Below are 110001 nucleotides of genomic sequence, written 5' to 3'. Positions count from 1 at the left end.
AATCCCCGCCCCCTCGTCCACGATCTCGAGCACGACATGATCGCGGTCGCGCCGGCCGCGGATCGAGACCGTCGTGTCGGGCGGTGAATATTTGGCGGCATTGTCGAGCAGGTTGAACAGCACCTGCTCGAACAGCACGGCATCGAGCTGGAGCATCGGCAGATCGGCAGCCAGCACCAGCTCGACCTTGTGGCCGTTGAGGATCTTGGCCGCGCGCCGCAGCGCGCTGCCCACGATCTCGCCCAGATCGTGCAGCGCAGAGTTTGGGACGATGGCGCCGGACTCTAGCTTGGTCATGTCGAGCAGATTGGCGATGAACCGGTTGAGCCGCTCGGATTCGTCGATGACGGTGGCCAGCAGGTCGCGCTTCTCGGTGTCGGACAAGGCCCCGGCAAGGTCGCGCATGGTCGAGGCCGCTCCCAGCACCGAGGCGAGCGGCGTCTTCAGATCGTGCGAGATCGAGGTCAGCAGCGCGGAGCGCAAGCGCTCGGATTCGACGGTGCGCTTGACCCGGTCCATATCCTCGACCAGCAGCACGCGCTCGATCGCTAGCGCGCCCTGGTCGACCAGCGCGTCCAGCAGCCGACGCTGGTCCGGCGTCAACAGCGGCCCGGTGCGGTCGTTATCGATGCCGATGACACCGATCGGGCCGCGCCCGGTGCGCATCGGCAGGAACAGCCGCTTTGCACCCGGCAACGTATCCGACCCGCGACCGGCGGGGCGGTCGTTGCTCCAGGCCCAGTTGGCCGCGGCGAGATCGGCCTGGTCGAGGTCATCTTCGGGTGGGTAGCCGGATTTCACCGTGAGCAAGCCTTCCTCCGGCAGCAGAAGCACGACGCGGACCTTCAGCATCAACGCGATCTGGTAGGCCGTCGCCCACAGCACGTCGTCGAGCGTCGCGGTGCCGGCGAGCTTGCGGCTGAAAGCGTAGAGCTGCTCGGTCATCCTGATTCGGCCGATGGCGGCGTCGGCCTGGGTGCGCACGCGCGCGGCGACATTGGAGACGATCATCGCCACCACCATGAACAGCACGAAGGCGGCGACGTTGGTCGGGTCGGTGATCGTGAAGGTGTAGATCGGCGGCAGGAAGAAGAAATTGTAGGACAGCGAGGCGGCGACTGTCGCCAGCAGCGACGGCCATAGGCCATAGCGCACGGCAACCGCGACCACAGCCGTCAGCAGCACGAGATCGACGTTCTCGATGCCGAAACGGGGCTGGATCAACTCGGCAGCGCCGAGGCCGATCAGCACGATCCCGAGCGCCTTCAGATAGGGCAGCGGATCGAACGGCTCAGACCGCGCGGCGGTCTGCACCGCGGTCTTGGGCGCGGCCTCGCCGGGCATCTCGTCGCCGGCGATGACGTGGACGGTGATGTTGCCGGCTCGGCGCACCAGGTCGTGCACCACCGAGCCACGCGTCATCTCGAACCAGCGCGAGCGCGTCGACTTGCCGATCACGATCTGGGTGACGTTATTGCCTTGCGCGAAATTGACGACGTCATCGGCGATACGGCGGCCGACTGCGGGAATCGTCAGCGCCTCGCCGCCGAGCGATTCCGCCAGTCGCAGCGTATCGGCCAGCCGGTCACGCTCCTGGTCGGATAATTGCAGCGAGCGCCGTGTCTCGATCGAGAGCGCGGTGAACGGCGCGTGCAGCCGGTCGGCCAGGCGCTTGGTGTAGCGCACGAGGCCAGCGGCGCGTGGATCCTCGCTGACGCAGACCAGGATGCGCTCGCCCGCAGCCCAGGGACCGGCAATGGCATTGGCCTGCATGTGGGTGAGCAGCTGCTCGTCGACCCGCTCGGCGGTGCGCCGCAGTGCGAGCTCACGCAGGGCGGTGAGATTGCCCGGCGAGAAATAATGCTCCAGCGCCCGCTCGGCCTGCTTGGGCACATAGACCTTGCCCTCCTTCAGCCGCTGGATCAGATCGTCGGGCGTCAGGTCGATCAGCTCGATCGCGTCGGCGCGGTCGAATACCGAATCTGGCACGGTCTCGCGGACCCGGACATGGGTGATCTGGGCGACGACGTCGTTCAGGCTCTCGATGTGCTGGATGTTGACGGCGGTGTAGACGTCGATGCCGTGGGACAGCAATTCCTCGACGTCGAGATAGCGCTTGGGATGGCGGCAAAGGGGCGCGTTGGTGTGGGCGAGCTCGTCGACGAGCGCAATCTGCGGCCGGCGCGCGATCACCGCATCGAGATCCATCTCCTCGACAATCTGGCCACGGTACTCCAGCCTCTTGCGCGGGATCACTTCGAGGCCGCGCACCAGCGCCTCGGTCTCGGCGCGGCCATGGGTTTCGACGAACCCGACCACGACATCGATGCCGGCCTTGCGCTTGGCATGGGCGCTTTGCAGCATCTCGTAGGTCTTGCCGACGCCGGGAGCGGCGCCGACGAAGATCTTCAGCTTGCCGCTAGCACTCTCCTCCCGGCGCGCGGCTTCCAGCAGCGCTTCGGGAGAGGGACGTTGTTCGGGATCGCGGCGCTCTCGGACCATCTCGCCAATATAATCATCTGCGCGCCGCGAGCCTAGACTGCTACTTCGCGGCCCTGCGATCGAGCGCGAGATTCAGCGCCAGAACGTTAACCCTGGGTTCGCCGAGCAGGCCGAGCAGACGGCCTTCGGTGTTGGCGGTCACGAGCTGCTTGACCTGATCCTCAGGCAGATTCCGCGCCTTTGCCACGCGCGGCACCTGGAATTGCGCCGCATCCGGCGAGATATCAGGGTCGAGGCCGCTGGCCGAGGTCGTCACCAGGTCGACCGGCACGGCCGCGTTCGGGTTCTCGCCCCTGAGCTTGTCCACATCTTCCTTGAGCCGGTCGGCCAGCGCCTTGCTGGTCGGGCCGAGGTTGGAGCCGCCCGAATTGGCGGCGTTGTAGGGCGCCGACACCGTCTTGGTCGAATCATTGGGGTCCGGCGCAAGCGTCGCCGAGAGACGGCCATGGAAGTACTTGTCGTCCTTGAACTCCTGCCCGATCAGGGCGGAGCCGATCACCTTGCCGTCCTTCTCGATGAGGCTGCCCTGCGCCTGCACGGGAAACAACGTGCCGGCAATGGCGGTCATCGCGAGCGGATAGGCAAGGCCGGTGATGGCGGTGAGCGCCAGCAAGAGGACGATGGCGGGGCGGATTTCTCTGAGCATTTGAAGCTTTCCTTTCTTTCGTCATTGCGCGCGAAGCGAAGCAATCCAGGGGCGTTCTTGGGAGGCAGTCTGGATTGCGTCGTCGCTTCGCTCCTCGCAATGACGGCGTTATGCCAAGTGCAAGGCAGTCACGACGAGATCGATCGCCTTGATGCCGATGAAGGGAATGACGATGCCGCCGAGGCCGTAGATCAAGAGGTTGCGCCGGAGCAACGCACCGGCACCGACCGCGCGATAGGCGACGCCCTTCAGCGCGAGCGGGATCAGCGCGATGATGATCAGCGCGTTGAAGATGATCGCCGACAGGATGGCGCTCTGCGGGCTCGACAGGCTCATGACGTTGAGCACGTTGAGCTGCGGGTAGAACGCCAGGAACATCGCCGGGATGATCGCAAAGTACTTGGCGACGTCGTTGGCGATCGAGAACGTCGTCAGCGCGCCGCGCGTCATCAACAGCTGCTTGCCGATCTCGACCACCTCGATCAGCTTGGTCGGGTTGGAGTCGAGGTCGACCATGTTGCCGGCCTCGCGGGCGGCCTGGGTGCCGGTGTTCATGGCGACACCGACGTCGGCCTGGGCGAGCGCCGGCGCGTCGTTGGTGCCGTCGCCGCACATGGCGACCAGCTTGCCCTTGGCCTGCTCGTCGCGGATCAGCTTGAGCTTGTCCTCGGGGGTTGCCTGCGCCAGGAAGTCGTCGACGCCGGCTTCCGCGGCGATGGCGGCGGCCGTCATCGGATTGTCGCCGGTGATCATGATGGTGCGGATGCCCATGCGGCGCAGCTCGGCGAAGCGCTCGCGAATGCCGCCCTTGACGATGTCCTTGAGCTGAACGATCCCGAGCAGCTTGCCGTCCCTGGCGACCGCCAGCGGCGTGCCGCCCGACTTCGACACGTCGTCGGCAATCGCCTGGATCTCGCGGCCGAGCTCGGAGAGCGCGGCAGGCTGCATCGCCCGGGCGGCGTTGCCGGAAGCGACCGCGGTCGGCGCGCCGCCGCCGACATAGTTCAGCATGGCATCGACCGCACCCTTGCGCACCGACGAGCCGCCGGCATCGACGCCGCTCATACGGGTCTGCGCGGTGAATGGGATGAAAGTAGCGCCCAATTCGGCCATGTCGCGGCCGCGGATGCCGTACTTCTCCTTCGCCAGCACGACGATGGAGCGGCCTTCCGGCGTCTCGTCCGCCAGCGAGGCAAGCTGGGCGGCATCCGCCAGCTCCTGCTCGCTCACCCCGCGCACCGGACGGAACGCGGTCGCCTGCCGGTTGCCGAGGGTGATGGTGCCGGTCTTGTCGAGCAGCAGCGTATCGACGTCGCCGGCGGCCTCGACGGCGCGGCCGGACATCGCCAGCACGTTGAAGCGCACCAGGCGGTCCATGCCGGCGATGCCGATGGCCGACAACAGCGCACCGATCGTGGTCGGGATCAGCGTCACGAACAACGCGACCAGCACGACCACCGAGATCGAGCCGCCGGCATAGGCCGCGTAGCTCGGGATGGTCACGGTGGCGAACACGAAGATGATGGTGAGGCCGGCGAGCAGGATGTTGAGCGCGATCTCGTTCGGTGTCTTCTGCCGCTCGGCGCCCTCGACCAGCTTGATCATGCGGTCGATGAAGGTCGAACCCTGGGCCGCCGTGATGCGGACGCGGATCCAGTCCGACAGCACCTGGGTGCCGCCGGTCACCGCCGAACGGTCGCCGCCGGATTCGCGGATCACGGGCGCGGACTCGCCGGTGATGGCGGCCTCGTTGACGGAGGCGACGCCCTCGACCACCTCGCCGTCCGAGGGGATGGTGTCGCCCGCCTCGACCAGCACGAGATCGCCGACCTTCAGGCTCGTGCCGGGCACGAGCTTGTAATCGCGGCTCGCGCCGCTCAGGAGTTTGGCCTGGCTCTCGGTCCGGGTCTTGCGCAGCGTCTCGGCCTGCGCCTTGCCCCGGCCCTCGGCCACTGCTTCGGCAAGGTTGGCGAACAGCACGGTGAACCACAGCCAGAGGATGATCTGGAAGGTGAATCCGAGATTTTCTCCCCCGGTCAGGAGATCGCGCAGGAAGATCACCGTAGTCAACGCAGCGACGATCTCGACCACGAACATGACCGGGTTCTTGATCATGGCGCGCGGATCGAGCTTGGCGAAAGCCGCGCCGATCGCCGGCATCACGATCCTGGGATCCAGCATCGCCGACACCGGCATGCGCTTGTTGGGTTTATGGACGGGTTCCATGGAGGTCTCTCCGAAAGAGCTGGATCAGAACAGGTTGCCGGCGTTCATCGCGAGATGCTCGACGATGGGACCGAGTGCGAGCGCCGGGAAGAACGTCAGACCGCCCATGATCAGGATGACGCCGACGACGAGGCCTACGAACAGGCCACCGGTGGTTGGGAACGTGCCCATCGACGGCGGGATCGATTTCTTCGCCGCGAGCGAGCCCGCGATCGCCATCGCCGGCACGATCATGAAGAAGCGGCCGACGAACATCGCGCTGGCGAGCGTGAGATTGTAGAAGAAGGTGTTGCCGGTGAGGCCGGCGAAGGCCGAGCCGTTGTTGGCCGTCCCCGAGGTGAAGGCGTACAGCACTTCGGTGAAGCCGTGCGGTCCGGCATTCGCCATGGAGGCGACGGCCGCCGGATAGACCACGCCGACGGCGGTCCAACCGAGAATCATCAGCGGCAGGACGAGAATGGCCAGCATCGCCATCTTGACCTCGCGCGCCTCGATCTTCTTGCCGACATATTCCGGAGTGCGGCCGACCATCAGGCCCGCAACGAAGATCGCGAGGACGACGAACAGCAGCATGCCGTACATGCCGGCGCCGACGCCGCCGACGATGATCTCGCCGAGCTGCATGTTGATCAGCGGGATCATGCCGCCGAGCGCGGTGAAGCTGTCGTGCATGGCGTTGACGGCGCCGCAGGAGGCGGCCGTGGTGATCACGGCGAACAGCGAGGACGCGACGATGCCGAAGCGGACCTCCTTGCCTTCCATGTTGCCGCCGGTCAGGCCCAGCGCGTGCATGGCCGAAGTGCCGTTGGCTTCGGCCCAATAGCAGACGCCGACGCCGGCGATGAACAGCAGGCCCATCACCGCGAGGATCGCCCAGCCCTGGCGCTGGTTGCCGACCATGCGGCCGAACACGTTGGTGAGCGCGGCACCGAGCGCGAAGATCGACAGCATCTGCACGAAGTTCGACAGCGCGGTGGGATTTTCGAAGGGATGCGCGGCGTTGGCATTGAAGAAGCCGCCGCCATTGGTGCCCAGCATCTTGATCGCGACCTGCGAGGCGACCGGGCCAACCGCGATGGTCTGCTTGGCGCCTTCGAGCGTGGTCGCCTCGACATAGGCCCCGAGCGTCTGCGGCATGCCCTGCCAGACCAGGAACAGCGTGTAGACGATGCAGATCGGCAGCAGGATGTAGAGCGTGCAGCGGGTCACATCGACCCAGAAATTGCCGACCGTGCGAGCAGAGGCGCGGGCAAAGCCGCGGATCAGCGCGACCGCGAGCACGATCCCCGTCGCCGCCGACAGGAAGTTCTGGTGCGTCAGGCCGACCATCTGGGTCAGATAGGACAGCGTGCTCTCGCCGCCGTAGTTCTGCCAGTTGGTGTTGGTGATGAAGGAGACCGCAGTGTTGAAGGACAGATCTTCGGCGACGGCGCCCTGCCCGGCCGGATTGAACGGCAGCACGGCCTGGAGCCGCATCACGCCGTAGATGATGAGGAAGCCGCCGACATGAAATAGCAGCATGGCGACCGTGTAGGTCAGCCAGTGCTGCTCCCGCTTCTCGTCGACACCGGAAATCCAATAGATGCCGGCCTCGATCGGACGCAGGACGGGCGACAGGAAGGTGGGGTCGCCGCCAAACACGCGCGTCATGTACCAGCCGAGCGGCTTGGTCAGCGCGACGACAATGACGCAAAAGAGAATGATCTGGAGCCAACCGATCACAGTCATGGAATCAACCCTTCAGGCCTGGTTCCCGACGCAGAAGCGGCAGGAGCACCGAAAGCAGGCAAGCGACGAGCACAGCGTCCGCCAGCAACAATTCGACGAGCAGCAGCACGGGTCAGAACCGTTCGGGCCGCAGCAGCGCGTAGGTGAGATAGAGCAGGAGGCCGAACGAGACGGCGCCGGCGAGCGTATAGTCGAAGATCATGGTCCGCTCCGTCACAGCCGTTCGCAGGCGTAGGTGTAGCCGATCGCGAGGGCGAAGAAGGCCAAGCCCAGTGCCAGCATCAGAAGGTCCATCATGACGATACTCCTCAGTTGAGACGTTTCCGGCATAGCCCGTCTCCGGATTCCGGCGGGCCGCTTGCTGCGATCGAAGGCGGCGCGGCCGGGAACTTCACCGCGCTGACTTGCCACCGCGCACATAGGTTTTCGAGATGGAGCCTATGGCGACGTTATAGGAATCTCATAAAGGGCGGCTCGCCATGACCGGCGGCGACGTGACACCGGCAAATGTATTCCAGGCGGTCGCCCGGCCGGCGGCGCAGCGGCGCGGCCCACCATCGCTCTCGCAATCGTGGTTACAGCAAGCCGTGGCCAAGGTCTTTTCAAAAAGCCCTTGTTCTATAAGTCCCCACCTTCGGCGGAAATGACAGTCGAAGATCCGGCGCGCCTGGACGGAAGACTCCGTGCACTTATGAAATCCCTATATCTCTCGCCCGATCCCTATCTCGTTTTCAAATGCCCTCCGGGCCATCTTGGGGAAGCCGGCCGACTGACCGACGCCACCTCCAGGAGGCCTGACATGACCGTTGCTCTCCGACACTGCGATCCGCCATCACTCGGCGACCGCTTGCGCAATGCGCCGGCGATGACGCGACCATTGATGATCGAGATCGTCGAAAAAGCCTGCCGGCGCATCCCCTCGCTCGGCCCGAACGAGCGTACGGCGCGTCTCACCCGCCTGATCGACGCCGAGGCATGGGCCGATGCGGCGCTGGCGCTGATGGAGCTGGAGCTGCCGATGTGGCAGGTTCGCCGCATCGCCTATGACGAGGGCGAGTGGCATTGCGCGCTCTCGCGCGAGCGAGAGCTGCCGGACTGGCTGGACGCCGCGGTCGAGGCGCGCCATGCCGACCTCGCGCTTGCGCTGTTGTCGGCGTTCCTCGACGTCCGGGCGCTGGCGGTTGACGTATCGCGGCCGAGCGTTCCTTCCGTCCGTCCCGTGCCGGATCCGCTCTACGAGCCGGTCGCCTGCGACAATTTCAGCTAAAGCATGATGCGATGAGGCCTGATTGCCGCAATGACGCAGGTGCACTCTCCTTCCCGCTTGCGGGAGAGGTGAACGCCCCTGCGGCAATCGGTTCAACCTAAAGCCACTCCGCTCTAGACCCGCCCGTCGGAGAGACGCCATGCCGCAAGCTCCGGACATGCCGCGCATGCTGAGCCCGTCGCGCGTGATCGCGCGATTCGCCGTCCGCCTCGTGCTGCTCATCGGCTTTGCCGCATTCGGCAGCGTTGGCTTCGGCCGGAGCCTCGCCGTCCTGCTCTGGATGTCGATCATCCTGTGCGCGCTCGCCAGCCTTGTCAGGCGGGAGCCGCTGTTCGGGGCTGCGCTCAATCATTGGGACGAGGCTGTCGCCTTCGGCGCGCTGTTCGCGCTGGTCCACGTCGTCAATAATCCGGCTTTATGATCTTCCTATGAGATCGCGGCTCACCCGCCCTCGAAATCATATTCGCGACTGAGGATATTGAGCGCGCCGGAGAGGACCTGCGTCCGAAGCCGGCGCCGTTCAGAAGGAATACATCCGTGAAACTCGTCGAACCTCCCTCGTGCAGCTCGCTTTCGACCATCGTCTTCATCGGCAGGAACAGCCGGGGACAATGGATCGCTCAGGAGCAGAACGGCCTTTATGGCGGCCTGTTCGTCAGCCGCGCCCAGGCATTCAAATATGCGCTGTTCGAGAACGGACAGCATCCGGAAACAATCGTCGAGCTGCCGCGCGAGATCGAGCTCGACATGGGCAAGAGCCCCAATACCATCGTCGCGCAGCGCGCCGCCTGAGCAAGCGCCAACAGGGGAAAATCATGCTGGTCCCTCCCGCTGCCTGGTTCACCGGATTCATTCCGGATCTGCCGACTCCATTCGACGCGGCAGATGCGATCGACCTGAAGGCATTCGCCGCACTGTGCGAGCGACAGGTCGCAGCCGGCGTGCCGGCCATCGTGGTCTGCGAGACGGCCGGGGAAGCACCGACGCTTTCGCCGGCCGAGCAGGAGCTCGTCATTCGCACCGCGGTCGATGTCGCTCGCGGCCGCGTTCGGGTCATCGCGGGCGCGGTATCCAACGCAACCAGCCGCGCGGTCGAGCTTGCGCGGCGCGCGGAAGCGGCCGGCGCCGATGCCGTCATGTCGGTCGTGCCCGCTTACAACAAGCCGATGCAGGAAGGCATGCTCGCGCATTTCCGCACCATCGCCGGTGCGACCGGATTGCCCGTGATCCTGCACGACAATCCCTCCCGCACGCTGCGGCCGCTCGCCGACGAGACGCTTCTGCGTCTGGTCGAGTCGCGCCAGTTCGTCGGCCTGCGCGATGGGAGCGGTGACATCACCCGTCCGATGCGACTGTCCCGCAACTTGCCGGCAAATTTTCGGCTTCTCTCCGGCGACGACACCACCGCATTCGGATTCATGGCGGACGGCGGCGACGGCGCGATCTCGGAAGTCGCCAACATCGCGCCGGATCTCTGCCGCACGATCTTCTCGCATCTCAGGCAGGGCCGGCTGCAATCCTCCCGTTATCTGCACAAGCGCCTGATCCCGCTCATCGGCTGCCTGGGCAGGGAAAGTCCGGCGGCGCTCAAATATGCACTCAGCGTCCTTGGCCTCATGTCGGCCGCGACCCGGCTTCCGATCGTGCCGCTGGACGCGGCCGCGCAGAGAGGCGTGGTGCGCGCATTCGCTGCGGTCGCCGACGAAGAATTGATCGACGGCGTCGGAGCCTGAGGCGGCGAGGCCGTCGGACTTGCATGCTCAATCCGGTCGATGGATCTGACAGGCTACTCCAGGCCTGGAAGCTGGCGCTGCTGCGCTTTGCCGTGACGCGGGACGAAGCCGACAGGCTCAACGTCGCAGCACTTGCGGCGGAGCTCGATCGCTTCGGCGGACGGCGCACCGACGAGACATTCCACTTCTTCCGGCGAGCCAGTTCCCAGCTCTGCGCGGCGATCAGCGGGCAGCCACAGAACGCGGCGGACATCCTGGAGCGGTTCTGCAAGCAGATCGAGGAGCCGCGGCTGCGCCTCGCCTTTGCCGCAGCGATGGGGATCACGCTTTCGAATCCTGCTCCGTCTCAGGCCGCGCGACCGCAGCGGAACCCGGATCTCTTCAGAGGGCTGCCGGCGCGCGGATCGGCATCTTTATGACATTCCTATGCGGGCGCACCTGCGCTCATCTCGCAATCCTACGCAACGATGGACATCATCAGCGGCATTGGCGCGGCGTCTCGCTGCGCCAAGGACAAGGACTTCCGCGATGTCGATCCTGACACATGGTATTGACCGGCCGTTCGCGGCCGAACGCACGATGCGCATCTCAGAGGCGCGCAAGGCCCAGCTCAAGCGCATCGCGCTCCATGCGCTTGCTCTGCTCTCGATGGGCAGCGTGCTCACCGCGCTGATCGCGCTGAGAACCGCAATTTATGTCTGGCGTCTCCCCGCCTGACCCGCGGGGCAGGCGTCATGACCTTGCAGATGTATGAGGAGGCCGCCATGGTCGCGATCGCCCTTCAAGCCGTTCATCGCCTGCCGGAATCGAGACCGATGGCGCCTGAGATCGGCGCGGCGACGGCACTCAGGCCGCTCGATCCCGATGTCGTCAGTGCCGCCATTCCAGCCTTTTTCATCGGACGCAACCGTGCCGGGCTCTGGGTGGCCCGCGAGGCGCGGGGCCGCTCCGGCGGTCTCTTCCTGTTCAAGAGCTCCGCGATCGATTTCGCCAATCGGTGGAGCGCTCCGGCACGATGCGCGCTGGTGTTTCCGGCCGAGACCTTCGAGCTCGATGTCCAGAACAAGGGCAATCCGCTGGTCGCGCTGGCGGCGCGATCGCTGAGCTGGGTCAGGCGGCGTGTGCCACGCCTTGCGAGGTGAACGACATGGTCGAGCTCAAGATCATCATGCTGGTCGCATTGATGGGCGCATTGCTGCTCGGAATGCGCGTCAGTGCGAAGCCGGCCTCGGATGGCTAGCATGCAGCTTCTCAAGGAAAATCTGGAGCAGATGGTCACCGTGACCATCCTGACGCTGACGCTGAGCCTGATCTGGGGCGCGATCCTGACGCTCGTGATCACGCTCGTGGCGCGCGGGCTCGGCGCCTAGCCCCTCGCTTCTCTTTCGATCAGCCGCGCCAATTCCGCCGCCGTGACCTCGATCGGGCGGCCGCTGCGCTCGACGCGAGCCTGGATCAGCGCACCCTGGAGCGCCGACGTGCAGAGCACGGCGAGCGTCTCCGCCCGCGGCCGGGCAAACCCGTCGGCCACCAGCTTGTCACGCAGGATGGATAGTCGCGCCGCATAGGCCTTGCGGCCGGCGTCGGACACGGCGCGCTCGCGCGGCGCAAGCTCGAGCAGCACGGTCGTGATCGGACAGCCATTGCGAAAGCCGGAGCCCTGCATCCAGCCTGAAAGCAGCCTCGCATGGGCGCGCAAGAGGTCGGCGGTCGAGCCGCACTCCGCCGCGAGCTTGGCGACCGTCGCCGCGACGCGGCGGCCCGCCTCCTCCACCGCCGCCACCGCGATCGAGGATTTTCCGTCCGGAAAGTAATGGTAGAGCGACCCTTTTGGCGCACCGCTGACGTCGACGATGTCGTTCAGCCCGGTCCGGGCAAAGCCCTGGCGGCGGAACAGCGTCACCGCGGCATTAATGATGGGCTGGCGGTGCTTGGGCACGGCCGGCATGGCGCTTTCCTCCTCGTACAAATTATATTGATTGGTCTACATCAGCCTCCGACAGTCAAGCCCGTCAGTGACAGGAGAGGCAAATGACAATGGGAGTGAGCTTCGAGGTGGAGGACGGCGTCGCGCGGATCGGGCTCGACGACGGCAAGGTCAATGTGATGTCGACCGCCATGCTGGCCGAGATCGGCGCCGCCTTCGACCGGGCCGAGACGGAAGCCGAGATCGTGGTGCTGCGCTCGGCGCGGCCCGGCATCTTCTCTGCCGGCTTCGATCTCAAGGTGTTCGCGTCGGGCGATGCCGCCAAGAGCCTGGAGATGGTTCGCGCCGGCGCCGAGCTTGCGCTGCGATTGATGTCGTTTCCGCATCCAACCGTCGGCGTGATGGAAGGTCACGCCTTTCCGATGGGGACGTTCCTGCTGCTCGCCTGCGACGTCAGGCTGGGCGCGCGCGGCCCGCACCGCATGGGGCTGAACGAGGTCGCGATCGGCATCGCGCCGCCGAGCTTTGCCATCGAGCTCGCACGCAGCCGCCTGCATCCGGCCTGGCTCAGCCGGACCGCCACGCTCGGTGAAATGTACGGGCCCGAGGAGGCGCTGACCGCAGGCTTCCTCGACCGCGTGGTTGCGCCGGACGCCATCGACGACGCGCTTGCGGACACCATCGCCGCGTTACGCGGCATCCACAGGCCATCGCATACGACTGCCAAGAAACGTCTGCGCCAGCCCGCGATGGACGCGATGCGTACGGCGATCGACCGTGAATTGACCCTGGCCGCCTACACGGCAAGCAACCGGGCCCGCAGCGCGGTGGCGATGCCCGGTTGAGGCCAGCTGCCCCCGCGGAAAAGACCCGGCCGATCTGGCGCAATTCCAGGGAAACGTGTAGAGCGTTTTCATGAGCACCAGCAACGTCAATGTCGTCGTCCACCCCCTGGTCCAGCACAAGCTCTCCCTGATGCGGGAGAAGGACCGCTCGACCAAGAGCTTTCGCGAGATCCTGAACGAGATCGGGATGCTGCTCTGCTACGAGGTGACGCGTGACCTGCCGCTGGAGCTGGTCGAGATCGAGACGCCGATCGCGCCGATGCGGGCGCCGAAGATCGCCGGCAAGAAGCTCACGCTGGCGCCGATTCTGCGCGCCGGCGTCGGTTTCCTCGACGGCATGCTGGCGCTGATGCCCTCGGCGCGCATCGCCCATATCGGGCTCTACCGCGACCCCGACACATTGCAGGCCGTGGAATATTACTTCAAGGCGCCGCAGGATCTGTCCGACCGCACCGTGATCCTGATGGACCCGATGCTGGCGACCGGCAACTCGGCCTGTGCCGGCGCCTCCCTGCTCAAGGCCCGCGGCGCCCGCGACATCCGCTTCGTGTGCCTTCTGGCCGCGCCCGAGGGCATCGCGCAATTCCAGAGCGAGCATCCCGACGTGCCGATCTGGACCGCCGCGATCGACGAGCGGCTCAACGACCACGGCTACATCGTGCCGGGCCTGGGCGATGCCGGCGACCGGATGTTCGGCACCAAGTAGACAGTTTGGCATGATCGGGTTACTCCGGTTGCCATGAGTGCCAATGCGTTGTCGCTGCAATCGCTGATCCGGGCCGAGGCCGCCGCCGATCCCGCCTTCGTATTCGGCGGCACGCCGGTCTCGCGCGCGGAATTCGCAGGAAGAATCGAGCAGACCGCCGCCTGGCTCGCAGCGCAAGGCATCGGCAAGGGGGACGTCGTCGCGGTCTGGCTGGTCAACCGGATCGAATGGATCGCCCTGCTGTTCGCCGCCGCCCGATGCGGTGCGATCGTCGCCGCCGTCAATACGCGCTACCGGAGTGCGGAAGTCGCGCATCTGCTGCGCTTGTCCGGCGCCCGGCTGATGGTGGTGGAGGCCGCATTCCGCTCGATCGATTTTGCTGCGATCCTTGCCGGGATCGCCGAACACGAGGTCCCCGCGCTGCAACGGCTCGCGGTGGTCGGCGCAGATGCGATCCCGGCGCATTGGCCCTGCGTGCGCTTCGATGCCTTCGACAGGTCCTATCCGCCCGCTCCGCCGGCCGAGGACGACATCGACCAGCCGGTGCTGCTCTACACCACGTCGGGCACCACCAAGGGGCCGAAGCTGGTGGCGCATTCGCAGCGGACGCTGGCGAGCCATGCCGTCTCCGTCGCCAAGGCGCTTCGGCTCGATCCACGGCGTCACGCGCTGCTGGCCATGCTGCCGTTCTGCGGCACGTTCGGCATGACGAGCCTGCTCGGCTTCATCGCGGCCGGTGCAACCATTCATGTGCTTGATGCCTTCGAGGCGGCACCGGCGCTCGAGATCCTCCGCGGGCACGGCATCACGCACGCCTTCGGCTCCGACGAGATGTTCCGGCGCATTCTCGCCCTCACCGATGCGCCGCGCCCGTTCCCGCATCTGGAAATCTGCGGGTTCGCCGCGTTCCAGCCCGGCTGGCGCGAGCTTGCCGCGGAGGCCGAGACGCGCGGCCTGCCACTGTTCGGGCTCTACGGGTCGAGCGAGGTCCAGGCCCTGTTCGCGATCGCCCGACCCGGCGATGCCTTCGCCGATCGCATCGAGGGCGGCGGCTGGCCGATGTCACCCGACGCAAGAGTGCGCGTGCGCGACACCGAGACCGGCGAGCTTGCGGCCAGCGGCGTATCCGGCGAGATCGAGATCAGCGCGCCGTCACGCTTCCTTGGCTATTTCCACAACCCGGATGCGACGCGCGAGGCGATCACCGCGGACGGCTTCTTCCGCACCGGCGACATCGGCCGGCTGCGCGGCGACGGCTCCTTCGTCTACGAGACCCGCGCCGGCGATGCCATGCGGCTCGGCGGCTTCCTGGTCGCGCCCGGCGAGATCGAGGATGAGATCAAATCCTGTGCCGGCGTGAGCGATGCCCAGGTGGTTGCGGTCGATCTGAAGGGCCAGGCGCGCTGCGTCGCGTTCGTGATCCCCGCAAGGGAGCCGCCGATGCAGGAGCGGTTGATCGCGCATCTGCGCGAGCGGCTCGCGGCCTACAAGGTACCGACGCGAATCTATTTCGTGGACGCCTTTCCCGTCACCGACAGCGCCAACGGCGTCAAGATCCAGCGCGCCAGGCTGCGCGCCATGGCGATGGAGCGGATCGCCGCCGAATAGCCTGAGCTATTTCAGGTAGCTCGCGAGATTGATGCTCAGGATCTTGGCGAGGGCGGAATAGGACGCGGTGAGCTGTGCCTCGTAAGTCGAAAGCTGCGCCGTGATGGCGGCGACATCGACGCCGGTGAGGTCGTTCGACAGCGTCTCGGCATAGCTCTTGTAGTCGGTCTGGCGGGCGCTCGCCGTCTCGATCGAGGATGCCGCATTCGACAGCCGGGCCTGCACCGCCGCGGTGTCGTCGAGCGCCGTGCCGGCGAGATCGAGCGCACTGGAAATGTCCGAAGACGACAGCGTGGTGCTGCTTGCGACGAACTTCAATACGCGCATCACCTCCTCGAACGCCGAATTGTCGGCGGTGACGCCGTACGATACCGTCTGGTCGGCCGCAACGCGCACCGAAGCGATCTCGTCGTCTCCCTTGTAATAGCTCGTGTCGGCCGTGGTGGTGGATCCCACGCCGGACGAGAAGCTGGTCAGATCGACCGGCGCCGTATCGGTCTTGTCGCCGGCGAACACGTACTGGCCGTCATATTGCGTGTTCATCAGCGAGCCCATCTCCTGCAACATCTGCTGGGCGGTGGTGATCACCGAATTGGTCTCGGTCGAGCTTCCGGTGGAAGCGGCGCTGAGCTGGGAACGGAGCTGGGTGAGAATGTCGGTCATGGAGCCGATGGCCGAATACATCACCTGGATCCTGCTGTCGGCGAGCGTTGCGGCATCGACATAGGACTGCGCACGCGTGACCGAGACCTGAAGGTTGACGACGTGCTGCGCGTCCGAGCCGTAGCCGCCGAAATCGGTCGAGACCACGCCCGTCGATTCCTGGATCTGCTTGTTGGCCATGACCGATTCCACGCGCATCGCGTCGGCGATCATCCTGTTCGACTGCGCGAAGGTGGCGACCCGCATCGCGACCATGAGCGTGGCTCCGGCTGTTATGACTGAACGGCGGACAGCAGCGCCGAATACATGGTGTTGACGGCCTGGATCAGCGCCGACGCCGCGCTGTACTTGTTTTGAAGCGTGGTGAGCTTGGCGGATTCCTCATCGAGGTTGACGCCGGATTGCGACGCCAGCGAATCCGCATAGGTCGATTGTGCGGTTTCCTTTGCCGTGTAAGCGGCGGACGCCTGCGAGGCCTTGCTGGCCACGTCCGACACGATAGCCGAGGCATAGTCGGCCAGGGAACCGGTGGTGGCCGCAAGGCCGCCGCTGGATGCGAAGGTCCGGGATTCCGTCAGCGCATCGTAGAAGGCGTTGACCACGGCGGCCGAGCCGGACGACAGCACGCTGCTGCCGACCGTCAGGGTCGACGAGGAATCCAGCGTCGCGAGCTGGATCTCGTTCGTCCCGGACAGGATCTTGCTGTTGACCGCGATATCCGCCGCGCTCGTTCCCGTCACGAGATCATTGAGACCGAAATAGTCCGAAAACCCCTCCCCGGCGCTTCCGACCGAGCTCGTCATCTCGTTGATGGCGACGCCATTGCCCGAGCCGGTCGCCGTGATCGAGAGATGGCCGTCCGCGTCGACCGACGCCGACAATCCGGAAATGCCGTTGATGGCGGTGACGAGATCGCCGACCGTGGAATAGGACGACAGATCGAGATCGCCGTACGAAACCAAATTGCCGCTCTGGTCGGTGACAGCAAGGCGTACGGTGCCCGAGGCGGACAGCGCCGTGGCGCTGGTGACGCCGGTCGTCCCGGTGAGGCTCGTTGGCGCCGGCACCGCGGATGCGCTGTTCGAGACGCTGTTCATCACCGATGCAAGCTGCTGGGCAAGCTGGTCGAGCTGGGACTGCGCGTCCGGCAGCGTCTCGTCGCGCAGCGTGATGAGCGCGCCGATGTCTCCGCCCGATATCTGCGAGGTAATGTCGACGCCGTTCACCGTGATCGCGCTGAAGCCGCTCGACGAGGAACCGGCGGTGTAGGTCGTGGACGCCGTCACATTGGAAGCGGCCGTATAGCTGATCGTATGCGCGGAGCTGTCGACCAGCGCCTGGCCTGATTTGGTGTAGATCTGGATATCGCCGTTCGATGCGGTGAAGTAGTTGACGTTCATCTGCGAGGCAAGGTCCTGCAGCGCGGTGTTACGCTGGTCCTCGAGGTCCGCGGTCGACTGGCCCGCCGCCGCCGTCTGCTTGATCTGGGCGTTCAGATCCGCGATCTGCTGCAAGTCGGCATTGACGTCGTCGATCGCCGACGAGATGTCCTGGTCGGCGTCGGCGCGCAGCTTCTGGATGCTGCTCGACGTCTCCCGCAACTGACTTGCGACGTCATCGAGCGCGCTGACGACGTTGGACTGCAGAGAGGCGCTGCTCGGCGAGCTCGACAGCGACGACAATGCCGATTCCAGCGAGGCGATAGTGTTGGCGAGCGAGGTCCCGGTTGACGAGCTGTCGGTGCTGCTGGTCGAGCCATAGAGCTTTCCGAGCGAGGTCAGGTAGGTATTTGTCGTGTCGGCCGATCCGAGCTCCGAGGTCGCGGCGACCAGCGATTTCAGCAGCAGCTTGTCGACGGTCGAGGTGATGCCCGTCACCGTGACGCCGGTGCCGACGCCGGCGGTCACGCTGCTCGACTGGTTCGCGGTCTTCACCGTATAGCCGGTCGTGTCGGCGTTCGAGATGTTCGACGACGTCACGCTGATCTGCACGGACGTGGCCGAGAGCCCACTGAATGCGATGGATCGCGCGATATCGAGTGACATTGCGGGCTCCTCTGCTCGTCAGGCGCTGCGGCTGGTGCCGCTGGAAACCGCACGAGCGGCGAGCCGGCCGGAGGCGCCATAGGGCGACACCGCCGCGATCTGCTCGCGGATCGCCTGCATGACGGCCTCGATCCGGCGGTTGCTGGCCTCGATCGCCGCCCGCAGGCGCAGCAGGTTCTCGTCCATGGCAGCGCGCAGCTTCAGGATCCGCTCCAGCAGCTGTTCGCGCAGCATCCGGTCCCTGACGTTCAGGCTCGTGGTGCCCGCCGCGCATTCGGCCACAATGCGCTCGAACATTTCCGCCAGGCGGCTCTTCTCGTCGACCTGCTTGAGGCGCGAGGCGGGCAGGCCCTTGGCGAGCTCTGCATTCTCCGCCGCGACCAGCGCGGTCAGCGTATCGATCAGCGCGATCAGCGACTCGATCCGGGCATCGCTGGTCCCGGTGGCTTGGCTGTTGGCCTGATTCTTGGCTTTGCTCTTGGTTTGGACTGCGGTCATCGTCATCGCCTTCTTCTAATTATGCGGCTTGCCGCGGCCGGCCTGCGAGTTGCGCAGATAGGCGCCGATCGCGGTCGTCCTGACGGTTGCCTGCTTCATCTGGCCTTCGATCTCCGCGCATTCGCGCAGGAGGCCGCGGCGGACCATCTCGAAATCGTCGAGCAGCGCGAGCAGCTGCTTGCGGTCGCCACTGCCAACCGATGCGGCCCTCGCCACCAAACGCCGCAACCGACGCAGCAACGCTTCTCCGGCAGCGCTCGCGCTTTCGCCGTGCATCGCTCACCTCATCGCCGAGATCAGGGTGTCGTACATCTTGTTGACGGTGGAGATGACCTGGGACGCCGCGGAATAGGCCTGCTGCGCCGAGATCATGCTCGAGAACTGGCTGGAAGTGTCGGTGGTCGAGGATTCCAGCTCGCTGCCGTAGATCGTGCCCGCGCCGTTCTCGCCGGAGGCCTGTAACGCCGCATTGCCTGACGTCACGGTCGCCGAATAAATGCCGTTGCTGGAGGCGGCCAGCCCGTTGGGATCGGCGAAGGTCGCGACCGCGATCTTGTAGATGGCAATGGTCTGGCCGTTGGAATAGGTGGCGTCGACGACGCCGTTCTTGCCGATCGAGACGCTGGACAGCTTGCCATAGGATAGACCGTCCGAATCGATGCTGGTGACGTTGACCGACGGTGTGGTCTCACCGGAGGCGTATTGGGTCAGGCCGTCGGTGCCGCCGACCGTGCCGAGATCGAGCGTGATCGCGCTGTTGGCGGCGCCGTCGGTCCAGCCCGTCACGGTGACGGTCGCGGGATCCGGGCTCGTGCTGGCCAGCGATCCGTCGCTGTTGAAGGTGATGCCGATCGTGCCCGAGGCCGTGCCTGTCGCGGTCGTCGTATCGGAAGCGGAGCTCGGATTGGCGAAACTGGCACTCCAGCTGTTGGTGCCGGTCTTGCTCCAGGTGATCTGCATCGTGTTTGCGGCACCGAGCGAATCGTAGACCGTCATCGAGCTGGTGTAGGTATCGCCGGTGGCGGCATCCGACGGCAGGTTCGCCGCGATGGTGGTCTTGGTGGTGGCGCTGCCGCTGGTCGCGGCGACCTGGGTGTTGATCGCGGCGAGATTGCTCGCCGATTCACTGCCGATGACGTTGCCGTCCGCGTCGGTACGCCAGCCCTCGAGGTAATAACCATTGTTCTCGAGATAGCCGGCGTTGTTGATCGTGAAGGCGCCGTTGCGGGTATAGGCGGCGGTGCCGCCGGACGTGGCGTCGGTCACCACGAAGAAGCCCGAGCCCTGGATCGCGACGTCGGTCGCGTTGGAGGTCGCGGCGAGCAGCCCCTGCTGGGTGATGTTGGCGCGACCCGAAACGGTGACGCCGCCCGAGGCGTAGGAGGTCGTGTTGCTGGAGGCCGTCACCAGCGCGTCGAACATGGCCGACGTCGTCTTGTAGCCGGTCGTGTCGGAGTTGGCGATGTTGTCGCTGATCATCGACAGGGACTGGCTCTGGGCGCTGAGCGCCGAGATCGCCGAGGACAATGCACCGGTGAGACTCATGATGAAACTCCGAGGAAATCGCGACGTTGAGATCCGGATTTGGGATCAAGACTTGGGATCAGGGGTCAGGAGGTGACGCCGAGGATGTTCGCGGCGCTGACGGCGACGCCGTTCACCGTGAGCGAGGGCGTGGAGGTCGAGGTGTCGATGCCGGTCACCGTGCCGGTGACGGTGGTGTAGTTGAGCACCGAGTTGCCGGCAGAGTTGGTCGCGGTCACCGAGATGGTGTACTGGCCGCCATCGGAGAGCTGGTTGCCGCTGGAATCCTTGCCGTCCCAGGTGAAGCTGTTGGTGCCGGCATTTCCCGTTCCGGTGCCGGTGTAGACGACGTTCCCGGACGAGTCCGAGACGCTGATCGAGACGTCCGATGCGGCTGAGGACAGCGAGTAGCCGAAGGTCACCGAGCCGTTGCTGAGCGTCGACGTGTCGGCCTTCGCCTCGACGGTGTGACCGATATAGTTCACCGAGTTCAGCGTCACGAGGCTCGAGAACGAACCCGCGAGCGAAGTGAGACTGGAGTTGATTGACTGCTGGGAGGTGAAATTGGCGTAGGAGGTGAGCTGATTGACGAGGTCGGTGGTCGAAGTCGCATTCAGCGGATCCTGGTTCTGAAGCTCGCTGACCAGCAGGCTGAGAAAGTCGCTGGACGTCAGTGTCGACGAGGACGACGTGCTCGACGACGACGATGTCGTGGTGGTCGCAGTCGTTGCAGAACTCACGGCGGAAACGGTCATCAGAAGCTCCGGCTTTCTCGCGCCGCCGGCGACCAGATGGCCCGGCGCGCTTGAAATCTGTGTGCTGATGAAACGGGTGGGCGCGCGAATTCAGGCGCGGATTCACCCGCGTGGAAACGGCTTTCGACACGGCAAAATCTGCCGTGTGCGCGCGCTAGAATGCGATGATCCGATTAGTCCGTTGCTGCGGCGTAGCCACACCACAACTCGCTTGCGCGCGAGCAACGCATACGAGGCGAGTGCCGAGAGCATTGACGCCTTGCGGCACGGCACGAAGAACGTGGCTGCCCGGGACAAGCCCCGGGGATGACAGAGTCTCGTGGTCAATGTCAGAAAGAAGCCGTTCAGCTCTCGGCTGTCTCGCCTTCCGTGCGGGGCTCGGCGGCGTCGTCCTTCATTTTGGCCGCGGCGGCGACGATGCGGTCGGCGAGGCCCGCGGGCGCGCGGACCAGGGGGGCCGCGAGCGCGCGGCGCACGGCGCGCGCTTCTTCCAGCAGGGCCTGCGCAGCGGATGATCGCGCCAACAGCTCCTCGGCGGGCACACGCCGATCGTCGGGCCAGAGCGAGAGATCCTCGCCCAGCCGGTCGATCAGTTCCTCAAACTCGGTGACGTCCATCGCCCCCCGGTCCCGCCTTGGTCCGGCCCGTCATAAAGCATTGCGCGAGTGCCGGAAACCGGATTCGGGCAGGTTTTGGCGCCAAAAGACCCCGCAGCACTACGGAAAAGCGCGAAACGGGAGGCGGACGTCGACGTCCGCCCTCCCTCTTCCAATCGGAGAGAACCGCCGCCTCAGCCCCTGCGCACCGAATCGGCCGGGACCGCCGTCCCGCCACGCGCGGTCGTATCGACGAACTCCCAGGCCTCCCGAAGCTCGGCGAGCCCTGCGATGATGCGTCCGAAATTCGCGCGCGCATGCGGGCGGCCGAACGCCTTGAGGCTTGCCAGGATCATCGCGTTGTAGGTCTGGAACACCTGTTCCGCCACCGTGCCGCCATTGGGGAAGTCGAGATTGTGGCTGAGCCCGCGCAGGATTGCGGTCGCCCTCATCAGGTATTCGTGCCCTTCCTCGAAGCGGCGCGCTTCCTGCGCCGCCAGCGATTTCTGAAGAAAGGTGATGGCTCCGCCCAGCAGCATCGAAACCGCCTTGAGTGGCGGCACGCTCGTTGCCGCGCCCCGGTAGGCCTGGTTGGCCATGTACGCCATCTGGTTATGCATCATCGGTCACTCTGTCTCACACGATCAATCGCTCGAGGAGCTGTTCAGCAGCGCCTTGAGATAGGTCAGGGTGCTGTTGGCGCTCTCGATCGCCGCCTGGTACTTTGCGTATTGGGTCTGGAGCTGCGATTGCAGCGTCGCGGCCGCGCTGTTGATGTCGTCGACCTTCTGCTGAAGATCGTCGTCGCGCGTGGTCAGATTGGTGATCAGCGTCTGCAGCACCCCGGTCGAGGACGAGTAGTTCTTCGCGATCTGGTAGAGCTGCGTCGCAATGCCCGAGGTCGACGTCACGGTGATCGATTGGGAAGTCGACCCGCTGTATGTGAAGGCCATGCCGGAATAGATCGAGCCGGCGGCGCCGATGATGGTGGTCCCGCTGACCGTGAACAGCGTCGAATCGCCGCCGACCGACGCCGAGGCGAGGTTACCGTCGGCATCGACCGTCAGATCCAGGGTGAAGGATTGCGGCGACGTGCCCGTGTTGACGACGCTGAGCTGGCTCGACGACGTCGTCGTCTGTGCCGACAACAGCTTGGTCACGCCGCTCAGATTCGTGCTCAGGATGTCCGACAGCGTCGAGGTGTCGAGCTCCAGCTCGTTGCTCTCGTTGAACGACAGGCCGAGATCGGCCATCGTCATGCCCCCCACGGTGCTGTTCAGAGCGTTCTGGAGCGCATCCATGATGTTGCGCATGGTTCCGTCGCCGAACAGGACCGCGCTGGAGTCCGCCGTGCCATCCGTCGCGGTCGCCTGCTGGGCGATGACCTCGTCGCGAAAGGTATTGTAGTTCGTGACGAAGGTCTCCAGCGCCGATTGGATCTGGCTGGTGTCGGTCTCGATGCTGATGTTCAGCGAGGTTCCGTCCGGGGTCGCCTGAAGCAGGCTAAAAGTGACCCCGCTGAGAACGTCGGTGATGTCGTTGGTATCGCGGGTCATCGCGATGCCGTCCAGCGTGAATTCGGCCGACTGCGCCTGCTGGATGACGTTGGTGAAGCTTCCCGAGCTGTCGGTCACGCCGAGCTCGTTCATGACGTCGTCGCCGGACGTGCTGGAATAGGTGATGTCGGCCGCGTCCGCGGTGCCGGTCAGCACCATCTGGTATGACGTGCTGGACACCTGCACGATGGAAGCCTGGACGTTGGTGGTCGAGGTCTGCGCATTGATGGCATCGACGACGTCCTGGAGCGACATCGTGCCGGTGACGGTGATGTCGGATGTGCTGCCGCCCTCCAGGCCGATGGAAAACGTGCCGGAAAAGCCAAGTTCGTCGGTCTGGCTCGATTGCGCGGTGCCGACCACCTTCTGTGCGGCGGCGAGCTGGCTGATCGTCAGCGTGTGGTCGCCGGTCGCCGCTCCGCTCTTGATCGTCATGGACAGCGCCGAGGAGGCGCTGACGTCCCCTGTCGAGCCGATGCTCGCGGCGCGCGTGGCAAACGCGCTGGTGGAGAGCGAGTTGACCACCGCGGTCGACAGCGACGCCAATCCCGAATACAGCGTCTTCAGATCGCTCTGGAGCGTCTGATAGGCCGAGATCTTGGCCTCGTTGTTCGTAATCGTGGTCGAGATCGTATCCGCCTGCGCGGTCTTGGCGTCGACGGCGGACTGGATCAGCGCCGACCAGTCGATGCTGCTCGAATTGGTGGTCCCGCTCGTGGTGACGGTTACACCCGAACTTGTGCTGCTGGTGCTCGAACTGACGGAAGCCACTTTGCGTATCGGTCCCTGGTAAGAAGCGGGCCGGCATCACGCCGGCCCGCCGGTCTCGTCATCAGCTCAGCAGCTTGAGCAGGTACTGGGGCATCTGGTTCGCCGCGGCGAGTGCCGACACGGCGGCCTGGGTCTTCACTTCCGCGGAGGAGAGCTTGGACTGCTCGGCCGCGATGTCGACGTCCTTGATCGCCGAGTTGGCCGATTGCAGGTTCTGGGTCTGGGTCGAGATCGAGTCCGCGCTGAAGTTGAAGCGGGATTCCTGGGCGCCGATGCTGGCGCGGGCGGCGGAAACCGTGTCGATCGCCGTATCCAGCGCGGTCAGCGCCGCGGTCGCGTTCGACAGCGTGCTGACGTCGAGCGAGGACACGCCGAGCGACGAGGCCGTCAGGCTCGTCAGCGTGATGGTGATGGTATCCGAGCCCGAGGAGCCGACCAGCACCGAGACGCCGGAGGCGAACACGCTGGTGCCGTCGAGCAGGCTCTGGCTGGAGTAGCGGGTGCCGGACGCGATCGAATCGATTTCGCTCGTCAGCTGCGTGAATTCCGAGTTGATATAGGCGCGACTGGAGTCGGTCGTGGTGCCCGACGCGGACTCGGAGGCCAGCGACTTCATGCGGGCGAGAATGTCGGAGATGTTCGAGGCGCCGCCGTCGGCGGTCTGCAGGATCGCGGTGGCCTGCGAGGCGTTGGTCGCGGCCTGCTGCAGCGTGGTGACGTCCGAGGAGATGCGGGTGGAGATCGCAAGACCGGCGGCGTCGTCGGAAGCCGAGGTGATGCGCGAACCGCTCGACAGCTTCGAGAGCGAGCTGGTCTCCTGCGCCGAGTTGATGTTGAGATAGCGAACCGCGGCATTGGCCGCTGTATTGGTGTTGATTGCGGGCATTGAAAGCTCCTGTGCTGATGGGCATGGCGTGCCGCATCGTTGAAATCGACTTACGACGACGCGGACCGCAGCCCCGTCCGTTCGCTCAAACGACGGAGCGCGAGGAGATCAGGCGCGAAAACTGTCGCTGGCGCAAATTTATGGTTAGCAATCGGTAAACGCGGTGCGGATGTCGCGCTCGTGCTTGCGCAGCAGCTGACGAAGCTGCTGGCGCCCGCGCTTGAGCAGCGACTCGACGGCCGCCACCGTCGTGTCCATCACCTGGGCGATCTCGCCGTTGCTCATGTTCTCATGGTACGAGAAGATCACCGCGATGCGCTGCTGCTCGGGCAGGCGCTGCATCGCCAGTTCCAGCATGTCGTTCAGCTCGTTGCGCTCGATGATCTCGACCGCGCCGGGCTGACCGTCGGCGACCTCCGGCACGGTGTCGACGTTCTCGTTGCGCGGCTTGCGGCGCAGATCGATGCAGCGATTGGAGATGACACGGTAGAGCCAGGTCGAGAACTTGGCGCGGCCGTGCTGCCAGCGTCCACGATGGCTCCAGATCTTGAGCATGGTGTCCTGCACCACGTCCTCGGCATCCGCCGCGTTGCCGACGATGCGCAGCGCGATCGCATAGGCGCGGTCGATGTGACGCTCGACCAGCATACGGAAGGCGGCCTCGTCGCCGGTCGCGAGTTTGTCGAGCAGCTCGCTGTCTTCATCATAAACGACATCGTCGGCGACAGGCGCGCCGTCCGGCGCGAGCGGCGCGGACGGCATCATCGGCACCGTCGCTTCGACCGGCACCGTCGCCTCGGCGGGCGCCATGACATCAGCAGCGTAACTCATCCCGCAACCTCCAACCCACAATGCCGGGGGCGCACATGCCACACGGCTTCCAGGCGTTGAACGGGCCGGCGAAACGATCCAGGCGGAGAATTTTTGTTGTTTTTCAATGTGTTAGCCGGTCACTTTTGCCGAGTGCCGGGCAACAATTGCCGACTGCGCGGAAAGCCCGCGCATCGATCCTGCAATCGTCACATCGTCTCGCGCCATGGCGGATCATTCATCCTGAGCAGATGGATGTGGAAGAAAACGCAGACATTACGCGGCACTAGGCGATCGAACGCGACGCGCGCGTAGCACATCGAGACGCGATTGTTTCCGAGTGTGAACGAACGCGAGACGACTTCCGCACTCGGCAATTTTTTCCGAATCACCTTTTCGAACCTAGCGATTTTTTTGAATCTGTCAGTTGCGACGAACGCGAATTTGAATCGCGCGCGAAGTTTTTTGCGTTCATGGCGCCTGACTCGACGCATGCGCCCGTTAATCATCGTGATGGGCGGGGAATTGCAGCATGAAGATCGCATTGGCCGGCGCGGCGCGCCGCGCGCAAATTGTTTCTGCTTGGTCGTTCGATGTTTTCGATACATTTCTGCTGCGCGCATGCACGACGCCGGACGGCGTGTTTGAAAGGACTTACGAGCTATCCGGCATTTCACGATCAAGTCCGAATGTTTCCGCGAGTTTCGTTCAACATCGCATCCAGGCCGAATCGCGCGCGCGCCGGACCGCGAAGGAGACGCGCGGTGCGAGCGAAGTACGCATCGAGGAGATCTATTCCTATTTTCCATTCAAGCTGTTCGGCCTGTCGCGAGCCGACCTGAACGATCTGGTCGAAGCCGAGTTCGGCGCCGAGGTCGAGCTTTGCCGCGCCAACCCGGACATGGTCGGGCAATATCTGGACATGAAGCGCGCGGGCCATCGCGTCGGATTCATCTCGGACACCTATTGGGACTCCGGCCGGCTGGCCCGGCTGCTGCGTGCCTGCCGTCCCGGCCTCACCTGGGACTTCCTCTATGCGTCCTGCGACCATGGCAGCGGCAAGAGCGAAGCCTTGTTCGCCACCTACCTCTCCGAGCAGGGCATCGAGGCCGGCGCCTCCTTTCACGTCGGCGACAACGAGAAGGCCGACATCAAGGGGGCGAGGCGCCACGGCATTCATCCCCGCTATTATCCGCAGGCAACCGCGCAGCTCGCCTCGAAGTTTCAGCGCGAGACGGCACTGTTCGAGCTGCTGTGCACCGGCGCGCCATCGCGTCTCGATCATGGTGCGCGAACGCTGCGGCGCATGGTCGCCGCGCGCAGCCCCGAGGGGTCGCAAGCCTTCCACCTCGGGCTGACCGTGCTCGGCCCGGTGATGGCCGCGTTCGACGCCTTCGTGACGCGGCGCTGCGAGGAGGTTGCAGGTCCCGGCCGCAAGGTCGCGCTGGGCTTTCTCGGCCGCGACGGTTTTCTGTCGCGCCGGATCCGGCAGCAGCTGCATGACACCACATCGGCCTATCTCGAGATCAACCGTCGCGTCAGCCTGATCGCCTCGGCCGATACGATGCAGCCGCTCGTCGATCTGCTCGGCAAGGTGCTCAAGATCGACGCACCGACCTTCCACGACATGGTGAAGATCATGCCGGCGAGAGTTGCCGCATTCTTTGCCGGCTTTCCCGACGGAATTGCCTCCGGCCAGGAGCTGGCCGAGGCGCTTCCCGGACTGATCGATCCGGCCGAGATCGTCGCGCTTGCCGCGGGCTTGCGTGCCCGGCTGCTCGCCTATCTCCGCCAGACCATCCCCGGCTTCGACGACTGCACCGACCTCGTCGTCGCCGATCTCGGCTATTCCGGCAGCGTGCAGAAGGCGCTGCGCCGGATCTTCGACCTCGAAGGCATCGCGATCCGCCTCCACGGCGCCTATCTGATCTCGCTCGACGACGCCTTCGACGACATTGCCGAGGAGGACAGCGCGGCGGGCTTGATCTCCGACCTCGTCGTCACGCCTCATGTCAAGCGCATGTTGATCCGCAATGTCGCGCTGCTGGAGCAGATCTGCTGCTCAGCGGATGGTTCGGTGCGCGATTACGACGGCGGCGCGGTGCTGCGCGAAATCAATCCGCGTCCCCCGCAGCAGGTGGCGCTAGCCGCGGAGATCCGGGCCGGCGCGCTGGCTTTCGCAGGCCGTGCGGACGGTGTCGCGCGCGACTACGGCCTCGATCCCTATGCCGCCCCCGATGTCGCGGCGCGCTGGTGCGCGGCGACGCTGGCACGGCTTCTGCTGCTGCCTGACGATGACGAGCTTGCGCTGCTCGGCACGTTGAAGCACGACGTCAATCTCGGCACCCACGCGCTCGCGCCGCTGCTCGACGGGCCATTCGTGCGCAACCAGATCACCGCCCGCGGCCTCTCGGCAGCCTGCACGGCGGCCGCGCCGCCGATGTGGCTCGCCGGCAGTTTCGCCGGCCTGTCGCCATCCTACAATTATCTCTACGCGCTGTTCGGCGCCAACCGCCTGCCTGCCGACGTCTTTGAGGAACGGCCCTCGAGCCCGGTTCAGGTCGGACTGTTCCGCGCCGACGGCGGTGCAGCGCTGGAGGCAGTGACGGTTCACCGCACCGGTCTCGGCGAGCTGCGTCTGCGCATCCCGCTGTCGCGCCGCATGGCCATCACCATGATCGCACTGCCGCTGGCGAAATTTGCGCCCGAGGGCTTGCTTCACGGCGTGACCCTGCAGCGGGGCGACGACGTTCGTGACGCCGCCGAGAGCCAGGAGGTTGTCGCCATCGCGACCGACGGGCTGGTCTACGCCGGCGTTCAGTGGAGTGGCAGCCACTATCGCGCCGAGACTGAAGACGGCTGCCTGCTGATCCCGGTCGGCCCGATGACGCAGGAGATCGCAGTCTACTCCGTCGCGATCACCGCGCTCGGGGCCGGCCCCAAATAGTGCGCCTGAACTCCCCGCTCCGTCCGTTGAAGTCCCAGGGCTTACGACGGGGCAGGGAATTGCGGGACGCGACGCAGGCGAATCTTGATCAGGTGCTGCAATCGGGTGGCATCAAGCTCGGCCGGGCCCAGCGCGACCGCCTGGGCTGGCTGGTCGGCCAGTACGGTGCGCCGACGCTCGATGGCGTCCCGCACGGACGGCATAACGGCGTCATTGTTCTCAAGGAACCACTGAGCGGCGCTGCGGCCGAGCTGTTCTACCGTTCGCTCAATCCCGCCTGCGCCGTCGTCATTCCCAGAAGCGAGAACCCCGGCTTCGATTTTCTCAAATCCAAGCTGACCGAGTTCGGCACCGTCGGTCCCTGCGGCGCCGACGGCCCGCACGAGATGTGGTGGGGCGGCATCGGCTGGTCGCGATTCCTCGCCGCCGCCGACGCCTCCACGCTCCGGCCGCGGATCGTCTCCTGCCATCCGCGCGGCGGCGACGAGACTGCGTCCCTCCGCCTCCGACATTCGCTCGAACGCCTGCAGCTCGATTGTCATATCGAACCGATCGACACCCAGCTGGACGACCGCCTGCTCTGCTTCGAGAAGGCGGAGTTCATGACGCGGATGTGGAGCACCTATCGCGAACCGCTGCTGTTCGTCGATGCCGGTGCGACCTTGCGCGAGGCGCCGCTGCTGCCCTCCTTCCTCGGCTGCGACGTCGCCTTGCACAAGTGGAATCGCTGGGAGATGTCGGCGCGCACGCTCTATCTCGGTCGCTCCGCGCGTGCGGAACGGCTGCTTCGCGCCTGGCAACAGATTGCGGCCGCCTATCCCGCGATCTGGGAGGGCTATTTGCTGGATCAGGCCTGGAGCCTGACATCGTCGCAGGTGCCGCTCGATACCGTGTGGTTGCCGCGATCCTATCACGCGCTGCAAGGCGATCTCGGGGCCTCGCGCGCCACGATCCTGCATGACCGGCAGACGACGACGCTGGAGCTCGGTCCCGATCCCGGCTTTGCTGGCATCGTGCGCGCGGCTCGCCGCGCCGGCCGCACCGGTGCCCGCGACGCCTTCATGGTGATGACGTCGAAGGCCGAGGCCGGAGGCGGCGTCGCCGTGATCCTGCGCGATATCTCGGCCAGCGACGCGGCCGCGGTGGCCGCGACCGTCGAGGCCGTAACCGGCGCCTATGCCGCCGATTGCGGCGGATACGGCCGGCTCGAGCTGTCGCTCTGCACCTGGCAGGACGACGTCGGTGTCGCGCGAGAAGCCGCTGGCTTGGCGCGATACCGCATCCTGGAGATCGCGCCGGGGCGGCGCATCGCCAACGACTTCTTCGCCGCACACGCGTCCGACGATGCGGTCATGACCGCCCGCCAGCGCTTCTCCTGAGGGACCCTCAAGATGCTCAAGACCATCATCCTGCTCACCGACACCGTGCAACAGCAGCGGCCGCTGGCCAATCTGCTCCGCGAGCACAACCGCGACCTCGCCTTCTGCTCGGCGCTCCGCGCATCGGACCTCAGCGCGCTCGACCCGGACGTGCTGAGCGAGGCGCGGCTGGTGTCCTTTGCCGCCGACGTCGCCGTGCCCGAGAAGTTCCTGCTCAAGCTCGGCTATGGTGCCTACAAATTCTACGCCACGCCGACGCAATATCCGGGCCTGCCGCCGGCGCCAGACGAGAGCGATGACGATCCGCGCTGCTATTCCGTGATCGCGCAGTCGATGACGATCTGGCCGGATTTCAAGAAGGTCGTCGGGCTGGAAACCGTCACGATCCCTGACGGCACCGTTCCTGCCGAGCGCGAGCGGCTGGTGTTCTCCCGCCTCGCCCACCTTTTCTGGGGCATGTCGCACATGATCGCGGGCGAGGCGACGGATCTTCCGGCGATCATCGGATCCAGCGAGTGCCAGCGTCCAACGCTCGCGATGATGAACTGAGTTAAAGCTAGTACGATTTGGCGAGGCCCAGCACCTTTTCGGCGATGAAGCTGAGCGCGAGCTGCGGGCTGACCGGCGCGATGCGCGGGATCAGGACTTCTCGCAAGTACCGCTCGACGTGGAATTCCTTGGCATAGCCGAAGCCGCCATGGGTCATCACAGCCTGCTCGCAGGCCGAGAAACCCGCCTCGCCGGCGAGATATTTCGCGGCATTGGCCGCGGCGCCGCACGGCATGCCCTTGTCGTACTGCCAGGCCGCCGACATCACCATCAGCCAGGCCGCCTCGAGCTCGACCCAGTTCACCGCGAGCGGATGCTGGATGCCCTGGTTCTTGCCGATCGGACGGTTGAACACGACGCGCGTCTTGGCGTATTCGGTGGCGCGCGACAGCGCCAGCTTGCCGAGGCCAACCGCCTCCGCCGCGATCAGGATGCGCTCGGGGTTCATGCCTTCGAGGATGTACTCGAAGCCTTTGCCTTCCTCGCCGATACGGTCTTCCATCGGGATCTCGAAATCCTCGAAGAACAGCTCGTTGGAATCGACGGCCTTGCGGCCCATCTTCTCGATCTCGTGGACCTTGATCCTGTTGCGGTCGAAATCGGTGTAGAACAGGCTGAGACCGTGGGTCGGCGAGCGCACTTCCTCCAACGGCGTGGTGCGTGCAAGCAGCAGGATCTTGTGCGCGACCTGCGCGGTCGAGATCCACACCTTCTGGCCGTTGACGATGTAGCGGTCGTTCTTGGCGACGGCGCGGGTCTTGAGCTGCGTGGTGTTGAGACCGGTGTTCGGCTCGGTGACGGCGAAGCAGGCCTTCTCGCGGCCCTCGACCATCGGCGGCAGCATGCGCTTGCGCTGCTCCTCGGTGCCGAACACCACGACGGGATTGAGCCCGAACACGTTGATGTGCACGGCGGATGCCCCGGACATGCCGGCGCCCGATTCCGCGATGGTGCGCATCATGATCGCAGCTTCGGTGATGCCGAGCCCCGAGCCGCCGTAGGCTTCCGGCACGCAGATGCCGAGCCAACCGGCGTCCGCCAAGGCCTTGTGGAAGTCGTGCGGGAAGCCGCCGTCGTGGTCCTTCTTCAGCCAATAGGCATCCGGAAAGCCTTCGCAGATCTTGGCGATGGCATCGCGAATGGCTTCCTGCTGATCGGTGAGCGCGAAATCCATGGTCTTGGTCTCCTTCTTGGGAGCCGCGACCGCGCCATCTCCCGTCTCGTCGCGTTCCCCAAGCAAAGGCCGTGGCGACTTGCTGCGCCCGACGTGCCCTCGCCTGCGTTCTTTAGCTCGAAATCCCGGGTGCAGATACGTGAATTTGTCTATCAACTGTGTCTACCATGCATAGGCTCATGCGGCGTGACGCCAAGAGCGCGCCGTTATTTCGCATGGAGGAAACCGCGATGGCCGGACTTTATTTCGAGGACTTTGCCGTGGGCCAGGAGTTCAGGCATCCGCTGACGCGAACCGTCACGGAGATGGACAACACCATGTTCAGCCTGCTGACGCTCAACCCGCAGCCGCTGCATATCGACGCGCATTTCGCCGAGAAGACCGAGTTCGGCCAGCGCATTTTCAACAGCCTTTACACCCTCGGCATCATGATCGGCATGACGGTCTATGATACGACCATGGGCACAACCGTCGCCAATCTCGGCATGACCGACGTCACGTTTCCCAAACCGGTCTTCCATGGCGACACCTTGCGGGCGACGACGAAGGTGCTTGCGTTGAGGGAATCCAAATCGCGCCCGAGAGCGGGCATCGTCGAGTTCGAGCACCATGCCTTGAACCAGAACGACGAGATCGTCGGCAAATGCCGCCGCATGGCGATGATGCACAAGAGGCCGGTCTGATGCGTTCGATGCTGTTCGTGCCGGGCGATTCCCCGCGCAAATTCGAGAAGGCGAGCGAAGGCAAGGCCGACGCGCTGATCATCGATCTCGAGGACTCCGTGGTCACCGAGAAGAAGCAGCAGGCGCGCATCCTGACACTTCAGATGCTCAAGAGCCGTCCCGGCCCGCACCAGCTCTATGTCCGCGTCAACGCGCTCGACACCGGCATGACGCTGGCCGACCTCGCGGCAGTGCTGCCGGGCAGGCCCGACGGCATCGTGCTGCCGAAATCGCAAGGGGGCGGCGACGTGCGGCAGGTCGCGACCTGGCTCGAAGCGCTGGAAGCTGCGGCCGGCATCGCGATCGGCGCGACACGCATCGTCTGCGTTGCGACGGAGACCGCCGGCTCGATCTTCGGCCTCGGCAGTTACAAGGGCTGCTCCCCCCGCCTCGCCGGCCTGATGTGGGGCGCGGAAGACCTCTCGGCGTCGCTCGGCGCCACCGAGAAAGCCTCGGGAGGGGTGTTCCACAGCCCCTATCGCCTCGCGCGGGATCTATGCCTGATGGCGGCGGCCGCGGCCGAGGTCGCGCCGATCGACACCGTCTATACCGACATCGACAACCTCGCCGGCCTCGAGCAGGAGACGCGCGCGGCGCGGCGCGACGGTTTTTCGGCGAAGGCGCTGATCCATCCCAAGCATGTCGATATCGTCAATGCGGCGTTCGCGCCGACGGACGCCGAACGGACCTGGGCCGAGAAGGTGATCGCGGCGTTCGCCAGCAATCCCAATTCCGGCACGCTCCGGCTCGACGGCCAGATGATCGACAAGCCGCATCTTCGCGCCGCGCGGAAGATCCTAGGCCAGTCCTAGGTCGGGCGCGAGCCCGCCAGGTCGAGCGGCTCAACCGAAGGCATCGGCTTGAGGAAGCGGTCTCAGTCGAAGCCCTGAACGGGCGGCGCCGAGGTCTGCGCCGGCGCGGCGGGCGGGGCTTGAACCGGCGGCGGAGCCGGATTGGCGGCAGCTCTCATCTGGCCATTGGCATCCATGGCCTGGCGCGCGCGCGGTGAGCTCGCGGCCGCGCGGCGCGGCGGCGGCCGATGTCCTGCCGACTGCGACCCTCTCATGCCCCAGGAGCGGGCGATCGACGGTCCGGCCGTGTAACCGATCAGAGCTCCGGCGACCGCCCCGACCGGGCCCAGCACGACCGCGCCGGATACCGCGCCGAGCGCTGCATCGCCGGCGCGCTCCTGCGCAACCGCGCTCACGGGCACACAGGCCAGCATTGCGACAGCAGTGATCAGAGCTTTGGTCATCGGAGCGCCTCCCTAACGGGAAACCACTCCTGCTCAAATATGGCCGCACGAGGTTCGCTTGCCGGCCAACAAAAGGCAATCGACCGGCGGAACCCGCCGTCGCAGAGCCACCCCCCGCCAACCGACGGTTGCGGCGGCGCCGTAGTAGCTACACGATCTTGATCGACATGTCCGGAGAGCCTTCGAGCCCGCACGGCAGCACGTTACCCTTGACGACGAGACCGACATTCTCCGGCGTGCCAGAACATCTTGACACCGGTATCGCGCCGAATATTTTTTCGGCGAGAAAGCACTTTCTCACCCTCGAAAAATTCAAAGGATCCAAGGCGACCGTCTGGAGAGACGACGATGCTCGATGAGAATCTGGCCCGCATACGTGTGCACCGCAACAACATCCATCGCTATCGGCGACTGCTGAAGACGAAGCTGTCGCAGCTAGAGCGCAATTTCATCGAGAGACGCCTGGCAGAAGAGAAGTCGGCGCTCGATGCGCTGACCGCGGCGACCTTCCCTGTCGGCTTCCGAGCCCCCGCAGTGCCGGCCGAGGCGATGGGGGTGGCGCGATGAACCGTCAGCGGGAGCTGCTCATTCGCGGCCGCGAGAAGGTGATCGGCCATTACGAGCTTCTGCTTGCAAGCGCCAAGACCGAGCATGAGCGCGAGCTCTATCGGCAGCGGCCGCAGGGTTGTTCACCTCTCCCGCTTGCGGGAGAGGTCGGCGCGTCCGGGCGATGCGAAGCATCGTCCCGCGCGCCGGGAGAGGGCTTTCTCCTCTTTGGATTGTCCCATTGACGAGACACCCTCTCCCCAGCCCTCTCCCGCAAGCGGGCGAGGGAGTGCACCTGCGTCATCGCGGCACAAGCCGCATCGCATCACGCTTTAGCGAACGAGGCGATTGGGGCCTGCCAGCGCACTGCTCGATTGGTTCGCCGGCGCCACGCGCACCGTAGCGGTCAGCGGCGCACCGTTGCGCAACAGAGTGAGCCTCACCTCCTCCCCGACGCGTGCGAGGCCGATCGTGTTGCGGAGCTGGGCGGCAGTGCGGATCGGACGCTCGTCGGCTGCGGTCACGATATCGCCCTTGCGCAGGCCGGCCCTTTCTGCGGGCGAGTCCGCAGCGATCTCGGCGACGACGGCGCCTTGATTCAGGCCCTTGTTGATCGACGGATGCAGATCCTTCAACGAGACGCCGATGCGACCGCGCTCGACGCGGCCGCTCACGATGATCTGCTCCATCACCTTGCGTGCCATGTTCACCGGAATGGCGAAGCCGATGCCGACATTGCCGCCGGCGGGCGAGATGATCGCCGAGTTGATACCGATTAGCTCGCCGCGCAGGCTCACCAGCGCCCCGCCGGAATTGCCTGGGTTGATCGCAGCATCGGTCTGGATGAAATCCTCATAGCCCTGCTTGCCGAGACCGGTGCGGCCCAACGCGCTGACGAGGCCGGATGTCACGGTCTGGCCGAGGCCGAAAGGATTGCCGATCGCAAACACGAAATCGCCGACATCGAGCGCATCGCTGTCGCCGAAGGGAAGCGCCTTGAGGCCCGCCGGGTTCTGGATCTGGAGCACGGCAACGTCGGTCGGCGGATCGCGCCCGACGACCTTGGCGGAAAACTGCCGGCCGTCCTTGGTCGTGATCTGGACGGCGGTTGTGCCTTCGACCACGTGGTTGTTGGTCAGCACATAACCGCGCTCGGCATCGACGATCACGCCGGAGCCGGTCGCGTTGACCTCCTTTTCGATCTGCCGGGGAACGTCGAAGAATTCGCGGAACAGCGGGTCGCGATAGAGCGGGTTGTCCTCGCGGACGCGGCCGTGCACGGAAATGTTGACCACGGCGGGTGTTACCCGGCGCACCAGCGGCGCCAGGGTCGGCACCGGGCCGCCGGTTTTCATGTCAGGGATCTGGCCGGCAGCAGGCTGTGACGCCGTGAGCGTCAGCACCAGCATCGCCAGCAAGAGCGGACGCACAGCGTTCATCTTCTTTCCTGCCGCCTTGTATGGAGATCGGAGAGTGGAGTGGCTTCACGCGTCGCGTGACGCGACGATCCAGCCTTGCATGGCCAGGAACGGAGCGGCGAAGGCCGCCGAGGCCTGACCGAGCAGCACGAGTCCTAGAACGGTCTGCGTGAGCATCATGGGCTTCGCCCCTCGGCGGCGGCCCAGGGCCGCCGCAACCGCATCGGCACGCCGCCGCCGCGCGGCGGATCGTCATTGTCGTTGTCGCCGTCGAGCTTGCGCAAGGCGGCCAGGATGTCGGCGAGCCGGACCGTATGGCTCATCCCGGGGATCTCGCGCAAGGCGGGACAGGATTCGACTGCGTACATGTCGGACGCCCAGGACGACAGGATGATGCGCTTCTCCGGCGGAGAGAGCTCGGTCGCGTTCAGAACGTCGGCAGGCGATTCGTAATGGGCCGCGGGATGAAACAGCGGATTGAGTGTGCCGGTGTTGATATTGACGTTGGTCATTTCTGGACCTCCCCTCATGCTCCTTTCCAAGGGACGGGCTTGTTGACGATGAAGACGGCGGCGGCAACCGCCGCCGTCCGCTTTCACTTACTGCGTGTTGATCGCAATGCGCTTGACGCCTTCACGCGCCTTCTCGGATTTCGGCAGCGACACGGTCAGAACGCCGTTCTTGAACGACGCCTCAGCCTTGTCCTCCTCGACGCCGTCGAGCGGGATCTGACGTTCGAAGGCGCCGTAATAGCGCTCGGTGAAGTATTTGCCTTCACCGTTGCGCTCCGCCTTCTTCTCGCCGCGGAGCGTCAGCACGCCATTGGCAATCTCGACCTGGACGTCCTTCTCGGTGAGGCCGGGAAGCTCGGCCGAGACGGTCAGCGTCTTGTCGGTCTCGTTGAGCTCGACCTTCGGCCAGCCGAAGCGGCCTTCCATCAGCGGCGACAGGCTGGTCCCGCCGAAGCCGCGGAAGACGTCGTCGAACAGACGGTTCATCTCGCGATGAAGCGTCAGGAAGGGATCGAAATTGTCGCGCCCAGGCGCAAGCTCCTGTTTGCCTGACCAGGGAATGAGATCACGAAAACCCAAGGTTCTCTCCTCCATGCATCGGGGAAGCGCGGCCCACGCATCGCGCGCCGCGCTCCGCCGTCTCGCTTGCTCGAGAGCTCAAGCCGCTTTCTTCTGCTCGATCTGCGACGCCGCGGGCGCAGCACCCGAGATCGGAATCCGGCGCGGCTTCATCGCTTCCGGAACCTCGCGGACGAGATCGATGATCAACAGCCCGTCCTGGAACGAGGCCTGCTTCACCTGGACATAGTCGGCAAGGTTGAACACCCGCCGGAACGGCCGCGCAGCGATGCCCTGGTACAGATATTCCCGCGCGGCGGTCTCGGGTTTCCTGCCCTCGATCGTGAGCGCGTTCTGTTCGGCCGTCACCGTGATGTCGCTGGCGCCGAAGCCCGCCACCGCAACGCTGATCCGGTAATGATCTTCGCCGGAGCGTTCGATGTTGTAGGGGGGATAATTGTCCTCGGTCGCCTGGCGCAGCGTGCTGTCGACGAGGTCGGCCAGGTGATCGAAGCCGATGGTGGAGCGCCACAGGGGCGCGAAGTCGAAACTGGTCCTCATAACCAAGTCCTCCTGAGAGCAAGATGGATACGAAGGAGCGCAGGACAGGGTCTCGGACGGGATCCGAAGACCGGCCCGGCGCCCGTACCGGACCCGATCTGGCATCCGGCACACCGCTCTCGCGGCGAAAAACGACTTAGAAAACCGGAAATGCGTTTCAAGGGGCCGATCAGAAAAAATTTCGGCCCCGGGCACGTCGCACAACCCATGCATTCCTCCAAAACTATTCGTTATTGACAAACTTATTTGCCTATATCTAATTTACCTCCAGGACGATCAGCCGCGCCATGCGGCCAATAAGAGAGAGGGAACAACGATGAGAGGGCTTCTGGCCTGCGCCATGCTCGCGGCCATGACTTCGGCTGCCATGACCACAGCGGCGACCGCGCAAGTCTCCGACGATGCGGTGCGGATCGGCGTGCTGACCGATCTGTCGAGCTGGGGCCGCGACAATTCAGGACCGGGCTCGGTCGAGGCCGCAAAGATGGCGGTGGAGGAGTTCGGGCCGACCGTGCTCGGCAAGCCGATCGAGATCGTCAGTGCCGACCACCAGATGAAAACCGACGTCGGCGTGCAGATCGTGCGCGGCTGGTTCGACAACGGCAAGGTCGACGCCGTCGTCGACATTCCCAATTCCGGCATCGCGATCGCCGTGCACAACATGGTACGCGAGCGGGGCAAGATCGCGCTGCTCTCCGGCCCCGGCGCCAGCTCGCTGACGGACGAGCTGTGCAGCCCGAACACCGTGCACTTCACCTACGACACCTATGCGCTGTCCAAGGTGACGGCGTCTGCCGTGATCAAGGAAGGCGGCAAGTCCTGGTACTTCATCACGGCCGATTACGCCTTCGGCCAGCAGCTCGAGAAGGACGCCACGCGCTTCGTCAACGAGATGGGCGGCAAGGTGCTCGGTGGCGTCAAGCATCCGACCAACACCGCGGACTTCTCCTCCTTCGCGCTGCAGGCGCAGAGCTCCAAGTCCGATGTCGTGGCCTTCGCCAATGCCGGCCAGGACACCGACAATGCGATCAAGCAGTCCGGCGAGTTCGGCCTCGTTCAGGGCGGCCAGAAGCTGGTCGGCCTCCTGATGTTCGACACCGACGTGCACGCGATCGGCTTGAAGGCCGCGCAGGGCACCTACATGACCACGGCCTCCTACTGGGCCATGGACGAGGCCACGCGTGCCTGGTCCAAGAAATTCTACGAGCGCACCAAGGTGATGCCGACCATGATCCAGACCGGCGTCTACGGTTCCGTGCTGCACTATCTCAAGGCCATCAAGGCCGCCGGCACCGACGAGTCCGCCAAGGTGATGGCGAAGATGCGCGAGCTGCCGATCGAGGATATCTTCGTCCATGGCGGCAAGTTGCGCGAGGACGGCCGCGTCATCCGCGACATGTATCTCGCCAAGGTGAAGACGCCCGAGCAATCGAAGGAGCCGTGGGACTATCTGGACATCGTCAAGACGGTGAAGGGAGAAGACGCCTTCCGCCCGGTCTCCGAGTCCAAATGTCCGCTGCTGAAGAAGTGAGGTCCAGATGACCGGCAACGAGCATAGCGCAAGCGAAACCTACGAGTGCGATGTGCTCGTGGCCGGATCGGGCTGCTCCGGCATGTCGGCCGCGATCACCGCCCGGTCCCGCGGCCTCGACGTCCTGATCGTCGAGAAGGAGCCGCGCTTCGGCGGCACCACCGCCCGCTCCGGCGGCTGGCTCTGGATTCCCGGCACCTCGCTGGCGAAGGCCTACGGCATCGAGGAGACGCCGGAGCAGGCCCGCACCTATCTGCGGCACGAGGCCGGCAACAACTTTGATGCGGCGCGCGTCGATGCATTTCTCTCGGCCGGCCCCGAGGCGGTCGATTTCTTCACCACCAAGACGGCGCTCCGCTTCGACATGCCGCTGGTGTTTCCGGACTATCACGCGGAGGCACCGGGCGGCGCGCAGGGGGGCCGTTCCATGGTGACGCGTCCGTTCGACGGCCGCGAGCTCGGCGACCTCATCAAGTCGCTGGGCATGCCGCTGCCCGAGCTCACCGTGTTCGGCATGATGCTGGGAAGCGGCAAGGAGATCATCCACTTCATGCGCGTGACGAAGTCGCTGACGTCGGCGGTCTATGTCGCCAAACGCCTGTCGCGGCACCTGATGGACGTGCTGCGCTACGGCCGCGGCATGACCTTGACCAATGGCAATGCGCTCGCCGGGCGCCTCGCCAAATCCGCACTCGACCTGAAAATTCCGATGTGGCTGTCCTCGCCGGTGCGCGAGCTGACGGTCGAGAACGGCGCTGTCACCGGCGCCATCGTATCGCGCGAGGGACGCGAGGTCCGCGTCCGCGTGCGCCAGGGCGTCGTGCTCGCCTGCGGCGGCTTCCCGCACGATGTGGAGCGGCGCAGAAAAATGTTTCCGCACGCACCGACCGGCAATGAGCATTTTTCGCCAGGGCCCACCGGCAACACCGGCGACGGCTTACGTCTTGCGGAGCGCGCAGGCGGGCATGTCGAGGACCGCCTGCCGAACGCGGCAGCCTGGGTGCCGGTGTCGCTGACCACGCGCAAGGACGGCTCGAAGGGCGTGATGCCGCATTTCATCGACCGCGCCAAGCCCGGCGTGATCGCGGTGATGGGCGACGGCAAGCGCTTTGCCAATGAAGGCAATTCCTATCACGACTTCGTCCAGGCCATGGTCAAGGCGGCCAAGCCGGGCGAGGAGATCGCCGCGTTCCTTGTCTGCGATCACAAGACGCTGCGCAAATACGGCCTCGGCTGCGTGCCGCCCTTCCCGATGCCGCTGGGCCATCACCTGAAGTCCGGCTATCTCATGCGCGGCGACACGCTGGAAGCGCTGGCGGCCAAGGGCGGCATCGACGCCCGGTCCTTCGTCGAGACCGTCAGGCAGTTCAACGCGACGGCGCCGCAAGGCCATGACGCGGCCTTCGGCAAGGGCTCGAAGGCCTATAACCGCTACCAGGGCGATGCGCTGCATGGCCCGAATCCCTGCGTCGCACCGATCGAGAACGGGCCGTTCTATGCCATCAAGATGGTGATCGGCGATCTCGGCACCTATGCCGGCATCGTCACCGACGCGAACGCGCGGGCGCTCGACGCCGAGGGCCGCGTCATTCCCGGGCTCTACGCGGCCGGCAACGACATGGCGAGCATCATGGGCGGCAATTATCCCGGGGCCGGCATCACGCTTGGGCCGGCGCTGACCTTCGGTTACATTGCCGGCCGTCATCTCGCCGACAGCGCCGCCAAGCGCGAGGCGGCGTAAGCCAAGCGCATCGGAGGCGCATGAAGAGAGAAAGCCGCGGCATCCAGTCGATCGAGGTCGGCGGAGAACTGCTCCGCGCGCTCGCACGGTGCGGCGAGCCGATGATGCTGCGCGATCTCGCGCGCGAAGCCGGCATGGCGCCGGCTAAGGCGCACCCCTATCTCGCCAGCTTCTCGCGCATCGGCCTGATCGAGCAGGACGAGACCACCGGCCGCTACGAGATCGGCGCGCTGGCGCTGGAGCTCGGGCTGATCAGCCTGCGCCGGCTCTCCGGCGTGCGCATCGCAAGGCCGAGGATCGCCGCGCTCGCCGGCCAGATCGGACATGCCGTGTCTCTCGCTGTTTGGGGCACGCACGGCCCGACCGTGGTCCAGCTCGAAGAGCCGGCCCAGCCGGTCCACATCGTCATGCGCGTCGGCTCGGTAATGGCGCTGCTGGAGACCGCGACCGGCCGGGCCTTCGCGGCGTTCCTGCCGGAAAAGACGATCACCGCCGCGCTCGAGAGCGGGCTCGACCGCCACGGCGTCGGCTACAATCCGAAGCGCGTGGTCAAAGGCGTCAAGGTCGCGGAGATGCTGACCGAGGTGCGCAAGCACGGCCTTGCCCGCGCCCTCGGCGATCCCCTGCCCGGCGTCAACGCCTTCTCGGCCCCGGTGTTCGACCATTCCGGCCACGTCGCGCTGGTCATCACCGCAATGGGCCCCGAAGGCACGTTCGATGCGCGCTGGGACAGCCCGATCGCGCATGCGCTGCGGGATTGCGCCGGCGGCATCTCGAAGCGGCTCGGCCACGGCATCACGGTGGCGGCGGAGTGAAGAGCAAACGTCCCGCAACCCCCGCTGTCATGCCACGCGAATGCGGGGCATCCAGTACGCCGCGGCTTCTCGATATAATCACAGGCGTCTCGGAGTACTGGATCGCCCGGTCAAGCCGGGCGATGACAGCGAGAATGGAACCGCGGGCCTACTTATCCCTCACCGGCACCGTGTAGTTCAGGATCAGCCTTCCGCCATCGGGATAGATCGTCTGTCCAGTGATGTAGGAGGCATCGTCGCTCGCCAGGAACGCCACGACGGAGGCCACCTCGCTCGGCTCGCCGCCGCGGCCGGCTGGCGTGCGTGACATTACGGTCTTGCGGGCGTCCTCCGAGGTATAGATCGACGACTTCACCATGTCGGTCAAAATCGTGCCCGGTCCGACCGCCACCACACGAATGTTGTGCGGGGCGAGCGCAACGGCGGCAACCGACGTCAGCTGCTTCATGCCGCCTTTGGACATCGCATAGGTCGCCAGCGCCGGGATCGCCAGCAGCGCATTCACCGAGGACATGTTGATGATGACGCCGCCACCGCCTTGCGCGATCATTTGCCTCGCCGCCGCCTGCACGCCGAAGAACGCGCCCTTCAAATTGATGCCGATGATCTCGTCGAACTCCTCTTCGGTGATGTCGAGGATGTCCCGGTTGCGGGCGACGCCGGCATTGTTGACCATGATGTCGAGCCGGCCGAACTCCTTCACGGCGGTCGCGACGAGCTGATCCACATCGGCTCGCTTGGCGACATTGCCGACCACGGTGCGCAAGGCGTCCGGCCGCCCCAGCTCGGCAGCCGCCGCGGCGAGGCCTTCCGCATCGACATCCGAGATGACGACCTTGACGCCGTCGTCCAAAAATCTCTTCGCGCAGGCCTTGCCGATGCCGCGCGCCGCACCGGTGATGGCGGCGACCTTGCCGGATAGTCTCATGGGCTGCTCCAGGACTTGTGACGATCTCGCGGACGCGTTCACGCAAAGGCGCGCGGGCGCAGTCCGGCGTGAAACCAGGTGATCATGGAATAGATGTCGTAGACCGGCAATCCCACCTCGGCCTGAAGCGCCGCGGCGTAAGGCGGCATGTTGGTGCATTCGAGCACGATGGCGCCGACATCGGGATTCTCGGCGACCAGCTGCTTGCCGGCCTCGACCACGTCACGCTCGGCCTGCGCGATGTCCATGTCGTCCTTCTCGGCCTTGATCAGGACGCGAAAGAACTCCTTGCCGTTCTCGGTGCCGACCACCGGCGTATCGAGCGGCACCCCGGCGCCTTCGAGATGGGCCGGCGTCAGGGTCGAGCCCGACACCGTGACGAGACCGACGCGCTTGCCCGGCGGCAGGGTCGCCTGCACCCACGGCACCTGCATCAGCGACGATGTCGCGACGGGAACGCCGATTGCGGCCGCGATTTCCTTCTGGAACAGCGAGAGGAAGCCGCAATTGGTGGTGATGGCCTCAGCCCCCATCCGCACCAGGTCCTTGGCCGCATCGATGAAATCGGGCAGCAGGCCGGCCGCGCCCTTCAGCACCACTTTCTCGGGCGAAGCCCCGCTCACCACGCGATAAAGGACGGGGAACGGCCAGGTGGTGCCGTTGCCCATGTCGCCGGGAATCCGCGGGAAGCGCGCCTCCAGCATCAGGATGCCGAGCGGCGCGCCATAGATGGCCTTGCCGCCACGGGCAATGCGGGAGGACGAACGGGCTGAGTTGGTCATGCGGCGACCTCAGAGGAAACGTTCGGGCGCGAAGGGGAGAAGCGGAATTTCAGGCTGCCTGCCGCTGAGGAGCTGCGCGACGAGGCGGCCGGTACGGGCCGAGCCGACCAGGCCGACATGGCCATGGCCGAAGGCATAGACGATATCGCGCGAGGCGCGCGCATAGCCGATGCAGGGTCGTCCATCCGGCATGCTCGGCCGATGGCCGAACCAGGTCTTGATGCGCGAGGCCGGAATATCCCTCGGCAATTTCGGGAACATGCCGAGAAGATGTTCGCGCAGAATCTCGGCGCGTTTCCAGTTTGGCGCGGCCTCGAGGCCCGCGATCTCGACCGTGCCGGCGGCGCGCAGGCCCCTGTTGGTCCAGTTCACCACCATCTTGGCGTCGGACGCCATCATCGAGCTGCGCGGGCCCGATTCCGGATTCTCGATCATGACGTGATAGCCGCGTTCGGTCTCGAGCGGCAGTGGATCGCCGACCGATGCCGTCAATTGCTTCGACCGCGCGCCCGCGGCAATCACGGCGGCATCGCAAGCAATCTCGCCGGTCTCGGTGACGACAGCCACCAGCTTGTCGCCGTTCAGCCTCAAGCCGGTCGCCTTGGCCCGCACGTGCTTGGCGCCGCTGGCGATGGCATGGTTGGCGAGCGCCGCGACATAAGCCCCGGGATCGCGGCAGCGGCCGGCTTCTTCCACCACCACGCCAAAGGTATAGCGCGGATGCAGATCCGGCTCGCGCTGGCGCATCTCGTCGGCGTTGAGTTCCAGCCATTCGACGCCGACCTTCCTGCGCAGCCGCCAGCCGAGATCGTTGTCGAAATTGCCGCGCGACGGGAACACATGCATCACGCCGTTACGCTCGATCAGCTCCGGGACGCCCGCCTCTTCCGCCAGCTTTCGGTGCAGCAGCGGTGCATCCTTCAAGAGATCGCGCAGCGCGAACGCCGTCGTCTCGACCCGCGCCGCCGTCCAGCCCGAGAGCAGATATTTGACCAGCCAGGGCAGCGCCTTCGGCAAATAGGACCAGCGGATCGCGAGCGGCCCGAGCGGGTCCATCAGATAGCCCGGCACCTTCCTCCAGATGCCAGGCTCCGCCGGCGGGATCACCGAGTGCGACGACAGCCAGCCGGCATTGCCATAGCTCGCGGCCTGTTCGCCGCCCGGCTCCCCCGGATCGATCAGCGTGACGCGATGGCCCTCGCGCAGCGCCTCGATGGCGCTGATCACCCCGACCGCGCCGGCCCCGATGATCGCGACGTGGCGGCTGGCCGCCACCGCCTTAAGCCTTCACCGCGGGCGTGAAATCCTTGCTCACCGAAATCGCACGAGGATCGATGATGCAATGGAGGATCGACGGCTTGCCCGAGGCGAGCGCACGCTCGAACGCCGGCGCGAACTCCTCGGTGCGCTCGACCCGCTCGCCATGGCCTCCGAACGCCTTCGCATACATCGCGAAATCCGGGTTCTTGAGTTGGGTGCCGACGACGCGGCCGGGATAGTCGCGCTCCTGATGCATACGGATGGTGCCGTATTGCGAATTGTCGACGACGATGACGATCAGGGCTGCGTCATATTGCACGGCGGTCGCGAATTCCTGGCCGTTCATCAGGAAGCAGCCATCGCCGGCGAAGGCGACGACGATTCGATCCGGATATTGCCGTTTCGCAAGCACCGCGGCCGGCACGCCGTAGCCCATCGAGCCCGAGGTCGGCGCCAGCTGCGCCGCAAAGCTGTGGAAGCGATGATGACGGTGGATCCAGCCGGCGTAGTTGCCGGCGCCGTTGCAAACGATGGCGTCCTTCGGCAGGCGGTCGCGCAGCCAGGTCATCACCTCGCCGTACTGGAACCTGCCCGGCAGCTCGCGCGCCTTGTCGGTCCAGGCGAGGTAATCGGCATGCGCCTTGGCGGCTTCGCCCTTCCAGGCCACTGCGCCTAAGGGTTTCAGCGTCTCGACGGCGGCCGCGAACGCGGCAGGCGTTGCCTGGATCGCCAGCGCCGGCTGATAGACGCGGCCGAGCTCTTCCGAGCCCGGATGCACATGGATCAGTTTCTGCTTCGGCGCGGGAATGTCGAACAGCGTGTAGGACGAGGACGGCATCTCCGACATGCGGCCGCCGATCAGCAGAACGACGTCGGCGTGATCGATGCGCGCCTTCAGGCCCGGGCTCGGCCCGATGCCGAGATCGCCGGCATAATGCGAATGATCGGCATCGATCAGCGAGGCCCGGCGGAACGAGGTCGCGACCGGCAGGTCGAACCGCTCGGCGAAGCGCGCGATGCTCTTGGTCGCTTCATCGGTCCAGCGCGAGCCGCCGAGGATGACCAGCGGCGCCTTGGCGCTGGCCAGCGTCGCACCGACCTGCTCAATGTCGGCCGGCGCGGGCCAGCTCACCGCCGGCTCGATGCGCATGGCATCGGCAACGGCCGCGGTCTCGGTCAGCATATTCTCCGGCAGCGCGATCACCACGGGACCGGGCCGGCCCTGCATGGCGACGCGGAAGGCGCGCGCCACCAGCTCCGGGATGCGGTCGGGACGATCAATCTCGACCGCCCATTTCGCCATGGAGCCGAACACCGCCTTGTAGTCGAGCTCCTGGAACGCCTCGCGCTCGCGCATGCCGGTGTCGACCTGGCCGACGAACAGGATCATCGGCGTCGAATCCTGCATCGCGATGTGGACGCCGTGGCTGGCATTGGTCGCGCCGGGGCCGCGGGTGACGAAGCAGATTCCAGGCCGACCGGTGAGCTTGCCATAGGCTTCCGCCATCATGGCCGCGCCGCCCTCGGCGCGGCAGATCATGACGTCGATCGGGCTGTCATGCAGCGCATCGAGCGCGGCGAGATAGCTCTCGCCCGGCACGCAGGTAACGCGCTCGACGCCTTGCGCGACGAGCTGATCGATCAGGATCTGGCCGCCGGTGCGGGTGTTGCGGATGGTCATGACGGCTCCCTCAAGGCTCTGGCGATGCGCCATTATTCGGCAACTGCGTAAGACAGGCCGAGAGCGCGCGCAAGGTCGAAAGGCTTCCCGCAGCCTGCGCGGACGTCATGCCCGTCGGTGCCGTTTGCACGACCGCCCATTCGTCGGCCCGATGGAGGGATGCGGTTGATATACCGCCTTCTGCTTGTCCCGGACGCGCCGCAACGCCTCTTAGCGTTGCGGCGCAGAGCCGGGACCCAGAGCCGGCACGGCACGCAGCGAGATGGGCCCCGGCTCTGCAGCGCACCGGTGCGGCAGGCACGAAGCTCCCGGATATAGCTCCCCTCATCCGAGCTACGTAGCGCCCGCTAGGCATGCCTTTGCGACGGCTACCGAGCTTCGACGTCTTCGGTTACGATCCGGCCGGACCACATCGTCGAGGACACCGGGAATGCAGACCATCGGCCTGATTGGCGGCATGAGCTGGGAGAGCACGGCGCTCTATTACAAGCTGATCAACGAGCGCGTCCGCGAACGCATGGGCAAGCTGCATTCCGCCCCGCTGCTGCTGTATTCCTACGATTTCGAAGAAATCAAGCAGATGCAATATGCGGGCCGCTGGAGCGAGGCCGCGGCCAGCCTGGCCGAGGTGGCGCGGCGCCTCGAAAGCGCCGGCGCGCGGGCGATCGTGCTGTGCACGAACACGATGCACAAGCTCGCGCCCGAGATCGTCTCCAGCGTGACCATCCCATTCATTCACCTTGGCGATGCGACGGCGCAGCGGATTCGGGCGAAAGGCTATCGGCGGGTCGGGCTGCTCGGCACCAGGTTCACGATGGAGGAAGACTTCTACGTCGATCGGCTGCGCGCGCACGATCTCGACGTGCTGGTTCCTCCCACTGAGACGCGCGCCGACGTGAACCGCATCATCTACGACGAGCTGTGCCTCGGAATCGTCGCCGATGCTTCGCGTCGTCGCTATCAGGACGCGATGGCAGCGCTGGTCGCCGCAGGCGCGGAATGCATCATCCTCGGCTGCACCGAGATCACGATGCTGGTCGGCCCCGATGACACGTCGGTCGAGACGTTCGACACCACGGCCATTCACGCCGAGACGGCCGCGGATTTCGCAATCGGGTGATCCTGAACAAGGCCACGCGCCACCTCGTGCAGCGACCTGCGGCGCGCCGGATGCGCCAGCAGCTCGGCCCACACAAGCGACCGGGCTACCGGATCGCCCGACCTGATCGAGCGATGACACCGGGACGCAACGTCGCCCTCACCCGTCCTTCTTCCGCGCGCTTGCCAGCAGCACCAACATGAACGAGGCCGCCGTCATCAGCGTCGAGATCGCGGCGATGGTCGGGTCGATCTCGTCGCGCAGCGCGGTGAACATGCGCTTGGTCAGCGGCTGATACTGGCCGCCCGAGATGAACAGCGCGACGATGGTCTCGTCCATCGCCGAGATGAAGGCGAAGATGCCGCCGGCGACCACGCTGGACTTGATCTGCGGCAACGTCACCGCAAAGAAGCTGCGGAGGCGGTTCATGCCGAGGCTGCGCGCCACCATCTCCTGCGCCGGATCGAAGCTCTGCAGGCCTGCAAGCACCGAGATGACGACGTAAGGCAATCCCAGCATCACATTCGCCAGCACGAGGCCGGGCATGGTCGCGACCAGGCCGACCTTGGCATAGACGAAGAAGATGCCGACCGCGGTGATGATGATCGGCACCACCAGCGGCAGCAGCAGCGCCATGTGGATCACGCGCATGATGCGCAGCCTCGATTGGCTGATGGCATAGGCGGCGGCCACCCCACACGGCGTCGCGATCAGGACGGTCAGGACCGCGACCGTCACCGTCACCTGCGTCGCTTGCATCCAGGCGGGGTTGGCGAAATATTGCTGGTACCAGCGCAGCGAGAACGACGGCGGCGGGAAGGTCAGGAAGCGCGCGCTGGAGAACGAGATCGGCACGATGATCAGAACGGGGAGGATCAGATAGACCAGCACCAGCGCGCTGATCGCGTAGAGGACGATGCGTGCGGGCGAGGAGCGCGTCATTTCTGCCCCAACACGCGATCGAGCGAGATGAAGCGGCTGACGACGAAGAAGATAGCGAGCACGCTGAGGAGCAGCACCACCGCGACGGCGCTGGCGGCGCCGAACTGGTTGTAGAGCTCGACATTGCGGCTCACCAGCATCGATACCATCACGGTGCGGCCGCCGCCCAGCAATTCCGGCGTGATGTAGAAGCCGAGGCAGAGCACGAACACCATGGTGCAGCCCGCGAGCACGCCCGGCAGCGACAGCGGCAGGAACACGCGGACGAACGTCAGCGACGGGCTCGCGCCCAGGCTGGCGCCGGCCTGCATCAGCTCGTTCGGGATCTTCTGCATGGTCGCATAGAGCGGCAGCACCATGAAGGGAAGCAGGATGTGCACCGTCGCGACGACCGTGCCGAAGGTGTTGTGGACCAGCGCGAGCGGCTCGGAGATCCATTCGAGATGGCGCAGGAACTGGTTGATCACGCCGCTGCGCTGCAGCAGCACCAGCCAGGCATAGGCGCGCACCAGCACGCTGGTCCAGAACGGCAGCACGACCAGCGACAGGATGAGGATGCTCCAGCCTTTCGGCAGGGCGTTGGCGAGATAGGCGACGGGATAGCCGAGCAGCAGCGCAATCAACGTGACCGCGAGGCTGATCTCGAAGGTCAGCGCAAAGCTGCGCCAATAGATGTCCTCGGTGAAGACGCGCCGATAATTCTCCAGCGTGAAGCCGTCATGGTAGATCGACTGCCAGGCGAGCCAGCCGACCGGCAGCACGATCAGAGCCAGGATCACGAGCAGCGCCGGCGACACCAGCGCCAGCATCAGCCCGTGCTCACGGCGCTGATGCTTCTGCGATGGATCTGGCACGGACGTCATCAACGCTGGCATCGCTGGTCTCGGTTGCTACACCTCTCCCGCCTGCGGGAGAGGTCGGATCGCGAAGGCGATCCGGGTGAGGGCATTCTTCCTCTTGGAGAGTCTTTGCTGTCGAGACACCCTCTCCCCAACCCTCCCCCGCGCGCGGGGGAGGGAGTGCAGCGTCCTTGCCGATGCACCCACGGGTCATCTCCTCTTTCGCCTCACTTCTGCATGAACGACGCCCAGCGCTTCTCGGCGGCTTCCCCGGCGGACGAGGACCACCAGGCGTAGGACATCAACGCCTGCTTGGCCGCATTGGCCGGCTCGCTCGGCAATTGCGCGGCACGCTCGGGCTTGATCACGCCGGTCTCGAACGCCTTGGGATTGCCCGGGCCGTAGTCGATATGGAGCGGCAGATTGGCCTGGTGCACGGGATCGACGGCCTCGTTGAGAAATTTCACGGCGGTGGCGAGATTGGGCGCGCCCTTGAGGATGCAGAGCGAGGTGCTCTGCAGGATGCCCTGGTTGTAGGTGAAGGCGACCTTGGCGCCTTCCTTGGCGACCGCGCTGACGCGGCCGTTCCAGGCCATCTCCATGTCGACTTCGCCGTCGTTGAGCAGCTGCGCCGACTGCGCGCCCGAGGTCCACCACACCGTGATATGCGGCTTGATCTCTTCGAGCTTCCTGAAGGCGCGGTCGACGTCGAGCGGATAGAGCTTGTCGGGCGCGACGCCGTCGGCCATCAGCGCCGCCTCGAGCGTGGCGATCGGATGGTTGCGCAGCGCGCGGCGGCCCGGGAATTTCTTCACGTCCCAGAAATCCGCCCAGCTGTTCGGCGCATCCTTCGGAAACGTCTTCTGGCTGAAGGCGAGCACGCTGGAATAGAATTCGTAGGAGACGGAGTATGGACTGCGATACGCCTCCGGCATCGCCGCGGCGTTGGGGATCTTCGAGAAATCGAGCTTCTCGATCAGGCCCTGCTCGCCGCCGCGCAGGCAATAGCCGGTCGGGGTGTCGACGACGTCCCAGATCGGCTTGCCGCTGCCGACCTGCGTCTTGATCGCCGGCCAGGCGTCGGGAATCGAATCCTGATTGATGGTGATGCCGAGCTTCTTGGCGGAGGGATCGAGGATCGCCACCGTCTGCGCCTGCTGATAGGCCCCGCCTTGCGAGACGAAGGTGATCTGCTCGGCGGCATTCGCCGCGGTGCCGCTGAGCGCGATTGCTCCCAGCAAAGCGCAACCAAATCCGCAATTACGTATCGCCGTCATTTTCGCCTCCTCCAAAGAGATCTCACCGACCGATCGCATCGAGAAACTGGTACCAGCCGGCGACCATGCGCACGGCGGGCTCACGCAGCGGGTAGAGCGGAATCGTCTTCATCCGGCTGACGTCGAGCAGGCCGACATCGGGGCTTTCGCCGCGTACGAAAGCGGCGAGATAGCGGCCCATCAGGCTCGACATCGCAACGCCGGCGCCGTTGTAGCCCAGCGAGACCAGCGTGCGGTCGTCGAGGCGGCCGATATGGGGGACCGAGTCCAGCGTCATCGCGACCAGGCCCGACCATTTGTATTCGAGCGGGACCTCGGCGAGATCGGGGAAGATGCCGACCATCGCCTTGCGAAGTGCGTCGAACGCGGCTTGCGAGTCCTGCTTGCCGAAGGCGCCGCGGCCGCCGAAAATCACGCGGTTGTCGACCATGCGGAACCAGCGCATCATGCGCTTGGTCTCGGTATAGGTGCGCCCCGTCGGCATCAGTCTTCCTGCAAGATTGCGCGGCAGCTGCGCGGTTGCAACCATGGCGCTGCGGAACGGGACCAGCGTGCGCTGCAGATGCGCGGTGGCGCCAGTGAGGTCGGAATAGCTGTTGGTGGCGATGATCGCCTGTCTTGCGCGCACGGCACCTTGCGGCGTCTCGGCGACGATGCCGTCCTTCTCGCGCCGCAGCCTCATGACGGGCGACTCCTGGAAGACGGAGACGCCGCGACGCGCGACGCCGTCGGCGAGGCCACGCAGGTAGTTCAACGGATGGATGCCGCCGGAGCCGGGATTGAGCACACCGCCGACGAAGATGTCCGAGCCGGTCTCGTCACGCACCGCGTTCTTGTCGAGGATGCGGACCTCGGCGGAGCCCATCTCGCGCGTCATCCAGTCCGCTTCGTCGATCGCGGCCCGGAGCGTCGTCTCATTATGCGCGGCCTTGACCTGGCCGGTGCGAGTGAGATTCGCACTCGCGATGTCGAATTCGGAGACGAGCTCCTCGACCATGTCGGTCGATTCATGCGCGATCTCGTACATGCGTCGTGCCATGGCGCGGCCATGCACGGCGTCGATCTCACGAAACGAGAGGCGGAACTTTGCGGTGATCACGCCGCCGTTGCGTCCGCTCGCGCCCCAGCCGGGGCGGTTGGCCTCGAGCACGATTGGCACGAGGCCGCTCCTGGCGATGTGGTGCGCCGCGGAGAGCCCCGTATAGCCGGCACCGATGATCACGACATCCGCCTGCTGATCGCCCGACAGCACGGGAAAATCGCGCGCCGGCGCCGCCGTGGCTTCCCACAGCGAGTTGGCCGACGGCAGCGCGCTCCAGTCCCGTGTCATGCCCGCGCTCACGCTGTTACGCCGCAGGCCCAACGGCGGCGTCGGCGAGCGCCTTCAACGTCGGGAAATGGAAGTCCGGCTTGGTCAGCGTCTCCACCGCCGGCGTGCCGCCGAAGCCGGCAATGCCCTGGCGACGCTCGATCCAGCACACCTTGTAGCCGAGCTTCCGCGCAATCCCGATGTCGTGGTACTGGCTCTGCGCGACATGCAGAATGTCGGACTGCTTGTAGCCGAAAGCGGACTGTCGCCCCCTGTTGTAGGCGAAGAATTCAGGGTTGGGTTTGGCAACGCCGGTGTCGTCGGCACACACCGTGTCGTCGAAGGGATCGCCGAGCGCGTGGGCATAGCAGGACAGCGCGACGCGGTCCGCGTTGGTCATCGCCACCAGCCGGAATTTCGTGCGCAGGCGCCTGAGCGCCTCGACCGAATCCGCGAACGGCCCCCAGCGCAGCACCGCAAGCTGGAACATGTCGCAGGCCGCATCGTCGGCGGGCAGTCCGAGCTCGGTGGCGAGGTGACGATAGACATGGAACATCGCCTCGCTGGAGCGCCCGTAGTGCTTGTCGCGGCCGCGCTTGTAGGGCTCGAAGATCTGGTCGTCGCTGAGCTCGGCCGACGTCTTGCCCGAGATCCTGCGCACCGCGGAGAGCACGCCGGCCTCGAAATCGATCAAGGTGCCGACGACGTCGAAGGTGAGAACCTTGAAATTGCTGAACGCGGCTTGGGTCGACATATCAGTTTCTTCTCTCGGTTGGACAAGGCTTGAGTTCAGTCCACCCTGGGCACGACGATGGTGTCCTCGGGGTGAAGGGTGACGGTGAGGTTGCCGCCGAGCGGCGGAATGCGGCTGTAGGCCTGGTGATAGCTCGGCTGGCGCAGGCTGAGCGCAATGCCGTTTTCGAGAGCCAGGAAAATGCGCAGGCTCTCGCCTTGATAGACGATGTCGGTGACGGTGCCGGTCAGCCGGTTGCAGGCGGCATCCTGCCCGCCATCGTCGATCAGGAGTTTTTCGGTGTGCACGGCGAGCATCAGCGCATCGCCATCGGGAATGGCGCGGGCGCTGCGCAGCAGCGCATTGCCGAGCGCGACGCTGGAGGCATCGACGCGGCGAACGGGCAGCATGGTCGCTTCCCCGATGAAGCTCGCGACGAAGGAATCGGCGGGATGATCGTGCAGCCGCTCGGGCTCGTCGATCTGGACCAGGCGGCCGTCCTTCATGACCGCGACGCGGTCGCTCATGGTCAAAGCTTCGCGCTGGTCATGGGTGACATAGATGATGGTGGCCTGGATGCGCCGGTGCAGCGCGCGCAGCTCGATCTGCATGGATTCGCGCAGCTGCTTGTCGAGCGCCGACAGCGGCTCGTCCATCAGAATCAGCCGCGGCTCGAAGATCATGGCGCGCGCGAGCGCCACGCGCTGGCGCTGGCCGCCGGAGAGCTGCGCGATGCCGCGCTCCTCATAGCCGGCGAGCCCGACCATGCCGAGCGCCGCGCGCACCTTGTCGGGCCAGATCGCTTTCGGCAGGCGGCGCGCACGCAAGGGGAAGGCGACGTTCTCGCCGACGCTCATGTGCGGGAACAGCGCGTAGTTTTGGAACACGACGCCGATATCGCGCTTGTGCGGCGGCATGTAAGTGACGTCCCGGCCGCCGAACAGGATCGTGCCCGCTGTCGGCAGGATGAAGCCGCCCAAAATTCCAAGCAGCGTGGTCTTGCCCGAGCCGGAGGGACCGAGCAGCGAGACGAACTCCCCGGCGCCGACATCGAGGGAGACGTCGTCGAGGGCGCGCACGGAGCCATAGGCTTTGCTCGCGGATCTGATCTCGACGCTTTCCGCTCGTTTGTCCAACGATCGACCTCGCCCGTCCCTGCAACGGCGTGCCTCACTGCGCGCCATAAGCCTGCTTTATAGACAGGGAATCTGAGCACTCGGGATCGAAGCGTGCACCGCACCAAATCCTTGCTCGCGAGCCCTGTCTTTAGGCTGTAATGGCGATGACAACAGACTTGGCAAAACTCGGCAATTGCCAAATTCTCACGCAGCTCATAACATGATGTTATGCCCGAGCTTCGCCGCATGCTGCCGTCGAGCAACGCCCTGTTCGTCTTCGACGCCGCGGCGCGCAATGGCAGTTTCACAGCCGCAGCCGCCGAATTGAATGTCACGCAGCCGGCGGTGAGCCGGATGCTCGGACAATTCGAGGAGCATCTCGGCGTCCGCCTGTTCGATCGCAAGGCGGGGCGCGCGGTGCTCACCGAGGAAGGCGAACTGCTCTATCGCCGCGTGCTCGACGGCTTTCGCAGCATCGAGAGCGGGCTCGTCGAGATCGAGCGGCGCCGCAAGGGCACCGAGACGGTGACGCTGTCGGTCTCATCCGCCTTCACCACGCATTGGCTGATGCCGCGCATCGACAAGCTGCAGAAGCAGTTTCCGCAGGTCGATTTGCGCTTCCAGCTCATCTCCGGCGCGTTGCGCGGGCCGGTGGAGAACGTCGACCTCGGCATGCGCTTCCGCGATCGCGACGAGCCGCCATCGGGCGGCACGCTGGTGATGAAGGAAGTCATGCTGCCGATGTGCAGCCCCTCCTATCTCGGCGAAACCGATCCCGCCGAGGGCAACACCATCATCCGCCTTGCCGAGACGCCGGGCGACTGGGCCGCGGATTACGCCTCGCTCCTCACCGGGCGCCGCGGCGCGGCCAAGGCGCTGAGCTTCACCGACTATGCCGTCGTGGTGCAGGCCGCCCTGCTCGGCCAGGGCATCGCGCTCGGCTGGCTGACGGTTGCCTCGCACTGGCTGCTGACCGGCGCGCTGGTGCCGGCCTCCGACCGGCTGACCACCACGCGCCGCGTCTGCGAATTCCTGCCGCCGCGCAACCGGCCGATGCGCCCGATCGCCGCCGAGATCCGCGACTGGATCATCGCGCAGATGCGAAGCGAGATCGCCGCGATCGACCGGCTCTATCCGAAGCTCGGCGCGATGGCGGCGTGCTATTGATTTTATTCTCCCTCTCCCCGCAAGCGACAGGACAATCGCATATGCGAGCGATCTCGCCTGTGGCCATCCTTCGAGACGCCCGCCGCTGGCGGGCCCCCAGGATGAGGAGCGGGTGCGCGGCGCGAGTTTCAAGAAGCACCAAAGCTGCTTAGCCTCATCCTGAGGAGACCGCGAAGCGGTCGTCTCGAAGGACGAGGCGCGCGCTCAGGTCCCGCAAAGCGTCATGTGCGATTGCCCTGCCGCAAGCGGGGAGAGGCGAAAAGCCTCTACCGATGCTCGATCGCACGAATCGCGCCGCGGAGCTCGGCGAGGCCGCGGAGGCGGCCGATGGCGGTGTAGCCGGGGTTGGTGCGCTTGGTGGCGGCGAGGTCGTCGAGCATGCGGTGGCCGTGATCGGGACGGAAGACGATCCTCTTGTCCGGCGACCGCCGCGCGTTCTCCTTCAAGAGCGCCTTCAGCACCGCGATCATGTCGACGTCGCCGTCGAGATGATCGGACTCGTAGAACGACAGCCCGTCGGCCTCGCGCCTGGTGGCGCGCAGATGGGCAAAGGCGATGCGGGGGCCGAAGCGCTCGGCCATTTCAGGCAGATTGTTTTCCGCACGCACGCCGAGCGAGCCCGTGCACAGGCAGATGCCGTTGGCCTTGGACGGCACCGCGTCGAACAGCGCCTGATAGTCGTCGGCTGAGGAGGCAATGCGCGGCAAGCCGAACAGCGGCCGCGGCGGATCGTCCGGATGCAGGGTCAGCGACACCCCGAGCTGCTCGGCCACCGGCGTCACGCGCGCCAGGAACTCGGCGAGATGCTGCCGCAGGATCTTTGGCGTGATATCGCGATACGTCTCCAGCCGGTCGCGGAATTGCGGGATGGTCATCGGCTCGGTGGTCGAGCCCGGCAGCGCACTGGCAATGACCATCACGAGATAGTCGATATCGGCCTGGCTCATCTGCTCGAACAGCGCCTTTGCGCGCGCCTGCTGCTCGGGCGAGTACTCCTGCACGGCCGCGGGACGCTTGAGGATATGCAGCTCGAAGGCGGCGAAACGGTCCTGGTCGAAGCGCATGGCGCGGGCGCCGTTCGGCAGCTCCCATTCGAGGTCGGTGCGGCACCAGTCCACGACAGGCATGAAATTGTAACAGATGATCTTGATGCCGGCCGCCGCGACGGCTTCAAGGCTCGCGATCCAGGCCTCGATCGACCTGGTCGCCTTGGCCCCCAGGCGCTTGACGTCGTCGGGGATCGGAATCGATTCCACCACCGACCAGGTCAGCTGCGATCGCCCCGGTTGACCGTTCTCGATAAAATTCTTGCGCTCTTCGACCGCCTTGCGCGTCCAGGCCTCTCCGATCGGGACCTGATGCAGCGCCGAGACGATGTCGGTCGCCCCGGCCTGCCTGACGTCGTCCAGCGACACGGGATCATCGGGCCCGTACCAGCGCCATCCCTCCAGCATCATGGGTCTCTCCCAATCAGTTCGCGGTCAGCACCACCTTGACGCTCTGCGAGCGGTCGAGCGCCAGCCGCAGCGCATCGGGCGCGGTCGACAGCGGCCGCTCGGCCGTGACCAGCGACAGCACGTCGACGCTGCCGGCCGAAATCAGCTCCACCGCGGTCATGAACTCGAAGCCGAAGCGGAACGAGCCGCGCAGGTCGATCTCCTTGGCCATTACCGCATTCGACGGCGTCGGGATCTGGCCGCCCGGCAGATTGCCGATCTGCACCACGATGCCGCCGCGCCTGACGATGCCGATGGCGCTGGCAAGGCCTGCCGCCGTGCCCGACACCTCGAACGCGACGTCGTATGGGCGCGAGGCCGCCTGCGCCTTGAGCCCTTCCTCGCCACCGGAGACGTTCTCGACATGCGAAGCGCCAAGCCGGGTTGCAAACGCCAGCGGCGCCGGTGCGATGTCGGCCACCGTGATGTCGGCCATGCCGGCGCGGCGCGCGGCAAGCATGGTCAGAAGCCCGATCGGGCCGGCACCGAAGATGATGCCGCGCTTGCCCTCGATATTGCCGGCGCGCGCGACCGCGTGCAGGCAGACCGCCAGCGGTTCGGCGAGCGCGGCGGCCTGGTATGACACGTGATCCGGGATCTTCACGCACTGCGCGGGGATCGCGTCGAAATAATTGGCAAAACCGCCCTGCATGTGCGGCGTCTTCGAGGCCGAGCCCATGAAGTAGATGTTCTCGCACAGATTCGGCCGGCCCTCGCGGCAGGCGACGCAATGGCCGCACCAGCGCGACGGGTTGACGGCGACGCGGTCACCGACCTTCAGATTGGCTGCCGCGCCTGCGATCTCCACGACCTCGCCCGAGATCTCGTGGCCGAGCACCAGCGGCGACTTCACCACGAAATCGCCGGTCCGGGCATGGCGGAAATAGTGCATGTCCGAGCCGCAGATGCCGCCGGCGCCAAAGCGGATGCGCACCATGCCGTCAGCGAGCCTGTCGAGCGGATGCTCGATCATGCGCAGATCTTCGGGGCCGAACAGGGTTGCGGCGAGAGCGGTCGAGGTCATTTGGAGAGCCCCATGTATTTTGGCAGCCAGAGGGTCAGTTCAGGAATGTAGGTGATCGCGATCAGCGCCAGCATCAGCGGCACCAGCCAGGGCAGGATCGCCACCGTCGTGCGTTCGACCGAGAGCTTGGCCACGCGCGCGAGCACGAACAGCACCATGCCGAGCGGCGGGTGCAACAGGCCGATCATCAGGTTCAGCGTCATGATCAGGCCGAAATGAATGGGATCGATGCCGAGCTTGAGCACGATCGGCAGCAGGATCGGCACCAGAATGGTGATCGCCGCCGTGGTGTCGATGAAGCAGCCTACGAACAGGATCAGCACGTTGGCGAGCGCCAGGAACACCCATTTGTTGTGGGTGACGCTGAGCATCCAGTCCGAGAGCGTCTGCGCGGCCTGCGACACCGTCAGCAGCCAGGCGAAGATCGAGGCGGCGGTGACGATGAACAGCACCGAGGCCGTGGTCTCGATCGTGTCGAATGTCGCCTTCGCCACCGTTTGCAGCGTCATGGTGCGGTAGCGGACCAGGCCGAGGAACAGCGACCAGATCACGGCGGCAACGGCAGCTTCCGTCGGGGTGAACCAGCCGAGCGTCATGCCGCCGATCAGGATCACCGGCGCCATCAGCGCCATCACCGCCGAGAAGTCGAAGTACCAGTCGATCGCCAGCAGCGTGCCGAGGCCGATGACGACCGCCACGTTGATCGAGAGGCCGGCCATCACCATCAGCCAGATCGCGAGCGGGAACGAGAGCACGATGACGATCTCGAGGCCCGCCGAGCCGATCTGCGGCCAGGAGAACGGCGTGTCGCTGCCCCATTTGTTCTTGTGCGCGAAATAGGTGACCGTGATCATCATGAACAAGGTCAGCACGACCCCCGGAATGACGCCGCCGAGAAACAGCGCGCCGATCGAGACGTTCGCCATCATGCCGTAGATCACGAACGGCAGCGACGGCGGGATGATGGGCCCGAGCGTCGCCGAGGCCGCGGTGACGCCGACCGAGAACTCGGTCGAGTAGCCATGGTCCTTCATCGCCTTGATCTCGATGGTGCCGAGACCGGCGGCGTCCGCGATCGCGGTGCCGGACATGCCGGAGAAGATCACCGAGCCGATGATGTTGACGTGGCCGAGGCCGCCGCGCATCCACCCCACCAGCGCGACGGCGAATTTGTAGATGCGCCCGGTGACGCCGGCGATGTTCATGAGGTTGCCCGCCAGGATGAAGAACGGCACGGCGAGCAGCGGAAAGCTCTCGACGCCGGCGATCATGCGCTGCGCCAGCGTGACGTCGGGCGTCACGCCGCTGACCAGGATGTAGAGCAGCGACGAGGCGGCCATGGCGATCGCCACGGGAACGCCGAGCAGCATCAGAACGAGAAAGCCTCCGAGCAACAGCAGCATGATGTTATATCTCCGACCCGTCGTAGGCACCGGGGCGTTCGAGGACCGAGTAACCCTGCCGCCAATGTTGCAGCGCCGCCTGCACGGAACGCAGGAACATCAGCACGAAACCGAGCAGCACGAAGTAATAGACGTAGTTCTTGGGGAAATTGATCGTGGTCATCTGCTCGTCGCCGATGATCTGGATGTAGACCCAGACCAGCTTGATGGCGTAGCCGAAGAAGGCGATCCGGATCAGGTCGATCATTGTCGACAGCGCGCGCCCCACGGGCTGCGGCAGGTAGCGGTAGAGGAGGTCGACCTGGATGTGCCGGGACAGCCGCACGCACATCGAGGCGCCGATGAAGACCACGCCGATCAGGCAATAGGTCGCGATCTCCTCGGTCCAGGCGTAGCTGTCGTTGAGCACGTAGCGGGTGAAGAACTGGAGGAAGACGGCGAGCGCCATCACCCAGAAGATCGCAAGCGTCACCCAATCCTCGAACGCGTAGATGCCGAGATCGACCTTCGGCGTCGCCTCCTCCTCGAAGGTATGGGCGATCTCCTCCGCGGTGATCTGCCGGTGTATTTCGGCGGTCGACATGGGATACCTCTCTCCAATCGTCGTTCCGGGGCGACGCTTCAGCGTCGAACCCGGAACCTCGAGATCCCGGGTTCGGTCCTGCGGACCGCCCCGGGATGACGACTACGTCGTCACTTCACCGCCTGGATCTTTTCCCAGTCGGCCTTACGGTAGCCGAAGGTCTCGAACGCGACGTTCTTCAGCACGGTGTCGCGGAACTCGTTCTTGTCGACCTCGGTCACGCTCAGGCCCTTCTCCTTGAAGAAGGCGACCAGCTTGGTCTCGTTCTGCTTGATCTCGCCGGTGGCCTTGGCGGCGGCTTCCTGCGCCACGTCGGTGAAGATCTTCTTGTCTTCGTCGCTGAGCTTCTTCCACAGGGCGCCGGCGATCACGGTGTTGAGGTGATCGACGATGTGGCCGGTCAGCACGATGTGCTTCTGCACCTCGTAGAACTTCTTGGCCTCGATCGTGGTCAGGGGATTCTCCTGCGCCTCGACGGTGCCGTTCTGGAGCGCGAGATAGACTTCGGCGAACGCGATCGGCGCGGTGTTGGCGCCACAGGCTCGCGGCATCGCGAGATAGGCGGGCACGTCGGGCACGCGTATCTTCAGGCCCTTCATGTCGGCGCAGGTCTTGATCGGCTTGTTCGACGAGGTCTGCCGCACGCCGTAATAGGTCACCGCGACGATGTGGTGGCCGCTCTTGTCCTCGTAGCCCTTGGCGAGCTCCTTGAAGATGTCGCTCTTGGTATAGGCGAGCAGATGATCGGCATCGCGGAACGTGTAGGGATAATAGGTCACGCCGATCGGCGCGAAGCTCTTGGCCGCGAAGCTCGAGCCGGAGATGATGATGTCGACCGAGCCGAGCGAGAGGCCCTGGTTGATGTCGGCCTCCTTGCCGAGCTGGGAGGCCGGATAGACGTCGATCTGGTAGCGCCCGTTGGTGCGCTTGTTGATCTCCTGCGCGGCCCAGACCGAGGCGGTGTGGAACGGCTCCGAGGTCTCGTAGACATGGGCCCATTTGAGCTTGGTCTGCGCCATGCTGGCACTGGTCGCAGCCAGCAGCGTAGCGGCGGAGATCACTGCTGCAATCGTCATCTTCTTCAACATCGACTTTTCCTCCATCGTTTAAGTCTGCTTCTTGTTCGCCCGCCCCGGCACGGATGCGGGCCGCACAATCTCATCGCCGCCGCGCGCTGCGGCCCGTGGCGCGCTTCTTCGGCGCAGGTTTTGGTTTTGGCGACTTCGCCGCGGGACGCGCGGTCCGGCTCCCTCCCGGCGACGGCCCGGCTGCGTTCTCCGCACCGAAGTTCTGCGCGAAGCGCTCCTGCGACCTCGCCAGATGGGTACGCATCGCCTCGCGCGCGGCTTGCGGATCATGCGCCGCGATCGCCTCGCGCACGGCGCGATGCTCGTCGAGCGCGGTGCGCCAGGTGCCCGGGTTCTCGAAATAATGCGCAAGCTGCGCGAAATAGGGATTGAGGCGCTGGTCGAACAGCTCGCCGACCACGCGCACCAATACGGCATTGCCGAGGCTTCCGGCGATCGCGACATGGAACGCGCGGTCGTGAACCATCGAGGCTTCGCCGGGATGCTCGACCTTCTCCATCGCGAGGAGCGAGGCGTCGATGCGGGCGATATCGTCCTTTGTCGCCACGCGTGCGGCCTGTTCGGCGATGGCGCTTTCCAGGAATTCACGGGCGCGCAGCAGCTCGAACGGCCCCTCGATGACGGACGCGGCTGCCGGCGCGGCGATTGCGGCGGGCTCGATCACATAGATGCCGGAGCCGACGCGAATGCGCAGCCGCCCCTCGACCTCGAGCGCGATCAGGGCTTCGCGCACCGTCGGCCGGGACACCTTGAGCTGCTCGGCGAGGTCGCGCTCGGTCGGCAAGCGGCTGCCGACCGCGTACTCGCCGCTGTCGATCAGGCTTCGCAATTGATCGGCGACCTGGCGATAGAGCCGTCTCGCCTCCACAGCTTCCAGCGGCACGCTGGTCCTCCCGAAAGGGCCGCGCGGGGCTTTCCCGCCCGCGGCCTGCCAATTTTGGAAAATTGGTCTTACCAATTGACCGAAGCATTGACCTGATACGGGTGCCATGTCAAGCAGCGGCAAAGCAAAGGGGAGACGTCCATGCGCCCAGGTTCCGCGCGTCTTGGCAGGGCCAATCTCGACCGGTTGCCGCCGGCCGTCCGCCGCCCGGCCTACGACCTCTCGCGCGTCACGCCCGGCATCGTGCACCTTGGTCTCGGCGCATTTCATCGCGCGCATCAGGCCGTCGTCATCGACGATTGCCTTGCCACAGGCGCCACATCATGGGGCATTGTCGGCGCGAGCCTGCGCAGCCCGGACACGCGCGACGCCCTCGCCCCGCAGGATCATCTCTACACGCTTGCCGTACGCGCCGCCGAAGGCACCGAGCATCGCGTCATCGGCGCGCTGCTCGGCAGTGTGGTCGCACGCGAGAAGCCGGCGGCCCTGGTCGAGCGGATGGCCGATCCAGCCACCCGCATCGTCTCACTCACCGTCACCGAGAAGGGCTATTGCCACACCCCGCAGACCGGCGATCTCGACGAGCGGCACCCTGACGTCGTGCATGACTTGAACAATTTCGACGCACCGCGATCGGCGCCCGGCTTCATCGTCGCGGCGCTGGCGCGGCGGCGCGCGCTCGGAGCCAAGCCCTTCACCGTGATGTGCTGCGACAATCTCGCCGCCAATGGCCACACCGCGCAGCGGATCGTGACGCAGTTCGCCGCGCTGCGCTCCAAGGATCTCGGCAAGTGGATCGCGGACAATGCCGCTTTCCCCTCGACCATGGTCGACCGTATCGTTCCTGAAACCACGGATGCCGACCGGGACGCCGTGTCATCCGCGCTGGGCCTGCGCGACGCCTGGCCCGTGATGACCGAGCCTTTCACGCAATGGGTGGTCGAGGACCGCTTCACGGCGGGCCGGCCCGATCTTGCCGCTGCCGGCGTCGAGCTCGTCAGCGACGTCAAGCCGTTCGAGCTGATGAAGCTGCGGCTGCTCAACGCTAGCCATTCGGCGCTGGCCTATCTCGGCTATCTCGCGGGCTATGAGACCATCGCCGACACCATGCAGGATCCGCATTTCGCGCGCCTCGCCGCGCGGGTGATGGAGCAGGCCGCGGTGACGTTGACGATGCCGTCTGGCACGGATCTCGCCGCCTATCGCGCCTCGCTGCTGAAGCGCTTTTCCAATCCGGCGCTGCATCACCGCACCTGGCAGATCGCGATGGATGGCTCGCAGAAGCTGCCGCAGCGCCTGCTCGGCGCGATTCAGGACCGCCTCGCCAGGAACCTTCCGATTGCAACGCATGCGCTCGCGGTGGCCGGCTGGATGCGCTACGTCGGCGCAACAGACGAACAGGGCCGCGCCATCGACGTGCGCGATCCGCTTGCCGCCGAGTTCGCAAAGCTGACCCGCGAGGCGGGGCCCGTCGCGGAGCGGCTCGCGCCTGCGCTGCTCGGGGTCGAGAAGGTGTTCGGACCACTCGGTTCGGAGCCGCGCCTGCGTGAGGCGGTCACCGCGGCCCTCGGCCGCCTCTACCAGGATGGCGCGCGGCGGGCGGTGGAGTCGCTCGTCTCGGCCTGACCACAAGCGGGCAATGCTGCACTGCGGTCCAAAATTGAACCGAAGTCGAACGGAAGTCGCGCTTGATTTTTGCCCCTCCTTGCCCCACCCGGGAGCGATGGCAAAAGACAGCAAGATCATCGCCGCCAACGCGGCCTTCTACGCCGCGTTTTCAGCAGGCGACTTCGCAAGCATGGAACAGATGTGGGCGGATGACGACGGCATTTCCTGCATCCATCCCGGCTGGCCTGCGATCGTCGGCCGCGCCACGGTGATGGGAAGCTGGCGCGACATCCTGCAAAACCCCGAGCGGCCGCAGATCGTCTGCGCCGAGCCGCAGGCGATCGTCGACGGCGACAGCGCCCGCGTGCTCTGCATCGAGATCGTGGACGGCACCGCCTTGGCCGCCGCGAACCATTTCCGCCGCGTCGGTGACGAGTGGCGCCTGGTGCATCACCAGTCGAGCCCGATCGCCCAGATTGTCGAGCAGGCTGAGGACGATAGGACGAGCCACCGCGTCCACTGAAAGCGGCGAACAAGCGGGCGTGTTCTACTGTGCATGGGGTTGTTTTTCGGTTTCTTGTTTGGCGACGTCGAGTTCCGACAGATCATCCAGCACGAACCGTGCCGCGCTGAAATCCTCGTCGCGGAAGAACATGCTGCGGGTGATCACGACCGGAATGCCGGCGCGTGAGGCCGCGATCAGGCCGTTGGCGGAATCCTCGATGGCGAGGCAGTCGGCCGCACCAAGTTTCAGCCGTGCCAGCGTTTCGAGATAGACGTCCGGCGCGGGTTTCTTGTGCCTGACGTCGTCGCCGGCGACGATGGCATCGAACTCCGCAGCCCAGCTCGCCCCCAGCGCCTGCGACAACAGCGCATCGATGTTGCCGTGCGAGGTCGTGGTCGCGATCGCGAGCCGCTGGCCGCGTGCCTTCGCCGCGGCGAGCAACTCAATCACGCCAGGCCTTAAGCGACAGCAGCCGGTCTCGACCAGCTCGGTATAATGCGCGGTCTTGATGCGGTGGAGCGCGGCGATGTCCGCATCCGACAGCGGCGGAGCGATCGCCAGCCGGGCGTGGTAGGCGCGCATCCGCTCCTTGCCGCCGGTCACCCGCAGCAGCTCCTTGTAGACGGCGCGGTCCCACTGCCAGTCGAGACCGTAACGGGCGAAGGCATGGTTGAAGGCCCGCCGATGCAGCTCCTCGGTCTCGGCCAGGGTGCCGTCGACGTCGAAGATCAGCCCGGCCGCGCGCCGGATCAGCTCGGTGGCATTCGCCGGCCCCAAGGCGAGCGCTTCTGCCTGCATGATCGAGACCTCCCTGTGACAGGCGAACATCGCCCGAGCCAGGAGGCGAGACAAATCGCAATATCTTTTGCCGGACCCAAAAATCTCTTATGAGCGAAGGACGCGCAGCTCGCGCGGGAACTTTGACCTTTCGCGGGAGACGCATGCGGCTCTTCATTCTCGGCCTCGGCTACAGCGCCTTGCATTTCGTCCGCAAACACGGCGGCGGCTTCTCGCATCTCGCCGGCACCGTGCGCGATCCGACGCAGCCGAACGACCTCGCCGGCATCGAGGTCCACGCCTTCTGCGGCAGCCCTCCGACGCGCGAGACGGTCGAGCAGGTGCGCGACGCCGACGTGCTTCTGGTGTCGATCCCGCCCGGCAGCAGCGGCGATCCCGCCATTGCAGCGTTCGGCGACGTGCTGGCGGCGGGTGGGCGCAAGATCGTCTATCTCTCCACCATCGGCGTCTATGGCGATCATGGCGGCGGCTGGGTCGACGAGAGCACCCCACCACAGGCCACGCTCGACCGCGCGCGCCTGCGCGTTGCCGCCGAGCAGGCCTGGATGGACGTTGCGCACGGCAATGCCGCGATCCTGCGGCTTGCCGGCATCTATGGTCCCGGCCGCAATGCGCTGGCAACGCTGCGCGCGGGAACGGCGCGGCGCATCATCAAGCCCGGCCAGGTCTTCAACCGCATCCATGTGGAAGACATCGCCAGTACGATCATGGCCGCCATTGGCCATGGAAGCGGCGGCACCTGGAACGTCTGCGACGACGAGCCTGCGCCGCCGCAGGACGTGATCGCCTATGCCGCGAAGCTGATGGGCGTTGCGCCACCACCGGAAGAGGCGTTCGCGACGGCAGAGATGTCGCCGATGGCCCGCAGCTTCTATGCCAGCAGCGCCCGTGTCTCCAACGCGACATTGAAGCGCGAGCTCGGCGTCGCGCTTGCCCACCCGACCTATCGGCATGGCCTCGATGCGCTGTGGCGCGCGGGCGAAGGACGATAGGGTCCGGCATTCCTGGCGCCCAGCCATGCCCCGCCCGTGCTTGACTTCGCGCCGATGCGGACGTGATCTTGGCCTCCAGCGAGCCACCGCATAACGAGCTCGCCTGGGAGGACGCAATGATCAAGACGATCGCCATGATCGCGACGGCGGCTGCCGTCATCGCATTCGGCACGGCCAGCGCCGCGCCACTGCCCGAAGTCAATCCCGACGACGTCGGCTTTTCCAAAGAGGGCCTGGCACGCCTCGACAATTTCTTCGCGCGCGAGATCGCCGCCAAGCGCGTGCCCGGCGCCGTCGTCGCCGTGGCGCGGGACGGCAAGCTGGTGCACTACAAGGCCTATGGCCTGCTCGATCCGGACAAGGACACGCCGATGCCGGTCGATGCGATCTTCGCGCTGGCCTCGATGACCAAGCCGATGGCGGCGGTCGCGGGCCTGACGCTGATGGAGCAGGGACGGCTGCCGCTCCAGGCCAAGCTGTCCAATTACTATCCGGCTTTGCCGACATGAAGGTCGGGGTGACCGAGGCCAACGGTTCGCTCAAGCTCGAGCCTCAGGCCTCGCCGATCTTCATCCACGATCTTTACTGGCACACGTGTATGGCGGCCGGCCGGACTCATCAAGCCCGGTGGCGCGGCAATACCCTGACGGCACCGCTCCGGCGATCGAAGGCGACACCCAGACCTTCATCGACCGCATCACCAAACTGCCGCTGGCGCACCAGCCCTCGACCGAGTTCGAATACGGCTTTTCGATCGACGTGCTCGGCGCGGTCGTCGAGAAAGTAAGCGAGCAGAAGCTCGGCGACTATCTCGCCGCCAATGTCTGGCAGCCGCTCGGCATGAAGGACGCGACCTTCCACCCGACCGACGCGCAGCGCCCTCGCCTCGCCCGCCCCTTCGCCAAGGATCCGCTGACCGGCAAGCCGCAAGCCATCAAGCTCCTGGACACGCCGACCAGGTTCGATTGCGGCGGCGCCTGCGCGTTCGCCACGATCGGCGACTACCTCCGCTTCGGCCAGATGCTGCTCAACGGCGGCGAACTCGACGGCCAGCGCATCCTTTCCCCGAAGACCGTGCATCACATGACGGCCAACCATCTCGGTCCCGAGATCAAGAACAACGTGGCCAATGTCGAGCCGCATCGCGCCGGCTTCGGCTTCGGCCTTTCGGTCGCGGTCCGGACCAGCGAGGGGCTGTCATCGGTCCCCGGCAACCCCGGTGAGTTCACCTGGAACGGTGCCTACGGAACGCAGTTCTTCTGCGATCCCAAGGAGCGTCTCGTCGTCGTGGTCGGAACGGCGGCGCCGGGCGAGCTCAGGAAATATTACCGCGAGCAAGTGCAGGACATCGTCTATGGCGCGATGACGAAGTGAGACCTGCGCTATTTGACGGAGAAGGGCGGCCATTAAGGCCGCCCTCGAAATTCAGCATCAGCTCAACACGCCGTACTTTCCGAATCAGGCCTGCGCCTGCGAGGCTCGCGTGCCGGACTTAGCCGTCCAGCTGCGCTGCGCCGCAACATCCATTAACCGAAAAAGACGGTTCTTTCCCGGCTCACCACATGGCCGGGGACCGCCGGCGATGCACATGCTCGCGCATTCAACGTGCTCAGCTGCAACAAATGGCACTGCGATGGCCTCAAAGACGCATCATGTTGCTCGCATATCACGAATGACCGCCTGATCACGTGCGAGCCGCCATCATTTGATTGAAATTTTTAAAGGACTTGAGCCGTGCGATTTACTCGAACTTTCTTTGTGACGTCCTAGTTCCACGGCCGGAAGTTCCAAGGCGAGCTTCCTCCCCACGCGCGGTGCACATCCGGCAACGGACGAACGGCGAGGCGGACTTCATCTCGTCCACTCCGATTGCGCTACAAAAGGCTCAATTGAATAAAGCTTTATCCGACCTGGAATTGTAATGAATTTGGCTCGCGAATCGATTGAACTGTTGGAGCAGGTCGCACGCATCCTGTGGTTCGAAGGCACCAAGCACGGCTTGCGCGACCGCGAGTGGATGGCGCTGCGGTTTCTCTCCCGCGCCAACCGCTTCTCCCGGACGCCTTCGGCGCTCGCAAGTTATGTCGGCACCACGCGCGGCACCGCATCCTTCATCATCGGAGAGCTCGAGCGGCTCGGTTATCTCGAGCGGAAACGCTCGGCCACTGACAAGCGCTCGGTGATGCTGAGCGTGACGCAGCAGGGCAAGAAATTCCTGGTGCGCGATCCCGTCAACGTTCTGGTCGAGGCGATTGCCGGGCTCGACGACGAGGTCAAGATCCGCTTCCGCGACACGCTCCGGCACGTGCTGGATCAGTCGGACACGGCCGAGCAGCGGCACCACACCGACGTCTGCAAGCGATGCATCTTCCTCCGGGAAGAGCGCACCACCACGGACAGCAAGGCGACGGCCGAGTTCAGCTGCCGCCTGTTCCGCTCGCCGATCGCGGAGGCGGAGGTCGATCTGCTGTGCATCAGCTTCGAGCATCACCGCCAATAGAAGGCGGCCTTCAGGGCGTCGCCTTGCGTGACGAATAGACGACGCCCCCGCTGGTCTCCACCACCAGGCGCCCATTCTCGTTCCTGATCTCCTCGATGCGGCCAAGGCCGGGCACCTGCTGTCCCAGCACTGCTTCGATGACGCCGTTCGGACTCTGCAGGATGGCAATTCCTTCGTAGGCCTGACGGACCGACCAACCCTTGATCACCTTGCGCGGCGCCGACACGCGCTCGGACGGAGACACCGAGCCCGTGAACTCGGGCGCTGCGACCGAGGCCATCATCGGCCCTTGCTGTGACGAGGGCTGCGATTGCACCATTGCCGGTGCCGGCGCCTGGACTTGCGCCTGAGCTTGTCCTTGGGCGAGCTTGTCGAGCTTAACCGTCGAGGACGAGCTCACCCGCTCGATGCGATCCAGGTTCTCGGCGAACCTGCCGAACCGATCATTGGTCGCCTTGCTCGATTGATCGACTGCGGTGCGGAGGCCGTCGAGATTTTCCGACACGCCCGACACCTGCTTGCGCAGCTGTGCGACGGTCTCGCGCAGGATCCGGATCTCCGTACTGGCCGCGACGTTGTTCTGCGCGGGCTGCGTGGCGAGATAGGCGATCACACCGGTGCAGGCGCACACCACAAGCATGGCTGCGACTGCCAATGTCGCGAGCGGCGCAACCCAAGGCGGCCGGGGCGGCGGGGGCTTGGCCACGATCACGGCCGGCTTGATCACGGTCGGCGCAGGCTTGGGTATCGCCATCTTGTCGAGACGCGCTTTGGCGCGAATACGTTTAAGTCCCTCGAGCGCCTCCTTGGCGAGAGCTTCATCGCTCGCCGCGGCCGACGCACGCTTTGCGCCCGCAGCAGGCCTGGTCGCTCGCGTCGTATTGTCCTTTGCATCGCGCGGCTCGGGAGCCGGCTTCGCCGTCGCGGAAACATCAGCGGTCGCGTCGGGACGAGCTTGTCCATCGGACAACATGTGAAAATGCTCCGTTCGGTTCGATCTGTCGAACGGTGACGTTATTTGTCGAAGCTTGCCTGAAACGTGCGCATCGGAAGATCTTCATCGCGCGCGCGACGACGTCACGAGGCAACAATCTCGTCACGCACGTGGCGAGAGTGCGACTCGAAAGACACACCTTCGCCAAGATTTCGCCAGGCTGAGTCTCGCCGCCGTATATGAGTCGAATTGCCGCATGGGGAAAAGCGCGGATGCGAGTCAATCCCGGGTTGAAAAACCCCCGGTTTACATGAGCCGCAGCACCACCCGAAATAGCTGTAATTGTACAGGGATACGGAACTTTAGAACCGTCACGGTGCAAAACTAGTTCAATTTCCAAATCAACTGATGCGATTGAATATATCAAGAAACAACCCGACACAAATCAACAGCATCAAGCACACGTAGCAATCGCTTTATTACGCACGCTTGATCGGGAATCGGCAATTGTTACGGTCCTGGTCAAGTGATTCTCGCCAGTTGGCGAGGAGATCGACACAGTCAGTGGCGTTCGGACGCAATGAGCAACCTGGCGCAACTGTTCTAAGTCGTTTCTCAATCCGCTCCGCGAGGCATCCGTAAGACGCCCGCCGGGCCTCACCCAGTAAGCGTTCAGTATCGAGTCGAAGTAGCAGGCCTGCGAGACGCAGGCACTGAAGGCGTAGGGCTGCCCGCGAATGTCGAAACCATAACAACGGTTCGCGGGAAGGAATGTCGTCAAACAGCACGTTGCCGAGCCGGGGCATCACAACAACCAGCCGGCCGCAACAAGTGCGAAACAGGGGCGAAAGACTGATGTATATTATCGTTGATGATCGCGAGAGCGTCGCGAACAGCTACGTCGGAGGGCTCGTTCGCGAGGGCGTATCCTCGATCGGCTTCTCCTGCGGGGAATTCTGGGACTGGCTTCAATCCGCGAGCGAATCGGATCTGGCGGCGGTCGATGCCTTCCTCCTCGGGGATTGCGATGGCCGCGCAAGCCTGCCGCGGGCCATGCGCAAGCGTTCCTCGGCTCCCATCATCGCCGTGAGCGGCCAGAAGATGCTCAAGAACACGCTCGAGCTGTTCGAATCGGGCGTCGACGATGTCGTGCATGTGCCGGTTCACCTCCGTGAGATCCTCGCCCGAACGGCCGCGATCGCGCGCCGCCGGGTGGGCGAGCTGCCCAGGCCCTGCGAGACCAGGATCCAGGTCTTCTTCAACGGCCGTGACCCCGAGATCGCGGGCCACGCCCTCACCCTGCCCCGCCGCGAACTGCGCATTCTCGAGTATATGGTCAGCAACCACGGCAAGTGGATCACCAAGACGCAGATCTTCAACGCGGTCTACGGCATCTTCGAGTCCACCTTCGACGAAAGCGTGATCGAGAGTCACGTCAGCAAGCTGCGCAAGAAGCTCCGCGACCGCCTCGGCTTCGACGCGATCGTGGCCCGGCGCTATGTCGGCTACCGTCTCGACATCCCCGCCGGCGACACGATGGACGAGCCGGAGCAGGAGCTCGACGAGGTCAGCATCCTCCTGAACAGGACGCACGCCGTCGCGGCAGCCTACCCGGCCGGCAACTGAGGCGGCCTCCAAACCAGCAACGGCCTCCGCGAACACCTTCGCGGAGGCCGTTGCACGTTTGGCGACGGCGACAATCGGATGAGCCCTGCCGAGCCGCGATGACGGCGCGCCTTTCCTTCTCCACAAGGCCGGGATTGCAAAGCGGTGACCTGAGCGCACGCCTCGTCCTTCGAGACGGCGCTGACGCGCCTCCTCAGGATGAGGCTAATCGGCGTCGGTGCATGTTGAAACGACAGCCGCGCACTCGATCCTCATCCTGAGGGCCCGCCAACGGCGGGCGTCTCGAAGGATGGCAACAGCGGAAGTCGATTCCCTATGCGATTGCTGCCACAAGGGCGGCGGGACTGGAGAGAATATCGCTGTGTCGGCCCGGCGCGATCCGACTTCAAGCCGTCGCCGCGCTACGGCTTCTGCTGGAATTCTTCCTTGGAGACGTAGTTGAAGTCCTCGACCAGGACGTCCTGGACGATGTCAGCCTGCATCCGCTCGTTGACGCGCTGCTTGATGGCCGTCGTCAGGATCGAGAGGTCGTAACGGGCGAGCTTCCTGAAGTCGAGACGGTCGTCGGCATAGATCCTGCGGAAGGCCTCGTCGACGACAAACGGCTCCGGCGGAACGTTGAGCTGGTGCATGGTCCGCGCCTCCACGGTGTAGACGAAGCGCGCGACGATATAGCCCTGCACGTTGCCGTTCTCGACCATGGGCACGCTCAGTGCCCGCGTCTTCTGGTATTGCAGCCCGTCGAGATATTCGTCCTTTGCCGGCAGCAGGCTGCCGTTTTCCTTCCAATAGGCCACCGCATAGCTCGTGCCCGCGGTGAGGATGCATACCCAGAGCCCGGCCAGCACCAGTCTGATCATGTTCCGTCCTGCGCTGCGCGACCGGTATAGGTGCCGTCCCACTCGGCCTCCTTGATCGCCTTGACGATGATGCCGGCGACCTCGCGCACCGCGTCGTAGTGCATTTCGAGGATCGCGCGATTGCGCTCGAGTTTCTCGCGCAGCCGCTGAATCTCTTCGGTGACCTCGATTTCGCCGCCGAGATGCATCCGCGCCCGCATCAGGCGGACGAATTCGAGCATGCTGCGGCTCTTGCGCGCGCTGAAGTCGTCGAAATCGATCTTTTGACCCGCCGTGAGCGCGGCCGTTTCCTCTTCGACGATGCTCTCGAGCCGGCGGATCGCAGACAGCAGGCCGCGCACCTCGTCCGACCTCGCCGCGTTGGCGCCGTCGACCACGGCCTCGCTGCTCACGACCGGCAGCAACACGGGCAGCAGCGCATCGTCTGCCGCCGCCTCCGTCGCGATCACCTCGATATCCGCGACCGGCTGTTCGATCACCATGGCCGCCGCGCCGTCTTGTGCCTGCATAGGAAATTCACCCCTCAACGTGTGTCACTTATTCTTCGGATCGTTATCCGGCCTTGCCTGGCGTGCTCGGTGCCGGCGGATGCGCGGCGGCGAGCCGCTCGGCGATGCCGATGCCCTTGCCCTTTGCCAGCTGGTTGCCAAGCTGCTCCGCCAGCATCGACTTCCAGACGCCGCCGGCCGTGCCCTTGCCGAAGACCTCCTCCGATTCCTTCGGCAACATCGTCTCGACGAAAGTCTGGAGTATGAAAGCCTCGAACTTCCGATAGACCTCGCCTGACGCCGGCGCCTTGATCACCCGAACCGGCTCGCCGTTCAACGCGTCCGACTGCACCTCGGCCGCCTTTGCTGCGGGTTGCCCGGCGCCAGCCGCCGCCTTGCCGGCCTCGGCAACCATCGTGGCGGCGAAGTCGGCATCGGAAGATTTCAGCGCATCGAGCTTCGCGGTCGCCGCGCGCTGCGTCACGGGATCGGCGGCCTCGAGGACGTCGAGAACGAGGTCTGGCGTCGCTGTCACGATCATGTCTTGTTCCGGTTGGCTGGCCGTGGCGTCCACGCGCGCACGGCGGGGCTTAGTCCCGTCATCTCGTCGAGAGCCCGCTTCTCCGCGTCGCGGAGCTTGTCGGCCAGCGCCGCCTTCGCGACCTCCTCGAGCTGCTTCACGCGGCGGTTCTCGGCGCGGACCTGATCGAGCTGCTGTGCGGCCTGCGCCTGCACCGCGCGCGCACCGACGCTCGTCCTGTTCAAGCGCCGCGCGATCGATTCGCTCGACGAGCCCGCCGGCGGCTTGCCGTCGTTCAAGGCTCCCACCAGCCATTCCTGTTCGTCCTGCAGGCTGCGCTCCTGCTGCCGCAACTGCGCAAGCTGCCATTCGGACAGCCGGAGCTGGAGCTTCACCAGCGAGACCATCCGGCCGAGCTTGTCCGCGCGCGAGGTCATCACCGCTCACTCCGCAAGCCACGACGAGACGCCGAGCATGAATTGCGTCAGCAGTTCGTCGCTGGTGAGGTAGAGCAGCAGGAAGCCCCCGAACAGCACGAAGGGCACGGAGATGAAATAGACCGGAATCGCCGGCGTCAGCTTGTTGATCAGGCCGACCGCCAGGTTGACGATCACGGAATAGACGATGAAGGGGCTGGTGATCCGCAGCGTCAGCACGAACGCCTCCGACAGGCGACCGACGAGCTGGTCGAGCGCCATGCTGCCGCCGAGCCTGTCACCGGGATGCCAGACGTCGTAGGAGTTCATCAACCCGCGCAGCACCTGCCAGTGCTGGTCGGTCATGAAGAACAGCGTGGTGACGGCCGCCATGATCAGCGGCACCAGTGCCGGCGCCGGATCGGTGTCGCCGACCGGCGTGCCCGGGATGTTGCTGAGGCCGATCGCGCTCGCCATGACGGTCGCCATGGTCTGGAGCGCGAGGAAGAACACCCGCCCGCCGAGCCCGATGACACTGCCGACCAGCAGCTCGGAGCAGATCAGGAGCGCCAGCGTCAGGGGCGCCGCGTTGTCCGTGAGGGGTTTCAGCACCGCGATCAGGATCGGCGCCAGCGCAAAGGTCGTGACCAGCGCGACGAACAGGCGGACCTGGGCCGGAACGTTGACGCTGGAATAGCCGGGCACCAGCATCAGGCAGGCGCCGATGCGACAGAACACGATGAACGTCACCAGCACGCTGTCGGCGAGGCCAGAGATCACGAGATGGCTCCCAGTGCCCTGATCTCGGCACTGCGCGCGACCTCGACATGCGACAGCACCGGCAATGTCGGGAACACCCGCTCCAGGATCATCCGGACATAGGGACGCGCTTCGGGGGTCACCGCCAGCACCACGCTGGTGCCGCTCTCGGTGAACTTGCGGATCGCAGCGCTGGCTTCGGTCGCGAACTGCTCGATCAGGCGCGGATCGGCGTCGAACTCGACGACGTCGCCCTTGGCGTCGCGCTTCAGGCTCTGGTGGAATGCGAGGTCCCAGCGATTGCCGAGACGGACGACGTTGAGCACGCCGTCGTCGGAGAGGTCGCCGCAAATCTGCTGGGCAAGCCGCGTCCGCACGTGCTCGGCAACCTGCTCGGAGCGCCGCACGTGGGGCGCGATCTCGGCGATCGCCTCGAGGATGAGGTGGAGGTTGCGAATGGAGACCCGCTCGGCCAGCAGGATCTTCAGGATCGCCAGCAGACCCGAATAGGAGATCTGCGACGGGCAGAGGTCCTCGACCAGCCGCTTATACTCGGGATCGAGCCGGTCCAGCAGCGCGCGCATATCCTTGTAGGACAAGAGCTGGGCGAGGTTCGCCCTGATCACTTCGCTCAAGTGCGTGAGCAGCACCGACAGATTGTCGACCGGCTTGCAGCCCTGCCGCTTGACCTCGTCGGTGAAGGCTTCCGTCACCCACAGCGCCTTCATGCCGAAAGCGGGCTCGATCACCTCCTCGCCCGGCACGTCGGGCTTGCCGTCCTTGTCGACCAGCACGAGCACCTCGCCGAGCCTGAGCTCGCCATGGGCGACGCGGGTGTCGTGGATCCGGATCTGGTAGCCCTTGGGATCGATCGAGAGATTGTCGGTGAGCTTGATCTCGGGAATGACGAAGCCGTACTGCTTGGCGAACTTCTTGCGGATCTTGGCCACGCGGTGCGCGAGCTCGGTGCGCGAGCCCAGCAGATGGACCGAAAGGTGGCCGCCGAGCGCCAGCTCGATCTCGGCGGTCTTGAGCTGCTCCTTGACGGATTCCTTGGCCTCGGCCTGGGCGCGCTCGTCGGCCTTGAGGGCCGCCTCCTTGCGCTCCCGGGCGGCCTGCCGCCTCGGCAGCGTATAGCCGACGAAGGCCATGACACCGCCGAGCAGCACGAAGGGCGCCATCGGCAGGCCCGGCATCAGGGCGAGCACGAACATCATCAGGGCGGCGGCCGACACCGCGCGCGGATAGCCGCCGAGCTGCCGCAGCACCGCCTGCTCCGCCGATCCCCGGGTGCCGCCCTTGGAGACCAGCAGGCCCGCCGACAGCGACACGATCAGCGCCGGCATCTGCGACACCAGACCATCGCCAACGGAGAGCTTGGTATAGACGTCGGCGGCGCGCGTCAGGGTCAGCCCGTGATGGGTGACGCCGATGACGATGCCGCCGAAGATGTTGATTGCGGTGATGATGAGCCCGGCAATGGCGTCGCCGCGGACGAATTTCGAGGCACCGTCCATGGCGCCGAAGAACGCGCTCTCCTCTTCGAGCTCGCGGCGGCGGCGCTGCGCTTCCTTGTCGTCGATCAGGCCGGCGGACAAATCCGCGTCGATCGCCATCTGCTTGCCGGGAATGGCGTCCAGAGTGAAGCGCGCGCCGACTTCGGCGATACGGGTCGCGCCCTTGGTGATCACGACGAAGTTCACGGTGACCAGGATGGCGAAGATGATCAGGCCGATGACGAAGTCGCCGCCCATGACGAACTTCGAGAAGCCGGCGACGACGTAGCCGGCGGCGTGCTCGCCCTCCCCGCCTCGCGACAGGATCAGGCGCGTCGTCGCGATGTTCAGCGCCAGGCGCAGGATCGTCGCGATCAGCAGCACGGTCGGGAAGGCCGAGAAGTCGAGCGGCCGCTGAATCCACAGCGCGACCATCAGGATCAGCGCCGACAGCGCGATCGAGAACGCAAGGCCGAGGTCGATCAGGATCGGGGGAATCGGCAGGAACAGAATCGTGAGCATGGTCACGATGCCGGCCGCGAAGAAGGCGTCGGCCCCGAGGCGGCGCGGGCTGGGCAGGCTAGCAGCTAACGTATCGGCCATGGGTCACCGGCAGAGGGGTCCGGTTCGCAATCTGCCGCGCAAAGCTTACGCGAGGGTGGTGGCCGGGGCTGGCGGGATCAGAAGCCGTGCTCGATCCGCGAATAGACCATCTCGGTGAAGGTGGAGAGATGGGCGCCGATGAAGGAACCGGAGACGGCAACGACCAGCAGAATGACGATGATCTTCGGAACGAAGGTCAGCGTCATCTCCTGGATCTGGGTGAGGGCCTGGATCAGCGCGATCACGGTGCCGACCAGCATCGCGGCGCCGACCGCGGGCCCGGAGGCGACGATGATGGTCCAGATCGCCGCCTGGACGATATCGAGAGCGTCGCGTTCGTTCATGACTGGCTGATCGTAAGTCCGGGCCCGACCGCGACCTTGGTGCCGTCCTGGAGGGTCGCGATGGAGCCGTCGCTGTTGATGGCGACCGAAACGACCTTGCCGCTGAAGCTGGCACCGGTGGAGTCGGTGAAGCTGACGGTCTTCCCGATCAGGCCGTTGGCCTGCGACAAGGACTGCGACGACAGCAGCGCGTCCAACTTCGAGTTCGTCTGCATCGCCTGCTCGACCGTCGAGAGCTGGGCGAACTGGCTCATATATTGCGAAGTGTCCATCGGATTGGTCGGATCCTGGTTCTTCATCTCGGCGATCAGGAGCTGAAGAAACGTGTTGTAGTCGACGCTGTTGCTCGACGTCGTCGTGGTCTGGCTGGTCAAATCGGACTTGCCGGTCGTATCGGTCGCGCTGGTGACGTTCATGTCTCTCTCCGCTGTCAGGCAGCCTCGACGGGGGAAACGGGGGTGGCGCCGGCCAGGATTGCCTGCTCCACCGGGAACAGGGCCCGGATCCGCTTGAGCGCCTCGAAGTAACGCGTCGCCTGGACCAGCTCGTCGACCGCGCCGAGGCCGTCCAGCATCTCGCGGCTCTCGCACACGGCACACAGGGCGGCGTGATGCTGCGCGTAGAGCGCCGCGGCGTCGCGGATGTCGGTCGGATTCATCAGCATGAGCTGGACGATGAAATAGAGCTGCCGCAGCGCCGTGGTGGCGTCGGACGCCTGCATGACCTGCCCTTCGAGCAGGAACATCACGTCGTTGACGAGTTCGACGGAGACCTTGCGGTCCACGCGAAGCACCGCGCCGTTGATGTAGATGCGTTCGCCCGCCCGCAATGAGACTTTCATCAAAGCGCGTCTCGGATCAGGCGGTTGATTTCGATGAGCTGCATCACGTCGTTCGATCTCTCCTCGCGAAGGCGATCGGCTTCCTTGACGACCCACAGGCCGATCGAGATGATGTCGGCGCGCAGCTTGTCCGGCAGCCCGTTTTCCGGGTGCGAGAGATCCTCGATGAAGATCGTCCAGAGCCGCCGCACATAGAGCAGGCTCTCGACCAGGTCCTCGAGGCTGAAGCGCCCCTTCTGGAGTCGTTCGAGCCGATCGATGCCGAGGCTGAGCGCCTGCCGCTCGCGGCCCCGCGCTTCAAAGCCACTCTCGTCGACGACCGATTCATAGGCTTCAAACGTCATCAGAACCACTCTGCGCAGGAGACCGAATAACAGGACAAGGTTGCGAACCGGACTTTAGAGATAGTTGATGAGGCTGATCTGCTGGAGCTGCGAGGTGAGCGCGAGCGCCGTCTTGATCTGGGTCTGCAAGGTGTTGACCCGGACCGAAGCCTCGGTCGGGTCGACCGCCTCCATCTGGACGATCTGGTTGTTGAGGATGTCCTTCTGGATCTTCAGCTTCTCGGATGCGCCGGTGACCCTTTGCTGGATCGATCCGACGGTCCCGCCGAGCACGGCGAGATCGTTGATCGCACCGCTGACCAGACTGATGGCCTTGTCGACGACGACCTGGAACGTGTCCTTGCTCAGGCCAGTGTTGCCGAGATCGGTGAGCATGGTGTAGGCCTCGGCCAGCTTGCGGAAGCCGGGCTGGTTGGCGCTGACCGAGCTGTCAACGACCTCGGTCGTGGAGATGCGGCTCGACAGCGTCTGGTCCGTGGCCGCCGACCAATTCGTGTTCCAGGCCGGGCTTGCGAACTCGGGATCGAGCACGTTGTCGAGGAAATTCTGCATCTGCGCCGGCGTGATCGTGCTGACGCCTGCCGCGGACTGCGAGAAGCCGAACGTCGCCAGGAAGTCCGCATCGACCTGGTTCTTGCTGGCCGAGCCGGCCGCGTAGCTCGTGACCGGGACGGTCTGCGTGTTGATGCCGCCGAACAGATACGACCCGTTGTAGGAGACGTTGAGCGCACCGATCAGGTCCTGGAGGTTCGCCGACGCGCTCGGCAGGATGATCTTCGCGCCGCTGTCGGCATCGCGGGCCGCGATCAGGTTCTTGAGGAATTCCGACGCGGTCGTGCCGAGCTGGGTGATCCGGTTCTGGGTCACGTCGAGGCGCCCCGAAACCAGCTCGTTGGTGTCGACCAGCTGATCGGCGAAGTTGAAATCGGCCCGCAGCGCCACATCGCGGCCCGTTCCGGTGCCGAGCTCGAGGCCGACATCGGCGAAACGGCCGGTGGTCGCCTCCTTCGAAGCCTTGGTCAGCGCGCTCTGATTGTTCGTGATCGACGACCTCAAAGACGACGACAGCATCAGGGTCGAGACGTAGTTCGCGCTCATCATGACTTAATTCCCCACGGCGGCCAGCAGGCTCTGCAACATCTCGTCGACGGTCGAAATGATCTTCGACGATGCCGAATAGGTGCGCTCGACCTGGAGCATCAACGACATCTCGTCGTCCATGTTGACACCGGCGACGTTGGACAACGCAGCGGTGCTGCGGTCGAGCAGCGTGTTCTGGTACTTGACGTTGTCGTCCGCGGCCTTGCGATGGCTTTCGATCCAGCTCGCCGAGGACGAGGCGAACTCGATCACGCTGCCGCTCGGCTTGCCTTGAGCGGTGACGTCGAACGGCTGCGGCGCGTTCATGTTGTCGATGAGCTGATGGAGCCGCGTCGAGAAGCCGGCGTTGCCGGTCGTATTGTAATTATAGGCGGCGCTGCCGCTGATGGCGCCGTCGCGCAGAAGGTTGGGGTTGCCGCCCGCGGCCGGATCGACCGATGCAGCGACCGCGATCGTGCCGGCAAGACCCACCGAGATGGTGGCGCTGGCGGGCATTGCGGGCGCGCCGGGATAGGTGAAGAGGCCGGGCACGTCGGGCAGCGCGCTGGCGGACTGATCGACCTCCTTGAAGGCATCGATCAGGCCGCGCGCGATTTCGTCGAGCTGGCTCTGATACGTCACCGTGTCCTGGTCGCGCAGCTGGGCAAGGCCGGCGAGCTTGCCGGACTTGAGCGGCATGACGGAATTGGCACCGGTCACCGGAACGCCGTCGATGAAGACGGCATTGCCTGTGGTGCCGGCCGTGTAGGCGTTGGTCGGCGTGAAGCTCACCGCGCGCGCCGTCTTGTCGAACAGCACGACGCCGCTGTCGGTATAGAGCGCCGCATCGCCATTGGGACGGAGCGACATGGTGACGCCGACCTCCTGCGACAGCTTTGCGACGATGCTGTCGCGCTGGTCGAGATAGTCGGTGACGTCGTCGCCGGTGATCGTGCCCTTCACGATCGCGGTATTGACGGTCTCGAACTGGGTCAGCAGCTGGTTGATGGTGGCGACCGATGTCGCCATGTCGACGTCCGCTCCCTCGCGAACCGACTGCACGGTCTTGGTGGCCTGGTTGAGCGCGGTCACCATGTCCTTGGCGGACGTCACGGCGGCCTGCGCCAGGGTCGCATTGTCGGTGGAATTGGCGTATTGCTGCAGCGCCTGCTTCAGCTTGTTGAGCTGGGCGGTTGGCGACTGTTCGAGCTCGGGGTCGTCCACCGTCGCGACCGCGATCTTCTGCAGGCCGTCATAGATCACGCTCTGCTTGGCGGACGACGACGTCGCGGTCAGGACGTTGCTGTAGAGGCCGGAAGAGGCTGCGCGCTGGATCGCCGCGACATAGACGCCGGCGCCGGGAAAATTGTCCAGCATGGTGAGCTTGCGCGAATAGCCGGGGGCGCTGGCCCCGGCGATGTTGCGCGAGATCGTCGCCGACTGGATGCCCGACGCCATCAGCGAGGAGCGGGCGGAGTTGAGTGCGGCGGTAATGGACATGAGGTGCCCTTGCCCGAAACGAGCGCCGAATTGTTCAGCGCTTCAGGTTGACGACGACGTCGAGCAGGTCGGCGCCGGTCTGGAACGATTTCGAGTTCGCGGTGAAGCCGCGCTGGGCTTCGATCATCGAGGTCAGCTCGTCCGCGAGATCGACGTTGGAATCTTCCAGCGCGCCGGACTTGACGGTGCCGAGACCGCCCTGGCCGGCGAGGCCGACCTGCACGTTTCCGGACTCCAGGTTGGGCGAATAGACGTTGCCGACCTCGGGCGTCAGATGGTCCGGGCTCGGCACGGTGGCGAGGGCGATCTGGAAGCTCGGCAGCGTGGTGCCGTTCTTGAGCACGGCGGTGACGACACCCTTGTCGTCGATATTCACCTTCTCCACGGCGGACGGAGCGTTGCCGTCGACCGTCGCCTTGAAGTCGAAGGCGGCAGCGACCTGGGTCATCGCCGACAGATCGATATTGAAGGCCGCGGAACCGCCGGGGATCGCGACCGTGAGCGACGTCGGGCTCGCTGCGGCCAGTTTACCCTTGCCGGTCGCAGAGACGTCGAAGGTGAACGTGGTCGCGGGGCCGGCGGTGGTCAGCGCGGTGGCGCCGTTGTAGACCTGGATATCCCAGGTATTGGCGCCCGTCTTGGCGGCGTAGACGTCGAGCGTCACGGCGTTGCCGATGTTGTCGTAGGTCACCATCGACGTCTTCGACGTGTAATTGGCGGGTCCTGCCGGCGCCGCGATCGCGGTGGCGCTCGGATCGAGATTGGCGGCCACGGTCGCCTTGGTCGACGGTGCGGCCTGGAGCGCCATCTGGTTGACGTTGATGACCTGGAGACCGCCGAAGCCGTTGGCGGCGACATTGGGCACGCCGCCGTTCGCGATGTTGTAGCCCATCAGCTGGAAGCCGGCGGTGTTGACGAGGTTGCCGGTGTTGTCGGGCACGAACGCGCCGGCGCGGGTGAGGAAGTTGTTTCCGTTCGCGTCCTGCACCACGAAGAAGCCGTTGCCCTGGACCGCGAGATCCGTCGTCGACGTCGTGAAGTGGTAGTTGCCGGGGTCGGAGATGGCGTAGCGGACCGTGGTCTCGACCGCGCCGGAATCGTAATTGCCCGAGCCGCTCTTGAGGATCAGCGAGGAGAACTCGGTGGAAGCCCGCTTGTAACCGGTCGTGTTGACGTTGGCGATGTTGTCCGAGACCGTCGACAGCTTGTTGGACTGCGCGTTCATCCCGGAAACGCCGGTGCGCATAACACCATACAGGCTCATGAAAGGAGGCTCCTTTGGTAGGTTGCAGCTACAATGCGGGGTCTTGCTTGCGCGGGGCTGATGATTGCGAGCGATGCGCAACCTGTCGTCGTGCCGTCACTTGTTGCTTCAGGCCGTCATGTCAGGTCGCTTTCGGCTGACAGAACGTGCGGGCCCTGTCGGTCCAGGCACCGAAGCCGCTGGAGACGAGATGCGCGACGATGTGGCAGACATAGCGCTTCTGCGCCGGCTGATTGTTGGGACCGGCATTGTAGCGCGCGACCGCCATGGTCCAGCTGCCCTCGCGCTGCTTCAGCTCTTTCAGGAAACGCGCCGCGTAATCGACGTTTCTGGCGGGATCGAACATCGCCCGCACCGAAGCGAACTTGTCGCCGTGATAATGATGGTTGATCTGCATGCAGCCGAGATCGATCAGCTTGATCCCCTTGCTCCGCATCGCCTCGAAATTCGCCATCGCGTCGTTCATGTCCTTGGCAAAGACGGTCTGGCCGTCGGCCCCCAGCGCGAAGGGATGCAGCGCGCCGCGCCGCCCGGTCTCGGTGAGGCCGACCGCATAGAGAATGCCGAGCGGAATCCCGTGCTGCTGGGCCGCGCGCGCCATCTCGCGCTCGCAGGAGCGCGCGTTGTCGGGCGCCGCCGCTGCCGCGGCGCCGGCGTTACAGATAAACAGGGCCGCGGCGATTCTGCTGGCCCAGTTCCTGGTCATGAGGCGTCTCCTGGTTGGACTGGCGCTCCTGCCGGGCCTGTCTGGCGCCGCCGTCGGACTGCCCCGACGGCGTGCCGGCACCGTCGAACGTTCCTTGCGACTGCGACGAGGGTTGTTGCTGGCTGGAGAGCTGCGGCTGCGACTGGCCGGAGCCGCTCTGGAAACCGTCCAGCGAGCCGTGCTGGACCGGCGCGACGTCGGCCACATAGCCCGCCGACTGCATGAGATCGCGGATCTGGTCGCGCTGCTGGTCCAGCATCTGACTGGTGTCCCTGCGCTCGGCCGCGAGATGGACGGACACTTCGGTGCCGACGAGACGGAGGCGGACGGTGACGTTGCCGAGCGCGGGCGGCTCCAGATTGATGGTCAGGATCTTGAGCGGCTGATCCGGCGCATTGGTCTGGGACGCCGCGAGATCGGGCGCTGCGGGCGCCGTCGGAGCAGCGGGGTCCCTCAACTCGGCGACGACCGCATTGGCGACCTGCTGCGGGGCGTTGAATTGCGCCGGGGGCAGATGGGTCTCCTGCTGGACCACAGTGACCTTGGTCGTCTCGGGCAGTGCGTCACGCCCGGCGGTCTTGGCGGCGCGCTCGACATTGGCCGTGACCGCCTCGAAGCCGGATGTCGCGGGCATTGCGCGCGACGGTTCACCGCCTTGTGCAGGCAAGGGTTGCGGCGCGGCCGTCGCTTGCGACGCCGCTGCCTGCGAGCGCGCGGCGGTCGGAGCGTCGCCGGACAGGGCGTTATCGGCGGCCACCGCCTTCGCCGTACCTTGAACCTCGCGCTTCGTCGCGGGGGACCGCTCGTCGGCCGCAGGCGCGTTCCTGTCGGGGGATTGCCATTGCATCTGCGGCCTCGCGACAGGCGCGGCGGCGATCTCCTGTGCGACCGCCACGGCAATGCCCGACTGGTCCTGAACCTCCGCCCTGGCGACATGATCGTCCGGCCGTTGTTTCACCGACGGCCTGTCGGCCTTCTTGTCGGAGGACTCCTCTGCGGGCCTTGGTCGCTCGGGCGTCGCGATGCGCTCGTGCACCGTCGCGTCCTTCTTCTCCTTCTCGGTCGGATGAGCCAGGCGCGCGCGCAGGGGCCCTGCCTTCGCGGCCGTGTCGCTGCCGTCGTCATTCAGAGCCTGCTTGGCGAGGTTCGAGACGGTGTGAAGCAGATCGTTGAACGAGGCGCTTGCCTGCGATCTGGCGCCGGCGCTCTTTGCCGCGCGCGATGTCCCGCGCATGTTGAGGCTCTCGGCGAGGCCTGAAAAAAGCTGTCCGGATGTTCCACTGAGCTTGGTCATGGACGGCGGTCCCTGGTGAGGAGTTCGAGTTCGCCCAGCTGCTTCTTCGCGCGCGCGAGCGTCACGGTCGATGACGCCAGATCGAGACGCGCCGGCGTTGCCGGGGGCTTGTCGGCAGCAGCGGCGGCTCCGCCCGGGAACGGCTTGCGCACGTCGAGCGCGAGCTGCACCGTGGCATTCAGAAGCGGGATGTCGCGATCGGGCAGCTTCGACCGGTCGAGGGCCTTCAGTTCGGCGAGACCGCCGTCATATTCGTCGGTGAGCGCACGCGCGGCGCCGCGGAAGAAATGCGCCCGCTCGCGATCGGCGGAGGCGTCGTCGCTCAGCGTCAGCGCCCGCTCGCCGGCAAGCCGCGTCACGGCCAGCTGCCCGCGCACCATCGCAGCGCGCGCGATCACGAGATAGAGCTTGAGGCGGCTCGCGCGCTCGATCTTCTCCAGCATGGCTGCGATCCGCGCGAAGCGGCGCTCGTCGAGCGCCAGGCTCGATTGCGTCAGGCCGGTGGAGAAGCGCTGCCAGAAATCACCGGCATAGATCGAGTTGCGGTAGTGGCGGAGATAGGCCAGCGTCAGGAACTCGAACTTGTCGAAGTCCTCCGCCTGCCCGACCAGCAGGATCTCGCGCCGCAGCGCCGCCTCCTCCACCAGCGTTCCGGGCAGAAGCAGGCGCGCGTCGTCCAGCCGCTCGATCGCGAATGATGCCTCGGCACGCGCGAACAACGCGCCCTGGACCAGCGCGACCTGTCCGCCCAGGCCCGAGGAGAGCGTCCGCGGCTTGACGTCCTTGAGCAGCTCCCGCGCCTCCTCCTGACGCCCCTCGACATAGGCGAGCGCACCATTGAACAGCCGCTCGTCCACGCTCATCCTGTCGCGCGGCAGCTTGCGGACGATTTGCGGCGCGCCGCCGCTGAGCAGGTAGATCACCACGGCCTGGCTGTTCTGCGGATTGGCCCACACGCCAGGGTCGGCGGCGAGAAACTTCTCTCCGATCTGGCGGATCAGCGCGACGTGGCTGCCATGCGCGGCGGTGTCGCCGTTGGCGATGCCGTCCTGCACCGCCTGCAGCGCGCGGACCAGTTCATAGGGCTCGCCCGGCTGGCGCGCGGGCTGAGCCCGCAGGTTCGCCGCCGTGAACGGCAGGAGCAGCAGAGCGGCGCAGAGGAGCGGCCTGATCAAGGGCGCTTCTCACGGACGAGGATCTCGATCCGGCGGTTCTGCGCGGCCGCGGGATCGTTCGGAAGCTTCGGCCGCCGATCGGCGTAACCTTCGACATGCTCGATCCGTTGTGCGTCGACGCCGGAGCGAACCAGCATGTAATAGGCCATCTGGGCGCGGGCGGTCGACAGTCGCCAATTGTCGTAAGTCTCCGAGCGATACGGCCGATTATCGGTATGGCCGCGGACGATGATCATACCCTGCCGCTTCGTCAGCAACGGCCCGATCTTGTCGATCACACGGATGAGCTCGGGCCGCGGCTCGGCCGAGCCGACCGCGAACATGCCGAAGCTCGCATCGTCGGTCAGGCTGATCAGGAGGCCCTCCTCGACCTGACGAACCTCGGCCGCCGGTCCTGCGCCGGCCTTGATGTCCGACAGCGCGTCCGCGATCGCGGACTGAAGCTGCTTGACGGTCGGCTGCTGGATCTGGACCGCATCGCGCGGCTCGGTTTCCTTCGCCGTCTCGCTCTGACGCGCTTGCGCGGCAGCGTTGGCTTGAACGGTGGTTTGGGCGCTGCCCTCGCGTGGGGATTGCGCCGGCGCGGGCCCCGGCGGCAGCAGAGGCGACAGGCTTGCGGACGAGGCGTCCGCGCTGGAAGCCGCGCTTCCGCCGGCATCGTTCGCCTTGGCACGACGCGCGGGCTGCTCGCCCTGATTGGTGGCGGGCGCGGAGGCATTCGGCTTGGACTCGCTCTCGATCATGCGATCCGCGTCCCTAGAGGCTTGCGGCGCCAGCTTCCAATAGCCGGGGTCAAACGGATCGCGGTAGGCGTCGCCGCCCTTGAGGCCATCCTCTTCGGCGGACGTCAGCGCGCCGGCGCGCCGCTGGCCCGAGGCCTGGTTCGCGCTGCTCGCGATCTCGGCGAGGGTCGCGTAGGGATCGCGGAACAGCACCTTCTCTTCATAGAAGGGCGGCTTCTCCGCGGTCGGGGAATCGCCGCGGCGTTCTTCGCTCGGACCGGCCGGCTGACGCTTGCCGTCCTGCCCTTCGAACGACGACGGCTCCTTCTTGGAAAGATCCTTGAGGCCCTTCGGGGCAGGCGCGTTCTCCGCGAGCTTGATCGGGTTGAAATAGCTCGCGACCACCTGCTTCTGGTCCTGGTTGAGCGCGTTGAGCAGCCACATGACCAGGAAGAAAGCCATCATCGCGGTCATGAAGTCCGCATAAGCGATCTTCCATACGCCACCGTGATGCGCCTCCTCGGCGAAGGCGCTGCGCCGGCGGACGATCACGAGCTCATGCTTGACCTCTTCCATGGCGGATTACCGGCGCGCTGCCTTCAGGCGTTCGCTCCAGACCGAGATCTGGGTCTCGATCACGGTCTGGTCCGCCACGACACGAACCTCGAGCGCCTCGGCCGCCTCGTACTCGATGCCGATTCGCCTGGCCCCCTCGAGCTGCGTCTTCACGAGGTCGAGCAGCTCGCTTGGGCCGGTGACCTTGAACGCCGGCGCGGACGAGCTGCCCGTGAGCACCGCGATCTGCTCGACCAGCGATCCGATCGCCTTGTCGCGGACCGCGTCAGCAAGAAAGGGCAGCAAGATCCGCGCAACCGAGCTTGCGATGTTGGTCTCGATCTCGCGGCAAGCCGCCTCGAAGCCGCTGACGATTGCGACCGCCTGCTGGTCGGACCATTTGGCGCGCTCCTCGCCGAGCCGGATCGCGCTACGGACGCGCTCCTCGGCGAGCCTGGCGTCGCCTTCCGCAACGCCGGCCGCATGGCCGCGCCGATAGGCGTCGTCCAGCAGATTGGCCGGCGGGGCTTCCGCCTTCGGCGCCGGCTGGGGCGCAGGCTGCGGCTGAGCCTGAAGCTGCGGCTGAGGTTCGCGCACGGCCTCCTTCGGCCTGGTCAGCAGGTCCTGGCTCCTGGGCGGCGGAGGCGGTGGTGATTTGGCCCGGCCGTTCGCGTCGAACTGCGTCAGGAGCTTTCCGATTGCCGCGTTCATGCCGCCTCCTCGCGCCGCATCCAGTCTTTAAGGATCGCGGCCGCCTGCGCCTGATCGAGCCGAACGATCTGCTCCAGCCGCTTCTGCGGCGTACGCTGCATCTTGCCTTCGAGGTCCTCGACGAGGTTGAGCTCGGGGTCCTGACTTTCGGCCAGCGCCAGGGCGGCGGCGGATTCTAGCTCCGCGGCCTCGGCGGCCTCCACCTGCTCCTGCTCGGCGCGATGGGTCAGAATGCCGTTGACCGCCGGCCGCAATCCGAACCAGACCAGCATCGACGCAACGGCCAGGATCGTCACCGCGTTGATGACGCTGCCGAGCTGCTTGTTGATCATCTCGACGAAGCTGATCGGGGGCACCGGCGCCAGTTCGCGCGAGCCCTCGATGAAGTCGACGGCCGTCACCTGGATCTGGTCGCCGCGCTGTTTGTCCAGCCCGCCGGCCGTCGCCGCGAGCTGGCTGATCTCGGCGAGCTTGCTGTCGACGATGGCCTGGTTGGTCTTGTCGCCGAGATCGGCGACCAGCCGCGCGCGATTGACCAGGACGGCGATGAAGAGCTTCTTCACCGAATAGCCGTCGCTCACCGTGGTCGTGGTCTTGGACGAGACCTCGAAATTGGTGACGTCCTCGCGGCGGGTCTTGTCCTCGCTGGAGTTTTTGCCGCCGCCGGCGTTCACCTGCTGGTCGGGAAGGTTCTGCTGCACCGTCGTCGGCGTCGAACGATCGGCATTCTGCGACGATTCCTTCTCGCGCACGTTCCGCACCGAACGCTCGGCGCGGCTCTCCGGATCGTAGACGGTCTCGTTGATCTGCTTCTTGTCGGTGGAGAGTTGCGGCGCGACGCTGACTTCGAAATTGTCGAGGCCCAGATACGGCGTCAGCGCCTTGCGGATGTTCTCCTGCACCATACCGCCGACCGTCTTCTGGAGGCTCGCCATCTTGGTCGGCGCGGCGCTGGCCTCGTCCTCTTCCGCGAGCAGCATCGAGCCGTCGGCATCCAGCACCGTGACCTTGTCGCGGCTCATGCCTGGAATGGCGGCGGCGACGAGATGACGGATCGACTGCGCCGTGCGCGCCTCGATCGCGCCGTCGGTGCGCAGCACGACCGAGGCCGAAGGCGGCTGCTGCGTGGCGCGGAACGAGCCGCGCACCGGCAGCACGATATGCACCCGCGCCGCCTTGACGCCCTTCATCAGCTGTACCGTGCGTGCGATCTCGCCTTCCAGCGCGCGGAGCTTGGTGACCTCCTGCATGAACGAGGTGAGGCCGAGCGAGCCGATCTTGTCGAACAGCTCGTAGCCGGAATTGGCGCTGGTCGGCAGCCCCTTCTCGGCGAGCAGCATCCGCGCCTGCATGGTCTGGCTCGGACGCACCGAGAGCGCGTCTCCGGCCGTATTGACGTCGAAGGTGATGTTCTGCTCGCGCAGCGCCGCGCCCATGCGCGTCACGTCCTCGCGGGTAAGGCCGGTATAGAGCGTCTCGAATTCAGGCCGGCTCAGATAGTACGCCCCGCCGACGACGGTGACGAGAACGGCGAAGCCGATCAATCCCAAGGCCATCAGGCGTCGCGGCCCAAGCTCCAGCAGATTGTTGAGCAGTTGCTGTATCTGCGCACGACTGAGCATTTGACCTCGTACCAATGCGAACGGAGAGGACACTCCGCTGCCAACCTTGTCTGAAGGTTGCGCGAGGACATGACGGTGTCAGTTCGCAGGCACCGCGTTGCAAATTTACAAAACGGGAGGACGGCAATCAGCCGGCGGAACGCGCGAAGCCCCGGGCGCATCATGGTGCGATCGGTTGTGGCGCGGCATATGAGATCTGGGGGCGGGTCGATTGCGGGCACGTCATGTGCCGCCATATTCGCCGGTCACGGCGGGGACCGTGCTCCCTGAGGGAGCACGGTCGTTTTCGAAAGCGCCGCTTAGCCGCGGAACAGCGACAGGATGCTCTGGCTGTTCTGGTTGGCGATCGAGAGCGCCTGAACGCCGAGCTGCTGCTGGGTCTGCAGCGCCTGGAGCCGGGTCGATTCCGCGTTCATGTCGGCGTCGACGAGCTGGCCGATACCGCGATCCACCGAGTCCATCAGCGACTTCACGAACTCCGAGTTGTTCGAGATGCGGTTCTTGATGGCGCCGAGGTTGGCGGCGGACTGGCTGACCGTGTTGATCGCGGCGGTGACCTGCGCGATGTAGCCGTCGAGAGTGGTCTGGTCGGCCGCCGAGTCGGTCAGCGCACCGATGTTGATGGTGTCGACCGACGCGCTGCCGGTCACCGTATCCAGGATGCCGGCCGTGGTCGAGGTGTAGAGCGAGTAGTTGGCGACCGTCACCGTGATGGTGTTGATCGTGGGCGTGCCGCCGACGCGCGAGAACGACGACACCAGGTTGACCGTCGCCGGGGTGGTGGCGTTGGTGCTCAGCCAGTTCACGCCGTTGAACGTCGCCGCGTTGGCTACGTTCTTCATGTCCTGCTGGATCTGGGTGATTTCAGCCTGGATCTTGGTGCGGTCGATACCGGCGGTCTTGGCTTCGACCAGCAGCGCCTGCAGCTTGGTCAGGCCGGAGTTCTGGTCGCCGATGACCTTGTTGAGAGCGGTGTACTCGGTGTCGACGGTCGCAGCCGACAGACCGAGCGAGTCGGAGACGGCGGAGAGCGCGGCGTTGTCGGCGCGCATCGAGGTCGCGATCGACCAATAGGCCGAGTTGTCCGAAGCGGTCGAAACGCGCTGGCCGGTGGAGATGCGGTTTTCGGTCGTCTGCAGGCTGGCGCTGACATTCCGGAGGGTCTGGAGCGCAGTCATTGCAGCGGAGTTGGTAAGCAGGCTGGAAGCCATCTTTGATGTCCCTTTGAAAGCAGATTGGATTTTGGGACATACCGGGCTTGCACCGGTACGACAGGGCGGCATCATGCCTTTGGGCTGCGGAATTGCGCATGAACCCAACCCGTCGTAGCGGCCAGACTAGCCGGCGTAGCTTGCGCGGGGCTTGTGGCGCCGTGATCTCTCTGCAACAGGGCAGCCGGAATCATGGCGCGGCGTCGCGCCAAACGAAAGGGCCACGCTTCGTAAGAAGCGCGGCCCCTCCGCAGAGCGTCTGGGACTTAGCGGAACAGCGACAGGATGCTCTGGCTGTTGTTGTTGGCGATCGAGAGCGCCTGAACGCCGAGCTGCTGCTGGACCTGGAGAGCCGCGAGGCGCGTCGACTCCTGGTTCATGTCGGCGTCGACGAGCTGGCCGATACCGCGATCCACCGAGTCCATCAGCGACTTCACGAACTCCGAGTTGTTCGAGATACGGTTCTTGATGGCGCCGAGATTGGCGGCGCCCGAAGCGACCGTACCGATCGCTGCGGTGACCTGCGCGATGTAGCCGTCGAGCGTGGTCTGGTCGGCCGCCGAGTCGGTCAGCGCACCGATGTTGATGGTGTCGACCGACGCGCTGCCGGTCACCGTGTCCAGGATGCCGCTCGTGGTCGAGGTGTAGAGCGAGTAATTGGCGACGGTCACCGTGATCGAGCTGGTGGTCGGCGTGGCGCCGACGCGCGAGAACGACGACACCAGATTGACGGTCGCCGGGGTGGTAGCGTTCGTGCTCAGCCAGTTGACGCCGTTGAAGGTCGCCGCGCCGGCGACGTTCTTCATGTCCTGCTGGATCTGGGTGATTTCCGACTGGATCTTGCTGCGATCGATACCGGCGGTCTTGGCTTCGACCAGCAGCGACTGGAGCTTGGTCAGGCCGGAATTGCTGTCGCCGAGCACCTTGTTCAGCGCGGTGTACTCGGTGTCGACGGTGGCGGCCGACAGACCGAGCGAGTCGGAGACGGCGGAGAGCGCGGCGTTGTCGGCGCGCATCGAGGTCGCGATCGACCAGTAGGCGGCGTTGTCCGAGGCGGTCGCCACGCGCTGGCCGGTGGAGATCCGGCTCTGCGTGGTGGAGAGTTGCGAGCTGACAGACCGAAGGGTCTGGAGCGCGGTCATGGCGGACGAGTTCGTGAGCAGGCTTGACATTGCGAATGTCCCTTTATGTACGCGTTACATTTTCATCAGGGGACATACCGGGCTTGCACCGGTACAGAGGGGCGGCATCATGCCTTTGGACTGATGTGGGTGAGGTCCAACCCGCCGTGACGCCTTGCTAGCACGCCGAATCTTGCCGCCGGATTAAGGCAGGCCTGAATTGCGCAGCAATATCATATGGTTAATATTACTTTCCGCTAACCATAACGAGCCGGCCGGCGATCGCCCGCGGTTTATGAGAAGGAGCGCACCAGCCCCGAGGCGAGCAGATTCCAGCCGTCGATCAGCACGAAGAACAGCATCTTGAACGGCAGCGCGAGGATCGTCGGCGGCATCATCATCATGCCCATCGACATGGTCAGCGTCGCCACGATCATGTCGATCACCAGGAACGGCAGGATGATGAGGAATCCGATCTCGAACGAACGCCTCAGCTCGGAGATCATGAAGGCCGGGATGATGACGCGCAAATCGACACGCTTGTCGTCGAACTTCTTGCGAAAGCTCTCCGCGGCGAGCGATTCGAAGGTCTGGAGATCCTTGTCGCGGACATGGGCCAGCATGAACTCGCGGAACGGATCCGTGATCTTCAGATAGGCCTGCTCTTCCGAGATCTCGTTCTTCATCAGCGGCTGGACGCCGGTCTCCCAGGCCCGGTCGAAGGTCGGCGCCATCACGTAGAAGGTCATGAACAGCGCGAGGCTGATCAGCACCAGATTGGCCGGCGTGGTCTGCAGGCCGAGCCCAGCGCGAAGGAACGACAGCGCCACCGCAAATCGCGTGAAGCTCGTCACCATGATGAGCAGCCCCGGCGCCACCGACAGCACCGTGATCAGGGCCATCAGCTGGATGATCCGGCCGCTGGTCGAGCCGTTCCCGGGCGGCAGCAGCGAGTTGAGGTCCGGGATCTGGGCGAGCGCCACTTCGGGCAGAACGACCATGATCAGCGCCAGCAGCAGGACTTTCACTCTCACTGGATCACCAACGTCTCAATGATCAATTCGCGGACCTTGCCCGACGAGCGGATGGCGGCGCGCTCGGTCAGGTCGTCGCGCAGATGCTGAAGCCCGCGCGATCCCTCGAACTGCGCCACCGACGCGGACCTCAAGTAGGTGACGATGTCCTCGCTGATATGGGCGGCCAGGATGCCGGCGTCCTCGTCGCTCATGCTCTCTGTCACCATGGAGGCTTCGATGCGGGCCCAATTATTCGCCGGCGCGGCGAGGTTGGTCACGATCGGAGACAATTTCCTGAGCCGCGCGCTGCCGGCGTAGCTCGACGCGACCGGCGGCGGGGTCGCGCTCTTCTTCGCGTCGGCGACGCGCTCGGCGGCCGCAAACAGGTGCAGGCCGGCCAGCGCGCCCGCACCGATCGCGACCAGGGTCAGCACCACGATGGCCGCAATCAGGCGCATGACGTCCCCTGCCCTGGCGACACGGCCAGACCGGCGCGAACTTCAGAATGGTGCCACGGCGTCATAGATCCGATGTCCCCATCCAGGCTGCTGCACGTCGGACAGATTTCCGCGACCGCCATAGGACACGCGCGCCTCGGCGATCTTGTCGTAGGAGATCGTGTTGGCCCGCGAGATGTCGCGCGGGCGCACGATGCCGCCGACGTTGAGCACGCGCATCTCGGTGTTGACGCGAAACTCCTGCGAGCCGCTGATCATCATATTGCCGTTCGGCAGCACGTCGGTGACGATGGCGGCGATCGAGAGCTTGATGTCCTCGGTGCGGTCGATCTGGCCGTTACCCTTGATCTGGGTGTTGGCGCTGAGGTTGGCGTTGGTCGATCCCTTGTCGCTCCATCCCGCGACGTCCATCAGCCAGTCGAGCCCGAACTTGACCTGCGAATCGCGCGAGCGGCCGGTCTTGTTGTCGAGCTTGGCCTTGTCCTGCATCGAGATGATCACCGTGACCACGTCGCCGGTGCGCCGGGCGCGGGGATCGCGGTAGAGATCGGTGCCGTCGTCCCAGGTCGAGCGATAGCTGACGGGCGTGCGCATGCGCGGCGTCACCGGGATCGGATCGGCCTGGGTCCTCAGGCCGCTGCCGACCGGCGACATTTGCGGGCCGGTCAGGACCTCGGCTGGATCGTGAAAGCATCCGCCCAGGAGCACCGAGCCCAGGATGAGCGGGAGGATGAGGATCGGCTTCTTCATCTATTTGGTCTTTCCGTCATCCACGCGGCGCATTCCGCCCAGCAGGTCGGCGAGGTGCGCCGCGCGCGCCGTCTCCATCTCGTTGAAGATCGCGCTCGAGCTCCTCGGGCTGAGCTTGGCAAGCACGGCGGCAGCGGTCTCGTCCGCCATGCCGGCAATCTGGGTCGCGGCGGCTTCGGGCTTCATGCGCGAATAGATCTCGACGACGCTCGCTTCGGCCTTCTTCAGGAAGTCGTCGCGCAGCGCCATCCACTTTTCATATTCGGCACGCTTGGCCTCGACCTCGGCGATCCGCTCGCGGAGCAGGCTCTCGGCCTTCTCCAATTCCTTGAGCTGCCAGGCCAGCCTCGCATCGACGGCGGGATCGGCAACGTTGCTGCAGAACAGGGCGACTTCGTTGTCCGCGGACGCCGCGGCCTGCGGCGGCGCGGGCTTCGGCGGCGCCGTGACGCTGCCGGGCTTGGCCGGCCGCGCCGGCGTGGGTGCTGGCGGCTCCGAAGCGGGCATCGCGCCGGTGGTTGCGGGCCCCGAATCTTCGGCCGCCCATGCGGTCGCCCGGATCGACGCATTGTCGCCTGGCACTGCCGCGTCCGGCAGCGGCTTCTGCGGTCCGGACGCGCGGCCGCGCGCGAAGGAGAGCAGGTTGAGCGGCTTGGAGGGCCTGGCCTCGTCCAGGGCGCGCACGGGCGACGCGCTCGCCAGCATCGATGCCGCGACCAGCAGGAGGAGTGTGGCTTTGTGATCCAGCTTCAGCATCGGGCGGTGCGCGATTCTCGCTTTCAGACCCGAGCATTGAGCGACCAAGCTTGCACGACGCTTATGCATCACTGCACGATGACATCGGCCTGGAGCGCGCCAGCGGTCTTGATCGCCTGGAGGATCGCAATGATGCCGGACGGCTTCAGGCCGATCTGGTTCAGCCCGCGCACCAGGCGCTGCAGGTCGACACCGCTGAGGATCGCCACCTGCGACCCGGCCTCGTTGGCCTCGACCATGGTCTGCGGGACCACCACCGTCTGGCCTCGCGAGAACGGCGCCGGCTGCGACACCACGGGCATCTCGGTGACACGGACCGTCAGATTGCCGTGCGTCACGGCAACGGTCGAGATCCGCACGTCGCGCCCGATCACCACCGTGCCGGTGCGCTCGTTGATCACCACCCGTGCCGGCGTGTCCGGCTCGACCGTGAGCTCGCCGATCTCGGCGAGGAACCGCACCGGGCCGATGTGGCGCGGCTTCGACAGCACGATGGTGCGGTAGTCGCGCTCGAAGGCGATCTGCGCGCGGTAGCGACCGCCGGCGTAGCGGTTGATGGCGTCGAGGATGCGCGTTGCGGTGATGAAGTCGGGGTTCTTCAGCTCCAGCACCAGGAACTCCATCTCGCGGAGACTTCCCTGCACCTCGCGTTCGACCAGCGCACCGTTCGGGATGCGCCCAGCCGTCGGCGTGCCCTGGCTGACATTCTGCGCCTGGCCTCCGACGCTGTAACCGGCGACCGTGATCGCGCCCTGCGCCACCGCGTAGACGGCACCGTCCGCCGCGCGCAGCGACGTCATGACCAGCGTGCCGCCGAGCAGAGAGGTCGCATCGCCGAGCGACGACACGGTGACGTCCATGCGCTCGCCGGGCCCGATCGAGGGCGGCAGGTCCGCAGTCACCATCACGGCCGCGACGTTGCGCGTGCGCAGCGTGGTCGGACGCGGGGGATTGGTGGTGCTCGTGGTCTCGTTCCTGACGTTGATGCCCATGTTCTCGAGCATCGATTGCAGGGACTGCTCCGTGAAGGGCGCGTTGCGAAGCGTGTCGCCGGTGCCGTTGAGGCCGATGACGAGGCCGTAGCCGACGATCTGGTTTTCGCGCAGACCCTTGATGTCCGCGATGTCCTTGATGCGGACGGCGGCATCGGCGCTGGCGGCCGAAAGCAGCAGGACGAGCGCGAGCAGAAGCCTGGTCATGACCCGTCCACGACCTTGACGGTGCCGTCCGGCTGGACGATGCCCCTGATGATCACGCCGGTATCGGTATTGCGCACCGGGATGAGCGCGCCGGCCGCACCCGACTGCATCGCCGAGCCGTAGGTGACGATCGACAGGCCGCTGTCTTCCACCACGACCTTGACCATGGCGCCGCGGGCGACGGTCCAGGGATCTTCCACCGCGTTGCTGGGAATGGGCTGGCCCGGCAACAGCGCGCGCCGCGCCATGCGGCCGACCAGGACCTGGCGCCCTTCGATGAACATGGCAACGCCGAGCAGGCTCGGCGCGAAGGCGCGCTCGGTGATCATGTCGTCCCGGATCAGCTCGCCGGCGCGGATCGCAACCGCCGGCACGGGAAGCCGCTTCTCCTCGGCCACGGCGAGGCGCACCGAAGCCAGAACCAGCAGCACGACGGCCAACCCGCGCACGATCAGGCCCATCCTGTTCAACATCGAGACTCCGGACCTAGCGCATGCCCTTCGAGACCGTCTGGGCCATTTCATCCGAGGCCTGGATGACCTTGGCATTCATCTCATAGGCGCGCTGCGCCGAGATCAGCTCGGTGATTTCCTTGACCGGATCGACGTTCGAGGCTTCGAGATATTTCTGGTTGATCTTGCCGTAGCCGGCATCGCCCGGCAGCCCGACCACCGGCGTGCCCGACGCCGTCGTCTCCTTGTAGAGATTGCTGCCCAGCGGCTCGAGGCCCGCTTCGTTGGCGAAATTGGCAAGGTTGAGCTGGCCGATCTGGCGCGGGTTCACTTCCGTGTCGAGCTTGGCAAACACCTGGCCGGTGGCATTGACCGTGACCTCGACGGTTCCCTGCGGCACCGTGATCGCGGGATCCAGCAGGTAGCCGTCGATCGTAACGAGCTGGCCGTTGGCATTGGTGTTGAACGAACCCGCACGGGTGTATTGCACCTCGTTGTTGGGGCCGAGCACCTGAAACCAGCCGCGGCCGTTGATCGCCATGTCGTACGGATTTCCGGTCTGCGTCAGCGCGCCCTGGATGTGCAGCTTGCGGATCGCCGCCGACTTGACGCCGAGGCCGAGATTGGCGCCTTCCGGAATCGGAGAGGAGCCGTTGACGTTGGCCACACCCTGCATGCGGTCCATCTGGTAGAACAGATCGGTGAATTCCGCCCGCGCCCGCTTGTACGACGTCGAGTTGATGTTGGCGATGTTGTTCGCGATGACTTCGATGTTGGTCTGCTGGGCGTTCATGCCCGTGGCCGCAATGGCGAGCGATTTCACTTAACCCACTCCTTCAGATCAAATCGACATCCGAACGACTTCCTGATAGGCCTGCACGACCTTGTCGCGAACCGCGACCGCCGTCTGCAGGGCCTGCTCCGCCGACATCAGCGCTTCGACGACGCGCCGCGTCGATTCCTTGCCCTGCATCGCCGAGATCGATGCCGCCTCGCCCGCCTTCAGCGTCCCGATCGCGTCGGTCGTCACCTGCTTCATCACCGATTCGAAGCCGACATCGTCACCGGCCTGGATCGCCGTCGTCGCCGCGGGGGAGATCGCCTGCGTCTCGGTCGCGCGGGACGCCGCCTGTCCTGCGGAGACCGCCGTGGATGAAATCGCCTCAAGCATTGTCAGCTCCTTAAGAGGTCGATGGTCATGCCGAGCATCGACCTGACCTGTTTCACGACCTGGAGATTGGCTTCATAGGACCGGTTGACTTCGCGCATGTCGGCCATCTCGATCATCATGTTGACGTTCGGCAACTTGACGTAGCCGGCCTTGTCGGCCGCGGGATGGCCGGGATCGTACTCGACGCGGTACGGCGTGGTGTCGACGCCGATCTCCTTGACCTTCGCGAGCTGCGCGCCCGAGGCGCGGTCCATCGCGGCATCGAACGTGATGGTCTTGCGCTGATAGGGATCGGCCCCGGCCGTCCGCCCCGTCGAGGTCGCGTTGGCGAGATTCTCCGAGACGATGCGCATGCGCGTCGACTGCGCTTCGAGCCCGGAGCTCGCGACCGTCAGGGAGGCGCTCAGTGAGTCCAGCATGTCAGTTCACCTCAGGCCTTTGCGCTCGACAGGACCATGCGGTGGAACGACCGCACGATCGCCGAATTCATCGAATAGTCGCGATTGACGTCGCTGCCCTTGATCATTTCCTGCTCGAGGCTGACGGAGTTGCCGGAGTGAACCACTTCCCAACTGTCCTTCTTCGCGGTCGCGCGCGTGTCGGTCTCGGCCGCGGACAATTGCAGGTGCGACGGCGACGTCGTGGCGAGCCGCACCGGCATGCCGTCGAGCACCTTGTTGAAGGGCTCGACGTCGCGCGCCTTGAAGCCCGGCGTGTTGGCGTTGGCGACGTTGGTTGCGATGGTCGACTGGCGGAGCTCGAGGTAGCGCGCCTGCGACGATGCGAGTTCGAAGAGATAAAGCGGTCCCACGACAGCCCCGTTCTGGTCCATTCGGGAGAAGCCTAGGGCGTTAAGCTTTCGTCAAGCTGTTGGGCCGGACCTCGTCCTCGGAATTCTACTGGACCTTCTCGGTGCGCGGCGTCTGCTTCGACTGAAGGAAGTAGATGATCTCGGCGACGGGGCGGAAGAACTCCGCCGGAATCACCTGATCGACCTGGACCGCTTCGTAGAGCGCGCGCGCCAGCGCCTTGTTCTCGATCACCGGAATCCGGCTCTGCTCGGCGACCTCGCGGATCTTCAACGCGATCACGTCCATGCCCTTGGCCACCACGAGCGGAGCGGGATTTTCCTCGCGGTTGTAGCGCAGCGCGATCGCGAAGTGCGTCGGGTTTGCGATCACCAGCGTCGCGCGCGCAGCGGAGGCGATCATCCGCTGCCGCGAGCGGTCGCGGGCCAGCGAGCGCAGGCGAGCCTTGATCAGCGGATCGCCCTCGGCCTGCTTGTGCTCGTCCTTGATCTCCTGCTTGGTCATGCGCAGCTCGCGCCGCCAGTGGAAGCGCGCCCAGGCGAGATCGATCGCGACCAGGACGATGGTCGCGATGCAGATTGCCGAGACGATCCGCATCGCGATGTTGAGGATCATCTCCGGCAGCGCGACCGGATCGGTGTACATGGCCTCGAACGCCTTCGCCTCCGAGGAGCGCAGCACGAAGACGACCACGGAGCTCACCGCGGCCAGCTTGAACAGCGACTTGGCGAACTCGACGAGCCCTCGCGTTCCGAAGATCCGGCTCCAGCCACTGACCGGCGAGATTCGCGACAATTCGGGCTTGATGCGCTCCAGCACGAAGCGCGGCGCATTTTGCAGCAGCTGGGAGGCGAGCCCGAATACCATGAGGATGACGACCAGCGGCACCAGGAAGCGCAGCGCCTGGAGGCCGACCACGGTGAGCAGGTTCTGCGCGTCCGCGCCGGTGGAGAGCGGGAAGCCTTCGGGATCGTCCAGCAGGTTCTTCAATGTCGGCGTCAATTGCTGCACGCCCTGGCCGATCAGGAACGCCTGGATGACCATCAGCGCGGCCATCGAGGCGAAAATGGAGGCCTCCCGAGAGACCGGGATCTTGCCCTGTTCGAGCGCGTCACGGACTTTCTTCTCGGTCGGTTCTTCTGTCTTGCTGTCCTGATCGGATGTTTCTGCCATGCCCGTTCAGCGGTCAGCGGAAGACCAGCTCATCCTCCTGCTCGGGGTTGAGCTCGATTTCGCCCTTCTCCGCGAGGTCGAGCGCGAGATCGGTGATCACGCGCCGCGCCTCCAGCACGTCGCGCTGGTTCGACGGCTCGCCGATGGCGAGCTCGTGCTCGACGACGCGGCGCACGCGCGATGCGACCGAGGACAGGATCAGTTCGCGGAAATGCTTGTCGGTTCCCTTCAGTGCGACGACGATGCGATCGGTCGGCACCTGGTCGAAGATCATGGTGCGCGCCTTCGGCGTCAGGTTGGTCACGTCGTCGAAGGTGAACAGCAGCTCCTTCAGGACCTCGGCCGACTTCGGCCGTTTTTCCGACAGGCTCTTCAGCATGTCCTCGATGTGGCCGCGCTCCATCTTGTTGATGATGTCGGCGACGCGGGCGTAGGTGTCGGCGCCGAGGTTGCGGGCGAAGTTCAGCGTCAGGTCCTCGTGCAGCGTCTTCTCGAGCACCCTCATGGCGTCGTCGACGATCGGCTTGAGGCTCAGCACGCGCCGCATCAATTCGTTGCGCAGGCTCGAGGGCAGCTGGCTCATGACCTTGGCGGCGCAGGCCGGCTTGACCTTGGACAGGATCAGCGCCGCGGTCTGCGGATGCTCCTTGGACAGGTAGCTCGCGAGCGAGTTTTCAGACACCGACGAGACGCGGTCCCACACCGACCGGCTCGAATTGCCGAGCAGATCGGACATGATCTGGGAGACCTGATCGGCCGGAAGCACGTCACCGAGCACGGCCTCGAGACCGCCGAGCGTGCCGAGGATGTTGGCGCCCATCGAGAACTGCTGGGCGAACTCCTCGACGATCCCCTCGAGCTCCTGCGCCGTGATCGGCCGCAGCTCTGCCGCGGCCTTGGTGACGATGCGGATCTCCTGCGGCTCGAACTGCTGAAGCACGCTCGCGGCCGCCTGCCGGCCCATGGCCAGGAGGAGCGCCGCGACCTTTTCCGTTCCGCCCAGCGTGGCAACGCCTCGCTGCTTGATGGGGGCGATGCCGACCTGTGCCGCCATGGTCAGCTATCACCCTGCCCCAGCGGTCCGACGATCTCCGTGAGCGAGACGCCGAAACGGGAATTGTCCTCTTCGACGACGACGACCTCGCCGCGGGCGACGATGCGGCCGTTGACGACGACGTCGACGGGCTCGCCGACCCGGTGGTCGAGCGGAACGACCGCGCCGCGGCCGAGCTTCATGAGGTTCGCGACCGGAATGGTTGCCGATCCCAACACCACCTGCATGGTGACCGGAATGCGCAGGATGGCATCGACATTGGCGAACTTGCCGCTCTCCTCCGCCGTGCGCGCGGCGATCTCCGCCAGCCGCTCCAGCGGGCTCGTGTCGACATGCCCCTCCTCGGAGGCAGGTGCTCGCGTGGCAGAGTCATAGTCGAAGGATTGCGCCATGGTATCGCCTCTTGGTATTTCCGCTCCCGGAGCGCCTCGGCGTTCCGATCGTATGGTTTCGCCGGCTTCGGCTTCAGTGCTTGTTCACTTCGGCGCCGCCTGCGGTCGCGGCCGGCGCAAGCCCGGCGCGGGCGTCGAGCGCCGCGATCGCCTCATGGGCCTGATCGATCTTGGCGGTCAGCACGTTGGCGAGCCGCCCGAGATTGGCGGTGGAATCATGCGCCGCGGTGATGACCGTGTCGAAGGCACCCGCCGTCTCGTGCACGATGGTGGAGAACTCGCCCTGGTAGCTGCGCAAGCGCGCCAGCTCGCGGTGCATCCGGGTCACCCGCATGCTGGTGAAGGCGAGCGCGATCAGCAGCACCGCATCAACGAGATAGGATATCATCGACGAACTCCCGTTTCTGATCCACGGGATCGGCCACCTGCATGGCGTAATAGCCATCAAGCTGGCCGATCTGACACCAGAACAGCACTTGATTGTTGCTTTCGAGACGGGCCAGCGTGCGCGGCGTGGCTTCGAGCTCGAGCACCTGCCCGACATGGAACTTGACGACGTCGCCGAGGGTCAGCATCTTTTCGTCAAGCACCGCGCTCAGCGTCACCTCGGTCCTTTGGACCTCGCTCTCCATCTGCTCGCGCCAGCGCGGATCGGAAGCGCGGCCGTCGCTGACGACGACGTGGGCCAGCTTCTGCCGGAGCGGGTTGAGCGCGGAGTGCGGAATGATGAGGAACATCTGGCCGCCGCGGTACAGCGCCTGCAACATGATGTTCGCGCAGATCGACATGTTGCCGCTTCGCCCGATCGCCAGCGAAGCCATCGCGGTCTCGACCCGCTCGACGCGGAAGGTGACGTTGGAGGTGCCGGCGAAGGCGGATTGCAGCGCCTTGGCGAAGCGCTCGAACAGCGCCTGCACCAGCCGGATTTCGATGTTCGAGAACGAGCGCTCGACGTCGAGCGGCGGCTCGGCGCCGTCGGAGCCGAACATCGCTTCCACCATCGTGAACACAAAATCGCGATCGAGCATGATGATGACGCGCGAATCCCACTGCTCGGCATAGAGCACGGCGGCGACCGCGTTGGCCTCGTAGTCCTTGACGATGTCGCCGACGCGGTCGTTGGTGATGCCGTTGACCGAGAAATAGCAGGGCGTTCCGGCCATCGGCTGCAGGCTGTCGGTGCACGATGCCGCCATGCGATCGAAGATCACATTGAGCATCGGCATACGTTCGATCGATATGCCGGCGGCGTCCAGCAGATAGTTCGGCAGCTGCTTGCGCTGATCGACTTCGACGTCTTCCATCATCATGCGCGGGCAGCCTTGGGTTCGGGCTCGGTGACGGCGGCCTTGGGACCTGCGATCGTCTCGTTCTCGACGACGTCGATCGACGGACGCTCGCTGCTCGCGATCATCTTGCGGCCGTGCTCGACGGCGATCTGCGGCATCGCGCCGTTCATGAAGGCCAGCAGCGTCTGCTTGACGATGATGTAGGGCCGGCACCTCTTCTCGCGTGTCATCTTGATCTTGATCGCGAAGGGCGAAAGCACGCCGTAGGACAGAAAGATGCCGGCGAAGGTGCCGACCAGCGCCGCGCCGATGAAGCCGCCCAGCAGCTTCGGCGACTGGTCGAGCGCGCCCATCGCCTTGATGACGCCGAGCACCGCAGCGACGATGCCGAGCGCCGGCAGCGCCTCGGACACCGTCACCAGCGCATGGTAAGGCATCAGCTTGGTCTTCACGATGGTGTGGATCTCCTCGTCCATCAGGGCCTCGATCTCATGCGTGCGCGCATTGCCCATGATGATGAGGCGGACATAATCGCAGATGAACTGGAGCAGCGAGGGATCCCCGAGCACGCTCGGGAACGCCTTGAAGATCTCGGAAGAGGCGGGATCGTCGATATGCGCTTCCACCTCGTTGCGGCCCTTGCCCCTGAGCTCGCGCATCAGGGCATGAAGCGCCCCGAGCAGGTCGAGATAGTAGCGCTCACTCGGCACCGCGCCGGTGATGGCCTGCAGGCAGGCAACGCCGGTGTCCACGACCGTCTTCCACGGATTGGCCACGATGAAGGTGCCGACCGCGGTGCCGATGATGATCACGAACTCCCAGGGCTGCATGAGCACGGCCAGATGCCCGCCCATGGCGGCAAAGCCGCCGAGCAGCGCCGCTACCGTGATGAAAACCCCCACGAAACTGCCCAACGCGCCGCTCCATCGCCGATCCCATCGGGAATATCTAGTCGGCGAGCCTTGCGCGAAGCTGGCTTCCCACACCGCCAGCCTCGCGCAAGCAATTGGCGGCACCTTGACGCCGCGCCGCAACGGCGGCCAGAGAGGCGCGTGTCATGCTATCCACCATCGCGGACTACACCCGACTGACCAAGGACATGGGCAAGTCGCTGACGCAGGTCGCGAAGCAGCCGGACATCAGCCGCGAGACCGATTACTTCCTGAGCCACATCGGCAACGTGAAGACGATCGACGACTTCCTGAAGGACTATCGTCTCTATTCATATGCGATGAAGGCCTACGGCCTCAGCGACATGACCTATGCCAAGGCGTTCATGCGCAAGGTGCTGACCGAGGGTATCGCGAACAAGAACACCTTCGCCAACAAGCTGACCGACACGCGCTACCGGGAATTCGCCGCCGCCTTCAATTTCGCCGCCCTCGGCAGCAACGCGACCAAGACCACCCAGGCCACGACCGGAACGGCGACCCAATACGTCAGGCAGACGATGGAGCAGAAGGCCGGCGACCAGAACGAGGGCCTGCGGCTGGCGCTCTATTTCACCCGCAAGGCCTCCACGATCACGACCGCCTACCAGGTCCTCGCCGACAAGGCGCTGACGCAGGTGGTTCAGACCGCGCTCGGCCTGCCCTCGACGATCAGCGCGGCCGACATCGACGCCCAGGCCAAGATGATCACGAACAAGGTCAAGCTCACCGATTTCCAGGATCCGGCCAAGGTCACCAAGTTCGTGCAGCGCTTTGCGGCGATGTGGGACGCGACCCAGGCCCAGAACGACAGCTCGACCAATCCCGCGCTGGTCCTGATCGGCGGCGCGTCGACGTCGGCCGGAATGGATATCGACATGCTCTCGAAACTTCAGTCCATCCGGCTCGGAAAGTAGCATGCAATCGGCCCTCTATGTGGGATTGTCGGCGCAGGTCGCGCTCGAAAAGCGCCTCCAGACGATCGCCAACAACGTCGCCAACGTCAACACGGCGGCGTTCCGCACCGACGTGGTGAAGTTCGAGACCGTGCTGTCCAAGGCGGGCCCGAACCCGGTCGCCTTCTCTTCGCCCGGCGACAACATCATCTCGCGCGAGATGGGCAACATCACCGAGAGCGGCAACCCGCTCGACGTCGCTGTGGTCGGACAGGGCTGGATTGCCTTCGCCGGCCCGAACGGCACGGTCTATACCCGCGACGGCCGTCTCCAGATCGCTCCCAACGGCGATCTTCAGACCGTGAGCGGCTTCCCCGTCGTCGATTCCGGCGGCGCGCAGATCACGCTCGACCCGAACGGCGGACCGATCTCGATTGCCCGCAGCGGTGCGATCACCCAGGACAACAACGAGATCGGCACCATCGGCCTGTTCAGCATCCCCGCTGATGCCAATCTCGAACGCTACGGCAATTCCGGCGTGACGCCGGACCGGCCCGCGACCGCCATCGCCGATTTCTCGCGCGACGGCTTCAAGCAGGGCTATGTCGAGGGCTCCGGGGCCAATCCCATGATGGAATTGACCAAGCTGATCGCGGCCTCGCGCGCCTTCGACGGCACCAATTCGATGATCGAGGGCACCGAGAGCTCGCTTCAGAACGCCATTCGGACGCTGGGCGAACCCGGCAAGTAGAGCGCGCCTCGCGCGCACCAGGATTGAGGTTGGACGGTTTCCTTGAACGCTCTTCGGCAACTCGAGTGGGCGCTGCTGGAGCTTCAGCAGAGCACTCCCCTGGCAAGCGTCAGCGGCGCGATCTCCGAGATCGCGCCGACGCATTTCCGTGTCTCCGGCCTGTCGCGCTTCGTCAGGCTCGGCGAGCTCATCGGCGTCAATTCGGCCGGTAAGCCCCAGATCGGCGAGGTGGTGCGGATCGACAGCGACGGCATCGTTGCCAAGCCGTTCGACCGGCACTTCGCCGGCGGCCTCGGCGCGGCCGCCTACCGGATGCCGCCCTTGTCCTTTGCGCCCGATCCGAGCTGGAAGGGCCGCGTCATCAACGCTCTCGGCGCGCCGCTCGACGGACAGGGTCCCCTCACGCCGGGCTCCCTTCCGGTCTCGGCAGAAGCCGAGGCGCCGTCGGCCATGAAACGCGCACGCGTGCATAAGCCGCTGCGCACCGGCGTGCGCGTCATCGACCTGTTCGCGCCGATCTGCGCCGGCCAGCGCGTCGGCATCTTCGCCGGTTCCGGCGTCGGCAAATCGACGCTGCTGGCGATGCTCGCGCGCAGCCAGGGTTTCGACACCGTCGTGCTGGCCCTGGTCGGCGAGCGCGGCCGCGAGGTGCGCGAGTTCATCGAGGACGTGCTGGGCAACGATCGCCAGCGCGCCGTCACCATCGTGTCGACGGGAGACGAAAGCCCGATGATGCGGCGGCTGGCGCCGAAGACGGCCATGGCGGTCGCCGAATATTTCCGCGACCGGGGCGAATCGGTGCTGCTCATGGTCGATTCGATCACCCGTTTCGCCCACGCCGCCCGCGAGGTCGCGCTCGCGGCCGGCGAGCCCGCGGTCGCGCGCGGCTACGCGCCGACGGTCTTCACCGATCTGCCGCGCCTATTGGAGCGCGCCGGCCCCGGCGAGGAAGGCTCCGGCACCATCACCGGGATCTTCTCCGTGCTGGTCGATGGCGACGATCACAACGAGCCGATCGCGGACACCATCCGCAGCACGCTCGATGGACATATCGTGCTGTCCAGGCACATCGCCGACCAGGCGCGCTATCCCGCCGTCGACGTTCTGGCCTCGGTCTCCCGCCTCGCCCATAACATCTGGGATCCCGAGGAGCGCGAGTTGGTGAGCAAGCTGCGCGCCATGATCGCCAAATACGAGGACACGCACGACCTTCGCCTGATGGGCGGGTACCAGTCGGGGCGCGATTCGGGCCTCGACCAGGCGGTCGACATGGTCCCGAGAATCTACAGCGCGATGCGGCAAGACGCTTCGGCTCCCCCGAGCGCGGATCCGTTCCGCGAGCTCCGGGACATGCTCAGGGGCGAATAGCAGGTCGGAGCGCCTGCCGGCGCACGGTGCCCTCGCATCGCTCCGCGTTATCGACAGGCGATTGCGCATGCGCGCCACGCTTCCAGCGCATGCACGTGCACGGCCACCACTGACTTCCAGTGCCCGCACGTCGGGCGACAGGACAGAACGGTGACGATGGAAGGGGCGATTCGGGGCTTGCGACCCAAACAACCGTCGCGTGCAATTTCTGTGAGTTCCCCGACCATTCACCTTAGAGATCGTACGATTGTGAATGACCTCGCGATAGACATCGTCGTCGTGCACAAGCAGCGATCAACTTGCATCAACGACAGACAATAACGCGCCGTGCAATCAAACCGTCGCATAGTTGCGTTCATGCTGCTCGCTGCGCAACGTATCGCGTTCGCTGCGTTCACCATCATGTGTTCCGACGAACGAGATTGTCTTGAACGTTACATTCGAGTGCAACGACATCCAGTCTCCCCGAGTGTCTTGACTTGATTTTGTTGAGAAGCTCATTCATCGTTTTGGTTGAATACAAGAAACGTCTGCTCGTGACTTGAACTTTAGGGGCCTCGGTTGAACTACTCCGATCCATCGTCTGCTCGCGGCGGCGACTCGGGCTCCCGTGCGACGACGACGCTAGAGCTCGGCACGATTTTCTCATCGGACACCTTCAGCCGTCCGGCGTCTCTCGACGGGTTCGTGAGCCAGGGCGCAAAGCGGCGTCGAGACGCCGCAGACGAAGTTCCGGGGACGAGGTAGATTCATGCCATTGGCACGAGAGGCCGTCGAGCTGCTGGTTCAAGCGGCGAGGGCTTGGTATTTCGAAGGCAATCGGCATGGACTGCGCGATCGGGAATGGATGGCGCTGCGCTTTCTCGGCCGAGCCAACAGGTTTTCGCGCACGCCGTCTGCGCTTGCCGGCTTCATCGGCTCCACCAGAGCGACTGCATCGCAAATCGTGAAGACGCTGGAGAGCAAGTCCTATCTGGTGAGGAAGCCGTCGCAGGAGGACAAGCGCTCCGTCGTCCTGCACGTCACCGCCCAGGGCGAGAAATGCCTCAGCCAGCACGACCCGATCAATCACGTGGTGAATGCGGTCGCGGCACTCGGCAACGACGGATGCGTCGGGCTGCGCGACTCGCTCCGCGACGTCCTCAATCACCTCGACGCGGCCCATCAGCGGCTCGATGCCAGCATCTGCCGTGACTGCATGTTTCTCGCCGAACGCGGCCCGGCTACTCCCAAGGGACGCGCAGGCGCCGAATTCATGTGCCGGCTGTATCGCGCCCCGATCTCGCTCGAGGAAACCGAATTGCTGTGCACCAGCTTCGAGCGCACCCGAGACCGCCCGAAGATCGAGGAACATCTCGACCGCGCGCGGATCGCGAGCCAGGGCTAAAGCGCGCGCGATCTCCGGGCGAATGGCCCGGGCAGCGCCTTCATCATCCTCATTGCGGCGAGCCCTTGCGACGAGGCAATCCGGAATCCCTCCACGGGCAATTCTGGATTGCCCCCGCGCTCGCCCCAGGCTTCGCGCGGCCTTGTATGCATTATCCCAGTTGCCATCCCCGCGCACTTCGCTTTAGATGCCGGCAACTCGCCCGCGGGGCTGAAAAATCGCACAGACAGATTGTCAAAGGGACGGAGCATGGCGCGCAACATATTGATTCTCGGGGCTTCTTACGGCTCGCTGCTGGGCACGAAGCTGCTGATGGCCGGGCACAACGTGACCCTGGTCTGCCGCGCCAAGACCGCGGAGCTGATCAATCGCGAAGGTACCGAGGTGCGCATCAAGTTGCGTGACGAGGCGGTGCACCGGGCGATCTTCTCGCGCGATCTTCCGGGCAAGCTCGACGCGGTGACCCCGGCCAATGTCGATCTCTCCCGCTACGATCTGGTCGGCCTTGCGATGCAGGAGCCGCAATATACCAACCACACGGTGCGCGTTCTCATGGTCAAGATCGCCGCGGCGAAGCTGCCGTGCCTGTCGATCATGAACATGCCGCCGCTGCCCTATCTGAAGCGGATTCCGGCGCTCGCCGACATGGATCTGGAAGAGGCCTACACCAACGCGCAGGTGTGGGAGCGGTTCGAGCCGGGGCTGGTGACGCTGTGCTCGCCTGACCCGCAGGCGTTCCGTCCTCCGGAAGAAGCGGCGAACGTGCTGCATGTCGGCCTGCCCACCAACTTCAAGGCATCGGTCTTTGCCGACGAGGAGCACAACAAGGTGCTGCGCGAACTCGAAGCCGACATCGATGCGGTGACGCTCGACGGCCACGACGTTCCGGTGAAGCTGAAAGTATTCGATTCCCTGTTCGTGCCGCTGGCGAAATGGTCGATGCTGCTGACCGGCAATTACCGCTGCATCACCCCGCACGAGCCGCAGTCGATCCGCGACGCCGTGCACGGCGACCTCAAGCGCTCGCAGACGATCTACGACCATGTCGACGCGATCGCGCGCCGCCTCGGCGCCGATCCGCAGGACCAGGTGCCGTTCGCGAAATACGCCAAGGCCGCCGAAAGCCTGCTCAAGCCGTCATCGGCCGCACGGGCGGTCGCAAGCGGCGCGCCCTTCATCGAACGCGTCGATCTCCTGGTGAAGCTGATCTCGCATCAGCTCGGCGTGCCCAACGCCGAGATCGACCGCACGGTCGACACCGTGGACCAGAAGCTGAACGAGAAGATCGTGCAGGGCGGCTCTGGCGCGCAGTAAGCGCGCCGTTACGGGCGGGGCGTGGCGCTTCAGGCCGTCAGGAAGGATTGAAGCCAGATCAGGCCGGTCACGGCAACCAGCGTGACCGCGCCGATGCGCGTGACCAAGTGGGGATGGCCGAGGCGACGGGCGCCACGGCCGAGCGTTGCGCCGAGAGCGATCCACGCGGCGCCGGCCGTGAGAATCTGAAGCGCGATCGCGCCGAACCAGGGCAACAATTCGAGCGGCCCAGCCTCGAGCGGCAGGAGCAGGAAAGCGAACACGAGCGCTTTCGGGTTAAGGAGCGTCGCGAACAGCACCTGGCCGAACGTCACCGGCGCACCGTCGCGAAGCTCGCGTGTGTTGACCCGCCAGAGCATGAAGGCGAGGCAGAGGATATAGACGGTCACCGCGACGCGAAGCACGAGCGCCGCGATCGGGATGTCGCTGACGATGGGGCCGAGCGCGAGCCGCAGCAGGGCAATCGCCAGCAGATAGCCGCACAGCTCGGCAACGAGCAGATGAAGCGAGCGCGCAATGCCGATCCCCGCGCCCGATGTCGCGAGCAAGGTGTTGGTGGGTCCGGGCACGGCGAGCAGGAAATAGGTCGCTGCGAGGAAGGTCAGGAAGCTCATGCGCCTGATTACCAGGCCTGGGGCCGGGCTGGTTTGATCTCCATCATCGAATCCGGTCCCCAAAAGCCCGGAATCGGCGCCGAAGCCGCCGAAATGCCCGCGAACGAGGGCGAAAATCCGCAAGTCCCCTCTCGTCCCGCACTTCTACGGCAAATCGAATCAGACCGGAACGCCGCCGTGGGCAACGCGGCATGATCAGCCCCGTGCCGCTCGACGCGCTGCGACGGGATTGATAAGCCGCTGTCCGCGAATGACGAGGACTTGAGTCGGGGACATGACGGTTGCGATCGAGATGGGGCAGACCACGGCGGGCGCCGCGGCCGCCATGGACCTCGAGGAACTCTTGGCGACCCGCCTCCTCGTGCAGGGCAATTCCGGTTCCGGCAAATCGCATTTGCTGCGGCGGCTCTTGGAACAGAGTGCGCCCTGGGTGCAGCAGGCCATCATCGACCCCGAAGGCGATTTCGTCACGCTGGCCGAGCGCTTCGGCCATCTGGTGATCGAGGCCGAGGATCACACCGAGCGCGGCCTTCAGGTTGCCGGCGAACGCGCGCGGCTGCATCGCGTCTCCACCGTGCTCAATCTCGAAGGTCTCGACGCGGAGAACCAGATGCGGCGCGCCGCCGCGTTTCTCGGCGGCCTGTTCGACGTCGACCGCGACCATTGGTATCCGATGCTCGTGGTCGTCGACGAGGCGCAGCTGTTCGCGCCGGCGGTGGCGGGCGAAGTCTCGGACGAAGCGCGAAAGCTCTCGCTCGGCGCCATGACCAACCTGATGTGCCGCGGCCGCAAGCGCGGCCTCGCCGGCATCATCGCGACGCAGCGTTTGGCGAAGCTCGCCAAGAACGTTGCGGCGGAAGCCTCCAACTTCCTGATGGGCCGGACCTTCCTCGACATCGACATGGCGCGCGCCGCCGATCTGCTCGGCATGGAGCGGCGGCAGGCCGAGGCCTTTCGCGATCTCGAGCGCGGACAGTTCATGGCGCTGGGACCTGCGCTGTCGCGCCGTCCGCTGCGCCTGAACATCGGCCCGACCGACACCTCTCCGCGCAACTCGACGCCGCGCCTGATGCCGCTGCCCGAAGCGACGCTGGAGGATGCGCGCGCGGTGATCCTGGCCGCGCCGCCGCCCGATGCCAGCCGGCCGCAGCGCCGGCCGGCGCCGGATCTGCTGGAGCAGCTTCGTGCCGCGAAGGCCGCCGCCCCGGTGATCCAGCCGGAAGCGGTCGAGGTGCCGGTCAGCGCCGAGGAGCTCGCCGAACGGCGCGAGCGCGTGGACCGTACGCTGCGGGCCGTGCTCGCCGCGCCCGACGCGGGCTTCCGCGCCATCGGCGTGCTCTACCAGGAGTTCGTGGTCCGCTGCCGCATCGAGGGCCTCGGCTCGGCGGTGCCCGACCTCAACGAGTTTCGCCGCATGCTGACCCATGCGCGCGCCGGGCTCGGCACCGATCTCACTGAAGACGACGCCTGGCAGGACGTAGCGCTGCGCGCGTCGATTCTGCCCGACGACATGCAGGGCGTGTTCATGATGATCGCGCGCGCCGCCAAGGAAGGCTGGCCCTGCCCCGGCGACGCCGCGATCGCGCGGGCCTATGGCTCGCATTCGCTGCGCCGGGCGCAGCGGCTGCTCGGCTACATGGAGGAGCAGGGCCTGATCGTGGTCCAGCTGGACGGCGGCGGTCGCCGCATCGTGACGCTGGTGGAGCTGGCCTGGGCCACCGCGCCGGGCGACCCCCATGGCGATGATTTGCCGGCCGAGCAGGTCGCGAGCGCGGCGTCGGCCTAATACGAGAGGGAAGTCGTCATGCCCGGGCTTGTCCCGGCCATGACGTGGAGAGGTCAGCGCACTACGTCAGGCCGCCTCGGAGCCGCCGAGATAGGCATCGCGGATGCGGGGGTCGTCCTTCAACGCCCGCGCCGGGCCCGACAGCACGATCTTGCCGGTCTGCAGCACATAGGCCTCATGCGCGATCTCGAGCGCGAGGCTGGCGTTCTGCTCGACCATGAACACCGAGACGCCTTCCTGGTTGATGGTCCTGATCAGCTCCAGCACGCGATCGACATAGAGCGGCGACAGACCCATGGTCGGCTCGTCCATCACGATCATCCTGGGTCGGCTCATCAGCGCCCGCGCCATCGCGACCATCTGCTGCTCGCCGCCGGAGAGCGAGCCGGCACGCTGCGACAGCCGCTGGCCGAGCTTCGGAAACAGCGTCAGCATCCTGTCGAGATCCTGCGCGATCGCCTCGCGATCGTTGCGCACGAAGGCGCCCATCAGGATGTTCTCGCGCACGCTCATGTCCGCAAACAGCCGCCGCGCCTCCGGCACCGAGGCGATGCCGCGGCGGACGATCTGCGGCGTCGTCAGCCCGACAAGCGAGGCGCCGTCGAAGGTCACCTCACCCGAGCGCGGTTTGACGAGCCCAAGGATGATCTTCATCGTGGTCGACTTGCCGCTGGCATTGCCGCCGAGCAGGCAGACGATGTGGCCGCGCGCGACCGTGATCGACAGATCGAAATGCACCTGGGCCTGGCCGTAGAACGTATTGACGTTCGACAGTGTCAGCAGCGGTTCGGGGGCGCTCGTCGTCATGCCGCGCTCTCCTGCTCCGCCGTCTCCGACAGCCCGTGGCCGAGATAGGCCTCGATCACCTTGGGATCGTTACGCACCTGTTCGCCCGGGCCTTCCGCGATCTTCTTGCCTTCGTCCATGACGATGACGCCGTCGGAGAGGCGCATCACCATCTCGAGCTTGTGCTCGATCAGCAGGATGGTCAGACCTTCCGCCTTGAGCTCGGCGACGAGCCCCTGCATCTCCGCGGTCTCGGTCGGGTTCATGCCGGCGGTCGGCTCGTCCAGCAGCAACAGGCGCGGCTTCAGCGCGAGCGCGCGCGCGATCTCGACGCGGCGGCGGTTGGCGTAGGACAGGCTATAGGCGGGCTGGTCGATCCGCGGCAAGAGCCGCTCGCCGAAGCGGGCGAGGATCGCCTTCACGTCTTCGCGCAGCCGCTCCTCT

At 65.5% G+C, this 110001-nt stretch carries 114 protein-coding genes and 2 pseudogenes (2 of these 116 running past the window's edge); 34 read left to right on the top strand and 82 right to left on the bottom strand.

All coding sequences use genetic code 11. The features are described 5' to 3' along the window. From E4K64_RS06320 to E4K64_RS06300, 5 genes are all read right to left on the bottom strand, one after another. On the bottom strand, positions 1-2502 hold the 5' portion of the coding sequence (locus E4K64_RS06320) for a sensor histidine kinase (protein WP_126255118.1). It extends 222 nt beyond the left edge of the window; the window shows 2502 of its 2724 coding nt (coding positions 1-2502); its start codon is at positions 2500-2502; its stop codon lies off the left edge, out of view. Between the two features lie 40 nt (positions 2503-2542). Beyond that, on the bottom strand, positions 2543-3148 hold the full coding sequence (locus tag E4K64_RS06315; RefSeq protein WP_135162686.1) for a K(+)-transporting ATPase subunit C: 606 nt from the start codon (positions 3146-3148) through the stop codon (positions 2543-2545). A 108-nt stretch (positions 3149-3256) separates the two neighbouring features. Further along, complete coding sequence (gene kdpB, locus E4K64_RS06310; RefSeq protein ID WP_135162685.1) at positions 3257-5374, bottom strand: potassium-transporting ATPase subunit KdpB; 2118 nt, start codon at positions 5372-5374, stop codon at positions 3257-3259. Between the two features lie 24 nt (positions 5375-5398). Next, complete coding sequence (gene kdpA / locus E4K64_RS06305) at positions 5399-7102, bottom strand: potassium-transporting ATPase subunit KdpA (protein WP_135162684.1); 1704 nt, start codon at positions 7100-7102, stop codon at positions 5399-5401. Between the two features lie 112 nt (positions 7103-7214). Then, positions 7215-7304 (bottom strand): K(+)-transporting ATPase subunit F, encoded by a 90-nt coding sequence (locus tag E4K64_RS06300; RefSeq protein ID WP_126255114.1) that lies wholly within the window; start codon positions 7302-7304, stop codon positions 7215-7217. A 597-nt stretch (positions 7305-7901) separates the two neighbouring features. Between E4K64_RS06300 and E4K64_RS06290 the strand changes: the two genes are divergently transcribed. The 8 genes from E4K64_RS06290 to E4K64_RS41610 all read left to right on the top strand — a co-directional run bounded on the left by E4K64_RS06290 (position 7902) and on the right by E4K64_RS41610 (position 11472). After that, the gene (locus tag E4K64_RS06290; protein WP_167771841.1) at positions 7902-8369 is read left to right on the top strand and encodes a hypothetical protein; all 468 of its coding nucleotides are present in this window, start codon (positions 7902-7904) and stop codon (positions 8367-8369) included. A 139-nt stretch (positions 8370-8508) separates the two neighbouring features. After that, positions 8509-8790, top strand: a complete 282-nt coding sequence (locus tag E4K64_RS06285) for a hypothetical protein (protein ID WP_167771840.1) — start codon at positions 8509-8511, stop codon at positions 8788-8790. 116 nt (positions 8791-8906) lie between these two features. After that, a complete protein-coding gene (locus E4K64_RS06280) occupies positions 8907-9161 on the top strand; it encodes a hypothetical protein (protein ID WP_167771839.1) in 255 nt (84 codons plus the stop codon). Positions 9162-9184: 23 nt separating this feature from the next. After that, positions 9185-10102 carry a 4-hydroxy-tetrahydrodipicolinate synthase gene (dapA, locus tag E4K64_RS06275; RefSeq protein ID WP_135162681.1) on the top strand — a complete coding sequence of 306 codons (918 nt, stop codon included), beginning with the start codon at positions 9185-9187 and terminating at the stop codon, positions 10100-10102. A 23-nt stretch (positions 10103-10125) separates the two neighbouring features. Beyond that, positions 10126-10521 (top strand): hypothetical protein, encoded by a 396-nt coding sequence (locus tag E4K64_RS06270; protein WP_135162680.1) that lies wholly within the window; start codon positions 10126-10128, stop codon positions 10519-10521. A gap of 109 nt (positions 10522-10630) precedes the next feature. Beyond that, positions 10631-10819, top strand: coding sequence for a hypothetical protein (locus E4K64_RS06265; RefSeq protein WP_135162679.1), 189 nt, complete (start codon positions 10631-10633; stop codon positions 10817-10819). A 17-nt stretch (positions 10820-10836) separates the two neighbouring features. Continuing rightward, a complete protein-coding gene (locus E4K64_RS06260) occupies positions 10837-11244 on the top strand; it encodes a hypothetical protein (protein ID WP_135162678.1) in 408 nt (135 codons plus the stop codon). A gap of 99 nt (positions 11245-11343) precedes the next feature. After that, the gene (locus E4K64_RS41610) at positions 11344-11472 is read left to right on the top strand and encodes a hypothetical protein (RefSeq protein ID WP_283812314.1); all 129 of its coding nucleotides are present in this window, start codon (positions 11344-11346) and stop codon (positions 11470-11472) included. On the opposite strand, the gene E4K64_RS06255 is transcribed toward E4K64_RS41610, so the two are convergent. Continuing rightward, positions 11469-12050, bottom strand: coding sequence for a TetR/AcrR family transcriptional regulator (locus tag E4K64_RS06255; protein ID WP_135162677.1), 582 nt, complete (start codon positions 12048-12050; stop codon positions 11469-11471). The two genes, E4K64_RS41610 and E4K64_RS06255, sit on opposite strands and share 4 nt — an antisense overlap. A gap of 83 nt (positions 12051-12133) precedes the next feature. Here E4K64_RS06255 and E4K64_RS06250 point away from each other — a divergent pair, with 83 nt between their 5' ends. From E4K64_RS06250 to E4K64_RS06240, 3 genes are all read left to right on the top strand, one after another. Continuing rightward, positions 12134-12874: a crotonase/enoyl-CoA hydratase family protein gene (locus tag E4K64_RS06250; RefSeq protein WP_135162676.1), complete on the top strand. Its 741-nt coding sequence runs from the start codon at positions 12134-12136 to the stop codon at positions 12872-12874. Between the two features lie 70 nt (positions 12875-12944). Continuing rightward, positions 12945-13580 carry a uracil phosphoribosyltransferase gene (gene upp, locus E4K64_RS06245; protein ID WP_135162675.1) on the top strand — a complete coding sequence of 212 codons (636 nt, stop codon included), beginning with the start codon at positions 12945-12947 and terminating at the stop codon, positions 13578-13580. A 33-nt stretch (positions 13581-13613) separates the two neighbouring features. Continuing rightward, positions 13614-15188, top strand: coding sequence for an AMP-binding protein (locus tag E4K64_RS06240; RefSeq protein ID WP_135162674.1), 1575 nt, complete (start codon positions 13614-13616; stop codon positions 15186-15188). Positions 15189-15194: 6 nt separating this feature from the next. Here the strand turns inward: E4K64_RS06240 and E4K64_RS06235 are convergent, their stop codons facing one another. The 11 genes from E4K64_RS06235 to E4K64_RS06185 all read right to left on the bottom strand — a co-directional run bounded on the left by E4K64_RS06235 (position 15195) and on the right by E4K64_RS06185 (position 25313). Further along, the gene (locus E4K64_RS06235; protein WP_135162673.1) at positions 15195-16106 is read right to left on the bottom strand and encodes a flagellin; all 912 of its coding nucleotides are present in this window, start codon (positions 16104-16106) and stop codon (positions 15195-15197) included. Positions 16107-16123: 17 nt separating this feature from the next. Next, on the bottom strand, positions 16124-17896 hold the full coding sequence (gene flgK, locus E4K64_RS06230) for a flagellar hook-associated protein FlgK (protein ID WP_135162672.1): 1773 nt from the start codon (positions 17894-17896) through the stop codon (positions 16124-16126). Between the two features lie 18 nt (positions 17897-17914). Then, positions 17915-18400, bottom strand: a complete 486-nt coding sequence (locus E4K64_RS06225) for a flagellar protein FlgN (protein WP_430642469.1) — start codon at positions 18398-18400, stop codon at positions 17915-17917. A gap of 9 nt (positions 18401-18409) precedes the next feature. After that, positions 18410-18670, bottom strand: coding sequence for a hypothetical protein (locus E4K64_RS06220; protein ID WP_135162671.1), 261 nt, complete (start codon positions 18668-18670; stop codon positions 18410-18412). A 3-nt stretch (positions 18671-18673) separates the two neighbouring features. After that, positions 18674-19939: a flagellar hook protein FlgE gene (flgE, locus tag E4K64_RS06215; RefSeq protein ID WP_135162670.1), complete on the bottom strand. Its 1266-nt coding sequence runs from the start codon at positions 19937-19939 to the stop codon at positions 18674-18676. Positions 19940-20004: 65 nt separating this feature from the next. After that, complete coding sequence (locus tag E4K64_RS06210; RefSeq protein ID WP_135162669.1) at positions 20005-20673, bottom strand: flagellar hook assembly protein FlgD; 669 nt, start codon at positions 20671-20673, stop codon at positions 20005-20007. Between the two features lie 344 nt (positions 20674-21017). Then, on the bottom strand, positions 21018-21290 hold the full coding sequence (locus E4K64_RS06205; protein WP_135162668.1) for a hypothetical protein: 273 nt from the start codon (positions 21288-21290) through the stop codon (positions 21018-21020). A gap of 173 nt (positions 21291-21463) precedes the next feature. Next, a complete protein-coding gene (locus E4K64_RS06200) occupies positions 21464-21892 on the bottom strand; it encodes a flagellar export chaperone FliS (RefSeq protein WP_135162667.1) in 429 nt (142 codons plus the stop codon). Positions 21893-21913: 21 nt separating this feature from the next. Then, entirely contained in the window at positions 21914-23596 is a 1683-nt protein-coding gene (gene fliD, locus E4K64_RS06195) for a flagellar filament capping protein FliD (RefSeq protein WP_167771838.1), read from the bottom strand. Between the two features lie 61 nt (positions 23597-23657). Next, positions 23658-24482 (bottom strand): flagellin, encoded by an 825-nt coding sequence (locus E4K64_RS06190; RefSeq protein WP_135162666.1) that lies wholly within the window; start codon positions 24480-24482, stop codon positions 23658-23660. 144 nt (positions 24483-24626) lie between these two features. Beyond that, on the bottom strand, positions 24627-25313 hold the full coding sequence (locus E4K64_RS06185) for an RNA polymerase sigma factor (protein ID WP_135162665.1): 687 nt from the start codon (positions 25311-25313) through the stop codon (positions 24627-24629). 511 nt (positions 25314-25824) lie between these two features. Between E4K64_RS06185 and E4K64_RS06175 the strand changes: the two genes are divergently transcribed. The 3 genes from E4K64_RS06175 to E4K64_RS06165 are packed head-to-tail and all read left to right on the top strand — an operon-like array spanning position 25825 to position 30167. Beyond that, the gene (locus tag E4K64_RS06175; protein ID WP_135162664.1) at positions 25825-28239 is read left to right on the top strand and encodes a hypothetical protein; all 2415 of its coding nucleotides are present in this window, start codon (positions 25825-25827) and stop codon (positions 28237-28239) included. Between the two features lie 59 nt (positions 28240-28298). Next, entirely contained in the window at positions 28299-29618 is a 1320-nt protein-coding gene (locus E4K64_RS06170; protein ID WP_135162663.1) for a hypothetical protein, read from the top strand. Positions 29619-29630: 12 nt separating this feature from the next. After that, entirely contained in the window at positions 29631-30167 is a 537-nt protein-coding gene (locus E4K64_RS06165) for a hypothetical protein (protein ID WP_135162662.1), read from the top strand. Between the two features lie 7 nt (positions 30168-30174). Here the strand turns inward: E4K64_RS06165 and E4K64_RS06160 are convergent, their stop codons facing one another. Further along, positions 30175-31341 (bottom strand): acyl-CoA dehydrogenase family protein, encoded by a 1167-nt coding sequence (locus E4K64_RS06160; protein ID WP_135162661.1) that lies wholly within the window; start codon positions 31339-31341, stop codon positions 30175-30177. A gap of 230 nt (positions 31342-31571) precedes the next feature. Here E4K64_RS06160 and E4K64_RS06155 point away from each other — a divergent pair, with 230 nt between their 5' ends. Further along, positions 31572-32024 carry a MaoC family dehydratase gene (locus E4K64_RS06155; RefSeq protein ID WP_135162660.1) on the top strand — a complete coding sequence of 151 codons (453 nt, stop codon included), beginning with the start codon at positions 31572-31574 and terminating at the stop codon, positions 32022-32024. Further along, complete coding sequence (locus tag E4K64_RS06150) at positions 32024-32875, top strand: HpcH/HpaI aldolase/citrate lyase family protein (protein WP_167771837.1); 852 nt, start codon at positions 32024-32026, stop codon at positions 32873-32875. The genes E4K64_RS06155 and E4K64_RS06150 overlap by 1 nt, the downstream gene beginning before the upstream one ends. Positions 32876-32937: 62 nt before the next feature. Here E4K64_RS06150 and E4K64_RS06145 read toward each other — a convergent pair whose 3' ends face one another. Together E4K64_RS06145 and E4K64_RS06140 are read right to left on the bottom strand one after the other, a co-directional pair. Continuing rightward, positions 32938-33318: a hypothetical protein gene (locus tag E4K64_RS06145; protein WP_135162658.1), complete on the bottom strand. Its 381-nt coding sequence runs from the start codon at positions 33316-33318 to the stop codon at positions 32938-32940. Between the two features lie 148 nt (positions 33319-33466). Beyond that, positions 33467-33562: pseudogene (locus E4K64_RS06140) on the bottom strand (fumarylacetoacetate hydrolase family protein); the annotation flags it as partial. 104 nt (positions 33563-33666) lie between these two features. Between E4K64_RS06140 and E4K64_RS06135 the strand changes: the two are divergent. After that, positions 33667-33885, top strand: coding sequence for a hypothetical protein (locus E4K64_RS06135; protein ID WP_135162657.1), 219 nt, complete (start codon positions 33667-33669; stop codon positions 33883-33885). 311 nt (positions 33886-34196) lie between these two features. Here E4K64_RS06135 and E4K64_RS06120 read toward each other — a convergent pair whose 3' ends face one another. The 4 genes from E4K64_RS06120 to E4K64_RS06105 form a co-directional block, all read right to left on the bottom strand. Beyond that, on the bottom strand, positions 34197-35303 hold the full coding sequence (locus E4K64_RS06120; protein ID WP_135162654.1) for a trypsin-like peptidase domain-containing protein: 1107 nt from the start codon (positions 35301-35303) through the stop codon (positions 34197-34199). 155 nt (positions 35304-35458) lie between these two features. Further along, positions 35459-35794: a hypothetical protein gene (locus E4K64_RS06115; protein ID WP_135162653.1), complete on the bottom strand. Its 336-nt coding sequence runs from the start codon at positions 35792-35794 to the stop codon at positions 35459-35461. A gap of 87 nt (positions 35795-35881) precedes the next feature. Further along, positions 35882-36373 (bottom strand): Hsp20/alpha crystallin family protein, encoded by a 492-nt coding sequence (locus tag E4K64_RS06110; RefSeq protein WP_209311944.1) that lies wholly within the window; start codon positions 36371-36373, stop codon positions 35882-35884. Positions 36374-36451: 78 nt separating this feature from the next. After that, on the bottom strand, positions 36452-36913 hold the full coding sequence (locus tag E4K64_RS06105; protein ID WP_135162652.1) for an Hsp20 family protein: 462 nt from the start codon (positions 36911-36913) through the stop codon (positions 36452-36454). A 316-nt stretch (positions 36914-37229) separates the two neighbouring features. Here E4K64_RS06105 and E4K64_RS06100 point away from each other — a divergent pair, with 316 nt between their 5' ends. From E4K64_RS06100 to E4K64_RS06090, 3 genes are read left to right on the top strand one after another with little or no spacing between them, the layout of a single operon-like run. After that, entirely contained in the window at positions 37230-38444 is a 1215-nt protein-coding gene (locus tag E4K64_RS06100; RefSeq protein ID WP_135162651.1) for an ABC transporter substrate-binding protein, read from the top strand. Between the two features lie 7 nt (positions 38445-38451). Then, the gene (locus tag E4K64_RS06095) at positions 38452-40185 is read left to right on the top strand and encodes an FAD-dependent oxidoreductase (protein ID WP_135162650.1); all 1734 of its coding nucleotides are present in this window, start codon (positions 38452-38454) and stop codon (positions 40183-40185) included. A gap of 20 nt (positions 40186-40205) precedes the next feature. After that, positions 40206-41000, top strand: a complete 795-nt coding sequence (locus tag E4K64_RS06090) for an IclR family transcriptional regulator (protein ID WP_135162649.1) — start codon at positions 40206-40208, stop codon at positions 40998-41000. A gap of 148 nt (positions 41001-41148) precedes the next feature. Here E4K64_RS06090 and E4K64_RS06085 read toward each other — a convergent pair whose 3' ends face one another. Genes E4K64_RS06085 through E4K64_RS06070 form a run of 4 tightly spaced genes read right to left on the bottom strand, consistent with a single transcriptional unit; the run spans position 41149 to position 45651 of the window. Next, positions 41149-41928 (bottom strand): SDR family NAD(P)-dependent oxidoreductase, encoded by a 780-nt coding sequence (locus E4K64_RS06085; RefSeq protein WP_135162648.1) that lies wholly within the window; start codon positions 41926-41928, stop codon positions 41149-41151. A gap of 38 nt (positions 41929-41966) precedes the next feature. Further along, complete coding sequence (locus E4K64_RS06080) at positions 41967-42710, bottom strand: aspartate/glutamate racemase family protein (protein WP_135162647.1); 744 nt, start codon at positions 42708-42710, stop codon at positions 41967-41969. 9 nt (positions 42711-42719) lie between these two features. Continuing rightward, positions 42720-43985, bottom strand: a complete 1266-nt coding sequence (locus E4K64_RS06075; RefSeq protein WP_135162646.1) for an NAD(P)/FAD-dependent oxidoreductase — start codon at positions 43983-43985, stop codon at positions 42720-42722. 4 nt (positions 43986-43989) lie between these two features. Next, on the bottom strand, positions 43990-45651 hold the full coding sequence (locus tag E4K64_RS06070; protein WP_135162645.1) for a thiamine pyrophosphate-binding protein: 1662 nt from the start codon (positions 45649-45651) through the stop codon (positions 43990-43992). A 430-nt stretch (positions 45652-46081) separates the two neighbouring features. Between E4K64_RS06070 and E4K64_RS06065 the strand changes: the two genes are divergently transcribed. Further along, a complete protein-coding gene (locus tag E4K64_RS06065) occupies positions 46082-46771 on the top strand; it encodes an aspartate/glutamate racemase family protein (protein WP_135162644.1) in 690 nt (229 codons plus the stop codon). A gap of 138 nt (positions 46772-46909) precedes the next feature. Here the strand turns inward: E4K64_RS06065 and E4K64_RS06060 are convergent, their stop codons facing one another. From E4K64_RS06060 to E4K64_RS06035, 6 genes are all read right to left on the bottom strand, one after another. Further along, a complete protein-coding gene (locus E4K64_RS06060) occupies positions 46910-47692 on the bottom strand; it encodes an ABC transporter permease (RefSeq protein ID WP_135162643.1) in 783 nt (260 codons plus the stop codon). Continuing rightward, positions 47689-48501: an ABC transporter permease gene (locus E4K64_RS06055; protein WP_135162989.1), complete on the bottom strand. Its 813-nt coding sequence runs from the start codon at positions 48499-48501 to the stop codon at positions 47689-47691. Before E4K64_RS06055 ends, E4K64_RS06060 begins: the two co-directional genes overlap by 4 nt. A gap of 257 nt (positions 48502-48758) precedes the next feature. Then, positions 48759-49808 (bottom strand): ABC transporter substrate-binding protein, encoded by a 1050-nt coding sequence (locus E4K64_RS06050; protein WP_164718304.1) that lies wholly within the window; start codon positions 49806-49808, stop codon positions 48759-48761. A 22-nt stretch (positions 49809-49830) separates the two neighbouring features. Next, positions 49831-51138, bottom strand: a complete 1308-nt coding sequence (locus E4K64_RS06045) for an NAD(P)/FAD-dependent oxidoreductase (protein ID WP_167771836.1) — start codon at positions 51136-51138, stop codon at positions 49831-49833. 16 nt (positions 51139-51154) lie between these two features. Then, a complete protein-coding gene (locus E4K64_RS06040) occupies positions 51155-51871 on the bottom strand; it encodes an HAD family hydrolase (RefSeq protein WP_135162641.1) in 717 nt (238 codons plus the stop codon). Positions 51872-51906: 35 nt separating this feature from the next. Further along, positions 51907-52986, bottom strand: a complete 1080-nt coding sequence (locus E4K64_RS06035; protein ID WP_167771835.1) for an ABC transporter ATP-binding protein — start codon at positions 52984-52986, stop codon at positions 51907-51909. A gap of 210 nt (positions 52987-53196) precedes the next feature. On the opposite strand from E4K64_RS06035, the gene E4K64_RS06030 reads away from it, so the two are divergent. Then, on the top strand, positions 53197-54135 hold the full coding sequence (locus E4K64_RS06030) for a LysR family transcriptional regulator (protein ID WP_135162639.1): 939 nt from the start codon (positions 53197-53199) through the stop codon (positions 54133-54135). Positions 54136-54401: 266 nt separating this feature from the next. Here the strand turns inward: E4K64_RS06030 and uxuA are convergent, their stop codons facing one another. The 6 genes from uxuA to E4K64_RS06000 form a co-directional block, all read right to left on the bottom strand. Beyond that, on the bottom strand, positions 54402-55592 hold the full coding sequence (uxuA, locus tag E4K64_RS06025; RefSeq protein WP_135162638.1) for a mannonate dehydratase: 1191 nt from the start codon (positions 55590-55592) through the stop codon (positions 54402-54404). Between the two features lie 13 nt (positions 55593-55605). Further along, positions 55606-56655: an L-idonate 5-dehydrogenase gene (locus tag E4K64_RS06020; RefSeq protein WP_135162637.1), complete on the bottom strand. Its 1050-nt coding sequence runs from the start codon at positions 56653-56655 to the stop codon at positions 55606-55608. Next, positions 56652-58058 carry a TRAP transporter large permease gene (locus E4K64_RS06015; RefSeq protein ID WP_126255067.1) on the bottom strand — a complete coding sequence of 469 codons (1407 nt, stop codon included), beginning with the start codon at positions 58056-58058 and terminating at the stop codon, positions 56652-56654. Before E4K64_RS06015 ends, E4K64_RS06020 begins: the two co-directional genes overlap by 4 nt. Before the next feature lie 4 nt (positions 58059-58062). Beyond that, a complete protein-coding gene (locus tag E4K64_RS06010; RefSeq protein ID WP_135162636.1) occupies positions 58063-58641 on the bottom strand; it encodes a TRAP transporter small permease in 579 nt (192 codons plus the stop codon). 110 nt (positions 58642-58751) lie between these two features. After that, positions 58752-59717 carry a sialic acid TRAP transporter substrate-binding protein SiaP gene (locus E4K64_RS06005; protein WP_430642480.1) on the bottom strand — a complete coding sequence of 322 codons (966 nt, stop codon included), beginning with the start codon at positions 59715-59717 and terminating at the stop codon, positions 58752-58754. 82 nt (positions 59718-59799) lie between these two features. Next, on the bottom strand, positions 59800-60612 hold the full coding sequence (locus E4K64_RS06000; protein WP_135162634.1) for a FadR/GntR family transcriptional regulator: 813 nt from the start codon (positions 60610-60612) through the stop codon (positions 59800-59802). 141 nt (positions 60613-60753) lie between these two features. Between E4K64_RS06000 and E4K64_RS05995 the strand changes: the two genes are divergently transcribed. After that, positions 60754-62238 carry a mannitol dehydrogenase family protein gene (locus tag E4K64_RS05995; protein WP_135162633.1) on the top strand — a complete coding sequence of 495 codons (1485 nt, stop codon included), beginning with the start codon at positions 60754-60756 and terminating at the stop codon, positions 62236-62238. 97 nt (positions 62239-62335) lie between these two features. Then, positions 62336-62743, top strand: a complete 408-nt coding sequence (locus E4K64_RS05990; RefSeq protein WP_135162632.1) for a nuclear transport factor 2 family protein — start codon at positions 62336-62338, stop codon at positions 62741-62743. A 24-nt stretch (positions 62744-62767) separates the two neighbouring features. On the opposite strand, the gene E4K64_RS05985 is transcribed toward E4K64_RS05990, so the two are convergent. Further along, on the bottom strand, positions 62768-63523 hold the full coding sequence (locus E4K64_RS05985) for an HAD family hydrolase (RefSeq protein ID WP_167771833.1): 756 nt from the start codon (positions 63521-63523) through the stop codon (positions 62768-62770). 143 nt (positions 63524-63666) lie between these two features. Between E4K64_RS05985 and E4K64_RS05980 the strand changes: the two genes are divergently transcribed. The 3 genes and pseudogenes from E4K64_RS05980 to E4K64_RS05970 all read left to right on the top strand — a co-directional run bounded on the left by E4K64_RS05980 (position 63667) and on the right by E4K64_RS05970 (position 67015). Beyond that, positions 63667-64515, top strand: coding sequence for an SDR family oxidoreductase (locus E4K64_RS05980; protein WP_135162631.1), 849 nt, complete (start codon positions 63667-63669; stop codon positions 64513-64515). A 116-nt stretch (positions 64516-64631) separates the two neighbouring features. After that, positions 64632-65889 (top strand): annotated as a pseudogene (locus E4K64_RS05975) (serine hydrolase domain-containing protein). A gap of 547 nt (positions 65890-66436) precedes the next feature. Then, complete coding sequence (locus E4K64_RS05970) at positions 66437-67015, top strand: MarR family winged helix-turn-helix transcriptional regulator (protein WP_135162630.1); 579 nt, start codon at positions 66437-66439, stop codon at positions 67013-67015. Positions 67016-67025: 10 nt separating this feature from the next. Here the strand turns inward: E4K64_RS05970 and E4K64_RS05965 are convergent, their stop codons facing one another. Then, positions 67026-67988, bottom strand: a complete 963-nt coding sequence (locus E4K64_RS05965; RefSeq protein ID WP_135162629.1) for a hypothetical protein — start codon at positions 67986-67988, stop codon at positions 67026-67028. Between the two features lie 816 nt (positions 67989-68804). On the opposite strand from E4K64_RS05965, the gene E4K64_RS05955 reads away from it, so the two are divergent. After that, on the top strand, positions 68805-69575 hold the full coding sequence (locus tag E4K64_RS05955; protein ID WP_167771832.1) for a winged helix-turn-helix transcriptional regulator: 771 nt from the start codon (positions 68805-68807) through the stop codon (positions 69573-69575). A 401-nt stretch (positions 69576-69976) separates the two neighbouring features. Here E4K64_RS05955 and E4K64_RS05950 read toward each other — a convergent pair whose 3' ends face one another. The 37 genes from E4K64_RS05950 to motA form a co-directional block, all read right to left on the bottom strand. Beyond that, positions 69977-70435: a hypothetical protein gene (locus E4K64_RS05950; protein ID WP_126255056.1), complete on the bottom strand. Its 459-nt coding sequence runs from the start codon at positions 70433-70435 to the stop codon at positions 69977-69979. Beyond that, entirely contained in the window at positions 70432-70944 is a 513-nt protein-coding gene (locus E4K64_RS05945) for a flagellar biosynthesis protein FlgN (RefSeq protein ID WP_135162627.1), read from the bottom strand. Before E4K64_RS05945 ends, E4K64_RS05950 begins: the two co-directional genes overlap by 4 nt. A 43-nt stretch (positions 70945-70987) precedes the next feature. Next, positions 70988-71464, bottom strand: coding sequence for a rod-binding protein (locus tag E4K64_RS05940; protein WP_167771831.1), 477 nt, complete (start codon positions 71462-71464; stop codon positions 70988-70990). After that, positions 71461-71880 (bottom strand): hypothetical protein, encoded by a 420-nt coding sequence (locus tag E4K64_RS05935; protein ID WP_135162625.1) that lies wholly within the window; start codon positions 71878-71880, stop codon positions 71461-71463. Before E4K64_RS05935 ends, E4K64_RS05940 begins: the two co-directional genes overlap by 4 nt. 6 nt (positions 71881-71886) lie before the next feature. Then, on the bottom strand, positions 71887-72639 hold the full coding sequence (gene fliR / locus E4K64_RS05930; protein ID WP_126255052.1) for a flagellar biosynthesis protein FliR: 753 nt from the start codon (positions 72637-72639) through the stop codon (positions 71887-71889). Next, positions 72636-74717 carry a flagellar biosynthesis protein FlhA gene (gene flhA, locus E4K64_RS05925; RefSeq protein ID WP_135162624.1) on the bottom strand — a complete coding sequence of 694 codons (2082 nt, stop codon included), beginning with the start codon at positions 74715-74717 and terminating at the stop codon, positions 72636-72638. Before flhA ends, fliR begins: the two co-directional genes overlap by 4 nt. Positions 74718-74794: 77 nt before the next feature. Continuing rightward, positions 74795-75061 carry a flagellar biosynthesis protein FliQ gene (gene fliQ / locus E4K64_RS05920; protein WP_126255050.1) on the bottom strand — a complete coding sequence of 89 codons (267 nt, stop codon included), beginning with the start codon at positions 75059-75061 and terminating at the stop codon, positions 74795-74797. Further along, positions 75058-75477 carry a flagellar hook assembly protein FlgD gene (flgD, locus tag E4K64_RS05915; protein WP_126255049.1) on the bottom strand — a complete coding sequence of 140 codons (420 nt, stop codon included), beginning with the start codon at positions 75475-75477 and terminating at the stop codon, positions 75058-75060. The genes fliQ and flgD overlap by 4 nt, the downstream gene beginning before the upstream one ends. Positions 75478-75491: 14 nt before the next feature. Then, complete coding sequence (gene flbT / locus E4K64_RS05910) at positions 75492-75902, bottom strand: flagellar biosynthesis repressor FlbT (protein ID WP_135162623.1); 411 nt, start codon at positions 75900-75902, stop codon at positions 75492-75494. Further along, on the bottom strand, positions 75902-76246 hold the full coding sequence (gene flaF, locus E4K64_RS05905) for a flagellar biosynthesis regulator FlaF (RefSeq protein WP_167771830.1): 345 nt from the start codon (positions 76244-76246) through the stop codon (positions 75902-75904). The genes flbT and flaF overlap by 1 nt, the downstream gene beginning before the upstream one ends. Before the next feature lie 54 nt (positions 76247-76300). After that, a complete protein-coding gene (locus tag E4K64_RS05900; RefSeq protein WP_135162621.1) occupies positions 76301-77347 on the bottom strand; it encodes a flagellar hook-associated family protein in 1047 nt (348 codons plus the stop codon). 3 nt (positions 77348-77350) lie between these two features. Beyond that, a complete protein-coding gene (gene flgK, locus E4K64_RS05895) occupies positions 77351-78826 on the bottom strand; it encodes a flagellar hook-associated protein FlgK (protein ID WP_135162620.1) in 1476 nt (491 codons plus the stop codon). Positions 78827-78860: 34 nt separating this feature from the next. Beyond that, positions 78861-80090, bottom strand: coding sequence for a flagellar hook protein FlgE (locus E4K64_RS05890; RefSeq protein ID WP_135162619.1), 1230 nt, complete (start codon positions 80088-80090; stop codon positions 78861-78863). A 121-nt stretch (positions 80091-80211) separates the two neighbouring features. Next, positions 80212-80796, bottom strand: coding sequence for a transglycosylase SLT domain-containing protein (locus E4K64_RS05885; RefSeq protein WP_135162618.1), 585 nt, complete (start codon positions 80794-80796; stop codon positions 80212-80214). After that, entirely contained in the window at positions 80747-82090 is a 1344-nt protein-coding gene (gene fliK / locus E4K64_RS05880) for a flagellar hook-length control protein FliK (RefSeq protein WP_135162617.1), read from the bottom strand. The genes E4K64_RS05885 and fliK overlap by 50 nt, the downstream gene beginning before the upstream one ends. Next, positions 82087-83265: a chemotaxis protein gene (locus E4K64_RS05875; protein WP_135162616.1), complete on the bottom strand. Its 1179-nt coding sequence runs from the start codon at positions 83263-83265 to the stop codon at positions 82087-82089. The genes fliK and E4K64_RS05875 overlap by 4 nt, the downstream gene beginning before the upstream one ends. Next, a complete protein-coding gene (locus E4K64_RS05870; RefSeq protein WP_135162615.1) occupies positions 83262-84563 on the bottom strand; it encodes a MotB family protein in 1302 nt (433 codons plus the stop codon). The genes E4K64_RS05875 and E4K64_RS05870 overlap by 4 nt, the downstream gene beginning before the upstream one ends. Positions 84564-84569: 6 nt before the next feature. Beyond that, entirely contained in the window at positions 84570-85253 is a 684-nt protein-coding gene (locus tag E4K64_RS05865; protein ID WP_135162614.1) for a hypothetical protein, read from the bottom strand. After that, positions 85250-86875 carry a flagellar basal-body MS-ring/collar protein FliF gene (fliF, locus tag E4K64_RS05860; protein WP_167771829.1) on the bottom strand — a complete coding sequence of 542 codons (1626 nt, stop codon included), beginning with the start codon at positions 86873-86875 and terminating at the stop codon, positions 85250-85252. Before fliF ends, E4K64_RS05865 begins: the two co-directional genes overlap by 4 nt. Before the next feature lie 299 nt (positions 86876-87174). Next, complete coding sequence (locus E4K64_RS05855) at positions 87175-88086, bottom strand: flagellin N-terminal helical domain-containing protein (protein WP_135162612.1); 912 nt, start codon at positions 88084-88086, stop codon at positions 87175-87177. Positions 88087-88352: 266 nt separating this feature from the next. Continuing rightward, positions 88353-89258: a flagellin N-terminal helical domain-containing protein gene (locus tag E4K64_RS05850; RefSeq protein WP_135162611.1), complete on the bottom strand. Its 906-nt coding sequence runs from the start codon at positions 89256-89258 to the stop codon at positions 88353-88355. A 242-nt stretch (positions 89259-89500) separates the two neighbouring features. Then, positions 89501-90241: a flagellar type III secretion system pore protein FliP gene (gene fliP / locus E4K64_RS05845; RefSeq protein WP_126255035.1), complete on the bottom strand. Its 741-nt coding sequence runs from the start codon at positions 90239-90241 to the stop codon at positions 89501-89503. After that, a complete protein-coding gene (locus tag E4K64_RS05840; protein WP_135162610.1) occupies positions 90238-90681 on the bottom strand; it encodes a flagellar basal body-associated FliL family protein in 444 nt (147 codons plus the stop codon). The genes fliP and E4K64_RS05840 overlap by 4 nt, the downstream gene beginning before the upstream one ends. 42 nt (positions 90682-90723) lie before the next feature. Next, complete coding sequence (flgH, locus tag E4K64_RS05835) at positions 90724-91431, bottom strand: flagellar basal body L-ring protein FlgH (RefSeq protein ID WP_135162609.1); 708 nt, start codon at positions 91429-91431, stop codon at positions 90724-90726. Beyond that, positions 91432-92187 (bottom strand): MotE family protein, encoded by a 756-nt coding sequence (locus E4K64_RS05830; RefSeq protein ID WP_135162608.1) that lies wholly within the window; start codon positions 92185-92187, stop codon positions 91432-91434. Positions 92188-92255: 68 nt separating this feature from the next. Next, a complete protein-coding gene (gene flgI, locus E4K64_RS05825; protein ID WP_135162607.1) occupies positions 92256-93386 on the bottom strand; it encodes a flagellar basal body P-ring protein FlgI in 1131 nt (376 codons plus the stop codon). Further along, positions 93383-93859 carry a flagellar basal body P-ring formation chaperone FlgA gene (gene flgA / locus E4K64_RS05820; protein ID WP_167771828.1) on the bottom strand — a complete coding sequence of 159 codons (477 nt, stop codon included), beginning with the start codon at positions 93857-93859 and terminating at the stop codon, positions 93383-93385. The genes flgI and flgA overlap by 4 nt, the downstream gene beginning before the upstream one ends. Before the next feature lie 13 nt (positions 93860-93872). Beyond that, a complete protein-coding gene (flgG, locus tag E4K64_RS05815; RefSeq protein WP_126255029.1) occupies positions 93873-94661 on the bottom strand; it encodes a flagellar basal-body rod protein FlgG in 789 nt (262 codons plus the stop codon). 18 nt (positions 94662-94679) lie between these two features. Continuing rightward, positions 94680-95009 carry a flagellar hook-basal body complex protein FliE gene (fliE, locus tag E4K64_RS05810; protein ID WP_135162605.1) on the bottom strand — a complete coding sequence of 110 codons (330 nt, stop codon included), beginning with the start codon at positions 95007-95009 and terminating at the stop codon, positions 94680-94682. A 2-nt stretch (positions 95010-95011) separates the two neighbouring features. Next, on the bottom strand, positions 95012-95428 hold the full coding sequence (gene flgC / locus E4K64_RS05805; RefSeq protein ID WP_018641261.1) for a flagellar basal body rod protein FlgC: 417 nt from the start codon (positions 95426-95428) through the stop codon (positions 95012-95014). A gap of 11 nt (positions 95429-95439) precedes the next feature. After that, positions 95440-95841 (bottom strand): flagellar basal body rod protein FlgB, encoded by a 402-nt coding sequence (gene flgB, locus E4K64_RS05800; RefSeq protein WP_135162604.1) that lies wholly within the window; start codon positions 95839-95841, stop codon positions 95440-95442. A gap of 64 nt (positions 95842-95905) precedes the next feature. Then, a complete protein-coding gene (gene flhB, locus E4K64_RS05795) occupies positions 95906-96991 on the bottom strand; it encodes a flagellar biosynthesis protein FlhB (RefSeq protein WP_135162603.1) in 1086 nt (361 codons plus the stop codon). 13 nt (positions 96992-97004) lie between these two features. After that, positions 97005-98045 carry a flagellar motor switch protein FliG gene (locus E4K64_RS05790; protein WP_126255024.1) on the bottom strand — a complete coding sequence of 347 codons (1041 nt, stop codon included), beginning with the start codon at positions 98043-98045 and terminating at the stop codon, positions 97005-97007. 2 nt (positions 98046-98047) lie between these two features. Beyond that, positions 98048-98437 (bottom strand): flagellar motor switch protein FliN, encoded by a 390-nt coding sequence (gene fliN / locus E4K64_RS05785; RefSeq protein WP_135162602.1) that lies wholly within the window; start codon positions 98435-98437, stop codon positions 98048-98050. A gap of 73 nt (positions 98438-98510) precedes the next feature. Further along, a complete protein-coding gene (locus E4K64_RS05780) occupies positions 98511-98825 on the bottom strand; it encodes a hypothetical protein (RefSeq protein WP_135162601.1) in 315 nt (104 codons plus the stop codon). Further along, positions 98806-99747, bottom strand: a complete 942-nt coding sequence (locus E4K64_RS05775; protein WP_135162600.1) for a flagellar motor switch protein FliM — start codon at positions 99745-99747, stop codon at positions 98806-98808. The genes E4K64_RS05780 and E4K64_RS05775 overlap by 20 nt, the downstream gene beginning before the upstream one ends. Then, complete coding sequence (gene motA / locus E4K64_RS05770; RefSeq protein WP_135162599.1) at positions 99744-100640, bottom strand: flagellar motor stator protein MotA; 897 nt, start codon at positions 100638-100640, stop codon at positions 99744-99746. The genes E4K64_RS05775 and motA overlap by 4 nt, the downstream gene beginning before the upstream one ends. Before the next feature lie 143 nt (positions 100641-100783). Here motA and E4K64_RS05765 point away from each other — a divergent pair, with 143 nt between their 5' ends. From E4K64_RS05765 to E4K64_RS05745, 5 genes are all read left to right on the top strand, one after another. Continuing rightward, on the top strand, positions 100784-101572 hold the full coding sequence (locus E4K64_RS05765) for a DUF1217 domain-containing protein (RefSeq protein ID WP_135162598.1): 789 nt from the start codon (positions 100784-100786) through the stop codon (positions 101570-101572). A 1-nt stretch (position 101573) separates the two neighbouring features. Further along, entirely contained in the window at positions 101574-102302 is a 729-nt protein-coding gene (flgF, locus tag E4K64_RS05760) for a flagellar basal-body rod protein FlgF (protein ID WP_135162597.1), read from the top strand. Positions 102303-102344: 42 nt separating this feature from the next. Further along, positions 102345-103670 carry a flagellar protein export ATPase FliI gene (fliI, locus tag E4K64_RS05755; RefSeq protein WP_135162596.1) on the top strand — a complete coding sequence of 442 codons (1326 nt, stop codon included), beginning with the start codon at positions 102345-102347 and terminating at the stop codon, positions 103668-103670. Between the two features lie 751 nt (positions 103671-104421). Then, entirely contained in the window at positions 104422-105057 is a 636-nt protein-coding gene (locus E4K64_RS05750) for a MarR family winged helix-turn-helix transcriptional regulator (RefSeq protein WP_135162595.1), read from the top strand. Positions 105058-105306: 249 nt separating this feature from the next. Beyond that, the gene (locus E4K64_RS05745; protein WP_135162594.1) at positions 105307-106371 is read left to right on the top strand and encodes a ketopantoate reductase family protein; all 1065 of its coding nucleotides are present in this window, start codon (positions 105307-105309) and stop codon (positions 106369-106371) included. Between the two features lie 29 nt (positions 106372-106400). Here E4K64_RS05745 and E4K64_RS05740 read toward each other — a convergent pair whose 3' ends face one another. Beyond that, positions 106401-106985: a LysE family translocator gene (locus E4K64_RS05740; RefSeq protein ID WP_135162593.1), complete on the bottom strand. Its 585-nt coding sequence runs from the start codon at positions 106983-106985 to the stop codon at positions 106401-106403. 274 nt (positions 106986-107259) lie between these two features. Between E4K64_RS05740 and E4K64_RS05735 the strand changes: the two genes are divergently transcribed. Then, positions 107260-108771 carry a helicase HerA domain-containing protein gene (locus tag E4K64_RS05735; protein ID WP_135162592.1) on the top strand — a complete coding sequence of 504 codons (1512 nt, stop codon included), beginning with the start codon at positions 107260-107262 and terminating at the stop codon, positions 108769-108771. 66 nt (positions 108772-108837) lie between these two features. On the opposite strand, the gene E4K64_RS05730 is transcribed toward E4K64_RS05735, so the two are convergent. Both E4K64_RS05730 and E4K64_RS05725 read right to left on the bottom strand, forming a co-directional pair. Beyond that, on the bottom strand, positions 108838-109578 hold the full coding sequence (locus tag E4K64_RS05730) for an ABC transporter ATP-binding protein (RefSeq protein WP_135162591.1): 741 nt from the start codon (positions 109576-109578) through the stop codon (positions 108838-108840). Then, positions 109575-110001, bottom strand: partial view of an ABC transporter ATP-binding protein gene (locus tag E4K64_RS05725; RefSeq protein WP_167771827.1) — the 3' portion only. 419 nt of this gene lie beyond the right edge of the window; 427 of the gene's 846 nt are visible here — the last part of the coding sequence; its start codon lies off the right edge, out of view; the stop codon is at positions 109575-109577. The genes E4K64_RS05730 and E4K64_RS05725 overlap by 4 nt, the downstream gene beginning before the upstream one ends.

Origin of the sequence: Bradyrhizobium frederickii (assembly GCF_004570865.1) — a bacterium.
Lineage (GTDB): Bacteria > Pseudomonadota > Alphaproteobacteria > Rhizobiales > Xanthobacteraceae > Bradyrhizobium > Bradyrhizobium frederickii.
Note: the sequence above shows the minus strand (reverse complement) of the source record. Positions and strands in the feature narration are given on the sequence as shown.

What these genes read in the sequence shown, in the direction of transcription:
- E4K64_RS06315 (WP_135162686.1), bottom strand. Translation starts at nt 3,148, where the DNA reads ATGCTCAGAGAAATCCGCCCCGCCATCGTCCTCTTGCTGGCGCTCACC.
- kdpB (WP_135162685.1), bottom strand. Translation starts at nt 5,374, where the DNA reads ATGGAACCCGTCCATAAACCCAACAAGCGCATGCCGGTGTCGGCGATG.
- kdpA (WP_135162684.1), bottom strand. Translation starts at nt 7,102, where the DNA reads ATGACTGTGATCGGTTGGCTCCAGATCATTCTCTTTTGCGTCATTGTC.
- E4K64_RS06300 (WP_126255114.1), bottom strand. Translation starts at nt 7,304, where the DNA reads ATGATCTTCGACTATACGCTCGCCGGCGCCGTCTCGTTCGGCCTCCTG.
- E4K64_RS06290 (WP_167771841.1), top strand. Translation starts at nt 7,902, where the DNA reads ATGACCGTTGCTCTCCGACACTGCGATCCGCCATCACTCGGCGACCGC.
- E4K64_RS06285 (WP_167771840.1), top strand. Translation starts at nt 8,509, where the DNA reads ATGCCGCAAGCTCCGGACATGCCGCGCATGCTGAGCCCGTCGCGCGTG.
- dapA (WP_135162681.1), top strand. Translation starts at nt 9,185, where the DNA reads ATGCTGGTCCCTCCCGCTGCCTGGTTCACCGGATTCATTCCGGATCTG.
- E4K64_RS06270 (WP_135162680.1), top strand. Translation starts at nt 10,126, where the DNA reads ATGCTCAATCCGGTCGATGGATCTGACAGGCTACTCCAGGCCTGGAAG.
- E4K64_RS06265 (WP_135162679.1), top strand. Translation starts at nt 10,631, where the DNA reads ATGTCGATCCTGACACATGGTATTGACCGGCCGTTCGCGGCCGAACGC.
- E4K64_RS06260 (WP_135162678.1), top strand. Translation starts at nt 10,837, where the DNA reads ATGACCTTGCAGATGTATGAGGAGGCCGCCATGGTCGCGATCGCCCTT.
- E4K64_RS41610 (WP_283812314.1), top strand. Translation starts at nt 11,344, where the DNA reads ATGCAGCTTCTCAAGGAAAATCTGGAGCAGATGGTCACCGTGACCATC.
- E4K64_RS06255 (WP_135162677.1), bottom strand. Translation starts at nt 12,050, where the DNA reads ATGCCGGCCGTGCCCAAGCACCGCCAGCCCATCATTAATGCCGCGGTG.
- E4K64_RS06250 (WP_135162676.1), top strand. Translation starts at nt 12,134, where the DNA reads ATGACAATGGGAGTGAGCTTCGAGGTGGAGGACGGCGTCGCGCGGATC.
- upp (WP_135162675.1), top strand. Translation starts at nt 12,945, where the DNA reads ATGAGCACCAGCAACGTCAATGTCGTCGTCCACCCCCTGGTCCAGCAC.
- E4K64_RS06240 (WP_135162674.1), top strand. Translation starts at nt 13,614, where the DNA reads ATGAGTGCCAATGCGTTGTCGCTGCAATCGCTGATCCGGGCCGAGGCC.
- E4K64_RS06235 (WP_135162673.1), bottom strand. Translation starts at nt 16,106, where the DNA reads ATGGTCGCGATGCGGGTCGCCACCTTCGCGCAGTCGAACAGGATGATC.
- flgK (WP_135162672.1), bottom strand. Translation starts at nt 17,896, where the DNA reads ATGTCACTCGATATCGCGCGATCCATCGCATTCAGTGGGCTCTCGGCC.
- E4K64_RS06225 (WP_430642469.1), bottom strand. Translation starts at nt 18,400, where the DNA reads ATGACGATGACCGCAGTCCAAACCAAGAGCAAAGCCAAGAATCAGGCC.
- E4K64_RS06220 (WP_135162671.1), bottom strand. Translation starts at nt 18,670, where the DNA reads ATGCACGGCGAAAGCGCGAGCGCTGCCGGAGAAGCGTTGCTGCGTCGG.
- flgE (WP_135162670.1), bottom strand. Translation starts at nt 19,939, where the DNA reads ATGAGTCTCACCGGTGCATTGTCCTCGGCGATCTCGGCGCTCAGCGCC.
- E4K64_RS06210 (WP_135162669.1), bottom strand. Translation starts at nt 20,673, where the DNA reads ATGACCGTTTCCGCCGTGAGTTCTGCAACGACTGCGACCACCACGACA.
- E4K64_RS06205 (WP_135162668.1), bottom strand. Translation starts at nt 21,290, where the DNA reads ATGGACGTCACCGAGTTTGAGGAACTGATCGACCGGCTGGGCGAGGAT.
- E4K64_RS06200 (WP_135162667.1), bottom strand. Translation starts at nt 21,892, where the DNA reads ATGATGCATAACCAGATGGCGTACATGGCCAACCAGGCCTACCGGGGC.
- E4K64_RS06190 (WP_135162666.1), bottom strand. Translation starts at nt 24,482, where the DNA reads ATGCCCGCAATCAACACCAATACAGCGGCCAATGCCGCGGTTCGCTAT.
- E4K64_RS06185 (WP_135162665.1), bottom strand. Translation starts at nt 25,313, where the DNA reads ATGAGTTACGCTGCTGATGTCATGGCGCCCGCCGAGGCGACGGTGCCG.
- E4K64_RS06175 (WP_135162664.1), top strand. Translation starts at nt 25,825, where the DNA reads ATGAAGATCGCATTGGCCGGCGCGGCGCGCCGCGCGCAAATTGTTTCT.
- E4K64_RS06165 (WP_135162662.1), top strand. Translation starts at nt 29,631, where the DNA reads ATGCTCAAGACCATCATCCTGCTCACCGACACCGTGCAACAGCAGCGG.
- E4K64_RS06160 (WP_135162661.1), bottom strand. Translation starts at nt 31,341, where the DNA reads ATGGATTTCGCGCTCACCGATCAGCAGGAAGCCATTCGCGATGCCATC.
- E4K64_RS06155 (WP_135162660.1), top strand. Translation starts at nt 31,572, where the DNA reads ATGGCCGGACTTTATTTCGAGGACTTTGCCGTGGGCCAGGAGTTCAGG.
- E4K64_RS06150 (WP_167771837.1), top strand. Translation starts at nt 32,024, where the DNA reads ATGCGTTCGATGCTGTTCGTGCCGGGCGATTCCCCGCGCAAATTCGAG.
- E4K64_RS06145 (WP_135162658.1), bottom strand. Translation starts at nt 33,318, where the DNA reads ATGACCAAAGCTCTGATCACTGCTGTCGCAATGCTGGCCTGTGTGCCC.
- E4K64_RS06135 (WP_135162657.1), top strand. Translation starts at nt 33,667, where the DNA reads ATGCTCGATGAGAATCTGGCCCGCATACGTGTGCACCGCAACAACATC.
- E4K64_RS06120 (WP_135162654.1), bottom strand. Translation starts at nt 35,303, where the DNA reads ATGAACGCTGTGCGTCCGCTCTTGCTGGCGATGCTGGTGCTGACGCTC.
- E4K64_RS06115 (WP_135162653.1), bottom strand. Translation starts at nt 35,794, where the DNA reads ATGACCAACGTCAATATCAACACCGGCACACTCAATCCGCTGTTTCAT.
- E4K64_RS06105 (WP_135162652.1), bottom strand. Translation starts at nt 36,913, where the DNA reads ATGAGGACCAGTTTCGACTTCGCGCCCCTGTGGCGCTCCACCATCGGC.
- E4K64_RS06100 (WP_135162651.1), top strand. Translation starts at nt 37,230, where the DNA reads ATGAGAGGGCTTCTGGCCTGCGCCATGCTCGCGGCCATGACTTCGGCT.
- E4K64_RS06095 (WP_135162650.1), top strand. Translation starts at nt 38,452, where the DNA reads ATGACCGGCAACGAGCATAGCGCAAGCGAAACCTACGAGTGCGATGTG.
- E4K64_RS06090 (WP_135162649.1), top strand. Translation starts at nt 40,206, where the DNA reads ATGAAGAGAGAAAGCCGCGGCATCCAGTCGATCGAGGTCGGCGGAGAA.
- E4K64_RS06085 (WP_135162648.1), bottom strand. Translation starts at nt 41,928, where the DNA reads ATGAGACTATCCGGCAAGGTCGCCGCCATCACCGGTGCGGCGCGCGGC.
- E4K64_RS06080 (WP_135162647.1), bottom strand. Translation starts at nt 42,710, where the DNA reads ATGACCAACTCAGCCCGTTCGTCCTCCCGCATTGCCCGTGGCGGCAAG.
- E4K64_RS06070 (WP_135162645.1), bottom strand. Translation starts at nt 45,651, where the DNA reads ATGACCATCCGCAACACCCGCACCGGCGGCCAGATCCTGATCGATCAG.
- E4K64_RS06065 (WP_135162644.1), top strand. Translation starts at nt 46,082, where the DNA reads ATGCAGACCATCGGCCTGATTGGCGGCATGAGCTGGGAGAGCACGGCG.
- E4K64_RS06060 (WP_135162643.1), bottom strand. Translation starts at nt 47,692, where the DNA reads ATGACGCGCTCCTCGCCCGCACGCATCGTCCTCTACGCGATCAGCGCG.
- E4K64_RS06055 (WP_135162989.1), bottom strand. Translation starts at nt 48,501, where the DNA reads ATGCTGGCGCTGGTGTCGCCGGCGCTGCTCGTGATCCTGGCTCTGATC.
- E4K64_RS06050 (WP_164718304.1), bottom strand. Translation starts at nt 49,808, where the DNA reads ATGACGGCGATACGTAATTGCGGATTTGGTTGCGCTTTGCTGGGAGCA.
- E4K64_RS06045 (WP_167771836.1), bottom strand. Translation starts at nt 51,138, where the DNA reads ATGACACGGGACTGGAGCGCGCTGCCGTCGGCCAACTCGCTGTGGGAA.
- E4K64_RS06040 (WP_135162641.1), bottom strand. Translation starts at nt 51,871, where the DNA reads ATGTCGACCCAAGCCGCGTTCAGCAATTTCAAGGTTCTCACCTTCGAC.
- E4K64_RS06030 (WP_135162639.1), top strand. Translation starts at nt 53,197, where the DNA reads ATGCCCGAGCTTCGCCGCATGCTGCCGTCGAGCAACGCCCTGTTCGTC.
- uxuA (WP_135162638.1), bottom strand. Translation starts at nt 55,592, where the DNA reads ATGATGCTGGAGGGATGGCGCTGGTACGGGCCCGATGATCCCGTGTCG.
- E4K64_RS06020 (WP_135162637.1), bottom strand. Translation starts at nt 56,655, where the DNA reads ATGACCTCGACCGCTCTCGCCGCAACCCTGTTCGGCCCCGAAGATCTG.
- E4K64_RS06015 (WP_126255067.1), bottom strand. Translation starts at nt 58,058, where the DNA reads ATGCTGCTGTTGCTCGGAGGCTTTCTCGTTCTGATGCTGCTCGGCGTT.
- E4K64_RS06010 (WP_135162636.1), bottom strand. Translation starts at nt 58,641, where the DNA reads ATGTCGACCGCCGAAATACACCGGCAGATCACCGCGGAGGAGATCGCC.
- E4K64_RS06005 (WP_430642480.1), bottom strand. Translation starts at nt 59,717, where the DNA reads ATGACGATTGCAGCAGTGATCTCCGCCGCTACGCTGCTGGCTGCGACC.
- E4K64_RS05995 (WP_135162633.1), top strand. Translation starts at nt 60,754, where the DNA reads ATGCGCCCAGGTTCCGCGCGTCTTGGCAGGGCCAATCTCGACCGGTTG.
- E4K64_RS05990 (WP_135162632.1), top strand. Translation starts at nt 62,336, where the DNA reads ATGGCAAAAGACAGCAAGATCATCGCCGCCAACGCGGCCTTCTACGCC.
- E4K64_RS05985 (WP_167771833.1), bottom strand. Translation starts at nt 63,523, where the DNA reads ATGCAGGCAGAAGCGCTCGCCTTGGGGCCGGCGAATGCCACCGAGCTG.
- E4K64_RS05980 (WP_135162631.1), top strand. Translation starts at nt 63,667, where the DNA reads ATGCGGCTCTTCATTCTCGGCCTCGGCTACAGCGCCTTGCATTTCGTC.
- E4K64_RS05970 (WP_135162630.1), top strand. Translation starts at nt 66,437, where the DNA reads ATGAATTTGGCTCGCGAATCGATTGAACTGTTGGAGCAGGTCGCACGC.
- E4K64_RS05965 (WP_135162629.1), bottom strand. Translation starts at nt 67,988, where the DNA reads ATGTTGTCCGATGGACAAGCTCGTCCCGACGCGACCGCTGATGTTTCC.
- E4K64_RS05955 (WP_167771832.1), top strand. Translation starts at nt 68,805, where the DNA reads ATGTATATTATCGTTGATGATCGCGAGAGCGTCGCGAACAGCTACGTC.
- E4K64_RS05950 (WP_126255056.1), bottom strand. Translation starts at nt 70,435, where the DNA reads ATGATCAGACTGGTGCTGGCCGGGCTCTGGGTATGCATCCTCACCGCG.
- E4K64_RS05945 (WP_135162627.1), bottom strand. Translation starts at nt 70,944, where the DNA reads ATGCAGGCACAAGACGGCGCGGCGGCCATGGTGATCGAACAGCCGGTC.
- E4K64_RS05940 (WP_167771831.1), bottom strand. Translation starts at nt 71,464, where the DNA reads ATGATCGTGACAGCGACGCCAGACCTCGTTCTCGACGTCCTCGAGGCC.
- E4K64_RS05935 (WP_135162625.1), bottom strand. Translation starts at nt 71,880, where the DNA reads ATGACCTCGCGCGCGGACAAGCTCGGCCGGATGGTCTCGCTGGTGAAG.
- flhA (WP_135162624.1), bottom strand. Translation starts at nt 74,717, where the DNA reads ATGGCCGATACGTTAGCTGCTAGCCTGCCCAGCCCGCGCCGCCTCGGG.
- fliQ (WP_126255050.1), bottom strand. Translation starts at nt 75,061, where the DNA reads ATGAACGAACGCGACGCTCTCGATATCGTCCAGGCGGCGATCTGGACC.
- flgD (WP_126255049.1), bottom strand. Translation starts at nt 75,477, where the DNA reads ATGAACGTCACCAGCGCGACCGATACGACCGGCAAGTCCGATTTGACC.
- flbT (WP_135162623.1), bottom strand. Translation starts at nt 75,902, where the DNA reads ATGAAAGTCTCATTGCGGGCGGGCGAACGCATCTACATCAACGGCGCG.
- flaF (WP_167771830.1), bottom strand. Translation starts at nt 76,246, where the DNA reads ATGACGTTTGAAGCCTATGAATCGGTCGTCGACGAGAGTGGCTTTGAA.
- E4K64_RS05900 (WP_135162621.1), bottom strand. Translation starts at nt 77,347, where the DNA reads ATGATGAGCGCGAACTACGTCTCGACCCTGATGCTGTCGTCGTCTTTG.
- flgK (WP_135162620.1), bottom strand. Translation starts at nt 78,826, where the DNA reads ATGTCCATTACCGCCGCACTCAACTCCGCCCGCTCCTCGCTGATGGCG.
- E4K64_RS05890 (WP_135162619.1), bottom strand. Translation starts at nt 80,090, where the DNA reads ATGAGCCTGTATGGTGTTATGCGCACCGGCGTTTCCGGGATGAACGCG.
- E4K64_RS05885 (WP_135162618.1), bottom strand. Translation starts at nt 80,796, where the DNA reads ATGACCAGGAACTGGGCCAGCAGAATCGCCGCGGCCCTGTTTATCTGT.
- fliK (WP_135162617.1), bottom strand. Translation starts at nt 82,090, where the DNA reads ATGACCAAGCTCAGTGGAACATCCGGACAGCTTTTTTCAGGCCTCGCC.
- E4K64_RS05870 (WP_135162615.1), bottom strand. Translation starts at nt 84,563, where the DNA reads ATGGAAGAGGTCAAGCATGAGCTCGTGATCGTCCGCCGGCGCAGCGCC.
- E4K64_RS05865 (WP_135162614.1), bottom strand. Translation starts at nt 85,253, where the DNA reads ATGAACGCGGCAATCGGAAAGCTCCTGACGCAGTTCGACGCGAACGGC.
- fliF (WP_167771829.1), bottom strand. Translation starts at nt 86,875, where the DNA reads ATGCTCAGTCGTGCGCAGATACAGCAACTGCTCAACAATCTGCTGGAG.
- E4K64_RS05855 (WP_135162612.1), bottom strand. Translation starts at nt 88,086, where the DNA reads ATGGCTTCCAGCCTGCTTACCAACTCCGCTGCAATGACTGCGCTCCAG.
- E4K64_RS05850 (WP_135162611.1), bottom strand. Translation starts at nt 89,258, where the DNA reads ATGTCAAGCCTGCTCACGAACTCGTCCGCCATGACCGCGCTCCAGACC.
- E4K64_RS05840 (WP_135162610.1), bottom strand. Translation starts at nt 90,681, where the DNA reads ATGCGCCTGATTGCGGCCATCGTGGTGCTGACCCTGGTCGCGATCGGT.
- flgH (WP_135162609.1), bottom strand. Translation starts at nt 91,431, where the DNA reads ATGAAGAAGCCGATCCTCATCCTCCCGCTCATCCTGGGCTCGGTGCTC.
- E4K64_RS05830 (WP_135162608.1), bottom strand. Translation starts at nt 92,187, where the DNA reads ATGCTGAAGCTGGATCACAAAGCCACACTCCTCCTGCTGGTCGCGGCA.
- flgI (WP_135162607.1), bottom strand. Translation starts at nt 93,386, where the DNA reads ATGACCAGGCTTCTGCTCGCGCTCGTCCTGCTGCTTTCGGCCGCCAGC.
- flgA (WP_167771828.1), bottom strand. Translation starts at nt 93,859, where the DNA reads ATGTTGAACAGGATGGGCCTGATCGTGCGCGGGTTGGCCGTCGTGCTG.
- fliE (WP_135162605.1), bottom strand. Translation starts at nt 95,009, where the DNA reads ATGCTTGAGGCGATTTCATCCACGGCGGTCTCCGCAGGACAGGCGGCG.
- flgC (WP_018641261.1), bottom strand. Translation starts at nt 95,428, where the DNA reads ATGCTGGACTCACTGAGCGCCTCCCTGACGGTCGCGAGCTCCGGGCTC.
- flgB (WP_135162604.1), bottom strand. Translation starts at nt 95,841, where the DNA reads ATGGACCAGAACGGGGCTGTCGTGGGACCGCTTTATCTCTTCGAACTC.
- flhB (WP_135162603.1), bottom strand. Translation starts at nt 96,991, where the DNA reads ATGGCAGAAACATCCGATCAGGACAGCAAGACAGAAGAACCGACCGAG.
- E4K64_RS05790 (WP_126255024.1), bottom strand. Translation starts at nt 98,045, where the DNA reads ATGGCGGCACAGGTCGGCATCGCCCCCATCAAGCAGCGAGGCGTTGCC.
- fliN (WP_135162602.1), bottom strand. Translation starts at nt 98,437, where the DNA reads ATGGCGCAATCCTTCGACTATGACTCTGCCACGCGAGCACCTGCCTCC.
- E4K64_RS05780 (WP_135162601.1), bottom strand. Translation starts at nt 98,825, where the DNA reads ATGATATCCTATCTCGTTGATGCGGTGCTGCTGATCGCGCTCGCCTTC.
- E4K64_RS05775 (WP_135162600.1), bottom strand. Translation starts at nt 99,747, where the DNA reads ATGATGATGGAAGACGTCGAAGTCGATCAGCGCAAGCAGCTGCCGAAC.
- E4K64_RS05765 (WP_135162598.1), top strand. Translation starts at nt 100,784, where the DNA reads ATGCTATCCACCATCGCGGACTACACCCGACTGACCAAGGACATGGGC.
- flgF (WP_135162597.1), top strand. Translation starts at nt 101,574, where the DNA reads ATGCAATCGGCCCTCTATGTGGGATTGTCGGCGCAGGTCGCGCTCGAA.
- E4K64_RS05750 (WP_135162595.1), top strand. Translation starts at nt 104,422, where the DNA reads ATGCCATTGGCACGAGAGGCCGTCGAGCTGCTGGTTCAAGCGGCGAGG.
- E4K64_RS05745 (WP_135162594.1), top strand. Translation starts at nt 105,307, where the DNA reads ATGGCGCGCAACATATTGATTCTCGGGGCTTCTTACGGCTCGCTGCTG.
- E4K64_RS05740 (WP_135162593.1), bottom strand. Translation starts at nt 106,985, where the DNA reads ATGAGCTTCCTGACCTTCCTCGCAGCGACCTATTTCCTGCTCGCCGTG.
- E4K64_RS05735 (WP_135162592.1), top strand. Translation starts at nt 107,260, where the DNA reads ATGACGGTTGCGATCGAGATGGGGCAGACCACGGCGGGCGCCGCGGCC.
- E4K64_RS05730 (WP_135162591.1), bottom strand. Translation starts at nt 109,578, where the DNA reads ATGACGACGAGCGCCCCCGAACCGCTGCTGACACTGTCGAACGTCAAT.